General features: G+C 58.4%; 92 protein-coding genes and 1 tRNA gene (2 of these 93 running past the window's edge). 53 read left to right on the plus strand and 40 right to left on the minus strand.

Annotated elements, in window-relative coordinates; translation table 11 throughout:
* From ACR0EZ_RS04760 to ACR0EZ_RS04775, 4 genes are all read right to left on the minus strand, one after another.
* A protein-coding gene (locus tag ACR0EZ_RS04760) for a flavin monoamine oxidase family protein (protein ID WP_480611480.1) crosses the window boundary here: on the minus strand, nt 1-322 show its 5' end (the start). 740 nt of this gene lie to the left of the window's left edge; the window shows 322 of its 1,062 coding nt (coding positions 1-322); its start codon is at nt 320-322; its stop codon lies beyond the left edge, outside the window.
* Between the two features lie 3 nt (nt 323-325).
* On the minus strand, nt 326-1,009 hold the full coding sequence (locus ACR0EZ_RS04765) for an SDR family NAD(P)-dependent oxidoreductase (RefSeq protein ID WP_480611481.1): 684 nt from the start codon (nt 1,007-1,009) through the stop codon (nt 326-328).
* Nucleotides 1,010-1,012: 3 nt separating this feature from the next.
* A complete protein-coding gene (locus ACR0EZ_RS04770) occupies nt 1,013-1,681 on the minus strand; it encodes a cupin domain-containing protein (RefSeq protein ID WP_480611482.1) in 669 nt (222 codons plus the stop codon).
* A gap of 215 nt (nt 1,682-1,896) precedes the next feature.
* Nucleotides 1,897-3,681 carry an ABC transporter ATP-binding protein gene (locus ACR0EZ_RS04775; RefSeq protein ID WP_480611483.1) on the minus strand — a complete coding sequence of 595 codons (1,785 nt, stop codon included), beginning with the start codon at nt 3,679-3,681 and terminating at the stop codon, nt 1,897-1,899.
* 279 nt (nt 3,682-3,960) lie between these two features.
* Here ACR0EZ_RS04775 and ACR0EZ_RS04780 point away from each other — a divergent pair, with 279 nt between their 5' ends.
* The 3 genes from ACR0EZ_RS04780 to ACR0EZ_RS04790 are packed head-to-tail and all read left to right on the plus strand — an operon-like array spanning nt 3,961 to nt 5,852.
* Complete coding sequence (locus ACR0EZ_RS04780) at nt 3,961-4,128, plus strand: hypothetical protein (protein ID WP_480611484.1); 168 nt, start codon at nt 3,961-3,963, stop codon at nt 4,126-4,128.
* Between the two features lie 30 nt (nt 4,129-4,158).
* Nucleotides 4,159-4,959 (plus strand): glycosyltransferase family 25 protein, encoded by an 801-nt coding sequence (locus ACR0EZ_RS04785; RefSeq protein ID WP_480611485.1) that lies wholly within the window; start codon nt 4,159-4,161, stop codon nt 4,957-4,959.
* The gene (locus ACR0EZ_RS04790) at nt 4,956-5,852 is read left to right on the plus strand and encodes a hypothetical protein (protein ID WP_480611486.1); all 897 of its coding nucleotides are present in this window, start codon (nt 4,956-4,958) and stop codon (nt 5,850-5,852) included. Before ACR0EZ_RS04785 ends, ACR0EZ_RS04790 begins: the two co-directional genes overlap by 4 nt.
* 50 nt (nt 5,853-5,902) lie before the next feature.
* Here ACR0EZ_RS04790 and ACR0EZ_RS04795 read toward each other — a convergent pair whose 3' ends face one another.
* Nucleotides 5,903-6,544 (minus strand): hypothetical protein, encoded by a 642-nt coding sequence (locus tag ACR0EZ_RS04795; protein ID WP_480611487.1) that lies wholly within the window; start codon nt 6,542-6,544, stop codon nt 5,903-5,905.
* Nucleotides 6,545-6,863: 319 nt separating this feature from the next.
* Here ACR0EZ_RS04795 and ACR0EZ_RS04800 point away from each other — a divergent pair, with 319 nt between their 5' ends.
* From ACR0EZ_RS04800 to ACR0EZ_RS04830, 7 genes are all read left to right on the plus strand, one after another.
* Nucleotides 6,864-7,910 carry a Gfo/Idh/MocA family protein gene (locus ACR0EZ_RS04800; RefSeq protein WP_480611488.1) on the plus strand — a complete coding sequence of 349 codons (1,047 nt, stop codon included), beginning with the start codon at nt 6,864-6,866 and terminating at the stop codon, nt 7,908-7,910.
* Nucleotides 7,911-7,912: 2 nt separating this feature from the next.
* The gene (locus tag ACR0EZ_RS04805) at nt 7,913-8,890 is read left to right on the plus strand and encodes a hypothetical protein (protein WP_480611489.1); all 978 of its coding nucleotides are present in this window, start codon (nt 7,913-7,915) and stop codon (nt 8,888-8,890) included.
* A gap of 30 nt (nt 8,891-8,920) precedes the next feature.
* Complete coding sequence (locus ACR0EZ_RS04810; RefSeq protein ID WP_480611490.1) at nt 8,921-9,547, plus strand: SIS domain-containing protein; 627 nt, start codon at nt 8,921-8,923, stop codon at nt 9,545-9,547.
* A gap of 2 nt (nt 9,548-9,549) precedes the next feature.
* Nucleotides 9,550-10,338, plus strand: coding sequence for an inositol monophosphatase family protein (locus ACR0EZ_RS04815; protein ID WP_480611491.1), 789 nt, complete (start codon nt 9,550-9,552; stop codon nt 10,336-10,338).
* A gap of 25 nt (nt 10,339-10,363) precedes the next feature.
* The gene (locus ACR0EZ_RS04820; RefSeq protein ID WP_480611492.1) at nt 10,364-11,041 is read left to right on the plus strand and encodes an acylneuraminate cytidylyltransferase family protein; all 678 of its coding nucleotides are present in this window, start codon (nt 10,364-10,366) and stop codon (nt 11,039-11,041) included.
* Nucleotides 11,042-11,051: 10 nt separating this feature from the next.
* The gene (locus tag ACR0EZ_RS04825; protein ID WP_480611493.1) at nt 11,052-11,972 is read left to right on the plus strand and encodes a phosphoglycerate dehydrogenase; all 921 of its coding nucleotides are present in this window, start codon (nt 11,052-11,054) and stop codon (nt 11,970-11,972) included.
* Between the two features lie 121 nt (nt 11,973-12,093).
* Nucleotides 12,094-12,993 (plus strand): SMP-30/gluconolactonase/LRE family protein, encoded by a 900-nt coding sequence (locus tag ACR0EZ_RS04830; RefSeq protein ID WP_480611494.1) that lies wholly within the window; start codon nt 12,094-12,096, stop codon nt 12,991-12,993.
* A gap of 107 nt (nt 12,994-13,100) precedes the next feature.
* Here the strand turns inward: ACR0EZ_RS04830 and ACR0EZ_RS04835 are convergent, their stop codons facing one another.
* On the minus strand, nt 13,101-14,453 hold the full coding sequence (locus ACR0EZ_RS04835) for a hypothetical protein (RefSeq protein ID WP_480611495.1): 1,353 nt from the start codon (nt 14,451-14,453) through the stop codon (nt 13,101-13,103).
* A 548-nt stretch (nt 14,454-15,001) separates the two neighbouring features.
* Here ACR0EZ_RS04835 and ACR0EZ_RS04840 point away from each other — a divergent pair.
* The 5 genes from ACR0EZ_RS04840 (at nt 15,002) to ACR0EZ_RS04860 (ending at nt 22,558) form a co-directional block, all read left to right on the plus strand.
* Entirely contained in the window at nt 15,002-18,157 is a 3,156-nt protein-coding gene (locus tag ACR0EZ_RS04840; protein WP_480611496.1) for a M10 family metallopeptidase C-terminal domain-containing protein, read from the plus strand.
* A gap of 300 nt (nt 18,158-18,457) precedes the next feature.
* Nucleotides 18,458-19,501: an FkbM family methyltransferase gene (locus ACR0EZ_RS04845; RefSeq protein WP_480611497.1), complete on the plus strand. Its 1,044-nt coding sequence runs from the start codon at nt 18,458-18,460 to the stop codon at nt 19,499-19,501.
* A 30-nt stretch (nt 19,502-19,531) separates the two neighbouring features.
* Nucleotides 19,532-20,449: a 6-hydroxymethylpterin diphosphokinase MptE-like protein gene (locus ACR0EZ_RS04850; protein ID WP_480611498.1), complete on the plus strand. Its 918-nt coding sequence runs from the start codon at nt 19,532-19,534 to the stop codon at nt 20,447-20,449.
* 12 nt (nt 20,450-20,461) lie between these two features.
* The gene (locus ACR0EZ_RS04855) at nt 20,462-21,403 is read left to right on the plus strand and encodes a glycosyltransferase family 2 protein (RefSeq protein ID WP_480611499.1); all 942 of its coding nucleotides are present in this window, start codon (nt 20,462-20,464) and stop codon (nt 21,401-21,403) included.
* A gap of 81 nt (nt 21,404-21,484) precedes the next feature.
* The gene (locus ACR0EZ_RS04860) at nt 21,485-22,558 is read left to right on the plus strand and encodes a GSCFA domain-containing protein (RefSeq protein WP_480611500.1); all 1,074 of its coding nucleotides are present in this window, start codon (nt 21,485-21,487) and stop codon (nt 22,556-22,558) included.
* A 120-nt stretch (nt 22,559-22,678) separates the two neighbouring features.
* On the opposite strand, the gene ACR0EZ_RS04865 is transcribed toward ACR0EZ_RS04860, so the two are convergent.
* The 5 genes from ACR0EZ_RS04865 to glf form a co-directional block, all read right to left on the minus strand.
* Nucleotides 22,679-24,523, minus strand: a complete 1,845-nt coding sequence (locus ACR0EZ_RS04865) for a carbamoyltransferase family protein (protein WP_480611501.1) — start codon at nt 24,521-24,523, stop codon at nt 22,679-22,681.
* A 20-nt stretch (nt 24,524-24,543) separates the two neighbouring features.
* Nucleotides 24,544-24,840 (minus strand): hypothetical protein, encoded by a 297-nt coding sequence (locus tag ACR0EZ_RS04870; protein ID WP_480611502.1) that lies wholly within the window; start codon nt 24,838-24,840, stop codon nt 24,544-24,546.
* A complete protein-coding gene (locus tag ACR0EZ_RS04875) occupies nt 24,833-25,747 on the minus strand; it encodes a GDSL-type esterase/lipase family protein (RefSeq protein WP_480611503.1) in 915 nt (304 codons plus the stop codon). Before ACR0EZ_RS04875 ends, ACR0EZ_RS04870 begins: the two co-directional genes overlap by 8 nt.
* A 223-nt stretch (nt 25,748-25,970) precedes the next feature.
* Nucleotides 25,971-29,462: a glycosyltransferase gene (locus ACR0EZ_RS04880; RefSeq protein ID WP_480611805.1), complete on the minus strand. Its 3,492-nt coding sequence runs from the start codon at nt 29,460-29,462 to the stop codon at nt 25,971-25,973.
* Between the two features lie 156 nt (nt 29,463-29,618).
* Nucleotides 29,619-30,788, minus strand: coding sequence for a UDP-galactopyranose mutase (gene glf / locus ACR0EZ_RS04885; RefSeq protein WP_480611504.1), 1,170 nt, complete (start codon nt 30,786-30,788; stop codon nt 29,619-29,621).
* A gap of 277 nt (nt 30,789-31,065) precedes the next feature.
* On the opposite strand from glf, the gene ACR0EZ_RS04890 reads away from it, so the two are divergent.
* From ACR0EZ_RS04890 to ACR0EZ_RS04905, 4 genes are all read left to right on the plus strand, one after another.
* Nucleotides 31,066-32,076, plus strand: a complete 1,011-nt coding sequence (locus tag ACR0EZ_RS04890; protein WP_480611505.1) for a motility associated factor glycosyltransferase family protein — start codon at nt 31,066-31,068, stop codon at nt 32,074-32,076.
* Nucleotides 32,077-32,221: 145 nt separating this feature from the next.
* The gene (locus ACR0EZ_RS04895; protein ID WP_480611506.1) at nt 32,222-32,758 is read left to right on the plus strand and encodes an RNA polymerase sigma factor; all 537 of its coding nucleotides are present in this window, start codon (nt 32,222-32,224) and stop codon (nt 32,756-32,758) included.
* Nucleotides 32,755-33,483: a hypothetical protein gene (locus ACR0EZ_RS04900; RefSeq protein WP_480611507.1), complete on the plus strand. Its 729-nt coding sequence runs from the start codon at nt 32,755-32,757 to the stop codon at nt 33,481-33,483. The genes ACR0EZ_RS04895 and ACR0EZ_RS04900 overlap by 4 nt, the downstream gene beginning before the upstream one ends.
* Nucleotides 33,484-33,530: 47 nt before the next feature.
* On the plus strand, nt 33,531-34,610 hold the full coding sequence (locus ACR0EZ_RS04905) for a helix-turn-helix domain-containing protein (RefSeq protein WP_480611508.1): 1,080 nt from the start codon (nt 33,531-33,533) through the stop codon (nt 34,608-34,610).
* Here ACR0EZ_RS04905 and ACR0EZ_RS04910 read toward each other — a convergent pair.
* The gene (locus ACR0EZ_RS04910; RefSeq protein WP_480611509.1) at nt 34,583-35,473 is read right to left on the minus strand and encodes a LysR family transcriptional regulator; all 891 of its coding nucleotides are present in this window, start codon (nt 35,471-35,473) and stop codon (nt 34,583-34,585) included. The genes ACR0EZ_RS04905 and ACR0EZ_RS04910 overlap by 28 nt on opposite strands.
* A 106-nt stretch (nt 35,474-35,579) precedes the next feature.
* Between ACR0EZ_RS04910 and ACR0EZ_RS04915 the strand changes: the two genes are divergently transcribed.
* Nucleotides 35,580-36,581, plus strand: a complete 1,002-nt coding sequence (locus tag ACR0EZ_RS04915) for a sterol desaturase family protein (protein ID WP_480611510.1) — start codon at nt 35,580-35,582, stop codon at nt 36,579-36,581.
* Nucleotides 36,582-36,592: 11 nt separating this feature from the next.
* Here ACR0EZ_RS04915 and ACR0EZ_RS04920 read toward each other — a convergent pair whose 3' ends face one another.
* Nucleotides 36,593-37,897 carry a UDP-glucose dehydrogenase family protein gene (locus ACR0EZ_RS04920; RefSeq protein ID WP_480611511.1) on the minus strand — a complete coding sequence of 435 codons (1,305 nt, stop codon included), beginning with the start codon at nt 37,895-37,897 and terminating at the stop codon, nt 36,593-36,595.
* Between the two features lie 158 nt (nt 37,898-38,055).
* On the opposite strand from ACR0EZ_RS04920, the gene gmd reads away from it, so the two are divergent.
* Both gmd and fcl read left to right on the plus strand, forming a co-directional pair.
* Nucleotides 38,056-39,180: a GDP-mannose 4,6-dehydratase gene (gmd, locus tag ACR0EZ_RS04925; RefSeq protein WP_480611512.1), complete on the plus strand. Its 1,125-nt coding sequence runs from the start codon at nt 38,056-38,058 to the stop codon at nt 39,178-39,180.
* A 10-nt stretch (nt 39,181-39,190) separates the two neighbouring features.
* Nucleotides 39,191-40,168 carry a GDP-L-fucose synthase gene (fcl, locus tag ACR0EZ_RS04930; protein WP_480611513.1) on the plus strand — a complete coding sequence of 326 codons (978 nt, stop codon included), beginning with the start codon at nt 39,191-39,193 and terminating at the stop codon, nt 40,166-40,168.
* Between the two features lie 34 nt (nt 40,169-40,202).
* On the opposite strand, the gene ACR0EZ_RS04935 is transcribed toward fcl, so the two are convergent.
* From ACR0EZ_RS04935 to ACR0EZ_RS04970, 8 genes are all read right to left on the minus strand, one after another.
* The gene (locus ACR0EZ_RS04935) at nt 40,203-41,273 is read right to left on the minus strand and encodes a DUF2793 domain-containing protein (protein ID WP_480611514.1); all 1,071 of its coding nucleotides are present in this window, start codon (nt 41,271-41,273) and stop codon (nt 40,203-40,205) included.
* A gap of 157 nt (nt 41,274-41,430) precedes the next feature.
* Complete coding sequence (locus ACR0EZ_RS04940; protein ID WP_480611515.1) at nt 41,431-42,867, minus strand: mannose-1-phosphate guanylyltransferase/mannose-6-phosphate isomerase; 1,437 nt, start codon at nt 42,865-42,867, stop codon at nt 41,431-41,433.
* 73 nt (nt 42,868-42,940) lie between these two features.
* Nucleotides 42,941-43,834 carry a UTP--glucose-1-phosphate uridylyltransferase GalU gene (gene galU / locus ACR0EZ_RS04945; protein ID WP_480611516.1) on the minus strand — a complete coding sequence of 298 codons (894 nt, stop codon included), beginning with the start codon at nt 43,832-43,834 and terminating at the stop codon, nt 42,941-42,943.
* Between the two features lie 287 nt (nt 43,835-44,121).
* On the minus strand, nt 44,122-45,927 hold the full coding sequence (locus tag ACR0EZ_RS04950) for an ABC transporter ATP-binding protein (RefSeq protein WP_480611517.1): 1,806 nt from the start codon (nt 45,925-45,927) through the stop codon (nt 44,122-44,124).
* A gap of 1 nt (nt 45,928) precedes the next feature.
* Nucleotides 45,929-46,858, minus strand: a complete 930-nt coding sequence (locus tag ACR0EZ_RS04955; RefSeq protein ID WP_480611518.1) for an ABC transporter permease subunit — start codon at nt 46,856-46,858, stop codon at nt 45,929-45,931.
* A gap of 11 nt (nt 46,859-46,869) precedes the next feature.
* On the minus strand, nt 46,870-47,793 hold the full coding sequence (gene oppB / locus ACR0EZ_RS04960; protein ID WP_480611519.1) for an oligopeptide ABC transporter permease OppB: 924 nt from the start codon (nt 47,791-47,793) through the stop codon (nt 46,870-46,872).
* Nucleotides 47,794-47,861: 68 nt separating this feature from the next.
* A complete protein-coding gene (locus ACR0EZ_RS04965) occupies nt 47,862-49,490 on the minus strand; it encodes a peptide ABC transporter substrate-binding protein (protein ID WP_480611520.1) in 1,629 nt (542 codons plus the stop codon).
* Between the two features lie 386 nt (nt 49,491-49,876).
* Nucleotides 49,877-51,112, minus strand: coding sequence for a lytic murein transglycosylase (locus ACR0EZ_RS04970; protein WP_480611521.1), 1,236 nt, complete (start codon nt 51,110-51,112; stop codon nt 49,877-49,879).
* Nucleotides 51,113-51,305: 193 nt separating this feature from the next.
* Between ACR0EZ_RS04970 and ACR0EZ_RS04975 the strand changes: the two genes are divergently transcribed.
* The 4 genes from ACR0EZ_RS04975 to ACR0EZ_RS04990 are packed head-to-tail and all read left to right on the plus strand — an operon-like array spanning nt 51,306 to nt 55,303.
* A complete protein-coding gene (locus tag ACR0EZ_RS04975; protein ID WP_480611522.1) occupies nt 51,306-52,268 on the plus strand; it encodes a cytochrome ubiquinol oxidase subunit II in 963 nt (320 codons plus the stop codon).
* A complete protein-coding gene (locus tag ACR0EZ_RS04980) occupies nt 52,265-54,355 on the plus strand; it encodes a cbb3-type cytochrome c oxidase subunit I (protein ID WP_480611523.1) in 2,091 nt (696 codons plus the stop codon). The genes ACR0EZ_RS04975 and ACR0EZ_RS04980 overlap by 4 nt, the downstream gene beginning before the upstream one ends.
* Nucleotides 54,352-54,984 (plus strand): cytochrome c oxidase subunit 3, encoded by a 633-nt coding sequence (locus tag ACR0EZ_RS04985; RefSeq protein WP_480611524.1) that lies wholly within the window; start codon nt 54,352-54,354, stop codon nt 54,982-54,984. Before ACR0EZ_RS04980 ends, ACR0EZ_RS04985 begins: the two co-directional genes overlap by 4 nt.
* The gene (locus tag ACR0EZ_RS04990; RefSeq protein WP_480611525.1) at nt 54,977-55,303 is read left to right on the plus strand and encodes a cytochrome o ubiquinol oxidase subunit IV; all 327 of its coding nucleotides are present in this window, start codon (nt 54,977-54,979) and stop codon (nt 55,301-55,303) included. The genes ACR0EZ_RS04985 and ACR0EZ_RS04990 overlap by 8 nt, the downstream gene beginning before the upstream one ends.
* A 15-nt stretch (nt 55,304-55,318) precedes the next feature.
* On the opposite strand, the gene ACR0EZ_RS04995 is transcribed toward ACR0EZ_RS04990, so the two are convergent.
* Nucleotides 55,319-55,681, minus strand: coding sequence for a fluoride efflux transporter FluC (locus ACR0EZ_RS04995; RefSeq protein WP_480611526.1), 363 nt, complete (start codon nt 55,679-55,681; stop codon nt 55,319-55,321).
* A complete protein-coding gene (locus ACR0EZ_RS05000; protein WP_480611527.1) occupies nt 55,678-56,046 on the minus strand; it encodes a fluoride efflux transporter FluC in 369 nt (122 codons plus the stop codon). Before ACR0EZ_RS05000 ends, ACR0EZ_RS04995 begins: the two co-directional genes overlap by 4 nt.
* A gap of 227 nt (nt 56,047-56,273) precedes the next feature.
* Here ACR0EZ_RS05000 and ACR0EZ_RS05005 point away from each other — a divergent pair, with 227 nt between their 5' ends.
* A complete protein-coding gene (locus ACR0EZ_RS05005; protein ID WP_480611528.1) occupies nt 56,274-57,854 on the plus strand; it encodes an FMN-binding glutamate synthase family protein in 1,581 nt (526 codons plus the stop codon).
* A 27-nt stretch (nt 57,855-57,881) separates the two neighbouring features.
* On the opposite strand, the gene ACR0EZ_RS05010 is transcribed toward ACR0EZ_RS05005, so the two are convergent.
* From ACR0EZ_RS05010 to ACR0EZ_RS05025, 4 genes are read right to left on the minus strand one after another with little or no spacing between them, the layout of a single operon-like run.
* On the minus strand, nt 57,882-58,538 hold the full coding sequence (locus ACR0EZ_RS05010) for an ABC-type transport auxiliary lipoprotein family protein (protein ID WP_480611529.1): 657 nt from the start codon (nt 58,536-58,538) through the stop codon (nt 57,882-57,884).
* A complete protein-coding gene (locus ACR0EZ_RS05015; protein WP_480611530.1) occupies nt 58,535-59,851 on the minus strand; it encodes an MlaD family protein in 1,317 nt (438 codons plus the stop codon). Before ACR0EZ_RS05015 ends, ACR0EZ_RS05010 begins: the two co-directional genes overlap by 4 nt.
* Before the next feature lie 5 nt (nt 59,852-59,856).
* Nucleotides 59,857-60,672: an ABC transporter ATP-binding protein gene (locus tag ACR0EZ_RS05020; protein WP_480611531.1), complete on the minus strand. Its 816-nt coding sequence runs from the start codon at nt 60,670-60,672 to the stop codon at nt 59,857-59,859.
* Between the two features lies 1 nt (nt 60,673).
* Nucleotides 60,674-61,798, minus strand: coding sequence for an ABC transporter permease (locus tag ACR0EZ_RS05025; RefSeq protein ID WP_480611532.1), 1,125 nt, complete (start codon nt 61,796-61,798; stop codon nt 60,674-60,676).
* Between the two features lie 235 nt (nt 61,799-62,033).
* Between ACR0EZ_RS05025 and ACR0EZ_RS05030 the strand changes: the two genes are divergently transcribed.
* The 3 genes from ACR0EZ_RS05030 (at nt 62,034) to ACR0EZ_RS05040 (ending at nt 66,261) form a co-directional block, all read left to right on the plus strand.
* On the plus strand, nt 62,034-63,563 hold the full coding sequence (locus tag ACR0EZ_RS05030) for a sulfatase-like hydrolase/transferase (RefSeq protein WP_480611533.1): 1,530 nt from the start codon (nt 62,034-62,036) through the stop codon (nt 63,561-63,563).
* A 131-nt stretch (nt 63,564-63,694) separates the two neighbouring features.
* Nucleotides 63,695-65,563, plus strand: a complete 1,869-nt coding sequence (locus tag ACR0EZ_RS05035) for a PAS-domain containing protein (RefSeq protein WP_480611806.1) — start codon at nt 63,695-63,697, stop codon at nt 65,561-65,563.
* Complete coding sequence (locus ACR0EZ_RS05040) at nt 65,560-66,261, plus strand: response regulator transcription factor (RefSeq protein ID WP_480611534.1); 702 nt, start codon at nt 65,560-65,562, stop codon at nt 66,259-66,261. Before ACR0EZ_RS05035 ends, ACR0EZ_RS05040 begins: the two co-directional genes overlap by 4 nt.
* Before the next feature lie 166 nt (nt 66,262-66,427).
* Here ACR0EZ_RS05040 and ACR0EZ_RS05045 read toward each other — a convergent pair whose 3' ends face one another.
* The 5 genes from ACR0EZ_RS05045 to ACR0EZ_RS05065 are packed head-to-tail and all read right to left on the minus strand — an operon-like array spanning nt 66,428 to nt 75,905.
* Nucleotides 66,428-67,738, minus strand: coding sequence for an HlyD family type I secretion periplasmic adaptor subunit (locus ACR0EZ_RS05045; protein WP_480611535.1), 1,311 nt, complete (start codon nt 67,736-67,738; stop codon nt 66,428-66,430).
* Nucleotides 67,722-69,869 (minus strand): type I secretion system permease/ATPase, encoded by a 2,148-nt coding sequence (locus ACR0EZ_RS05050; RefSeq protein WP_480611536.1) that lies wholly within the window; start codon nt 69,867-69,869, stop codon nt 67,722-67,724. Before ACR0EZ_RS05050 ends, ACR0EZ_RS05045 begins: the two co-directional genes overlap by 17 nt.
* On the minus strand, nt 69,866-71,209 hold the full coding sequence (locus ACR0EZ_RS05055) for a TolC family protein (RefSeq protein ID WP_480611537.1): 1,344 nt from the start codon (nt 71,207-71,209) through the stop codon (nt 69,866-69,868). The genes ACR0EZ_RS05050 and ACR0EZ_RS05055 overlap by 4 nt, the downstream gene beginning before the upstream one ends.
* Nucleotides 71,196-72,038 carry a SapC family protein gene (locus ACR0EZ_RS05060; RefSeq protein ID WP_480611538.1) on the minus strand — a complete coding sequence of 281 codons (843 nt, stop codon included), beginning with the start codon at nt 72,036-72,038 and terminating at the stop codon, nt 71,196-71,198. Before ACR0EZ_RS05060 ends, ACR0EZ_RS05055 begins: the two co-directional genes overlap by 14 nt.
* A 45-nt stretch (nt 72,039-72,083) precedes the next feature.
* Complete coding sequence (locus tag ACR0EZ_RS05065) at nt 72,084-75,905, minus strand: beta strand repeat-containing protein (protein WP_480611539.1); 3,822 nt, start codon at nt 75,903-75,905, stop codon at nt 72,084-72,086.
* A 226-nt stretch (nt 75,906-76,131) separates the two neighbouring features.
* On the opposite strand from ACR0EZ_RS05065, the gene ACR0EZ_RS05070 reads away from it, so the two are divergent.
* Nucleotides 76,132-78,183: a dockerin type I domain-containing protein gene (locus tag ACR0EZ_RS05070; protein ID WP_480611540.1), complete on the plus strand. Its 2,052-nt coding sequence runs from the start codon at nt 76,132-76,134 to the stop codon at nt 78,181-78,183.
* Between the two features lie 31 nt (nt 78,184-78,214).
* Here the strand turns inward: ACR0EZ_RS05070 and ACR0EZ_RS05075 are convergent, their stop codons facing one another.
* Nucleotides 78,215-78,667, minus strand: coding sequence for an Lrp/AsnC family transcriptional regulator (locus ACR0EZ_RS05075; RefSeq protein WP_480611541.1), 453 nt, complete (start codon nt 78,665-78,667; stop codon nt 78,215-78,217).
* A gap of 95 nt (nt 78,668-78,762) precedes the next feature.
* Nucleotides 78,763-80,199: an aminotransferase class V-fold PLP-dependent enzyme gene (locus ACR0EZ_RS05080; protein WP_480611542.1), complete on the minus strand. Its 1,437-nt coding sequence runs from the start codon at nt 80,197-80,199 to the stop codon at nt 78,763-78,765.
* 162 nt (nt 80,200-80,361) lie between these two features.
* On the opposite strand from ACR0EZ_RS05080, the gene ACR0EZ_RS05085 reads away from it, so the two are divergent.
* The 3 genes from ACR0EZ_RS05085 to ACR0EZ_RS05095 all read left to right on the plus strand — a co-directional run bounded on the left by ACR0EZ_RS05085 (nt 80,362) and on the right by ACR0EZ_RS05095 (nt 83,229).
* Nucleotides 80,362-80,772 (plus strand): hypothetical protein, encoded by a 411-nt coding sequence (locus ACR0EZ_RS05085; protein WP_480611543.1) that lies wholly within the window; start codon nt 80,362-80,364, stop codon nt 80,770-80,772.
* A gap of 258 nt (nt 80,773-81,030) precedes the next feature.
* Nucleotides 81,031-81,564 carry an extensin-like domain-containing protein gene (locus ACR0EZ_RS05090; RefSeq protein WP_480611544.1) on the plus strand — a complete coding sequence of 178 codons (534 nt, stop codon included), beginning with the start codon at nt 81,031-81,033 and terminating at the stop codon, nt 81,562-81,564.
* A gap of 258 nt (nt 81,565-81,822) precedes the next feature.
* A complete protein-coding gene (locus ACR0EZ_RS05095) occupies nt 81,823-83,229 on the plus strand; it encodes a pyridoxal phosphate-dependent decarboxylase family protein (RefSeq protein WP_480611545.1) in 1,407 nt (468 codons plus the stop codon).
* Between the two features lie 10 nt (nt 83,230-83,239).
* Here ACR0EZ_RS05095 and ACR0EZ_RS05100 read toward each other — a convergent pair whose 3' ends face one another.
* Together ACR0EZ_RS05100 and ACR0EZ_RS05105 are read right to left on the minus strand one after the other, a co-directional pair.
* Nucleotides 83,240-84,265 carry an IS30 family transposase gene (locus ACR0EZ_RS05100; protein ID WP_480611546.1) on the minus strand — a complete coding sequence of 342 codons (1,026 nt, stop codon included), beginning with the start codon at nt 84,263-84,265 and terminating at the stop codon, nt 83,240-83,242.
* Nucleotides 84,266-84,787: 522 nt separating this feature from the next.
* Nucleotides 84,788-84,872 (minus strand) — tRNA-Leu (locus ACR0EZ_RS05105).
* A 329-nt stretch (nt 84,873-85,201) separates the two neighbouring features.
* Between ACR0EZ_RS05105 and ACR0EZ_RS05110 the strand changes: the two genes are divergently transcribed.
* From ACR0EZ_RS05110 to ACR0EZ_RS05170, 13 genes are all read left to right on the plus strand, one after another.
* Entirely contained in the window at nt 85,202-85,795 is a 594-nt protein-coding gene (locus tag ACR0EZ_RS05110) for a hypothetical protein (RefSeq protein WP_480611547.1), read from the plus strand.
* A 5-nt stretch (nt 85,796-85,800) separates the two neighbouring features.
* Entirely contained in the window at nt 85,801-87,813 is a 2,013-nt protein-coding gene (locus ACR0EZ_RS05115; RefSeq protein WP_480611548.1) for a dynamin family protein, read from the plus strand.
* An 8-nt stretch (nt 87,814-87,821) separates the two neighbouring features.
* Nucleotides 87,822-89,555 (plus strand): dynamin family protein, encoded by a 1,734-nt coding sequence (locus ACR0EZ_RS05120; protein ID WP_480611549.1) that lies wholly within the window; start codon nt 87,822-87,824, stop codon nt 89,553-89,555.
* Nucleotides 89,556-89,678: 123 nt separating this feature from the next.
* Nucleotides 89,679-90,008 carry a hypothetical protein gene (locus ACR0EZ_RS05125; RefSeq protein WP_480611550.1) on the plus strand — a complete coding sequence of 110 codons (330 nt, stop codon included), beginning with the start codon at nt 89,679-89,681 and terminating at the stop codon, nt 90,006-90,008.
* A gap of 23 nt (nt 90,009-90,031) precedes the next feature.
* Nucleotides 90,032-90,883 (plus strand): hypothetical protein, encoded by an 852-nt coding sequence (locus ACR0EZ_RS05130; protein ID WP_480611551.1) that lies wholly within the window; start codon nt 90,032-90,034, stop codon nt 90,881-90,883.
* 66 nt (nt 90,884-90,949) lie between these two features.
* Nucleotides 90,950-92,992 carry a dynamin family protein gene (locus ACR0EZ_RS05135; protein WP_480611552.1) on the plus strand — a complete coding sequence of 681 codons (2,043 nt, stop codon included), beginning with the start codon at nt 90,950-90,952 and terminating at the stop codon, nt 92,990-92,992.
* Complete coding sequence (locus ACR0EZ_RS05140; RefSeq protein ID WP_480611553.1) at nt 92,989-94,275, plus strand: dynamin family protein; 1,287 nt, start codon at nt 92,989-92,991, stop codon at nt 94,273-94,275. Before ACR0EZ_RS05135 ends, ACR0EZ_RS05140 begins: the two co-directional genes overlap by 4 nt.
* Before the next feature lie 338 nt (nt 94,276-94,613).
* Nucleotides 94,614-96,740, plus strand: a complete 2,127-nt coding sequence (locus tag ACR0EZ_RS05145) for a serine/threonine-protein kinase (protein WP_480611554.1) — start codon at nt 94,614-94,616, stop codon at nt 96,738-96,740.
* Nucleotides 96,741-96,937: 197 nt separating this feature from the next.
* Nucleotides 96,938-97,960, plus strand: coding sequence for an FHA domain-containing protein (locus ACR0EZ_RS05150; protein WP_480611555.1), 1,023 nt, complete (start codon nt 96,938-96,940; stop codon nt 97,958-97,960).
* A gap of 3 nt (nt 97,961-97,963) precedes the next feature.
* Entirely contained in the window at nt 97,964-98,749 is a 786-nt protein-coding gene (locus ACR0EZ_RS05155; RefSeq protein ID WP_480611556.1) for a PP2C family protein-serine/threonine phosphatase, read from the plus strand.
* A gap of 21 nt (nt 98,750-98,770) precedes the next feature.
* Nucleotides 98,771-100,033 carry a type 2 periplasmic-binding domain-containing protein gene (locus ACR0EZ_RS05160; protein ID WP_480611557.1) on the plus strand — a complete coding sequence of 421 codons (1,263 nt, stop codon included), beginning with the start codon at nt 98,771-98,773 and terminating at the stop codon, nt 100,031-100,033.
* 44 nt (nt 100,034-100,077) lie between these two features.
* Entirely contained in the window at nt 100,078-101,187 is a 1,110-nt protein-coding gene (locus tag ACR0EZ_RS05165; RefSeq protein ID WP_480611558.1) for a peptidoglycan-binding protein LysM, read from the plus strand.
* A 161-nt stretch (nt 101,188-101,348) separates the two neighbouring features.
* Nucleotides 101,349-102,350: a glycosyltransferase family 2 protein gene (locus ACR0EZ_RS05170; RefSeq protein ID WP_480611559.1), complete on the plus strand. Its 1,002-nt coding sequence runs from the start codon at nt 101,349-101,351 to the stop codon at nt 102,348-102,350.
* 366 nt (nt 102,351-102,716) lie between these two features.
* Here ACR0EZ_RS05170 and ACR0EZ_RS05175 read toward each other — a convergent pair whose 3' ends face one another.
* From ACR0EZ_RS05175 to ACR0EZ_RS05190, 4 genes are all read right to left on the minus strand, one after another.
* Complete coding sequence (locus ACR0EZ_RS05175; protein ID WP_480611560.1) at nt 102,717-104,930, minus strand: NADP-dependent isocitrate dehydrogenase; 2,214 nt, start codon at nt 104,928-104,930, stop codon at nt 102,717-102,719.
* A 208-nt stretch (nt 104,931-105,138) separates the two neighbouring features.
* Nucleotides 105,139-106,272: a tetratricopeptide repeat protein gene (locus ACR0EZ_RS05180; protein WP_480611561.1), complete on the minus strand. Its 1,134-nt coding sequence runs from the start codon at nt 106,270-106,272 to the stop codon at nt 105,139-105,141.
* 110 nt (nt 106,273-106,382) lie between these two features.
* Entirely contained in the window at nt 106,383-107,441 is a 1,059-nt protein-coding gene (locus ACR0EZ_RS05185) for an ABC transporter ATP-binding protein (protein ID WP_480611562.1), read from the minus strand.
* Entirely contained in the window at nt 107,438-108,244 is an 807-nt protein-coding gene (locus tag ACR0EZ_RS05190) for an IclR family transcriptional regulator (RefSeq protein WP_480611563.1), read from the minus strand. Before ACR0EZ_RS05190 ends, ACR0EZ_RS05185 begins: the two co-directional genes overlap by 4 nt.
* Before the next feature lie 142 nt (nt 108,245-108,386).
* Between ACR0EZ_RS05190 and ACR0EZ_RS05195 the strand changes: the two genes are divergently transcribed.
* From ACR0EZ_RS05195 to ACR0EZ_RS05220, 6 genes are all read left to right on the plus strand, one after another.
* Nucleotides 108,387-109,646: an ABC transporter substrate-binding protein gene (locus ACR0EZ_RS05195; protein ID WP_480611564.1), complete on the plus strand. Its 1,260-nt coding sequence runs from the start codon at nt 108,387-108,389 to the stop codon at nt 109,644-109,646.
* A 100-nt stretch (nt 109,647-109,746) separates the two neighbouring features.
* Nucleotides 109,747-110,673, plus strand: a complete 927-nt coding sequence (locus tag ACR0EZ_RS05200; RefSeq protein ID WP_480611565.1) for a carbohydrate ABC transporter permease — start codon at nt 109,747-109,749, stop codon at nt 110,671-110,673.
* Nucleotide 110,674: 1 nt separating this feature from the next.
* Nucleotides 110,675-111,523 carry a carbohydrate ABC transporter permease gene (locus ACR0EZ_RS05205; protein ID WP_480611566.1) on the plus strand — a complete coding sequence of 283 codons (849 nt, stop codon included), beginning with the start codon at nt 110,675-110,677 and terminating at the stop codon, nt 111,521-111,523.
* Nucleotides 111,523-113,610: an alpha-galactosidase gene (locus ACR0EZ_RS05210; RefSeq protein ID WP_480611567.1), complete on the plus strand. Its 2,088-nt coding sequence runs from the start codon at nt 111,523-111,525 to the stop codon at nt 113,608-113,610. The genes ACR0EZ_RS05205 and ACR0EZ_RS05210 overlap by 1 nt, the downstream gene beginning before the upstream one ends.
* A complete protein-coding gene (locus tag ACR0EZ_RS05215) occupies nt 113,607-115,316 on the plus strand; it encodes an IlvD/Edd family dehydratase (RefSeq protein WP_480611568.1) in 1,710 nt (569 codons plus the stop codon). Before ACR0EZ_RS05210 ends, ACR0EZ_RS05215 begins: the two co-directional genes overlap by 4 nt.
* On the plus strand, nt 115,316-115,343 hold the 5' portion of the coding sequence (locus tag ACR0EZ_RS05220) for an SDR family NAD(P)-dependent oxidoreductase (RefSeq protein WP_480611569.1). Its footprint extends 737 nt past the window's final position; 28 of the gene's 765 nt are visible here — the first part of the coding sequence; its start codon is at nt 115,316-115,318; its stop codon lies beyond the right edge, outside the window. Before ACR0EZ_RS05215 ends, ACR0EZ_RS05220 begins: the two co-directional genes overlap by 1 nt.

Below are 115,343 nucleotides of genomic sequence, written 5' to 3' on the forward strand. Positions count from 1 at the left end.
GATACGACCCCTGCATCGAGGCAAAGCCCCGTCCGCGTTCGACCTGCCCGCGCTCATCTTCGAAACTCAGCGCGCCTTCGTAGTATTGTTCGAACCACTCCAGCCCCAGCCGTTCGATCAGCGCGGCGATCCGCGGCTGACCGGGCCAGAACCATGTCGGGCCCAGATCGAACTGGCCGCCGCCCAATTGCCGGGTCAGGATACGCCCGCCCAGCCGGTCCCGCGCTTCGACCAGCAGGAAATCCCGGCCTTCCCGGGCCAGTTGTGAGGCGAGGCTGAGCCCCGACAACCCCGCGCCGATGATGAGCGTTTGGGTACGCATCGTTCAGAACCCTTCTGTGGCCGGGCGCAGATCCAGTTCGTGGGTCCAGGTCGACGGGGGCTGGTGGGCCAGTTGCCAATAGACCTCGGCGATCTCGTCCGTCTTCATCATCTTGGCCGGGTCAAGACTGTGCAGCCCGCGCGATCTGGCGGTGTCGATGATGCCATCCAGAATCACATGCGCCACATGCACGCCCGCTGGCTGGTATTCGCGCGCCAGAGATTGCGTCAGCCCCCGCAGCGCAAACTTGGCTGAGGCAAAAGCGGAAAACCGCGCCCCGCCGCGCAGCGAGGCTGTGGCACCGGAAACGATCAGCGTACCTCCGCCACCGCTGACCATAGGTTGCAGGACAGACTGGCCCAGTACGACCAGCGACTGGACCATGGATTTCCACGTCCGCTGATAGTCTGAAAGGGAGGTTTCGGCTAAAGGCGCGATCACCAGTTCCGCAGTGTTGTGGACAACGATCTTTGGCGGGCCATGCGCTGCGATCAGATCGGCGACCACGGGGCCAACGGCATCGGGGTCAGAAACATCAAGTTGATGAAACGCACCGACCGGATTGTCCGGCGTCGTGCGGCCCAGACCCACGGCGGTCATGCCGCCGGCCTGAAACCGGGCGAGCAGGCTCTGGCCAAGGCCTGCCCCGGCCCCAGCGACAAGTGCGAGTGGCTTTTCGGCAGGCATGGATCAAACCTCCGGTGCTTTGGCAAAGGGCAAGTGGCCGGTCTTCATCCAGACCTTGGCACCGTCCGGTCCCGCGATTGCGGACAGCGGCTCACCTTCGGGCAGGCGCATCCAGTCGTTCTTGGTCAATGCATCGCCGCCGGTCGTCATCGAGCCATCGATGACCAGCAGTTCGATGCCTCCGGTCGCGTCGGACGCGAGCGACGCGCCGGGGTCGAGATGGCTGTAGGTGACAATCTCGCGCGCGTCTTCGTGCAGGGTTGCGGTAGCGATGCCATTCTTGGGCGCGGCCAGTTCATCGGCCATGGTTTTGCGGAACTGGGTGCGGTCCTCCATGTCAAACTGCCAGAGTTTGACAAAGATCGTGCAGCCCGGCGCGGACCCCGGCGTATGCTGCGAGGTTGGCGGGTTTCGCACATAGGTGCCCGCCGGGAAATCTCCGTGTTCGTCCTGAAACACGCCGTCCAGCACGATGAACTCCTCACCGCCCGTATGGGTATGGGCCGAGAATTTGCTGCCCGGCGCGTAGCGGACAATGGTTGTCGCGCGGGCGACCTCACCTCCGATCCGGTCCAGCATGCGCCGGTCCACGCCTTTCATGGGCGAGGGCTGCCATTCAAGCTGATCCGAGTGAACAACGACGCGGGAGGAAAAGTCCGAGTTGAGTTCCATGGGTCTATGTTCCTTTGGCTGGTTGCGGGCGGTTCAGACTGCACGCGACGGGCGTGTCGCCTTTTGGGGTTTGAACTATACCTACTAATAGGTAGGCAGATTTGCAATTGAAAGGAATACAAAATTCCGGCTTTCACGGATTTGTGTGCCTAAAGCCTGTTTATTTGGCCACCGAATGGCCGAACCCAAAGTCGGTGAAGCAAACCGGACCGCAGTTACTCTGCGACTTCCGGGGTCGAGTCGTGTTTTTTGAACTGCTGATCGAACAGGCGGCGGAAGTTGCCGTCCAACTGCATCAATTCATCCAGATTGCCCTGTTCGACAATGGCACCGTCCTGTACCACCATGATCTGATCCGCTTCCAGAATGGTCGACAGGCGGTGCGCGATCACGATCACGGTCACGTCCTTTGTCAGAGCGTCCAAAGCGTTCTTGACCAGCGATTCCGATTCCGCATCGAGCGCACTGGTGGCTTCGTCCAGCAGCAAAATTTCGGCATTGCGCAGAATGGCGCGGGCAATCGCGATGCGCTGTTTCTGGCCCCCGGACAGGAAGGTTCCGTTTTCGCCAACCGGCGTGTCGTAGCCCTGGGGCAGATCGCTGATAAAGTCATGGGCATGCGCGGCTTTCGCGGCCTCGATCACCTCTTCATCTGATGCGTCGGGCGCCGAGCAGCGCAGGTTCTCCATCACCGATGTCGAGAACAGGAATGTATCCTGACCGACATAAGAGATTTTGCGGCGCAACGAGGGAAAACTGACCTCACGCAGGTCCTGCCCATCGATCTCCACACTGCCCTGATCGGGGTCATAGAACCGCATGATGAGACCAAAAATGGTCGATTTGCCGCCGCCGGACTGACCCACCAGCGCGGTGGTCTTTTTGGCCTCGAATTTCAGGTTCATCTCCTGAATTACCGGAACGGCGCCGTGATAGCCAAACGTGACGTCGCGCAAGGCAATCTCGCCCGGACCTTTTTGCAGATCATGCGCGTCCGGGCTTTCCTGCATGGTGTCTTCCTGATCCAGCAATCCAAACAGCATGCCGACACCGACCATGCAGGCTTCGATCTGGACCCGCATCTTCGAGAGGCGCTTGGCGGGCTCATAAGCCATCAGCAACGCTGTGATGAACGACATCAACTGGCCCGCCGAGGGCTGTTCGCTACCGGCGATTCCCATGGTGCTGACGACTAGAACGCCAGCGACCGCGAGCCCTGCCAGAAACTCCATCAGAGGGCTGGCGATGGACTGCAATCTGGCGATGTCGTTGGATCGTTTTTCGACCGATCGGATCGCCGTCTCCATGCGTGTTATCATCCGGTCCTCAAGGGAAAAGACCTTGATCACCTTGATGCCGCTGGATGTCTCCTGAAGAACGCGGATGATTTCGGCCAGAGATTTGAACTCGGCCTGCATGATCGCGCGCACGCTTTTCAACAGGTAACGCACGCCCAGCAACGCGACCGGTCCCACGATGAAGAACATGACCGAAAGAACCGGCTGCTGGTAGACCATGACGACAACAAGCCCGACCAGGGTCAAAGCGTCCCGGACAAAGCCGGTGACCAGAACGTCGATCAATCGGCGCGCCATTTGCGCGCCGTTGGTCGTGCGCATCAAAAGATCAGAGGATTCGTTGGCACTGAAAAACGCAACACCATGCTTGAGCAGCTTGCGGTAAACACGTTCCTGCTGCGCCGCAACAATGCGGTTGCCCGCACGGGCGAGGTACATGGCCTGAACGTAGGACGCCAGAGCCTTTGCAAGGAACAGACCCACCACGCCCAGAGCAATCACATGGGCCCAGCCCCGCATATCGGGGCTGGTCATCGCATCGACGATATACTCCATCATGTACGCAGACCCGGCGGTCGTAACGGCAACGATGACCATTGCAAAAATGGCAATGCCGTACAGCCCGCCCTGCGCATAGAAGCTTTCGCCGATCAGTCGGCCCATATAGCCCGATCGCCATTCGTTCCAGGCGCGCTTTACCATTGCATTCTCCAGATCGTAAAACCGTGCTCTCGCTCAGATAACCTATATTCCTGTCTGCCAAAAGTGCAGATGATGCGAGGCTGTAGCCCGGAAGGAACATAAGCCGTGCTTTGTCCGGGACTCAGACAGGTTAGATAGATGCGGGCACTTGGTAACACAAGCATTTCGGCAAGAAATTGGTTGATCCGCCAGATTCCCAACCGGACGCGGAAAGCCCGCTCGGCCGCAGGGGGCGAAAAACTCAGGATCCCGCTAGGTGTTTGATTTTGATACTTCAATATGGTAATTCTTGCCGGGATCATTGCGGCGTTCCACCGCTGTCAAAATCGCCCGTTTTTTTCCGGGTGGCCGGTGACAACGGCGGAAATTCGCCGCGATGCAGAGAAAACGGTTATTTGGCGAAAGATCGCTTTTTATCCTCTTGCTCGTACCCTGCTTGCTGCTTAGTAACGCTTGGGATTTTTTGGTGAAAGTTCGGTGTCGATCAGGACCTTTATTCTAAGCCTGCCAGAGGATGCGGAACGGCGACGTTTCTGCAGGGATGAACTGACTCATCTTGATCTGCAGCATGAGTTTACGGATGCAATTTCCGGCGACCAGCTGGAAGAGGCTGATCTGCGGCGCATTTATGATGCCGATATGAACCGCAGCAAGTTCAAACGCCCGCTCAGCCGCAGCGAGGTTGCCTGTACGCTGGGGCATCGTCAGATCTGGCAGAGGGTCGCGGACAGTCCCAATTCGGTAAGCCTTGTGCTTGAGGATGATGCCACATTCGTTCAGGACCCCAGACCTTTCCTGGACGCGATAGATCAGTGCGCCGAGTGTTTCGAAGATGTCATGATCAAACTCGACGGGGTGTCTGACCGAAACGCCCGCGTTCTCAGGAAAGTTGGCGATCAAAGTCTGGTTCTGTCTGACCGTTTGCCGCCACGCACCACCGGGTATGTCCTTGGGCGCAAGGCCGCCGCGCGGCTCGTCGAGCTTGCCGCGCCGATTGCGCGGCCGATCGATATCGATCTGAAATTCTACTGGGAGCACGAGATACCGATCCTCACACTCGTCGAGCAGATGGTGGAAGAGCGTGAGACCTTCAGCAGTACGATCGAACCTTGCCGGACCGCGACCAAAACAGGATCGTCTTTCAGCAGGTTTGTGCGGAACTTGGTCTATCAGGCCAAATACACCCACGGACGGTTGAGCCATCCCCTGCGCCCTGACATGATCGAGGGGCTCGGCCCGATACTTCGCCCTGAATCCCAGGTCCAGACGCGGTCATGAAAAAGAACCTCGTCGTCGTGCGCGCAGGCAGCCAGTCGCTGCATTCCCGCTGGCAGGACATTCCTTATGAGGACCGGAGTTTCGATCTTCTGATCAGTTTCTTTTCAGACGAGGCGTTTGCGCAATTCTCCCCCGAGCCGGGTGTCGAAGCCGTTTTGGTCAAGGGTGGTAAGTGGGATGGGCTGTACCAGACGCTCAGGAATCGGGACCTGACCCAGTACGACTACTTCTGGTTGCCGGATGATGATCTGGATATCAGCGCGCAGGACGTGAATGCCCTGTTCCGGGCCATGCAGGTCTACGGCCTGCGCATCGCACAACCGTCACTGAGCCCCGAGAGCTATTTTTCCCACTTTGTCTTCAGCCAGTGCCCCGGTTTCGTGCTGAGATACACAAACTATATCGAAATCATGGCTCCCTGCCTGCACCGGGACATCCTGACCAAGGCCCTGCCGCTGTTTCAGGGCACAATGAGCGGGTACGGTTTGGACTACATCTGGTGCCGCTGGGCCGAAGCCGGTGCGTTTCGCGCGGCGATTCTGGATGAAATCGCGATGCACCACACGCGGCCCGTCGGCAAAAACCTGAAAGTCGCAATGGCCGACAAGGGCAATCTGAGCTCGGAAGAGGAAGAGGCGGTTCTGAAAAACATGTTCGACCTGTCGCGCCGCACCGTGCCAATCGTCTTCGCGGCGATACTGCAAGGCGGGCAACCGATCTCGGGCCGGTTTCAGGTCGGCTGGCGCATGTGCCGGAACTGGATGTCGGTTCTGCCGAGCTTCCGCAGCGCGCAGGAGGCTCGGGCCGGAATCTTCAAGATCGCTCGCCGGCAATTGAGCAAGCCGTTGGACATGTCCACGATTTCGATGAAGACAAACCCCGACTCGATCTGACCGCTGGCCTTTCTGGACGTTTGCCGCCAGACCGGAACTCAGGTCGCACCTCAGATCAGGTTGAGGCTTACATCCCAATCCAGGGCCTGAACACGCAGGGAGTCTCCGGCTGCAACCGGGACAGCCGGGCTAAGGCCACCCGTTGCAACCCATTGCCCCGGCAGCAACGGCGCGTCAAAATTCGCCGCCACCCGAAGAAACTCGAAAGCGGCCCCCAGTGGACCATTGGGCAGATTGGTGGAACTGCCGGATGGGGTTTCTGTTCCGTTGTGCCATGTGCGGGATGAAAATTCCTGCTTCAAGGCAGTTTGATCGAATGGAGTGATCCCGGTGATCCAAAGCGCGCCTGCTCCGGCCCTGTCCACGATCTGGCCGTTCAGAATCGGTTTCAGCGCTTCGGGAAGAACCGATGCCGGAATTTCGAACCCGATTGCCATGCGGGAAAACTCCATATCGCCTGCCGCGCTGTTGCCGCGCGTAAGCTCCAGCATGATCTCGGGCTCGGCCAGCGGCGCATTGAGATGCGCAACCGGAACGGACGCAGTTTCCAGGAACACTTCGTCCGGATGCAGCGGGCCAATGAAGCTGTCTGTGTTCTGAAACACTTTCCGCGACCATGGATTGGCCCCGCCGACTTTCCATGCCGCGATATTTTTCATTTGCGCAAAGCTGACGGCATATGCATCGGACATGCTGTCGGGGATGTCTGACTCGTCCAGCAGAGCGGGGCGCCCCGCTGTTCGGGCTTGCGAGAGCGCTGCGCGAATGTGTTCTGACCGTTTCTGATCCATAAATTCTCTGCAATTCATTGTGTCTGGTCATCCATAGCTTCGAACAGACGTAACGCAAGCGAAGTTTCTCTCAAATCGTGCGGGTTGATGCCCGGGACGGACTTCCAACTTGCGCCGGTTTTGCAGCCTGATATGGTCGGCGCGGTTTGGCGTTCCGGCTGTATCGCACGGTTTCGGAACGTTGCTGGGCGCTGCGCCACAATAATAGAGAGATTGGTTTATGACCTTGCGTGTGGCCATAGTCGGTTATGGCAAAATGGGGCGGATTCGCCACGAGGCTATGGAACGTCACGGCGGATTTGAAGTGGTCGTGGCCTGCGACACATCGTTGGATCCCGATGCAAGTGTTCCCATGGTTACAGACCCGCTGGCGGTTTACGACTATAACCCGGACGTCATCGTTTGCAGCGTGCCGAACATGATGATCCCGGACGTGGTGTGCACGGCGCTGGAACGCGGAAAACACGTATTCTCGGAAAAGCCACCCGGTCGCAACTCGGGTGATGTGCGCCGCATGATGGCCGCTGAACACGCGGCAAACGATCGGGTTTTGAAGTTCGGTTTCAATCACCGGGTCCATGACGCGATTGAAGAGGCAAAGAAGCTGATCGATGCCGGCACGATGGGTGAGCTCTATTTCATGCGCGGCGTTTACGGCAAGGCGGGCGGCCCGAACTATGCGCAGAACTGGCGCAATGACCCGGCACAGTCCGGTGGCGGCATTCTGATTGATCAGGGCATTCACATGCTGGATTTGTTTCAGATGTTTGCCGGTCGATTTGAGGACGTGCAAAGCTATGTCCAGCGCAATTTTTGGACAGATGTTCCGGTCGAAGACAATGCATTCGCGTTGATGAAGAATGCCGATGGCATCGTTGCCTCGGTCCACTCTTCCGCTACGCAGTGGCAACACACGTTTCGGCTTGAGCTTTATTTGCGCAATGGTTTTGTCTCGGTGGACGGCATCCTTTCGGCTTCTGGCAGCTATGGGACAGAGGTGCTTACGGTTGCGTTGAACAGGCTGGATGCAAGCGGCAATCCGATCCCGAACCCGGAAAGTCAGGAATTGCGCTTTACGGAAGACAAATCCTGGGACAAGGAAATTACCGAGTTTTACGACGCGGTTGTAAAGCACGAACCGTTGCGCTGCGGTACATCTCAGCAAGCGTTGGATGTGATGGAACTGGTCGAGAGAATTTACTCTGCCGATCCAGAGTGGCATCGAATACTGCAAGACCAAACCACGCTTTCCGATCAGGCAATCTGACAATGCAAACACCTGTTTTTCTTGATCATCTTCCGGATGTCAGCACCATCACCGGGGAAAAACCCGCCCAATACCGTCTTGCCCGTAACAAGGCGCTGTTAGAGTTGATGCTGGATGGCGATACTACCTGGACGGCGCGTCAGAATTGTCCGGCCTGCGGCGGAGATTTTGCCAGAAGCAAGAACTTTTCCCAGACACTGCTGGAATTTCAACGCTGCACCGGTTGCAACACCATTTATGCGCAGCGCGTTCCCGGCCAGCAGACGCTGGACCGTCTGCGGCTTGATCTCATCGGTCAGAAAGAAGCCGGAGATACAGGCAATAACCGCGAGTTCGAATTCATCTCGCTTATGAATTGGATCAGCCTGACCGAAGCGCGGCTGCAGCGCCCGCTTGATACAGTTGTCGATATTCGGTTTGCCTCGCAGGCGACCGCATGGCCTGAATCGACGCGGCGGTTAAGCCACAATCGCAGTTGGGATTTTCTGCCGCTCACCCCCGAAAACGCTGATTTTGACGATATCGGCGAGCGTCTGAGGAACATAGCACCCCGGGCAGTCTTGATGCCGACAGAGCTGGACCGGGTTGCCGACCCCGAGGCCCTGATGCGGACGATCAGGCAATCGGTTCCCGCCGGAACGGTGATTTTCATTGCCAGTTCCTGTGCGGACGGTCTGGAGTATGAAATCCTGGGGGCGGATTCCCCCAGCTTCATTCCACTTGATCGGCTGACCGTATTTTCCATCAAGGGCTTTCAGGCTTTTTGCGCACGGATCGGCCTTTCGGTTCTTGAAGTTTCGACGCCCGGTCGGCTGGATGCGGTCATTCTGGATCGCTACTTCAAGACCACCGAGAATTCTGATATCCCGTTCTGGTCTGGCTTTTTTCGAGAGGCAGACCAGAACCGCTTGCGTGACTTACAAATCCTGCTACAGCGCAGTCTGAGATCCGGGGTTCTGCGCTTTGTCCTGGAAGCCTAAGAGTGACCCATCTTCGAAGGATGAATGGATATGAAAGACTTTTTCCCAAACACGCGTTTCCCGAGTTGTGAAAGCTTTGCTGGCCAGTATTTCGACACCCTCGCGAAGGCGGCAGCACTAAGCAACCTGAGCGCACTGGATCAAGTTAGTGCGTTGCTTGTCGAAACGATCCAGGCGGGCAACTTCATCTATATCTGCGGCAATGGTGGCTCTGCCGGTATCGCCAACCATTCGTTGTGCGACTTTTTGAAATGTGTACGCACAGACACAGAGCTGAAACCCCGCTTCATGTCGCTTTCCGCGCATACAGAAATGAATTCGGCGCTTGCCAATGACATTTCATATGCCGAGGTTTTTGCCTACCAGCTGCAATCCATGGCGCGCCCCGGCGATCTGCTATGGACCGTAAGCTCGTCAGGAGACAGCGAGAATGTCGTGAGGGCGCTTGAAGCCTCCAAGGACATCGGCATGAAATCCATCTCGTTCACCGGGTTTTCCGGCGGGCGGTCAAAGGGCTTGGCGGATGTGAACGTGCATGTTGAGGCCACGAATTATGGCGTCATCGAAGACATCCACATGTCGTTCATTCATATTCTGACCCAGTATCTGCGTATGTCGAATATGGACGAAGCACTTATTGCCGAACGAAAGTTCTGATCATGCCCGCTCAGCCAGCGCCAGACGGCTTGCATGCGGCGTTGTGCGCCGCACTGCCCGGTTGGGTGAAAGAGGTATTCAACGAGCGGCCGGAAGTCTGGGACAAAGGCTCCGATGGATTGGACTTGGTCACCAGTCTGGACCTGAACATGCAAAAGCTGCTTGAGGCCAGGCTGCCGGGATTGCTTCCCGGTTCCTTGGTGGTGGGAGAGGAAGACTACCGCCCGCACGAAGGTTCAGGTCCGCTCTGGCTGGTTGACCCGCTGGACGGAACCGTGAATTTCGTTGCCGGAGTACCCGTTTACAGCGTTGCAGTGGTCTTGATCATCGGCGGCGAACCGGCGCTGTCCGCTGTCTATGATGTCGTGCAAAACGATCTTTATTCGGCGCAGAGGGGTGGTGGTGCTTGCCTGAACGGGGCGGCTTTGCAATCCACGCCCGGAAAATCAAAACTGGCGGTCGTGTCCTCGGGGTTGCTCAAAGATTTTGCAACTGTCGCGCCTGACGCGCTTGCACAGCTGCTGACCGAGTTCAAACTGCGCAATTTTGGCAGTCAGGCATTGCATTTGTGTTACGCCGCAGCCGGGCGTGTCAGCCTTGTTGCCAGCCGGGAAGCCAAAGGCTGGGATGACATGGCGGGTGCCCTGATCGCGCAGGAAGCTGGTCTGCGCTATGCCAGCTACGACGCCAGTGCTGTGTCGGTGCCGCTGGACGGCGATCAAAAAAGCCTTTGTGCGCCTCGGGAAATTTTTGAAAAGCATAAGCCGCTATTTGCACGCAGTTGCGCCTGAGTCGGCTATCGATGGGAAGGAAGATATGAAAACAATTGCAATGATACCGGCGCGCATGGGCAGCCAGCGTTTGAAGAAGAAGAACCTTGCCCCGCTCGCGGGGCAACCGCTGATTACCCACGCGATCGAGAAATGCAAGACCTCTGGCTGCTTTGACGAAATCTACGTCAATTCGGAAAACGCGGAATTCGGACCCATCGCCGATCAATACGGTATCAACTTTTACCAGCGCCCCGAGGAGTTGGGTAATTCAGTCGCAACATCAGAGCAGTTTGTTTATGACTTCCTGAAGAATGTCGATTGCGACCTTCTTATTCAGGTACATTCGATTGCGCCCTTGCTGACAGCCGAGGAAGTAAAGAACTTTGCCGAGACGTTTATCGCATCGGACGCGGATGTGATGCTGTCCTGCATCCAGGACCGGATTGAGGTGGCGTACAAAGATCAGCCCGTGAACTTCACTTTCCAAGAGAAAACCAACTCGCAAGATCTGGAGCCCACCCAGCGCGTAACCTGGTCGATCACCGGTTGGCGTGCAAAGTCCTATATCGAGGCTGTAGAAGCGGGCACTATCGGCACTTACAACGGCAAGATCGCCTTTTACCCGGTCAGTGCGATCTCGGGCCACGTGATCAAAACGCAGGAAGACCTTGATATCGCCGAAGCTCTTTTGGGCGTTCTGGCAAAACGCAATAACGCATAAGGGTTCCGTCATGCATGTGCTTGTTTCCAACATCATGATGATAAACGAAAAAGATCGTTTTGACGCACTTTTGTGGGAGAAAGGGCTGACGCCAATCTGGCCTGAAGTGAACCAGTTCATGGCCGAACCGCAATGTCTGGAATACGCTCAAGACGTGGATGGTTGGCTCGCCGGTGATGATCAGATCACGCAAACCGTTCTCGAGGCTTATCTGCCGCGGCTCAAAGTGATCTCGAAATGGGGCACCGGTATCGACAGCATTGACCTTGACGCAGCACAGCGCCTGAACGTGCCGGTCTGCAATTCGCCGGGCGCGTTCCGGGATGCGGTCAGCGAATATGCAATTGGCCTGTTGCTTGCTGCGACACGCCGCCTGGCGCGCACCGACCGGATGATCCGTGAGGGTGAATGGCCAAAGGGGCGCTTTCCCGGAATGACCGGAAAGACCATGGGTGTTGTAGGTTATGGGGCCATTGGTCAGGGGGTGGGCCAAAGGGCGCGCGGACTGGGCATGAATGTGATTGCGCATGATCCCCATATGGATTCAGCGCCGGACGGCACGCAGATCGTTTCGTTTGATGACCTGTTGGATCAGGCCGATGTGATCTGTTTGTGCTGCAACCAAACGCCTGAGAACTATCATCTGATCAACGCAGATACGCTGGAAAAAGCCCGCGATCAGGTGATCCTGTGCAACGTGGCGCGCGGCGGGCTTGTGGATGAAGCGGCGCTGATTGACGCGCTGCAAAGTGGCAAAGTCGCGGCGGCGGCGCTGGATGTTTTTGAACAGGAACCTCTGCCCACCGATCATCCGCTGCTGCAGTTCGAAAACGTCGCCGTTTCAAGCCACAATGCCAACAGCACCGTGCAGGCCATTGAATATGTGCATGAAAACACGTTGAAAAACCTGTACCGGCACTTGGGGTTGTAGTCGTGCGGGGTGCTCTGCAAGCGGGATCGACGGCGAGAGGTGGGTTTGGTGGCCGACCACACCTGGCGGGTATCAGGCTGACCGGGAATACCTCTGAGGCGCATTTTTGTCCGGTTATTCTATGACCCATCAAGCGAAGATTTTTGATGATCGCCCCTGTACTCTTGGCGAAGGCCCCCTCTGGCATCCGGAGCGCCAGCAGCTTTTCTGGTTCGATATCGTCAATTCGAAACTCCTGTCGCGCGTCGTATCCCAGTCCTTTAACTGGCAATTCGACCGTAATGTCAGCGCTGCGGGTTGGATTGATCGGGACCATCTGCTGATTGCCAGCGAAACCGGGTTGAGCCGCTTCAATCTCCTATCAGGGTCCGAAGAAATGCTCTGCGACATCGAAGCCGACAACCCGTTGACGCGTTCTAACGACGGTCGGGCCGATCCCTGGGGTGGCTTTTGGGTGGGCACCATGAGCAAATCCGGAGACGCGGGCATGGGAACGCTCTACCGCTGGCGTCCGGACCACCATGGTGGCGGCGAATTGCGGGTTCTGAAGCGCGATTTGAGCACTCCCAACTCTATCTGCTTCGACCATAGCCGGGACTGCGCGTATTTTTCGGACACCAAAACCCGTATCATCTGGCGCATCCAGGTTGACCCCGAAACCGGTTGGCCAGTGGGCGAGGCGGCGATGTTTGTCGATTTGCGCGCTACAGATGACCATACTGAACGCAAACCGGACGGTGCCGTGGTGGATGCAGAAGGATGCCTGTGGAGCGCTCAATGGGGTTCGGCCCGCGTCGCGCGCTACAGCCCCAAAGGTGCTTTCCTGTCCGCGATTGATCTCCCAACCGGCCACACGTCTTGCCCTGCGTTTGGGGGTCAGGATTTCCAGCATCTCTTTGTGACGACGGCGCGCCAGAAGCTGCCCGAAAATCGCCCGGAGTGGTTTGAACATGCCGGAAACACATTTGTTGTCCATTTGGATGTGCGTGGTAGTGCTGAACCGCGCGTTATTCTCAAATAGCAGTGCGCAAACCGGGCTTGGCGAAAACCTATTGTGCTAGGTGGCCTGAATTCAAGTCCGACCCGAACGCACACAGACGTCAGGCCATTTCCTCAAGGTAGCAGCCGCTACTTCGCGAAAACCGATTGATTCACGAACTCTGCCAGCCGTTTGTTGCCCTCGGCGGACAGATGCCCGTCGTAGACCGGGTGGATCACATAAGGCCTTTTTTCTGGATACAACCCGGTCGCATCCAGAACCTCCACATGCCCGGCATCCTGAAACAACTGCTTTAGATCGACATAGGACTCAATTTCGCTGCCCGATTTTCCGGGGTGGAGGACAACGATCAGGCGCGCGTTGGGAATCTCCTGAACCTTATTCGCTACGAATTGCACGAGGTCCGAATAGGGCGCCGCCTCATACCCCAGCCGGTTAAGGGCCCTGCAGCGGCGTTCGCAGAAATAGTGGAGAGAGGAATAGAGGACGTACTTTTTGAACGAGTAATTTCTCAGGCGGCCGATCTTTGCAATTTGACCGTCCGCAACCTCAAACCTTGGGTAATTGGGATGGTAGTATAGCGTTTCGATGTAACCACCCGCGCTGCGCCCCACATGTCCGATATAGGCGACGTATACGAATGTGACCGGTTCACGCTCTGCTATTTCTGCAACATCCTCAAACCGCTCGTTCAGCAGAAATGCGTTCTGCCCGATACCCCAACCGCTCAGCGCCCAAATGTCTCCGCGCATGCCGGTCAACTCGGACAGGTAATAGGGTATCGTCTGATCATCCCGGACGCCGTCCCCAAAGACGCGAGAGCCGCCAATGAAAATCAGCCGCCCCTCTGTGCGGACAGGTGCGGGGTTCACGCGTTCCGCGTTATCGTCGGTCTTCAGAAAATACTCGCTCAGCAGCTCTTCGCCGAGAACCTGATTGGTCTTTTGCCCCTCGCAATTTGCTTTGCGCCGGTAGCCGAGATTGGGATCGATAGCATAGCCGCAGTCTACATGCCCCGGGGCAGGCACACGGGCAAAAGCCGATCCAGAAGAACTGGTGTCGCCGGACTTATCAAACAGCAAAGTTTCAATCAGCGGGAAACAGACGATTAAACCAAATATCGTGAACGCGGAAACCCAGGCCGACGACCCGATGCCCAGCAACACCGTGCCGATATAGAAAGGCATCAGCAGCACCAGAAAGTGACTGTCAGGGGTGCCGATCACGTTGTCGACGTAACCTGTTGACCAGAGGGCATAAATCACAGGGAAGTAAAGCACAGCCGAAACCAGCTTGACCCAGAATGAACCGAATAAGAAAACCACAAAATATATTAAAACGAGTGTCGCATAGACCAAGTGGTGCGCCAGGTCTGCGGAAAAAAACATGCTCCAGCCCAGCATCAGGATGGCGTAACTAGCTTTGAAGAAAAACTCTGCAGGCGAGATGCCGAAGCGGTTCAGAAAACGAGCGGACGACATAGTACATACCTCAGTAGACAAATTGCTTTAAGTCAATCATTGCATCCGGGGTCAAGTGCTGAATGTGTTACTTCTTCATTGTGCGGTTGATACCGAAATCGGCCCAGTCGGTTCCTTTCCTTGAGTATGCATCCTTTGACGTCGCGCATGCAGGGGCTGTCCATGACCTCGGGTCAAGCAGGAAATTATGGCTATCCGGACACAAAAACGAACAATATAGTAAAAGCGTTTTAGCACCTCGGACACACAGCTGTTCTTGGTGGTGAAGCTGGATGTTAAATCTGGTAATCGGTTGTTTTTCTTTAAAAATACAGGGTTCGGTTTGTGGCATCTTTGCATTGGCAAAGTTATCGCGGAAGGCACCGATTGTGACACATTTCCCTCTTGTTTTGGCCACAACGTTGATTCATCAATAGGCCAATTCTGAGTATCAGACGCGTCGACCACGACAGTTGCCGCGTCAGTCTGGTTGTTTGAACGAATATGTTAACCTTGGTGCTGGCCCTGGATTTTGCCAGCAAAGAAATCAATAAGTAAGGCTAAAGAGCATGACACCTTCTTCCCACGATCAGATTGCCAACTATTTGGTATATGAAGGGGGCACTAAAGCGACCAGCTGGTCGTCCAGTTCAATTACCGTCAATCTTTCGGGCCTGCCTTCGGCGGTAAAGACAATGGCTCGGCTGGCCTTGTCCACGTGGGAAGATCTGACTGGGGTCAGCTTTTCCGAAACCTCCTTCGGCGCGCAGATCGCTATCGATGACAATCTGTCTGGGGCTTATGCCGCATCCCGCTATTTTCCTGGTGCCACAAAAAACACCCTGTTCGACGTGGATATCAATATCAGCGCCAGCTGGGTTCTGTCCTATGGTATCGGGACGGACACCTATTCTTTCCAGACCTATGTTCACGAAATCGGCCATGCGCTAGGCTTGGGTCACGCCGGGAATTACAACGGCAACGCCACTTTCGGGCAGGACAATCTTTTCAACGATGACAGCTGGCAAACCTCGGTCATGTCCTATTTCTCGCAAACCGAGAACACGTTTACCAACGCGTCGTTTGCGTTTGTAGTCACGCCGATGATCGCAGATGTGCTGGCCATGTGGGAACTCTATGGCAGAACGAATGATCTGAGGGATACGAATACGGTATACGGCGTTGGGTCAACCGCCGGAGGGGTTTACGACGAAATCTCCAGCATCGGAGATTCGGTGACATTCAACATTGTAGATGACGGCGGGTGGGACATCATTGATTTCTCGAATGATACCCAAAACCAAACCGTGAATCTGAATGCCGAAGAATACTCTGATGTCTACGGGCTGGTCGGAAACATGGCGATCATGCGCCATACGGTGATCGAACAGTATAACGCCGGGCAGGGCAGTGACACGATCACCGGGAACTCGGCGTCAAACGTCCTGAATGGCAATGGCGGCAACGATACAATCTACTCCAAGTCCAACGGGTCCAACAACAACACAATCAACGGCGGCAACGGCAATGACACAATCTACCTTGCCAATGGCACAGGGGCGGACACGGTCAACGGGAATGCGGGCAACGATACCGCTGTCGTGCGAAACAACACCGGATCCTTCACCGGAGGTGTCGGTGTCGATACCGTTCGGTTTGTTGCCGGAATGAACAACTATCTGCTCAACACCAATGGCGGCAGTTACGAGTTCTACAATGTCCTGACAGGCCGGACCTTTACCGTGGCAAACGATGTGGAGCGGTTTCAGTTCTCCAACGGGTCGCTCAGCCTGACCAAGTCCGAGCTGGCATCGGCAACGCAGATCGTGGACATCGAAACCACCGGCACAGCACTGCGGCATGCCAATCAAGGGATCTACCTTGTGGGCGGCAACTCGGGAGATATCGTTGTAACCAAAAGCGGCGATGTTGTCGGCGATGGAACCATAAACGGGTGGTCTGCGATCCAGGCGCAATCCAACGGCTCTGGCGGCTACAACCTGCTTTGGAAAAGCGACAACGGCGATTTTTATGAGTGGACCCTGAACAGTCAGGGGGCGCAGGTGAGCGGGACAGCCGTTGCCAACGCCGTCGACCGGGAGGTCTTCTATGGTGCGGACCTCAACAATGACGGCACGATAGGGCACACGACGTCGTCGGTTGAAAACAACGGTTCCCTTGAGCTGATCCTTTCAACGCATGGCATGTACCTGATCAACGGCACCACGGAGATTACCAAAAACGGGGTTGCCATGGGGCCAGATTCGATCCCCGGTTGGACGCCGATACAGGTCGAGGCCTCTGGCGGCGGGTACCGCGTGCTGTGGCAGAGCAGTTCCGGCGGCTATTATGAATGGACGCTCGACGGCCAGGGTGAAATCATCAGTGGCAGCGCCATCGGCAACGTCATCGATGTCGAAAACTTCTATGGGGGTGACCTCAACAACGACGGCCGGACCGGCCATTTCAACACCTCTGTCGAAAATGACGGATCGAACGATCTGATCTTGTCGTCGCGGGGCATGTATCTGATCGACGGCTCCACTGAGATCACCAAGAACGGCGTGGCCATGGGGCCTGACTCCATCCCAGGTTGGACACCGGTTCAGGTCGAGGCCTCTGGCGGCGGGTACCGCGTGCTGTGGCAGAACAACTCGGGCAGCTACTATGAATGGACGCTCGACAGTCAGGGCGAGCTTGTCAGCGGCGCCGCCGTCGGCAATGTCATCGATGTCGAAGCCTTTTACCGGGTCGACCTCAACAACGACGGTCGGACCGGCCATTTCAACACCTCTGTCGAAAACGACGGATCGAACGAATTGCTGTTGTCGTCACGGGGCATGTACCTGATCGACGGCTCTACGGAGATCACCAAGAACGGGGTTGCCATGGGACCCAACTCCATCCCTGGCTGGACACCGGTTCAGGTCGAGGCCTCGGGCGGCGGCTACCGCGTGCTGTGGCAGAACAACTCTGGCAGCTACTATGAATGGACGCTGGACAGTCAGGGCGAGCTTGTCAGCGGCGCCGCCGTCGGCAATGTCATTGATGTCGAAGCCTTTTACGGGGTCGACCTCAACAACGACGGTCAAACCGGCCATTTCAACACTTCTGTCGAAAACAACGGATCGAACGAACTGCTCTTGTCGACGCAGGGCATGTACCTGATCGACGGCTCTACAGAGATTACCCGAAACGGGGAGGCCATGGGACCGGACTCCATTCCCGGCTGGACACCGATTCAGGTCGAAGCCTCTGGCGGCGGGTACCGCGTGCTGTGGCAGGGCAGTTCCGGCGGCTATTATGAATGGACGCTGGACAGTCAGGGTGAGCTTGTCAGCGGCGCCGCCGTCGGCGACGTCGCCAGCGTTGAGAGTTTTTATGGCGTAGATATTGACGGAAGTGGCTCGATTGGGGCCGCTGCCGCTAATCAGCCCATTCAGGTCTCGGTCAGCAGTCAAGCCGAACTATTGCCACCCAATCAGACCGATTTGGCCGTTGACGACCCACAGGACGATCTCGAATTCGACTTCATCCCGAACATAGATGTAGGCATCGAAGAAGGCGACACTGTGTTGCGTGTGATGGACAGTGGCGACAATGGGCTCCCCGGTGCTGACAACGCTAGGGCCAAAATCTGGGACAGTATCGCGGACTCAGAATTTGGGCAGGATGCAGATATACTTTCTCCCGGTGTTCTCGAGGAGGAGTTCTTTTTCCTTTGAGCCGGGCATAGTCCTTTCATCGCGTTCGAAAGCGGGCTTGCAGCGCTCAGAAGTCGAGAACTGCAAGCTTACGCGATGTGAAATCCTGACCGGCGTCATACTGCTTTGGGGATGCCAATCCCGTCGCCGCTGGCCACTTGTTCGATCGTTGCTTTGTTGCTAAGCAGCATCCAATTGAGCGGGCCCTCAGGCCGCGCGCCCGTAGCAGAATGGCCCCCTATGCCCTCATTTCGACAGGTATTCAGATCTTTGCGAGAGGGGCGTCGCCGCCCGAACTTCACCGAACAGCGTTTAGAAACGATGTCTCGCCAGCTTGAGGCTTTGGAGCAAGGCCTGAACCGTCTTCAAACGCGCCAGTTGGAACGCAGCGAGTTTTTGCTGCAAGCTATACGCAGTTCTGACCGCAGCCTTAGCCTGGATATCAAGGCTTTGTCCAAAGCGAAGGAGAACGTTCCGGCAGGGCAAGCCTCATTGGCCGATCTGCGCGCGGCTTTGGCTGACCCCAGTCACAAACCCCGCCGATTGCCCAAGCTCAAGGATGTTTTCAGCGAATACCCTAATGTTCTTGAAGAAGGCAAACCCCTTGAACTATGGGGCTATGATGTAGAGTACCTTGATCCCAAGGCACTTTGGATTCAGCTCAATGAACTGATCTTTCGCCGCGAGTACATTTTTTCGCACGATTTCGACGCACCCCATCGGATTATCGATGGCGGCTCCAACATTGGCCTGTCCGTTTTGTTTTTCAAGGCGATCTACCCCAATGCGCATGTGGTTGCGTTCGAGCCCAACGAAGAGTGCTACGAAGTGGCGCGCAGAAACATTGACCGTAACAACCTAAGCGATGTGACATTGGTGAAAGCGGCGCTCGGTCCCGAGAGCGGCTCTGCCAGGCTTTATCTCAGTGACACTGACAGTATGGCCGCCTCGCTTGCTCCGCGTCGGATCACCGAGGAAATGGAAAACAACGCCGTTGATGTTCCGATGGAAGGATTGAGTAGCTACCTGGAGACGCCGGTGGATTTCCTCAAGCTCGACATCGAGGGTAACGAGGCCGAGGTACTGGACGCTGCGCGCGACAAGTTGGGCAACGTGCGCAACCTCTTTTGCGAGTATCATTTTTCGGAAACCCAGCCAGACAAAAACAAGCTGCGCGATATTATCGATGTCCTTGATGATGCTGCGTTTGATTTTCAGGTGGGCAAGTCCTTGTGGTTTGGCGAACACTCCGAGTCGGCACCCATGGATTTCATTGGCAAGGACTATAGCGGCGTGATCTACGCCAAACACCGCGCTAGCAGGATGGCGGGTTCTGACATGCCTGCGGACGCCGCAGAAGTCTGACCGCTACAGCGACTAAGGGTGAAACGCATCATGTTCAGCAAGCTTTTCAAAAGCTCACAAATCGGCGGCAACGGGGCAGGCACCTCTGCGTCTTCCGAACAGCGTATTGCGCAGTTGGAGGAAACTGTGAAGACGCTGGAAAAGACGGTTCAGAACCGCACCAACGAGATTAACAAACTAAAATACAAAAGCGTTTTGTCCGACCGCACCTTTGAAAGCCTCTTTCGCGGCTTTTATGGCCGGTCATTGCACGATTTTGTTGGCCGCCATGCAGGAGAGAGGTGTTTTGTCGTGGGCAACGGCCCTTCGCTCAACAAAATCGACATGTCCCGCCTGAAGGATGAGGTGACGCTCGGCGCCAACCGGGCCTTCATCGGGTTTGAGAAATGGGGGTTTTCCTACGACTATTGGATGGTCCAGGATCGCATCCTGGCCGATCAAAGTGCCGATGAATTCTGCGAAAACCTGCCGAAAGAGATGATCAAATTCATCCCTTATACGATCTTGCGGCATTTCGATATTGCCCGGCTGGACAACGTGGTGCCGTTCCATTTGGACTACACGCGGCAATGTTCTTTCTCGAACGATCCTTCCGCATTGCATGAAGGGTTCACCGTCACGGTGGGGTTGCTGCAGGTCGCCGCCATCATGGGCTTTACCAAAATCGTGCTGGTCGGGGTCGATCACAGCTATCAGATTCCCAAAAACAATGTGAACGACGACAAAAAATGGTCAGGCCAGGGCCTTTCGAACCATTTTTCCGAGGATTACACCAACTTCAAAAATGGCCAGGTGTGGGAAATGCCTGATATAGACAAGATGACCCGGGCCTATGAAGCGGCAGCAGCCTGGGGCCGGGAAAATGGCATCGAGATCGTAAACGCCTCGCCCGGAACCCATCTTGAAGCTTTCCCAAAAGTTGAATTTGAAAGCCTGTTCCAATCCTGATTGCTGCGTGACATGCCCAAGATTTCAATCGTCGTTCCCATTTACAATACCGAAGCCTATTTGCGGCAGTGCCTGGATTCGATTCTGGCGCAGACGCATGAAGACATCGAAGTCATTTGCGTGGACGACCGAACACCGGATGGATCAGTCGATATCGTAAGGGACTATATGGCTGGTGACGACCGGGTATGTCTTTTGTCCCACAGTGTAAATCAAGGGCTGGGGCCCGCCCGCAATACAGGTATCCAGGCTGCCACGGGTGAGGTTATCGGCTTTGTAGACAGCGACGATTGGGTCGATCCCGAAATGTTCGCCACCCTCTGGGCGGTGATGGATCGCGACAAGGCTGACATTGTCCAGTGTTCTGCGCGTCGCATCAAAAATGGCAACAACATAGGTTCTTATCCGAAATCTGCAGGTACGCGGGATAGCTTTGTCATGCATTCAATGTTTGGCGAGGGTCCTCGGCTGGTCGGCGCGGCCTGGAACAAGATCTACCGGACGCGGCTTTTCCATGACAATGGCATTGCCTATCCGCCGATCCTTTTCGAGGACGTGGCCACCACGCCACGGCTGGTGCATTTGTCCAAGCGCGTGTCGAGCGTAACCGAAAGTTATCTGAACTACCGGTTCCGCGATGACAGTATTGTCAACTCGGTAAACCAGGACACTTTGGTCAAAAGGATCGACGGCCTGCTCACGGCTGCTAAAATCCTTGGTGGGTTTTTTAACCAGCGGAATGCGTATTCTCTGGAGTTCATTCTCAACTTTCGGACATTCATGCTGCATCAGATCGGGAACAACCTGCGTACCGCACAAGCCCTGCCCAACGCGGACGACACGTCGGAGCGATGCCATAAGGTTCTGCGGGCGCATTTCTCGGACCAAGACCGGGACGCACTGTATTTTTTCCCAGACCAGACGGAACTTCTTGAGCGGTTTGGCGCACAGTGAAAAAACAGCTTCTACCCGTCGTTCCGCCCGTAGGATAAACTAATCGCCGAGCCTCTGGTTTTACTTGATAGGATAAACTCCGTGATCTCTTTCATCGAACGTCGTTACAAGCAATGGACCCGAGGGACCTCTGGTAAGCCCAAAGGTGATTTACCTCCGGGCTCATCCGGCATGCCTGGCGCTGCGACTTCGTTTGTCGAGCGTCACTACAAGCAATGGTCGCGCGGACTGGACGAAAAGTTCAAGACCGAGGGGCACGCGCCGCATGACGCCTGCACCCGGCTGGTTCAGGATGATTTCGTGGACATCGCCTTTCATCCTAAATTCAAGCTTGCCAAGGATGCCAGCTATTTTGCTATCGGTTCCTGTTTCGCGCGCAATATCGAAGCAGCTCTTCTGAAGGAAGGGTATCCGGTGTTGTCGCTTGATATTGAACTGCCACCCGAGGCCGAAGAGCGCATCTTTTACTTCCGAAGCGAAGTGATGACCAAGTTTAACCCGCACTCAATGGAAATCGAGATTGAGCGTGCATTCTCCGACACACCGCCCGAATACGGACTGATCGAACTGAACAAAGGTAAACTCTGGAACCCTCAACTTCATCAGGTGGGGGAGCTTTCGGCCGAAGGCCAGTTGGAAACGACCAAAGCGGTCCGCAAAACCGTTCGTAAAATTGCGGACGCCGATGTGATTTTCATAACGCTCGGTCTGACTGAAACTTGGTGGGACACCAAGACGAACACGCCTCTCAACGATGCGCCCGCGGACTGGCGTTTTGCCAAACGGACCGGCCGTTTTGAGTTTCGAAATACCGGGTTTGCCGAAAGCTATAAGAGTGTAAATCGATTGCTGGACCTGATCCGGGCCAATTCCAAGCGTGATCCGAAGATCATCCTGACGGTGTCGCCCGTGCCCCTTTTGCGCACGTTCACGGATCAGGACATTATTGTTGCAAACTCCTATTCGAAATCGACCCTGCGTTCCGTTGCGACCGAAATCGCAAGCGAACACGAGGATGTCGACTATTTCCCCAGTTTCGAAATGGTCACGTACTCGCCGCGACATCTGGCTTGGCGGCACGACCAGCGCCACGTGGAGAAACCGATGATCTGGAGTGTCACAAGACGCTTCAGAGAGGCCTATATCGAAAACTAAGCTCTGGGAAAGAAGGTAAATTTGCTGTTCGCAAGGCCATGTATTTGCGAACAGAATCTTCCCCATTGACTCCTGTGTCGAGACGCCCGGTTGAAAATCCGTTGCGTATTAGGGCGCAGCTCAGTCGTCTTCGAACTTCTGAAAATACCGAAAACACACAATCGGGTCCTGTTCTTTCTTGCTGACAAGAAACGGGCCTATGGCCAGATGATCCAGATCGGTATTCACAAAACACCTGAATGCATCCTCCGGTGTGCAGACGATTGGCTCGCCTCGGACATTGAAGCTGGTGTTAACCAAAATCGGGCAATCGGTGAGCCCCCGAAACTCTTCGATCAGGGCATGAAACTCTGGATTGGTTTTCTTACTAACGGTCTGAACCCGGGCCGAATAATCCACGTGAGTTACCGCAGGGATCTTACTGTGATCCGTTTCGGGCCGGATGTCCTGACCTTCGTCGGTGGTGGCTTTGTTGCCGCTGTCCTTGGTGCAATGTTCTTCCTTCACTTGCGTGACAAGCGACATGTACGGGCTTGCGCCATCGAATTGAAACCACTCGCCGGTGAACTCTTCCAATACCGCCGGTGCAAACGGTCTGAAGGATTCCCGCTTTTTCACCTGAAGGTTCAGTTTGCGTTGCATTACGCGCGAGCGTGGATCCGCGAGAATGGACCGGTTACCAAGCGCGCGCGGGCCGAATTCCATTCTTCCCTGAAACCACGCCACGGAACTTCCATTGGACAGTTCCGAAGCGATTGTTTCGCGCAGCTCTTTCATCGGCAATTCCGTAAAACTCGCGCCCATAGCTGTGAGCCGCGCACGAATATCGTCGGCATCGAAGGCCGGCCCCAGATATGCCCCTGACATGCCGTCAGATTGGGAAACAACCTCTCGTTCCTTCCCCTCAACCACATGATGCCCGTAAAGCGTGGCCCCAAGTGCCCCGCCCGCGTCGCCTGCTGCTGGTTGCACCCAAAGGTTTCCTGCACCGACTTCCTGAGACAACCGGCCATTTGCAACAGAATTCAGGGCGACCCCCCCTGCAAGACAGATCGAGCTGCAACCCAATTCCGAAAGTGCTGTGGCCGAGAGTTTTAGAACAATATCTTCGACCACGCGTTGAATGGAAGCTGCGACATCGGCATAGGTTTTTGTCAACAAAGAGTCGGCGTCCCGATGTGGAACGCCAAAAAGCCTTCCCAGCTTTTCCGCAACCAGATCATTTCTGGAGAAACCCTGAAAATACGCCTGATTGATCTCGAACGAACCATCGTCGTTGATGGAGATAAGCTCATCCCGGATTTGTTTTTCAAAAACCGGGTCACCGTAGGGTGCGAGCCCCATCATTTTATACTCACCCGAATTAATTTTGAATCCGGTGAAATGCGTGAAGGCTGAATAAAGCAGGCCCAGGGAATTCGGGTACTTCATTTCCTTGAGCATCGATATCTTGTTTGCTTCGCCCAAAGACAGGCTTGCGGTGGCATGTTCACCAACCCCATCCAGCGTGAGCACGGCAGCCCGATCAAAAGGCGACGGAAAAAACGCGCTTGCTGCATGAGCGGTGTGGTGCTCGACAAACATCAGGTTCGATTTGCAATCGAAATCCGGGACAGCGCTACAGATTCTTTCTTCTATGTCCCTGTGTTGGAACAAATGGCCGCCCAACCAGCGCGACATCGCCTCGTCAAACTCTTCTTTGCCGTCCGAAGGCAGGCCAAGCACGGTCTCGACAATTCGGTCGAATTTCAGAAGCGGGTTTTCGTAAAAGACGATCTTCTCAACGCTTTCGCCATGCGCTGCCGCCTGAGCGACGCAGTACTCTAACGCGTGGGACGGAAAGGAGGCATCGTGACGCTTGCGGGTAAAGCGTTCTTCCTGCGCAGCCGCCAGCACCGAACCATCGCTTCCGACACACGCCGCAGCAGCGTCATGGTAAAAGCAAGAAATACCAATTATCGCCATGATGTTCTTTCGTTCTCTATTCAGTAGAGGGGATATTTGTATTGCAAAAGCGCGCTGACGGGCGTGTGCAAACGATACTCATCTTCATCAGATGAAATCTTGATGCATTCTTCCAGGAACGCCGCCGCGCCCGTCCTGCCCATCGTGTGGAAAAGGGCCGCCGCTTCCTTGAAGTTCTCAGGCAGGTCCCGGGCGTGGAGGACAACGGATTCATCTGAATCCCGCACACTCCACCCAGTCTGGCTTGGCTTGGCATCTGCGTTGCCGGACCCCAAAGATCTGGACTTTTCCCATAGCCTGTCGAGCGCATCACTCATTCTTCAGCCCCTTGATGTCGAAACGTTTGCCCATTTCATGGACCATTGCCTGGGCGATAACCCGGTCGCCAGCCTCATTCTGGTGCCTGTAATCCCGGTACAACTTGACCTTACCGTCGAACAGTAGGCTCAGATCACAACAATGCGCATAGCTATCCGGCTGTGACTGCAACTGGTCGCGAACGGAATTGTAGAAGCCGATTGCTACATCCCGGTAGATACTTCCGTCATTCATGTACTTGCTGGCAAAAGGCTCCAGCATGCTCGTTCGTTCCTGTTCATCAAGGTTGTAGTCACCAAAGATCATTGTCGGCTGCAAACAACACAACAGCTGCGTACCCGCATCGGCACACAGCGCCTGCATCAATCGCATGTTGCGCAGCCAGACCTCGCTCTTGTCATCGCGATGGGGCAGTCCGCCAACCCAGTCGCCAAACGCCTCCGTCGACTCGCAAAGGTATTCTGCGACGCGCCGTTGATACGAGTGCAAGAGCGGATATTCCGGGCGCGTATGCCCCCAGGTGAAATCATTAATTCCGGACAGTGAGACAACCAGGTCAGGCTTGATGGACGGCAGGTCCCTGAGAACTTTGATGAGTTCCTGACTGGACGAATACCCCGCAACACCGCCGTTCAGAATGACGGCGTTAACCCCTTGATCAATCAGAATATCCCCAAGAAACGCCGGCCACCGTGCGCTCCCAAAGTCAGTTGTCGAGCCTCCGATTGTGAGAATGACAGTATCCTTGTCTTTCAATCCCTCTCCCTGCGGCCAAATATCATAGCCTGGGATCGCGTTATTCTTCTTCGAGTAACCCAGAAATGGGTCGTACACACTGTAATCGGGTTTTTCATATGGGAAAGCTTCACCTAGATTTTCGTAGGGCGTCGTCACTTTGGTGTTCATTCTTCGCACTCTCCTTTTCCGGTGGTGATAGAGGCAGCTTTCTGGTGCTTCAACCCAGCGCAAGGTGCGATTGCGGGATTATGCGCAATTTATCTGTCAATTGTCGTTGCGTCTGGGAAGTCCTGATGGCCGGTTTTCGGTTTGCTTGGGGCTCACGACCGACCCCTGCGATGTCCGGTATACAGACCTCTGTTTTGAATGGCGTCAAAAGCTTCCACGGTTCCTATTTGGGGCGGCCTCGCAAAGTGCGAGAGGCGCGCTTCAAGGAACGGGCCAATCCGCGCGCATATCGTTTCGAGGACCTAAAGATACGTTTATGCTTCTTAGACTTGTCTGCCTTTGGGCGCATCCAGCCGGTATTCCGTGAACCGCCATCCGACAGAGTATTGCGCGACCCGGAAACAGCTTTTGGAACCTCGCCACGCAAAGCGGAGCGTATAAATTCGACTTTTCCCTGCGACATGTAAGAGAACATCGACGCGAGGTCGTCACGTTCAAAGAACTCATCGTCTCCCGGAAGGAACAGGCCTGAGATATCGGCAAGATAGGCTTCTTTCAAATCCTCCGGCAATCGGGTCCAGGCAAAGTGCAGAAGGTGAATTTTATAAGGGACGTAGTATTTCTGGAACTCGTCGTACCGTCCGAATTTGGTGTAAATCTCATTCAACAGCCGAACAGCGTCCAGCATTCCGATCACACGCGGATTGACCGATTGGGTCATTGAGTTTTGGTTTATTCGAAACTTGTAGAACGGTTTATTCAGCACAAAAATGTTCTGGCTCGAAAGCAAGGTGCGCAAATTCTGCGGGTTATCGTCGAAATTGGCGCAATCGAGATCGAAATAGAGGTCCTTGTCGCGAAAGAAATCGGCCTTGAACACCTTTGCCCAAGGGAAGGGATACTGCGCGAACAGACGTTTATGCTGCACTTCCATCGCAAATAGCTGCTGCTGCGGCAAATAGTTCTGAAATTCGCGATGCCTGGGCCGGCCCGTCTTGGAAACGTTGTAAAGCTCGTCAAAAAAGAAATACAGCACATCAGCCTGCGTATCCTGCATCGCTGACAGCAGTTCTTCATACGCGGTGGGGACCAGCAGGTCATCGCAATCAAAGAAGTGTAGGTACGCGCCTTTGGCGTGCTTCACCCCAAGGTTGCGAGCCGAGCGTTGGTTGGGTTCTTCCTGATAAAGCGGTTTCACACGCGCGTCCCGGCGGGCAAAATAGTCCAGTATTTCCTGCGACCCGTCGGTGGAGCCATTGTTCACGCAGAGAAGTTCAAAGTCACCAAAACTCTGTGACAATATCGATCCGATACAATCGGCCAGATATTGCTCGCCGTTAAAGACTGGCATGATGATCGAAAGAGCGGGCGTTCCCTGGGCCAGTTGCGGAGCCTTGTTATGCGCGTTCAGGGCAATCTGTTCGGCTTCCAGATGCGCAGGCCCGGATGCGTTTAGCAGCGCCTCAATATCTTCCGCGACTTGCGACTGCGGGCGGCCGATTTCTGCACCCGAAACGGAATAAACATAATACTTCAAAAGCCGCGCGACATGCTCTTCGAATGATGTCTTTTGCGCCGATGTTAAGCCGGTCTGAAGCGCGTTCAGAACATCGTCTCTGAGAGCATCCCTGCCGCTCAGTTCATAAACCGCGCCGGACCCGTTCAACTGGTTGCGCCCAAGCATCAGGACAGGAGTGTCCCGCAACAGTGCTTCGTAATTTCCTTGTGAAACCTTGACCAGCGCGAGATCGGCAATCTGCAGGCAGTCATCAAGGTTAACGTCCTTCAGGACCGTCACATTGGGGTACTCGTCTTCAAGGTCCAGTCCGCGCGTGATCGAAATGGGATGGGGCTTGTAGATCAGGTGGATGTCCGGATCGTTCGCAAATGCCTCGGACAAGTTGCGGACCACATCGTCATTATCGCGGAAAAAGGGGGAATGATACGTACGGGCGTTGTCATCATACGGCACATGGCCGGAAAACGCACAATTACTGCCGATATAGGCGACAACTTTTTTCCCTGAGTTTTTAAGTCTCAAAAGCTGGTTCGAACCGGCTGGCGAAACATCGATCTTGACGTTCCGCGATGGCCGATCACGCCGGATTTTCTCGAGGTAGTTTTTGGCTGCCAACCTATCCGCATCCGCCAGGGGCAATGCGTTGAAGGCATCGACATTCCGGGCGACCCAGCTTTCCCCCATATGACCAAGACAGTCAAAGGCCAGCGTTTCAGGAAGAACGCCAAGCTCCATGGTTAGAAACGGGATGCCGCGTTGCTTGCAGATTTGCCTGAGGATTCGAGAGCACAGCAGATACGCGCCCCAGCCAACAACCACATCCGGTCTGTAATAAGCTATTGCTTTGCTTAGGTAAATATATGCCGCGTTTGCCACCGCGCGGGCATTTCTTTGCGAACACCCATATTCCTTGACCAACGCGGCGATCGCGCTGGCAATTGCGTCTTCTGGGATATCGCTTCGTTTGTATCCAAACTGACGGCCAAAACGATTGTCAAAAACGGTGCGTGTCACATGAGCCAGCAGATCGGGCAAATCCTCGGAGATCAGCCCGTCATTGTCATTGGCATGTACGTTTCCGTCGATCACCGCCAAGTCAAAGGCATTGTTGTTGAGGAAATCCGTCAATGTGCCGCGCAGTGGACGATGGCTGCCAGTGTCGAGCCAGGAAAAGAACAGCATTCGCTTCTTTTGGCTGTCGGCCGTCAGCTTCATCCATTCTGCGCGTGCAGCGGCTTTGGTCTTTATGTTGTGCTCGGTGAACAACGGCGACGGGGCGTCAAACGGGTCGTAATCGGTTAACCGGCGGATTTCATCAAACCGTTCCGTTTGCTCTTCCATAAAGAAATATGCGTTTTCGTTGACCAGATAGGACGGCGCGATTGACGGATAGGCCCCCCACGCGCCGCCCGCGAAGTGTACAACATACGGTTTTTCTTTGGTTTTCTTGTGAAAGAACTCTTGCGGGCTGCGCTCGTCCAGCAGATTTTCCCCGCCGTTGCACAGATGCAGAATATCCCCTTCCTCAAACAAGCGGAACAGCTTGGGATCCTGGGCCCGGATCAACCGCACAAGATCCTGATCGTGCCAGAGGCAGTCCCGGAACAGTTCGATGTGACAACTCGAGAAAAGCGCTTCGACCCGCCGGAAAATCGAACGCATTGTTCGGGGGGAAGAGATTACGAACCCGATGTTTATTTCATGCTGGCCAAAATCCAACCCGTCGCTTGCATGAAGCCGGGAATAGTGGGCGTTTTTCATCCACAGGTTGGTGCCCGGTAAGTTGCTGTTTTCTTCCTGCCAATACCACAAAACGTCAGGATCAGACTGCACGGAACGTTGAAACAGGTCGTTTACGTCACGCTGAAAGTACAGATCGTTGTCACACAGCGCCACAGCGTCATAGTTTCCGCCGAACTTTTCCACCCAGTCATTGATGATCAGCTTGCTCATTCTCTTGTTGCGGTACAAAAGAAATGCATCGTCTTCTTCCAGTTTTCCACGCAGGAATTCAGGCTGCGAGCGCGCTATGTCACGGCGGTATTTCCAGTTCTGGAAGCTGGCAAGTGGATTGATCAGATAACGGATACCGCGGCTTTCAAGGTATTCCTGGCACCCTGCGCTCAGATGGGTGGAGATGACCCACAAGTCCCCTTTGAAATTACCTTTTTCCGGGTCGAACAGGGAATCAATCATCAAATTGGCTTGCGCCACGTGCATGGTATTGGCTGTAAAAACGATTGCGTTTTTAGTCATCTCGAAAAACCTCGGGACTGAAAGTTCTTGGCATTGAATGTGCTTTCCGACCGGGCCGCCGACGCAAGATGCCAGGGCGCCAAAGCACTCTGATTTCTAGACAGGCTTGACAAAAAACGCAGGCGCGTCTTCGCCATTTGCCACTTTAGCTTCGAACCCACGGGCGGTATCCAGGGCCTCTCGGATTGTCACGTCCATGTCGAGATAGCGATACGTTCCAAGCCGACCCACAAACGTCACGCCGCGTGTGGCATTGGCAAGATCAACATACGCGCTCAGCAGTTCTTTTTCTTTGACCTGACGAATTGGGTAATAGGGAATATCTCCGGCCTCTGCCGAGCGCGAGAACTCACGGTAACAGACAGAGCTTTCGTGTTCTTCCCAGGGTGCGAAATGCTTGTGCTCGGTGATGCGGGTGTAAGGAACGGTTTCCTCACCATAGTTCATCACTGCGCATCCCTGATAATCCCCGTCATAATCAAACCGTTCGAAATCGAGCGTCCGATACCCCAGCCGCCCAAGTTCAAAATCAAAATACCCGTCGAGCGGGCCGGAATAGAACACGTGATCAAAACTTTCCCCCATCGCGCGAGTGAAGCTTGTGTTCAGGTGAACCGTGATTCCGGGATGGTCCAGTATCGCCTGGATCATCGCGCTATAGCCGTTTTTGGGCATGCCCTGGAATTTGTGGAAAAAGTAATTGTCGTCGTAATTGAAGCGCACCGGCAGACGTTTCAGGATGGAAGCAGGCAGCTCTGACGGGTGCATGCCCCATTGTTTGATCGTGTAACCCTTAAAAAAGGCTTCATACAGATCCTTGCCCACAAAACGCAGCGCCTGTTCTTCAAACGTCTGTGGATCGTCAATGCTGCTATCAGCCTGTTCTTCGGCAATAAATTCTTTGGCCTCGTCCGGCCGCATTGTCTTGCCAAAAAACTGGTTGATGGTGTGCAAGTTGATCGGAAGCGAAAAAACGCTCCGCTTGCCATTTGGATCGCAAGAGGTTGTCTTAACCCGGTTTTTGAAAGGCAGGAATTCTTCAAACTGGTTAACGTAGCCCCACACTTCGTCATCATCCGTGTGGAAAATGTGTGGGCCGTACACATGAAGCATTATGCCGGTGTCAGGATCGCGGTCGGTATGACAATTTCCGCCGATGTGATCGCGGCTGTCGACTATGGTGATATCATGCCCGGCTTCGGCCAAATGGCGCCCGATTACGGCACCTGAAAGCCCGGCTCCCACCATCAGATATTTTTTTGTCATGCCCTGCCCAACCATATGGTCTGATGAGCGAATGCCCTACTGGAATGTCTGTCCCTGCGCAACCACACCTGTGCCATCTGCGCGGTGTCGCAAGGCTGAAAGGGCAACGCAACCAAACGACATGGATCAGAGGCGGAAAACCGCGCAAAAAACCATCAGATTCGCCAAGCGCCGGTTTATACGGCGCAACCGTTTGGGCGCCGCCAAGGACGATCCATACCCCAAGGCTTGTCTTGCGGCAGCGCCCCGACGGCGTTTGTCACAGGGCCTGCGACTTGTGCCCAACGCCGCGCGTATTTCCAGCCCGATACCATGGTCGCGCTGCCGCGTGGACTTCCCGGTCTTGGTTGCTATAAAGCATTTCGATCAGCGGATTTCTGCGCTTTGCTCCCATAGTCGCGTTGTCACAAGATCCGCAGGCCGCGCAAGAATTATCCAGTTTGGAGGTCGCTTATTTACCATGATTCCATTTTGGAAAATTAAAAGAGAGTTGCGGCGTGCGTTTGTGCCCGGGTATCGCGCCAGAATTTACTCTCATGTCAGCAAGCGGGACAAAGATTACCTGAAGGGAATAACCGGCAAGTATGCAGGGCAAAGGTGTTTTGTCATTGGCAACGGCCCAAGCCTTACTGCGGCGGACCTTGAAAAGATAAAGGATGAGATATCATTCGCTTCCAATAAGATCTCTCTGATTTACGATCAAACATCCTGGCGCCCCAGTTTCTATTGTGTTGAGGACAAACTGGTTTTCACCCAATGCCTTGATGAAATACAAAAACTGTCGGGATGCGAGAAACTTTTTCCCGCCAATATGTTCTCTGACATCAAAAGATTTGATGGCGCGATTTGTTTTCCCACGATCCCACCAAAATACTGGGATAACCCGTTGGACGATCCCGAATTCCCGAAATTCAATCCAGACCTGACCGGCGGAGTTGGCTGGGGATCGACGATTGTTTACACCGAGATACAACTGGCGATTGCAATGGGCTTCACAGAAGTCTGCCTGCTGGGATTGGACCACCAATACACCGACGGTAAAGTCTCGGAAGGTGAAAAGGGTGTCATGATCAGCGACGGAGAGCAGAACCATTTTCACCCGTTATATCGCCCTCCGGGTGAAAAATGGCACTCGCCAAATTTGCATGTTCTTGAGGTATCCTATGCAAAGGCCCGCTCGGAAGCAGAGAAACTGGGTGTACGCATTGTCAACTGCTCCAGACGCACGAGCCTGAGTGTCTTTGAGCGGCAGGATCTGGAAAGTGTTCTGGCCCGCAGCCCGAATTAGGTTGCTTGGGGCAAGCTTGCGGTGATGGTGCCCAAATGGTGACGGAAAGCCCTAGTATAAGTTTCTTTTCTTTCCCCAACCCAGTATGTCAATCCTGATCGCACGGGCGGCGCCCGTGATGCACAAATAGGTCGCGCATTAGTCCATGAGCAGCAAGATCAGTTCCGAACAAGCCGTCCGGCGCGCGGTGCAGACGCATTCGAGGCGCGTCTGGCGGTTTGCTCTTGCACTGTCGGGTGCGTCGGATGTGGCAGATGATTTGGTGCAGGCCACATGCCTGAGGGCGTTGGAACGGCATCATCAGGTGACATCCTTTGACCGGCTGGACAGTTGGCTGATGACGATCTGCCGCTCGATCTGGCTGAACGAGGTGCGCGCGCGGTCGGTTCGGCGGGCGCAGGCGCTGTCGGTGACGCCCGAGGCCGATCTGGTCGCCCCCGGGGTCGATGCCGAGACGAATATTTTCGCGTCTGAAGTGTTTACACAGGTGATGCACCTGCCAGAGGCGCAGCGCGAAACGGTTATGCTCGTCTTCGTCGAAGGGTACAGCTACCGCGAAGCCGCCGCGCTGCTGGAGGTTCCCATCGGCACGATCATGAGCCGGCTGTCGAATGCCCGGCGGGCGCTGAAAACCGTGATGCAGCACGATGCGGCCGGGGCCGCGCAACGGAGTGGCAAATGAAGGTCTCTGACGACACACTTCTGGCCTATCTGGAAGGCACATTGGATGAGGACCAGTGCCATGCCATCGAGGCTGCGGTAGAGGATGATGCCGAGCTTGAGCAGCGTTTGATGGCGCTTGATCCGTTTGCCCCCGTGGTTCTTGGGGTATTCGAAAAGCTGCCGTCGGATACCCCGGTCATCGACCTGCCAGAACCCGCGCGCACCGGCGGTGTTCTTCGATTGGTTGCCGTTGCAGCCTGCGCCGCGATTGCCGCTGTGGCGCTGACCTTCTGGGCGACCCGCCCGGTCCCGATGGGGTGGGCCGAACAGGCCGCGATCTACCAGTCCCTCTATGCGCCCGAAACCATTGCGGCGCTGGATAGCACGCCTGCCTTGCTGGACACGCAGTTCGCGCAGGCGGAACAGCGTCTGGGCCGCCCCCTGAACCGCGAGACGCTGGAGGGATTGCCGGGGCTGAACCTGAAACGGGCGCAGGTTCTGTCGTTCAAAGGCAAGCCGTTGGTCCAGATCGTTTTCGCCGACGACCAGGGCCAGCCCTTCGCCTTCTGTGTCATCCGTCAGGGTCCGGCGGCCCCGAACAAGGACGTCAAACACGCGGTTCTCAGCGGGTTGGCGACCGCGACCTGGGCGCAGGACGGCTATGGGTACATGCTGTTGGGGGGCGACGCGCAGACAGATTTGGGTGGTGAACTGGACGTTCTGATGCAATCCTTCTCGGGCTGACAGAAAACCCCTTGTGAAGCGGCGAAAATGCCCAAAGAATACCGGGTATGAAGTCGAAACGTGTCATGCCCGAACCGGATGACGAGGCCGAGGATCTGGGGCCTCGGAGCATTTATGACGCGGACCCTTCGGAAGAAGAGGACCTCTGGTTTCTCCCCCCCGAAGATGAAGGGCCGCAGGACGCGTTTCTACCGCCGGGGCCGCGCGCCGACACCCGAACGCTGTTTGACCCGCGTGACTGGCGCGCCGCGCAAGACGGGCTGTCGGCTGAACTGGCCGATGTTGCCCTGACTTTCGGTGCGCTGGACGAACGATTGCGGGCGGGGCCCGAAGGGTGGACGCATCGTCTGGCCCTGATGGATGTGTCCGATCTGGGCTGGTGGACGGGCGACCGGATCAGCGTGGATCGCCTTGCGCTGTGGACCGGGTTGCGGATCGGCGCGACCGGAGACGATGTACAGGCCCTGTTCCGCGCCGGATGGGCGGTGCGACGTCTGACCGGCGGGGCCGCGCCCTCGGTCGGTGGGTGGGAGGGTGGATTGACCGCTTTTCTGGACCGGATGGCGCAGGGCATCGAAGAGGTGCCCGAAACGGTCGCGGATCTGGCCGAGGTCATGCGCAACGCAGAAGGTCTGCACCCGGTGACACAGGCCGCAATCGCCTTTCACGCCTGGCGTGCGCTGTCGCAGGGCATCGGGCAGGATACCGAGGCCGCCATCGTCGCCGCCCGGCACGCGGCATCGATGGGTCGGGGCGGGGCGCTGTTCATGCCTCTGGCCTTGTCGGGGCCGGGTGCGCTGCGCGGGGTGGGCGAGCCACATGAAAAGCTGTCAGCCTGGTTGCAGGGGGTAGGGCAGGCGGTGCTGGCGGCTCTGCTGCATCTCGACAGGGTGAGCGCCTGGGAGGTCCGCGCGCGCGAGGCGGTCGAAGACCTGAGCGGCCGGACGCCGCCGCGCCTGATCGATGTTCTGACCGCATGGCCCATGGTATCGGCCCCTTTGGCCGAGGAACTGACCGGAGCGTCCCGTGCAGCGGTGCAGCGCAATATCGACCGGTTCACCCGGCGCAACCTGATCCGCGAGGTCACAGGGCAGGGGCGCTATCGGGTCTGGACGGCGGCGCTGTAATCCAGCAACCAATCCCGAAACACCCGCGCCGAGGGGCGCAGAGAGGCGCGCGAGGGATAGATCAGGTGATAGGCTTCCTGCCCGGATACCTCGACCCCCGGCAGGCAGGGCACAAGCCCCGACAGTTCCATGATCCGGTCCGATGCCGGGGCGCGCGCCAGGGCAATTCCGCCGCCGCAGGCTGAGAGTTCCGCGGCCATCAGGGAATTGTCGGCAAAGAAATACCGCGCCTGTCCTGCTGGCAGTCGCAATGTTTCAAACAGGTGTAGCCAGCTTGCGCGGTGGGTTGAAACCTCGATCAGGGTGAATTGAAACAGGTCTTGTGGCGAGTTGATCGCAGCCGCAATGTGGGGCGGGGCCACGGGATACAGACGCTCGCGCAGCAGCTCGTCGCCTTCGGTGCTGAACAGGGCGGGGTTGCCGAACACGATCTGCAGATCGGTGAACCGGTTGGCGAAGTCCGCGATCAGGTTGCCGGTGGACAGCGACAGGTTGATCTGGGGCTGCGCGCGCTGAAACTCGGGTAATCCGCTAGCCAGAATGCCATGGGCGAACAGCAGAACGGACTGCACATAAAGCCTCTGTTCGCGTGTTTCGCCAAACAGTCCGGTCGTCGCCGTTTCCAGCATCAGAAGCGATTGCTGGACCGAGGGCAGATAGGCTCGGCCTGCCTCGGTCAGGGTTACCGCATGGGCGTGTCGATGAAACAGAGGTGTTCCAAGCCGGGTTTCCAAAGCCTTGACCTGCTGGCTGACAGCGGCGGCGGACATGTTCAACTGGCTCGCCGCGCGCGAGAAGCTTTCGGTGCGGGCGGCGGCCTCGAACACGCGGAGCCAGTTGAGCGAGGGGATGCGGGTTGTCATGCGATCAGGCTAAGCAAAACTTATCCTCACGGGCAAGACTATACGTTCTGAGCTTTCGCGCGGGCGGCCTATGGTTGCAGTCAGCGATCAGAACGGATGCCACGCCATGCCCCAACCTGCCCTGCCACCGCGCCCCAAGCGGAAAATCTGGAACTACACACCGCAACTGCCGATCCAGACCTCGCCCTATTGGGACTGGCCGATGAAACCTCTGGCGACGCTCAGATACCTGCTGCAAAGCTGGAATCCGCTGGCACTGCGGGCGTTTCTGTTCGTCTTTGCCATCATCACGTGGACTTTTCTGACGCCGTCACTGGCGCGGATCGAAACCTTCAGTTGGGACTGGGTCGCAGAGATTTGGTTCCGCAATTTCTGCATCCTGATGGTGGTGGCTGGCGGCTTGCATCTTGCCTTGTGGAAGTTCCGCACCCAGCAGGACGAATACCGCTATGACATGCGCCCGATGATGAAAGGGGCCAAGGTCTTTACCTTCAAAAATCAGGTCTGGGACAACATGTTCTGGACGCTCGGGCCTGCCCTGACATTCTGGACATTCTGGGAGTGCCTGATCCTTTATTCCTATGCCAATGGCTGGGCGACGATGATCACCTTCGACAGCAACCCGGTTTGGTTTGTCGTGATGGTGATCTTTGTTCCGATCTGGGCGGGCTTCCATTTCTACTGGCTGCATCGGTTGCTGCATGTGGGGCCGCTTTATACCAAGGTGCACGCTTGGCATCACCGCAACATCAACACCGGCCCCTGGTCCGGGCTGGCGATGCATCCGGTCGAAAGCTTTTTCCTGATGTTCGACACGATGATCTTCTTCCTGCTGCCCGCCCACCCGATCCATGCGATCTTTCTGCTGTTCCATCACGGGATCGGCGCGCCGACCTCGCACGCGGGGTTCGAGCATGTGAAGCTGGGCAACAAGGCGAAGTTTCAGCTGGGCGATTTCTTTCACCAACTGCACCACCGGTTCTTCGACTGCAACTACGGCACGTGGGAGACGCCATGGGACGAATGGTTCAACACGTTCCACGACGGGACCGAAGACGGCAATGAGCTGGTCAAGGAACGGCGGCGCAAGATCTGGCTGGCCGAATAGGCCGGGCGGATTCAGCGCCCGACGCCTACATAGGTCGCGAACCCGGAACTCAGCGCTTTGCTTTTCGAGTAGATGTTACGCAAATCGACCATGCGGGGGGTTCTCATCGCGCCAGACAGATCGGTCAGCTTCAAGGCCCGAAACTCGTTCCATTCGGTCAGCAGGACCACGACATCCGCGTCCTCAGCAGCGGTATAGGGGTCATCCATCCACTCCACACCGGGCAGCAAGGCCTCGCCTTCGGACCGGCCCTGAGGATCAACCACGCGCACCTTTGCGCCGCCACCGATCAGGGCGGGCACGATGGTCAGCGAGGGCGCATCACGCATGTCGTCCGTGTTGGGTTTGAAGGTCACGCCCAGCACAGCCACGGTCTTGCCGTTGAAACTGTCGTCGCAAACCGCGCGGATTTTATCGACCATCCGCTTCTTGACCTCGTCATTGACCCGCATGACCGTCTCGGTGATCTGCATCGGATGGGCAAATTCCTGACCGATCCGGGCCAGAGCGGTTGTGTCCTTGGGAAAGCACGAGCCGCCATAGCCCGGCCCTGCATGCAGGAACTTGTTGCCGATGCGGCCATCCAGCCCGATCCCGCGCGAGACCTCTTTGACATCCGCGCCAACACGCTCGCACAGGCCCGCGATTTCGTTGATGAAGGTGATCTTGGTCGCCAGAAACGCGTTGGCGGCGTATTTGATCATCTCGGCGCTTTCCAGATCGGTGGTCAGGATCGGGAAGTCGCGCAAGTAAAGCGGGCGGTAGATTTCCGCCATCACCTCGGCCGCGCGGTCGTTTTCGATGCCGACGACCACCCGGTCAGGGCGCATGAAATCGTCGATCGCCGCGCCTTCGCGCAGAAACTCGGGGTTCGAGGCGACGTCGAAATCCGCATCCGGATTGGTCGCGGCAACAACCTGATGCACCTTGCGGTTCGTGCCAACCGGTACCGTGGATTTCGTCACGATCACGGTGTAGCCGGTCACGGCATTTGCGATCTCTTCGGCGGCGGCCATCACATAGGTCAGGTCCGCATGGCCATCGCCACGCCGCGTCGGCGTGCCCACGGCAATGAACACCGCATCCGCGCCGTCCACGGCCGCAGCCAGATCGGTGGTAAAGCTCAGACGCCCGGCTGCAACGTTCTTGGCCATCAGCACATCCAGCCCCGGCTCATAGATCGGAACTTTGCCAGCCTGCAGCATCTGAATTTTCTGGTCGGCCTTATCGACGCAAATCACCTCATGACCGAAATCCGAAAAACACACGCCCGACACCAAGCCGACATAGCCCGTGCCGATCATCGCAATACGCATTCAACAAAGTCCTTCTTACCTAATACCGCCGACGGCGCGCCTACATTCAAAGAAACCGCCGTCAGTTTCAATGCCCGATAGCGGCCTTGGCTTGCATTCCAACGGTTCTTGCTGTTTTTGAGACACCACATCGGCGCACGAGTTTTGTGAGGCAAACCATGACCAAGACGGCATTGATTACCGGTATCACCGGGCAGGACGGATCGTACCTGGCCGAGTTCCTTCTGGAAAAAGGCTATGAAGTTCATGGGATCAAGCGGCGGGCGTCCTCGTTCAACACGCAGCGCATCGATCATATCTATCAGGACCCGCACGAGCCGAACCCCAAGCTGCGGCTGCATTATGGCGACCTGAGCGACACCTCGAACCTGACCCGCATCATTCGCGAGGTTCAGCCGGATGAAGTGTACAACCTGGGTGCACAATCCCACGTCGCGGTCAGCTTTGAAGCGCCAGAGTATACAGCGGATGTCGACGCCATCGGCACCCTGCGCCTGCTCGAGGCGATCCGCTTTCTGGGGTTCGAGGGCAAAACGCGGTTCTATCAGGCCTCGACATCCGAGCTTTACGGTCTGGTGCAGGAAACCCCGCAGCGCGAGACGACGCCGTTTTATCCACGCTCGCCCTACGCGGTTGCCAAGCTGTATTCCTATTGGATCACGGTGAACTATCGCGAGGCTTATGGCATGTATGCCTGCAACGGCATCCTGTTCAACCACGAAAGCCCGCGCCGGGGTGAGACCTTTGTGACCCGCAAAATCACACGCGGACTGGCCAATATCGCGCAGGGGCTCGAAGACTGTCTGTATATGGGCAATATCGACAGTCTGCGCGATTGGGGCCACGCCAAGGATTATGTGCGGATGCAGTGGCTTATGCTCCAGCAGGACGCGCCGGAAGATTTTGTAATTGCCACCGGCAAGCAATACTCGGTGCGTCAGTTCATCGAATGGTCGGCGGCCGAGCTTGGTATCTCGCTGGAGTTCACCGGCAGTGGTGTGGATGAGGTCGCAACGGTCGCCGCCATCGACGGCGACAACGCGCCCGCGCTGAAGCCGGGGGATGTGATCATGCGCATCGACCCGCAATATTTCCGACCGGCCGAGGTGGAAACGCTGCTGGGTGATCCGACCAATGCCAAAACCAAACTGGGCTGGGAACCGGAACTGACGGTGCAGGAAATGTGCGCCGAAATGGTGTCCGAAGACCTCAAGACAGCAAAACGCCATGCGCTGTTGAAAGAGTATGGGTTCGCATTGCCGGTCAGTCTGGAAAACGGCTGAGGAGGGCCGCATGCGCAAGATATACATAGCCGGGCACCGCGGCATGGTTGGCGGCGCGATCCTGCGCCGGTTGCAAAAACGGCAGGCCGCCGGCGAAGCGCTGAAGCTTGTCACCCGCAGGCATTCTGAACTGGATCTGACGGACCAAGCAGCAGTGCGCGATTTCATGCAGGCCGAACAGCCGGATGTGGTCATTCTGGCCGCTGCAAAAGTCGGTGGCATTCACGCCAACAACACTTACCCGGCTGATTTCATTTATGAAAACCTGATGATCGAATGCAACGTGATCCATCAGGCGTTTGCGGCAGGTGTGAAGACCCTGCTGCAACTGGGCAGTTCCTGCATCTATCCGCGCGAGGCGGCGCAGCCCATGCGCGAAGATGCCCTTTTGACCGGCATTCTGGAACCCACAAATGAACCCTACGCGGTGGCAAAAATCGCCGGGATCAAGCTGTGCGAAAGCTACAACCGGCAGCACGGGGTCGATTACCGCTCGGTCATGCCGACGAACCTGTATGGGCCTGGCGACAATTTCCACCCCGAAAACAGCCATGTCCTGCCTGCCCTGATCCGCCGGTTCCACGAAGCCAAACGGGACGGTCTGGACGAGGTGATCATCTGGGGCACCGGCAAACCCCGGCGCGAGTTCCTGCATGTGGATGACATGGCTGAGGCGTCTCTGTTCGTGCTCAACCTGCCGCGCGATGTCTACACTGCCAACACTTTGCCCATGCTGAGCCATATCAACGTGGGCTGTGGCGAGGATATCTCGATTGCCGAACTGGCGGCGCTGGTGGCGGAAACTGTCGGCTTCTCGGGCCGGATCACGCAGGATGTGTCAAAGCCGGACGGGACAATGCGCAAGCTGATGGATGTGTCCCGCCTTGGAGATATGGGATGGCGCGCCAGCATCGGGCTCGAAGACGGGCTTTGCGACACCTATGCGTGGTTTCTTGAGCAGTCCGATCAGAGTTTGCGCGCCAAATAGCCGCCCGACCACCGGGGCCGGGCGGCTACGGCAGTTAGAACCAGCGACCAATCGCGATGGCGGTCGGTGACTGAGTCCCGGCGTCCGAGACGGCAGAGAGAACTTTGCAGGCCACTTGCGACGCCGACGGCGCATCAAAGCCAAGGAACCGCCCCGAAGCCCCGCCGCTGCCGCTGACAGCGGGGGCTGCGGCGAATGCCACAGGAAAGTCCCATGTTGTTGAGGTGCTTGCAAAAAGCGCGCCCTCGCCTGTGGTGCAGGCCACAGCACTCAGTTCGGCAGTGCAGATTAGCGTGCCATCCGCGAACCGGACAAATTCGCCATTTGCGTTGCTGCCGCGTTCGATTACGGCACCGGTCGGGATGCCCGAGTTTTCGGACACCGACCCCAGCAGATTGCCGGGCCCATAGCCATAATCCGCGCGCATCAGACGACCGGTTGTGGTGTCATCCGGGCTGGCCTGAACCGCCGCCCCGCTTGCGGTTCCGGTGGTGGGATCAAACGCCAGCGCCTGGGTCCAGCTGCCGCCGTCTGGCGAAACCTTTATGGAAAACCCGGTGCCGCCGGACAGGCCCATCTCGGCATGGCCGGTCCAGTTCGACTGAAACAGCAGTGAGGCGGTATCGCCCGTATCCGCCTTGTTGATCTTTAATTGATGACTTGCACCCTCATGGCTCAGCAGGGTTGCTGGGCTGCTGACCGACAGCCGATTGGTAGTGTCATAGGTGGTTGCAATGCCCACACCTGCCAGATTTTGGGTCGCGACCGGCGGATCGATCCATGCGGTCCCATCCCAGACCTTGAGCTGACCGCTCGCCTGATCCCAAACGCGCCAGCCGGTATCCGGTGTCACAAAATGCCAGGCGTTGTCCAGCCACGCGGCAAGCTCATTCGGGTGCCCGCTCCAGTCGCCGCCGGGGGATGATCCTAACGCATGCAACTCGCCCTGATCCGGCGCAGGGGGCGGCGTGGTGCCGTTGATCGAGAGGACGCTCAGTTGCACCACCAGATCCAACCGGCGCAGGGCCTCGTTATGCGTGACATGCTTCTGCGCCTGCGAGGGTTGCAGGAAAGGCAGGTTCAATCGGGGAGAGTTCTGTGACACGGGCGTCCTCCTGTGGCTGTCGGTCTGACACTTCTGTTGCGCGCCAACCTGCAGTGACGCGCCTGAATCCTGTCTGACCGGAGCGGACGTCCGGGTTACGTATTGCTAAGAATTTGGGTGCAAATCCAAGGCAAAGACCCGCGCGCGGTTCCCTGCCTCAGCTGCGGGCGTAGATGTCTTCGTACCGGATGATGTCGTCTTCGCCCAGATAGGTACCGGTCTGCACTTCGATCAGAACCATGGGAACCTTGCCCGGATTCTCCATCCGGTGAACAGCGCCAAGCGGGATGTAGACCGACTGGTTCTCGGTCACCAGCCGTTCATCATCGTCAATCGTGACCTTGGCCGTGCCTTCTACAACGATCCAGTGTTCCGAGCGGTGATGATGCGATTGCAGGCTCAGCGACGCGCCGGGATGCACGTGTATGCGTTTGACCTGAAACCGGTCCCCGATCACCAGGCTTTCGAACCAACCCCAGGGGCGATGATCCACCGGCAGTTCTTCTGCCTGCTTCGCGCCTTTGGCCTTGAGCGCAGCTACCGCCTGTTTGACGTCCTGCGCCTTGTCCATACTAGCGACCAGCACCGCATCGGGCATGGCGACCGCAATCATGTTCTCGACCCCAAGCGCGACCACCTCTTGCGAAGGCGATTCCGAGCGAACCAGAACGTTGTAGCAATCGATCGTTGTGACCTCACCGGTTGTGGCAACGCCATCTGTATCGGGATGGCTCAGTTCCTGAACAGCGGACCAGCTGCCAACGTCGGACCAACCCGCCGCGTAAGGAACAACGCTGAGGTTGCTGGCCTTTTCCATCACTGCATAGTCGATCGAGATATCTGCAACGCCCGCCCACGCTTCTGGGTCAAGCCGCAAAAATCCCAGATCGGCCCTGGCATCGGCTACGGCCTGTTTCACGGGATCGATGAGGGCAGAGGCGTGTTCTTCAAAGGCTGCGATGATGTCCTGCACACCAAAGAGGAAGATGCCCGAATTCCACAAATAGCTTCCGTCTTCAACCATCATCCCGGCGGTTTCCAGATCGGGTTTTTCGACGAACCTGTCCAACGGCACGGCCGTACCGCTCGCGTCCGGTGCATGGCGCAGTTTGAGATAACCGTATCCCGTTTCGGGCCGGTCAGGTGTGATGCCAAAGGTCACGAGATCACGGCGCGCTTCGATGGCCTCAACACCCGTAGAGACGGCCTGATGAAAGGCGGATTTGTCCGGTACGACGTGATCGGAAGGCGCGACCAGCATCACCGCGTCCGGATCGCTGGTTGCAAGGTGCAACGCTGCGGCCAGCACGGCAGGCGCCGTATTCCGCCCCTCTGGTTCGATCAGGACCGGACCCGGGTCGATGCCAATGGCCGTCAACTGCTCGGGCACCACAAAGCGAAAGGCCTCGTTGGTCAGGATTAGTGGTTTTGCATAGGGTGCGTTGACCGGTCCGCGCATGCGCTCGGCGCAGTCCTGCAACAGGCTCGTCTCGCCCAGCAGAGGCACAAACTGTTTGGGATAACTTTTGCGCGACAGTGGCCACAAACGGGTGCCGGACCCACCGCAAAGAATGACGGGATAGACAGTTTTCATTTTGCACGAACCCCTGCGCTGTTGTTGGCGGGTTTTACCGCTTTAATCGCAGTAAGGTAAACGGACATCCGGTTTATTGCGCCGCCTGTCCTGTCGCAACGATATCGTGCAGAAATTGCCCCAGATCGTCGCGCAGGTCGTCGCGGGCGAGCGCAAAGGCCACGGTCGCCTGCAGAAAGCCCGATTTCGATCCGCAGTCAAAGCGCTGACCGCTGAATTTGTATCCGAAGACCGGCACATCGTTGTCGATGTCCTGTGCAATCGCGTCGGTCAGCTGGATTTCTCCGCCGCTGCCGGCTTTTTTGTCGTTCAGGTTGTCCAGCACCGAAGGGCTGAGGATGTAGCGACCGATCACCGCCAGGTTCGAGGGCGCTTGTTCGGGCTTGGGCTTTTCCACCATTCCGTTGACGCGGACAACCGAACCTACCGCGTCACCGACGTCCAAGACGCCGTAAGAACTGGTTTTCTCGGTGGGCACTTCCATCGCGGCGACCATGTTGCCGCCGGTTTCCTCATAAGCTTCGATCATTTGCTGCAGGCAGGGTTTGTCTGCGGCGATCACGTCATCCGGCAGCATGACCGCAAAGGGTTCGTCCGCGATCAGCCGACGTGCACACCAGACGGCGTGGCCCAGTCCCAGCGCCTTGTGCTGGCGGATGTAAGCGATGGCCCCGCTTTCCATATTGGTTGCGTTGAGCCGTTCCAGCAGTTCGTCCTTGCCCTTGGCCTTCAGTTCCTGTTCCAGCACCAGATTGTGGTCGAAATAGTCTTCGAGGGCGGATTTTCCCCGCGAGGTGACGAAGATGAATTCCTTGATCCCGGCGGCCCGCGCCTCGTCAATGGCATATTGTACCAGCGGGCGGTCCACCAATGTCATGATTTCTTTGGGAACGGATTTCGTTGCCGGAAGGAAACGCGTTCCCAGCCCTGCTACCGGGAAAATCGCTTTGGTGACCTTGCGTGTCATGATGCCTCTCAAACTCAATATTCAACCGGAAGGGCAAACAGCATCCGGGACTTCCTAATAGGCTGCGAAGCCTGGTCAATCAACAAGGCCCGTGAAACCGGGCACCAATCGGTTAAATCGTGCCACCGGAGCGCTTGTGAGTCAAAACCAACAATTAACCTTTGTGGCCTTGAGTTAAATAACGAAGTTCACAGAGTGCAAACTTTAAAGTACATGCGGTGGGTCCTTGCCGATGTCTTTGCGCAGAAAAAGCCCCGAAACCGGCGTTTCGGTTTCGGGGTGTTCATTCAGGCGGTTCCCATGATCCGTTCCAGCGGATCGTGTTCTGCTACAAAATGGTCGGGCGCGACCTCGGTCAGCTTCGGCACATAGCTTGTTTCGCCAGCCGTCAACCGACTGGGCAGAAAGCGTAAAGCCGCTTTTGGGTCCATGGGTGAGGGTAGTTCGCCCGGCAGTTTCAGGCGCTGTCGGGTGCGCTCGACCTCCGGGTCCGGGATCGGCACGGCGGAAATCAAGGACTGCGTGTAGGGATGGATCGGGTCCGAGCAGATGACCTCGCCATCCCCCAGTTCAACAATACGTCCCAGATACAGAACCATGATCCGGTTCGAGATCGCGCGAACGACTGACAAATCGTGGCTGATGAAGATCATCGACAACCCGAATTCCTGTTGCAGTTCCCGCAACAATTCAACGATCTGAGCCTGAATAGACACGTCGAGGGCGGAAACCGCCTCGTCGCAGATGATCAGCTTGGGTTTGTTGATCATCGCCCGCGCGATGCCGACACGTTGATTCTGCCCGCCGGACAGTTCATGCGGGTAGCGGTTGATCATATTTGCTTTCAGGCCCACCCGTTCCATCATCTCGGCGACCATCTCTTTGCGCTCGCGGTCGGTCAGGTCCGGTCGATAAGTCTTGAGCGGTTCGGCAATCGATGCCGAGATCGTCATGCGCGGATCGAGGCTGGCCAGCGGGTCCTGAAACACGATCTGCAGGTCCTTACGGTACTTGTTCAGCTCGGCCCGTTTCAATCCCACGATGGGATGACCCAGCCAGCTGACATTGCCCGCGCTGGGTTCGATCAGTTGCAGAACCGCCCGCGCCAATGTCGATTTGCCGCAGCCGGATTCCCCGACGATGCCTAAAGTTTCACCCTTGCGGATGTCAAAGCTGACGCCGTCAACGGCCTTTAGCGGCACTTTGTGCCCGAACAGCCCGCCAGAGACATGGATCGGGAAATGCACCTTGACGTCATCGACCTTGAGCAACGGGTCTTCGACCTTGGCCAGCGCCTTGGGGGCGTCGCCCGCGTCGATCCGGGGCATCGCTTCCAGCAAGGTGCGGGTATAGTCGTGCTTTGGCGCGCGGAAAATGTCGCCCGTTTCGCCAGCCTCGACAAATTCGCCCATGCGCATCACCTGAATGCGGTCGCACATCCGCGCGACGACGCCCATATCATGGGTGATCAGGGCAATCGCGGTGCCTTCATCCTTTTGCAGCCGCACCATCAGGTCCAGAATGTCGGCCTGAACGGTCACGTCCAGCGCGGTTGTCGGCTCATCCGCGATCAGCAGCTTGGGGTTGCACAGCATCGACATGGCGATCATCACCCGCTGGCGCATCCCGCCCGACAGCTCGTGCGGATACTGGTCCAGACGGCGTTTCGCTTCGGGGATGCGCACGCGCTCCAGCCATTCCAGGCAACGCGCCTGTGCGGCGGAACCCTGCAGGCCCTCATGCACCTGCAACACTTCGCGCATTTGCTGCCCGACCCGCAGATGCGGGGTCAAGGCGGTTAGCGGGTCCTGAAAGATCATGCCGACATCGGCGCCGCGGATCTGGTTCAGCTTGTTCACCGGCAGGTTCAGAATTTCCTTGCCGTTTAGCATGGCCGACCCCGAGGCCCGACCCGCAGGCGGCAGCAGGCCCATCGCGGCCATGAAAGTCTGGCTTTTGCCCGACCCGCTTTCGCCCACGATGCCTAGGCATTCGCCGGGATTGATGTCGAAACTTGTGCCTTTGACGGCCTCGACAACGCCATCGGGGGTGTCGAAGCGGACGCTCAGGTCTTTTACGGAAAACAGACTCATATCAGCGATCCTTCGGGTCCAGAGCGTCGCGCAGACCATCACCGATGAAGAACATGGTGATGATGATGGCGACATAGAATGTCAGGGGGTACATCAACTGCCACAGGGTGCCGTAACTCATCGTGCCGGCCCCTTCGGCGATCAGGCGCCCCAGCGAGGTGTAGGGTTCCGAAATCCCAAGTCCGAGGAACGAGATGAAGCTTTCCGTCAGGATCATCTCGGGCACCAGCAGCGAGGCGTAGACGATCACCACGCCCAACAGGTTGGGCAGGATGTGGCGGTACATGATGGTGAACTCGCTGACACCGGCGGCGCGGGCGGCCTCGATGAACTCGCGGTTTTTCAGCGTCAGGGTCTGCCCCCGCACGATCCGCGCCATGGTCAGCCAACCCACCGCTCCCAGCGCGATGAACAGCATGAAGAACGACCGCCCCGCTACGACCAGCAGCAGGATGATGACCAGCGTCGCCGGAATCGCCAGCAGGATATCGACGAAACGCATCATCACGCTGTCGGTGCGCCCGCCGATATACCCGGCGGCGATTCCATAGCAGGTGCCCACGATCAGCGCCGTCGCAGCCCCGATCAGACCCACCAGCAGCGAGGTCGTGGTCGCCTGAATGACGCGGCTGTACAGGTCGCGCCCCAGATCATCGACACCGAAATAGTGCCCCGTCTCGACCGATGGCATTCCCATGCCGCGCACGTCACCCATGACGTTCCAGTCGATCTCTTCGTTGTTCCAGACCGCAAAGTAGGGCCCGAGGATCGTGAACAGAACGATCATGCCCAGGATGAAAACACTCGCCATCGCGGCCTTGTTGCGGACAAATCGCATCCGCGCGTCCTGCCACAGCGAACGCCCCTGAATTGCCGTGTAATCGGTGATTTCCTCGGCCAGATGGGCGGCTTTTTGTGATTTTCCAAGCATTTGCCAGCCCCTCAGTAACGGATTTTCGGATCGAACCAGGCATAGGCCAGGTCGGTCAGCAGGTTCACGATGACGGTCAGCGTGCCATAGAGGATCGTGACCCCCAGCAGCACCGCATAATCCCGCGCCAGCGCCGAGTTCACATAGGCCTGACCCAGACCACCTGTCGAAAAGTAGATGTCGACAAACACCGAGCCGGTCAGCACATAGACGAAGACCGGTCCCAGATAGGACACCACAGGCAGCAGCGTCGGTTTCAGAGCATGCCGCCAGATCACGGTTCTGGTCGGCAGGCCCTTGGCCCGCGCAGTGCGGATGAAGTTCGAGTTCAGAACCTCCAGCATCGACGACCGGGTGATCCGCGCAATCGAGCCCATATAGGACGTGGCCAGCGCGATAACCGGCATCACCAGATACTGCCATTGGCCGCCATGCCAGCCTCCGCCCGGCAACCAGCCCAGCCACAGGGTGAAGGTCAGGATCAGGATCGGGCCCATGATGAAGTTCGGCAGCGCCTGCGCGGCAATGCCCAGACCAACAGCGAAATAGTCGATCCAACTGTTGTGCTTGATCGCAGCAGCAATCCCCAGCGCGACACCGATGGCGGTCGCAAACAGAAACGACAGCGAGCCATAGGTCAGCGAGATCGGGAAGCCCTGCGCGATGATATCATTCACGTCCCGGTCCTTGAACTTGAAGGACGGGCCGAAATCGAAATGCACGACGATGTTGTACAGATAGTCCCAAAGCTGCTTCCACAGCGGCTGGTCCAGCCCGTAGCGCGCCTCGATATTGGCCAGAACCTGCGGCGGCAAGGGCCGTTCCGAGGTGAAAGGGCCGCCGGGCGCGACGTGCATCAGGAAGAAACAGGCGACGACCAGCAACAGGATCGTCGGAATGGCGACCATCAGTCGCCGCACACTATAGGCAAGCATTTTTTCTGCCCCCATGTTTTTTGGCCCTGCCCCGGGCGATCCCGGGACAGGGCGCGGTCCAAAGACGATTATTCGGCGAGCTTATAAAGGTTTTTCGAGTACCAGTTCTGCTCGACGTTGTTCACCGGCCAGTTCCCCACATCGCTGTCCATCATGTAGACACCGGCATAGTGGTAGATCGGGATCACAGGGGTTTCCTGCGCGATGATCCGCTCGACCTCGGTGTAAAGCGGTGCCGGATCGTCCGAGGTTTTGGCCTCGGCCAGCAGTTCATCAACGCGGGTGTTGGCGAATTTGCCGTCGTTGTAACCCGAATCCGACTGCAGCAGGTCGAGGAAGGTCGAGGCTTCGTTATAGTCGCCACACCATGCGCCACGGGCCAGATCGAAGTTCTGGTTGCCGCGCTCTTCCAGGAATACTTTCCATTCCATGTTGGCCAGTTCGACCTGAACGCCCAGCTTCTGCTTCCACATCTGGCTCAGCGCCACGGCGACCTTCTTGTGGTCTTCCGAGGTGTTGTACACCATCTCGAAGCTCAGCGGATTGTCGGGGCCGTAGCCTGCTTCGGCCAGCAGTTCCTTGGCCAGCTCGTCCCGCTCGGCTTGGCTCATCGACGCCATCTCGACTGCCGGAACGGTGAAGCCTGCGGTGGCCTCGGGCGCAAAGGTATAGGCTTGCGGCTGGCCACCGGCCATGACCTTTTCGGTGATGATCGCGCGGTCAACAGCCAGCGACAGGGCCTGACGGACGTTGGGGTCTTTAAAGGCTTCGGGGCCACCTTCGGACAGGTTGAACGTGTAATAGTAGTTGCACAGACGCGGGAAGCTGATGGCCTCTTCCGGGTGCTCCTGGCTCAGACGCGGGAACTGACCTGCGGGGATTTCGGTGCGGTCCAGCTCGCCTGCCAGATAGCGGGTCAGGGCGACGTTTTCATCGTTGATGACCAGCGATACGACTTTGTCGATAATGGTGTTGTCGTTGCCCCAGTACATCTCGTTGCGTTCACGCACGGAACGTTCCTGCGGCAGATGCTCGGTCAGAACATATGCACCGTTCGAGACAATGTTTTCAGGCTTGGTCCACGCGTCGCCAAACTCTTCGATCACTTTCTGCGGGGCAGGGAAGGTGGTCGAATGTGTGGTCATCTGCGGGAAATAGGGCAGGGGGGCGCTCAGCCGGACTTCCAGCGTCTTGTCGTCGATGGCCTTGACGCCCAGATCGTCGACCGAGGCTTTGCCCGCGATGATGTCAGCAGCATTTTCGATCGACATCAGCTCCATGAACCACGCATAGGGCGAGGACAGGGCAGGATCGACAGCACGTTTCCACGCGAAAACGAAATCACCGGCGGTTACCGGGTCGCCGTTGGACCACTTGGCATCGTCGCGCAGAGTGAACGTGTAGACGTCCTTGGTGTCATTGACTTCAAAGGCCGTGGCAACACCGGGCACCAGATTGCCGTCTTCGTCCTGGTTCATCAGACCTTCAAACAGGTCACGCACGATCTCGGCGCCGGACACATCCTCGACCACCTGTGGGTCGACCGAGCTGTGCTCGTCCAGGATGCGATAGGTAAAGGTCTGGTCATCGGCCAATGCTTCACCGGTTACGGGATGGGTGCCTGCGGCAAAGGCGGCACCAGTGATCATGGTCGAGGTCATCAGCCCCGCCAACGAGGTTCGGATTGTTCTGTTCATGTGTTTACTCCCATTTATTGGTGTCAGAAGCCGGGCCACGGCTGTGGCGGGGCTCGTCTACCTGTGCGTTTCCGGCATCTGCTTAAGCTTCGCTTTGATCTAGATCGCGGTGGGGTCAGAAAATTCGGCCCTCAGCGGCAGGCAATGTCGGAAATTCAACTGCGAAAGCTTTCTTTCACTGGTGCGGAACGTGCCGCTTTTTGGGCAAAGGTAAAGGGTTTTGGAGTCTTTGTGGGATCAAAGTTTGAATGAAACTTTGGCAGGCAGCGCTTTCGAAATAAAATTCTGAAACGCCTCGCGATCATGACATTTTTGTGAAGGCTGACATATCATGCGGGATGAATGGGTTCAGAAAAGCACCCGTAATCGGCGAATCAGTGGGGGCGTTATGGGGCCAGCCGGGCTTTCATTCCGGCCTCGGGGAAACAGGTGGGTGTCTGGCCCGTCGCCTCCTGCCAGCGTCCGATGGATCGGCGGGTTTTGTACCCCGGCAGCCCATCGACCCCGCCAACATCGTGGCCCTGCCGGACCAGCGCGTCCTGCATCCCGGCAATGTCCGAGCGGTAAAGCCCGCCCACCTTGCCCCAGCGCCCGCTGAAATTGCCGACCCCATATTGGATGCGGTCCCCCACATGGCCGACAAACAGCGCATAAAGGTCGCTCGTGTTGTAATCCTTCAACACGTAAAAGTTCGGCGTCACGACAAAGGCTGGCCCGTTGCGGCCCGCAGGCATCATCAGATAGCCCTCTCCGGCCAATTCATGCGCAGGGAAGGGTTTGCCGGACACGCGGATGATCCCCATGTTCGCCCAGTCCCGGATGGGTCTGCCCTGATCCGGCCCCTCCAAGGCGCAGGAAACAGCCTTGGGCACAGTCACCTCGAACCCCCAATCGCGGCCCGACACCCAACCATGGCGGGCGAGGTAATTGCCGATCGAGGCAATCGTGTCCTCGGGCGAGCCCCAGATATCCGCGCGCCCATCACCGTTGCCATCAGCGGCATAGGTCAGAAAGCTGGTCGGCATGAATTGCGGCTGCCCCAGCGCACCGGCCCAACTGCTTTTCATCGCCTGCCCGCGCAGATGGCCCGCCTCGGCAATCTGGAGGGCGGCTATCAGTTCAGCCTCGAAATAAGCGGCGCGGGTGCTCATGAAGCCCTTGGTGGCCAGAACCTGAAACGCATCGTGGCGGATCGGAACCTGACCATAGCCGCTTTCCCGACCCCAGATCGCCAGAATGATGCGGGCCGGAACGCCGGTTTTCGCCTCGACCCGCGCCAGCGTTGCCGCGTGCCGTTTGGCCATCTGACGCCCGACCGAAGTGGCCCCCTGCACCGTATTTGCCTTGAAATACCGCCCCGGAGAGCCGAATTCGGCCTGTCGCTGCGTCTTGGGCGTTTTCGGCGCGCTGCCGGGCGGCACAAGATCGGGCAGGTCCCAGTTCAGCGAAACGCCGCCCAAGGCGTCATCCATCGTATCGCGTGAGACACCCTTGGCACGGGCCTGCGGCCAGACCGTATTCTGCAGCCAGGTCTGAAATTGCCGCTCGACGTCGGATCGGTCCTGCGCAAAAGCAGCACCGGTCAGCAAGGTCAGGCCGAGAAGGAAAAAGAGCGCACGCATGTCAAAATGTCTGTCCCGGTCCTGCAAACAAGTCAACTGAAAGCGAAGAGCGCGCGTTATGTGCACGGCGCGGTTAAATTCGCAGTTGAACATCCGCCGCGTCCGGCAATTGCCGGTTACGAAAAATCCTTGAGAAAATTCCTGTATCTGCCGATAGTTGGACGCAACCGGCAGCAGCAGAGGACCGTCAGGCATGGCCAGGATCAGAACGTCCCCAGCGTCAGTTCCGGTGCTGTTGGCCATGGTGGTTCTTCTGGCCTCGGTCCAGGGGGGTGCGGCCAGTGACAGTTTCATGGACCCGCAAGGCCCGATTGCGGCGGTGCAAAAAACCCATCTGCTGCGGGCGACGGCGCTGATCCTGATTGCCGTTGTGCCGGTTCTTGTGCTGGTGCCGCTGATCGCGCTGCGATACCGCCGACGCAAGGGCGGCGGCGCGGCTTATACGCCGAAATGGGATTTCTCGGGCCCGTTGGAATTCGTCATGTGGGGCGTGCCTGTCGTTATCGTCGCCATTCTGTCCTTTTACCTGTGGAAGGCGACGCATCGGCTTGACCCCTACGCCGCGCCTTTTGGCGAGGAACCGGCCCTGCGGGTGCAGGTCGTGGGTCTGGATTGGAAATGGCTGTTTATCTACCCCGATCTGGGCATCGCCAGCGTGGGAGAGCTTGGTATTCCAGTCAAGCAGCAGGTTGCCATGACGCTGACGACGGACACGGTGATGCAATCGTTCATGATCCCGGCGCTGGCGGGGCAGATTTATGCGATGCCGGGGATGACCACTCAACTGCATCTGGTGGCGGATGCGCCCAAAACCATGCAAGGCGAAAACACGCAGTACAATGGCCGGGGCTTCACCAAACAGAAGTTTCTGACGCAGGCCATGCAGCTACAAGATTTCAATGCCTGGGTCGAAAGCGTTCGCACCCACGGCATCCCTCTGACCGATGAGACATACCAAACATTGGCCATGCGCACCGACCGGGATGAGGTACAGGCGGCTCTGGGAACCGAGCTCATGCCGCTTCACGCGCTGTATTTCACGCTGGAAGAGGGTGATTTGTTTCACTCCATCCTGCACCGGTATCACAGCGGCGAACCGCTGCCGCAGGATCAGCAACCCGGAACCACCGCCTATGGGCAGGAGGCAAGCCAATGACATCTGCCGAGTCCGGTTTCTTTGGCCGCCTGACATGGGATGCGTTCCCCGTCGCTGGCCTGATCCAGAACCCCGGCGCGAATGAAATCATCGCCAATGCTGCTGCGGCGATTGTGGTTGTGGGCGTTGTCGCCGTGGTCGGACTGCTGACATGGTTTCGCCTGTGGGGGCCGCTCTGGCGCGACTGGCTGACCAGCGCGGATCACAAGAAGATCGGCATCATGTATATCGTCTTCGCGATTGTGATGCTGGCGCGGGGCGTGCTGGAGGGCGTGGTCATGCGCGCGCAACAGGCCGCAGGGCCGGGGGATGGGTTCCTTGAACCGGAACATTTCGCCGAACTGTTCAGCACGCATGGCACAATCATGGTGTTTTTTGTGGCCGTGCCCTTTGTCTTTGGCGTGGCGAACTACCTTGTCCCTCTGATGATCGGTGCCCGTGATGTGGCATTCCCGGTAATGAACCAGATGAGCCTTGGCCTGACCGTTTCGGCGGGCATGATGCTGATGGTGTCACTTGTCGTGGGTGAGTTCTCGACTGGGGGCTGGACGGCTTATCCGCCCTATACCGGGGCTGCCTTCAATCCGGGTGTGGGACCGGATTACTGGATTTGGGCCATCGTTGTTTCAGGCGTTGGGACGACTCTGACCGGCATCAACTTTGCGGTGACGATCTACAAGCTGCGCGCGCCGGGAATGAAATTTATGCGGCTGCCGATGTATTGCTGGACGATCATCTGCAGCTCGATCCTGATCATCTTTGCGATGCCGCCGCTTGGCGTTGCAGCACTGCTGCTGGCCGCCGACCGCTATCTGGATTTCCACTTCTTCACCAATGACCTTGGCGGCAACATGATGAACTACGCCAACCTGTTCTGGCTGTTCGGCCACCCCGAGGTCTATTTACTGGTCCTGCCCGCCTATGGCATCTATTCCGAGGTCTTTGCGACGTTCTCAGCCAAGCGCCTCTATGGTTACAACTCGCTGGTCATCGCCACCATGTCGATTGCGGTGCTGTCGTTCACCGTCTGGCTGCACCATTTCTTCACCATGGGCCAAAGCGCGTTGATCAATGCGGTGTTCGGCATTGCCACGATGCTGATCGCCATCCCCACCGGCGTGAAGGTCTATGACTGGATGGCGACGCTGTGGCGCGGCCGCATCCGGTTCTCGGTTCCGATGCTTTACGGGCTGTCCTTCCTGATGCTGTTCGTCATCGGCGGGCTCAGCGGCGTGGTGTTGGCCAACCCGACCGTCGACTATCAGGTGCACAACACCCTGTTCCTGGTGGCCCATTTCCACAACGCGCTGCTGCCGGGAGTGCTGTTCGGCCTGCTCGCGGCGTTCAACTATTGGTTCCCCAAAGCGTTCGGCTTCCGTCTGAACGAGTTCTGGGGGCGGGTCTCGGTCTTTTGCTGGACCGTCGGTTTCCTGCTGACCTTCATGCCGCTTTATTTCGTCGGGCTGATGGGCATGCCGCGCCGGTCGTTCAGTTGGGATGACCCGAGTTTTCATCCCTACATGATCACCGCCGTGATCGGCGCGCTGGTTATTACCTGTGGGCTGTTCTCGATCCTGATCCAGCTTTGGGTCAGCATCCGCGACCGCGAGAAAACTCTCGCCCCTGTGGGCGATCCGTGGGACGGGCGGACGCTGGAATGGTCGATCCCGTCGCCACCGCCGCCCTATAACTTTGCGATCATCCCGCAGGTCACCGACCGGGACAATTTTGCCGCCGCCAAGGAACGCGGCACGGCTTATCCGACGCCGGATGCCTATGAGGATATCGAAATGCCCAGAAACACCGGGATCGGGTTCATCCTGTGCGTGCTCAGCGGGGTCTGGATGTTCGCGCTGGTCTGGTGGATCTGGTGGCTGGCCGCCCTGGTGACGATTGCACTGATCCTGGCCGTTATCCTCTGGAGTTTCGACACCAGCACCGAGATCATCATTCCCGCCGAAGAAGTCCGCAAGGACCACGAGGCCTGGCTGGCGCTGGTTCACAGTTCCACGGCGGTGGACCGCGACCATGAGTCCGCTCCCGAAAACCGCGGCCTTGCCCGCCCGGATATGGAGGCCGTGACATGAGGCGCGCACCTAAGCACAGCTATCCGGGCCTCAACCTGGGCGAGGATCACGCCAGCGCCGACAGGGCGTCCGAGGTCGTCACCTTTGGCTTCTGGGTCTTCTTGATGAGCGATCTGGTCTATTTTGGCCTGATGTTCGCCATCTACATCACGATGATCGATGCGCAGGCGGGTGGGCCGGGGCCGCATGAGCTGTTCGATCTGAAAAGCATCTTTGCCCAGACGATGATCCTGCTGACCAGCAGCCTGACCGTCGGGCTCGCCATGCTGGCGCTGAAGTACAACCTGCCTCACGTGCGCATCGTGCTGTGGTTTGGTGTGACGCTGGTTCTGGGGCTCAGCTTTCTGGTGCTGGAAATCCGCGATTTCATGGCCATGGCCGAAAAGGGCGGCATCCCGCAGCGTAGCGGATTCCTTTCCGCGTTTTACGGCCTCGTACCCTTGCACGGCCTGCATGTCGCGGCGGGCTGCTTGTGGCTGATCGTGCTGGGTATCCAGCTAAGGGTCTTTGGCCTGACCGATTTGCTGATGTCCCGCGTGGTCCGGCTGGCGCTGTTCTGGCACTTCCTCGACCTGATCTGGATCGGCATCATCACCATCGTTTATTTCGGAGGGCTCACCTATGGATAAGCGAACCGAAATGCACCGGCGCGAGCGTCGGCGGTATGTCATCGGTTATGGCGGCTCATTGGTTCTGACATTGGCGATGTTCGGGATCGCACACACCTTTGGTATCGAAACGATCGGGGTGTATCTGACCCTCAGCCTGCTGGGGCTTTCGCAACTGATCTTTCAGTTGGTTTACTTCCTGCATATCGACCGCCGCCGCAGCAGCCGCGAAGATCTGGACCTGATCCTGTTTTCGACGCTTGTTCTGCTGATCATCATCCTCGGGACTGTCTGGATCATGGGCAATCTGGCGATCCGGATGCATATGCACGCGATGTAGGGCGGCAGAACGTGGTCAACGCGTCAGGGTCAACCCAAGCCACAGCGCAAACCAGCACAAGGCCAGGCTGATCAGGATATTGCCGGTGGCCAGAACCAACGTGCGTTCCCGGTGCAGTGCCAGCGATTGATAGGCAAAGCTCGAGAATGTGGTGAACCCCCCGCAAAACCCGAAGACCAGTCGTTTTTCTTCTTCGCCCATCTCGACCGGCCCGCCCAGATAGCCGATCCACAGCCCCAGCAGCAGGCTGCCCAGCACGTTCACAATCAGCGTGGAAAAGGGCAGATCGTGGTTGACCTTAAGGGCCAGCCAATGGCGCAGGACCGCGCCCAGACCGCCGCCCAACCCAAACATTGCGTGCAGGTAAAGCTCGGTCATTCTGCGCCCCTTCCGGAATGGAAACGGCGGCCCAGTGCTTCGCCCAGCACCGCTGCGGCAAGGCCAAACACGATCTCGAGCCCGGCCGCGGCTGATGCGGCCCAGACATTGCTTTCCGCCAGCCGTTCCAACTCGGCCACGAACAAGGAAAAGGTGGACAGCCCACCGCAAAACCCCACCGCGCCCAGATGCAGCACATGGGCGTGGACCCGGTGGCGCACGGAATAGAGCCAGCCCAGAATGAAACAGGCCACCACGTTGATGCCGAAGGTTGCCGTCAGGAACGGCAGGCCCGGCAATTCCAGCGAGAATGCCTCGCGCAGCAGTGATCCGATGGCCCCGCCGATGAAAACCGCCAGAAACATCAGGGTTCGGCTTTTAAATGCAGGGTCTGCCAAAGGGGTCGGCCTCGTTACGCGTCTGAAACGGCATACCGGTTGCCATGGGCCGGATCAACAGGGCCAACCCCTTAACAGCGCTTCACAATTACGCCGGTCACCGAAACGCGGCGCACAAAGGCTTGCAATCAAACGGCCAGTTGTTTCACGGTGGGCGTGTCAACACAGGCAGGTGCCACCAAGGGAGAACCGGCATGATTGTTCGCAGGCTCTATTATTTCCTGACTTATGTGTGTTTGCCTCTGGTGGTGGTTTTGGGCGTGTTCTGGCCCCCCGCATGGTGGCTGCTGATCCTTCTGGTGCCTTATGCGGTTGTCGGCCTTTATGACGTGCTGACCACCAAGCACAACGTGCTGAACAACTACCCTGTACTGGGCCATTTCCGGTACATGCTGGAATTCGTCAGCCCGGAAATCCGGCAGTATTTCGTCGAGACCAACGAAAGCGGTCGTCCCTTCAACCGGATTATTCGTGCCCTGGTGTATTCGCGGGCCAAGGGTCAGGTGGATACGCAGGCTTTTGGCACCCAGTACGACATCATGACTGTGGGCTATCACCGGGCCAATCACTCGCTGGCCCCCAAAGAGGTGCCCGAAAGCGAAGAGCGCGTCATGCTGGGCGGCCCGCAATGCGACAAGCCTTATAGCGCGTCGCGACTGAATGTCTCGGCCATGAGCTTCGGGGCGCTCAGCGCCAATGCGATCCGGGCCCTGAACGGTGGGGCCAAGGATGGCGGTTTTGCCCATAACACCGGTGAGGGCGGATTGTCTCCGCACCATCTGGCCGAGGGCGGCGACATCATCTGGCAGATCGGCACCGGCTATTTCGGCTGCCGCACGCCCGAGGGCGGCTTTGACAAGGATGCCTTTGCAGAAAAGGCCAAAAAGGACGTGGTCAAGGCGATTGAGATCAAGCTGTCGCAGGGGGCCAAACCTTCGCACGGAGGTGTTCTGCCCGCGGCGAAGGTCGACAAAGAGATCGCCGAAATCCGTGGCGTGCCTGAACATCAGGATGTCATCTCTCCGCCTATTCATTCGGCCTTTGAAGGGCCGACGGGCCTGATGCATTTTGTGCAGCATCTGCGTGAGATGTCGGGCGGCAAGCCCGTCGGGTTCAAGCTGTGCATCGGCAGACCATCCGAGTTCATGGCGATCTGCAAAGCCATGTTAGAGACGGGAATTCTGCCCGATTTCATCACCATCGACGGGGCCGAAGGCGGCACGGGGGCCGCCCCGGTGGAATTCACCAACCGTCTTGGCATGCCCCTGAACGAGGCGCTGATCTTCGTGAACAACTGCCTGCGCGGGGTCGGGCTGCGCAACAAGATCCGTATCATCTGCTCGGGCAAGGTGGCGACCGGGTACGATATGGTCGAAAAGTTTGCCCTTGGGGCGGATATGTGTAACGCGGCGCGCGCCATGATGTTTGCCGTGGGCTGTATTCAGGCCCTGCATTGCAACACCAATCGCTGCCCGTCCGGCGTTGCGACGCAGGACCCGATCCGGGGGCGGGCGGTGAATATTCCGCAAAAACGCCAGCGCGTGCATCGATTTCATGACGCCACGCTGGAAAGCTTCCGCGAATTGCTGGGCGCAATGGGCAAAGATAAGGTTGCAGACCTGCGACCGGGGGATATCCGCCGCCGCACGGCCGATGAGCAAGAGCGGTCCTATGCCGAGCTTTACACTATCTTAGAAGACGGCGCTTTGTTGTCCGACACCGTTCCCGACAAATTTGCCGAGGACTGGAAACTTGCCTCGGCAGATCATTTCTGATCCGGCATTCCCGCTTTGAAATACAGACTAGCTGGGCGACGAGCGCGGATTGTTGGCGGCATGGGTATTGATCCTGCGAATGCTCCATTCCACCGCGTCCCGCATCGTTTTGCCAAGGGCGATGTCAAAGGCTTCGACCAGATCGGGCGTCTTGTCGCTGGCCGACACCACAAATTCCTGAAATGAATCGGATGCGATGATCTTGTCTTCGTACTCGTCGATGATCTTGATATTTATGCGCACTTCGACGCGCACGGTTTTGGAATCCGCAGTCTCGCCAACCACGATCCCCTGAAATTCACGCAAATCCGGGACAATCACATAATCGGCACGCAGGCCAACGGTCGAGCGTCCAACGGCGGCGACTTTTCCGGAATTCTCGTAACTTTCAACCAGCAGTGACTGGACGATAAGGGGCGCGCGGTCCACCCATCGGGCCTGCGGCAGATACTGGACCTGCAGCGGCGTGGGCTGAATCGCGATCTGATCGGTGTTGACCGCCGCCGTTGCGGTTGGTTCCTGCACCACGATCTGCTTCCCAACGCGCGGCAGCGAGGATGAGAAGGTGCTTTTGGGCGTCAGCAGGTACAGGTCATTGGGTTTCGAGGCCTGCCTGAGCGTATCCAGCCCGGTGCATCCGCCAAGCGCTGCAAATATCAGGGGTAGAAGTAGCGGCCTGATCATTGACGGAACTCCGATGCTTGGGTGCCCAGAAGGAAGCGTGCCGGGTCACGCTCGACCTTGTCTACAAGGCGATCGAGGCTGATGACAAGCCGTTGAGACTCTTCGATAAAGCGGACGAACTGTGGCAGACCCACGCGCAGGAAGTCCGAAACTTGACGGCGGTTGGATTGCACGATGCCGTCAATGGTGCCCAAAAGCTCGGACGCCGAGTTCGAGGCTTTGAGCACATTGTCGGAAATCGAATCCAGCTTTTCCGTGATGTTCGAAACGGTCTCGGTGACTTGATTGGCGGCGTTGCGAATATCTTCGGCCACCGGGGCGACGTCTTCGTCGATCACCCGGTTGGCCGTGTCGAACGCCCGCTGGGCCGAGGCCAGCGTCGCCTTGGCCGACTCCATCGTGGCCGTGACCGAGCCCAGCGTGGTGTTCGCGTTCAGGACGGTTTCGGTGACCACACCCAGGCTCACGCTGGCTTCGTCCGAAAGGCGGGTCAGCCGTTCCGCCAGTTGCGAGCCCTTTTCGATAAAGGGTCTGACATCTTCGCCGATGACCTGATTTGCCGTGCGCAGCGTTTCCTGCGCCTGATCCAACGCCCCTTTCGCGGACTCGGACGCGGTTTGGACGCTTTTGAGCGTTTCGGTCCCCGTTGCAAGCGTGGTCTCAGCCGTTTCGATCATCGGCTCCAGCCGCTTGGTAAAGTCGCCGATATTCTTGGCGGCGTCACTGATGTTCCCCGACACGGATTCAAAATCCGTCATCGTCTTGTCCAGACGGCTTGTGGCCGAGGCCAGATTGTCCAGAATCTCGGACACGGATTTCCGGTTTTTCTCATCCACGACCGAGTTCAGTTTTTCCAGCAGCGAGACTGCTTCGTCCAGCACCTTGGGCGCGCCTTCGAACAGGGATTGTATCGTGCTGCGTTTGCTCTTGATCACACTGTCCTGCGGTAACCGCTGGGCCGAGGCGGAGCCGCCCGTCAGTTCCACATAGCCCACGCCGGTCACGCCCAGCGATTGCAATTGCGCAATCGTTTCATCCGTGATCGGTATGTCTGCATCCACTTCGATGCGCACCCGCACCTTGGCCGGATCGTCTTCATCCAGATTCAGCGAAATCACCTGTCCGACCGGCAAGCCGTTGAAGCTGACACCACCGGCTGCGGACAGGCCCGAAACATTGTCGAACAGCACGTCGTAATAGGCGTATTGGCGGGTCACTTCGAATTTGACGAGCCACAGGAAAAAGGCGAACACACCCAGAATGCCCGCAAGGGTGAACGCGCCGATCAGAATGTAATTCGCCCGGGTTTCCATTGCCTTTACCTGTCCTGCCCCTTCTCTTGCGCCGCGCGGGCGCGGGGGCCTGTGAAGTATTCCTGGACCCAAGGGTGATCGACCTTGGTCATGTCTTCTATCGGACCTTCAACCAGGACGCGTTTTTCTGCAAGTACCGCAATGCGGTCGCAAATTGCGTAAAGGCTGTCCAGATCATGCGTGACCATGAAAACCGTCAGTCCCAGCGCGCTTTGCAGCTCGCCAATCAACTCGTCATAGGCGGCGGCCCCGATCGGATCCAATCCGGCGGTTGGTTCGTCCAGAAACACGATCTCGGGGTCCAGGGCCAGCGCCCGCGCCAGGGCCGCACGTTTGCGCATACCACCGGATAACTCGGACGGGAATTTACCGCAGCTGAGTTGCGGCAGCCCGACCAGGCTGATTTTCAGCGCCCCCAGCGCCTCCATCAGTTTCTCGCTGATGCCGGTATGTTCGCGCAGCGGGGCCATCACGTTTTGCAGCACGGTCAGCGAGGAGAACAGCGCCCCGTCCTGAAAGGCCACGCCCCAGTGCCGTTCGATTCGCCGCCGATCCGCTTCGGGGCCGTTCAGCACGTCGACGCCCAGAACCTCGATACTGCCTGCGGCGGGTTTGTTGAGCCCTACAATGGTGCGCAGCAGCACCGATTTGCCGGTCCCCGATCCGCCGACAACGCCCAGCACCTCGCCCCGCCAGACGTCGAGGTTGAGGTTTTCGTGAACCACCTGCGGCCCGAACTGGTTGCGCAGCCCGCGCACCCTTATCACCGCCTCGCGTTGTGCGCCGGTCTGGGTGGTCTGCTGTTGAACCGTGCCATCCATGTCAGACGCCGATCTCGGAGAAGAAGATCGAGAACAGCGCGTCGATGGCGATTACCATGAAAATGGATTGCACGACCGAGGCGGTGGTTCTCTGCCCCACGCTTTGCGACGACCCTTTGACCTGCATCGCCTGCCAACAGGCAATGACGCCAATGGTCACCGCAAAAAACGGCGCTTTAATCAGGCCGATTGCCAATTGCCAGCCATCGGTGTTTTCGTTCAGCCGGGTAATGAACATGCCGGGGCTGACGCCCAGATCAATCCAGCTCATCAAGGCGCCGCCGAACAGACCCGCGATATCGGCGACAAATCCCAGAATGGGCAGGGTGATCAGCAGGGCAAGCACGCGAGGAATGACCAGCACCTCAATCGGGTCCAGGCCGAGGGTGCGCATTGCGTCGATCTCCTCCTGTACCTTCATCGACCCGATCGAGGCGGTAAAGGCCGAACCGGACCGGCCCGCAACGATGATGGCGGTCAGCAGAATGCCCAATTCACGCAGGATCGAGATCGAGATCAGTTCGACCACAAAAATCTCAGCCCCGAACTGTTTCAGCTGCGTGGCCCCCTGAAAGGCCAGCACGACACCGATCAGAAACCCCATGAGCGAGACGATGGGCAGGGCTTTGAACCCCGTTTCCTCCATATGCGTGACCAGCGCCGCCCGGCGCAGGCGCCAGGGCATCACAAGGGTGCGGGCCAGCCTGTGCAGCGTCAGGCCCAGAAACTCGAGCATGGACAGGGTGTCTTTCCACCCTCCGGCCGTTTTTTCGCCGACCTGTTCAACCCAGTCGGTGAAACTGCGCGGCGGGGCGAGTGTGCCGGCATCGTCGGGGATGTTCTGCGAGACGGTATCGATCAGCGCCGCATGGGCTGGCTGAACGCCCTGAAACTGTAACTGCGCCCCCTGCCCCGTAAACCGCCGGGCCAGATCCGCGACCAGCCAGGCCCCGCCTGTGTCCAGCGCTTCGACCTTCGTCAAATCCAGCGTGACCTGACCCTTGTCCGGACGAACGGCAGCAAAGGCGGCCTCGACCGATGCCAGGGATCGTGTCAGCATTTCGCCGGCAATCTGCACATTTGTGCCGTTGGCGGTTGGCTCGGATGTGATTGTCGGTGCCGTCATGTGGACATGTGAATTGAAACACGGTTTCGCTGCAACGGGTTTATGTGACCCAACCGGGAATTGACCAGACAAGATTGCGTCTGGGCGACAGTCCTTTGGGGGGCGGGCACATGCGCCATATCGGGCGTAAGAAACTTTAAACTAATGAATTATGGCCCGACTATTCTGTTGCGCGGGCGCGGGAACCGCTCCAAAGTCCGCGTCGAAATACGGGTGCGGAATCGAGGATTGTGGCATGCGTCGGGCCGGAAATGTTCTGTTCATCATCATCGACCAATTGCGGGCCGACTGCCTGAGCGGTGCCTTGGCTGACCATGTGGAATTGCCCAATCTGCGGGCGTTCATGGACGAGGCCGTCACCTTCACCCGCCATTTCTCGGTCACGAACCCCTGCGGCCCGTCGCGCGCGTCGATACTGACCGGGCAATATGCGATGAACCACCGGTCCGTGCGCAACGGCACGCCGCTGCGCCACGATACCCCGAACATCGCCACCGAGATGCGCAGGGCCGGGTATTTCCCGATGTTGTTCGGCTATACCGATACCTCGGCCGATCCGCGTGTACATGACCCGAATGACCCCGTGCTCAGGTCCTATGAACAGCCGATGGCCGGCTTTTTGGAAGTCCTCGAAATGCGGCTCGAGGAATCTTATCCCTGGCGGGCCTATCTGATGGACAAGGGATACAGTTTCGACACCTATTGGGACCTGTACAAACCGGTGTCGCCAATAGGTGGTGCGCCCAAGCTGAACGACCCCGCGCTGTACAAGGCCGAACACAGCGACACCGCCTTTCTGACCGACGCGTTTCTGCGTGACATTGCGCCGCGCCGGGGGCAGGACTGGTTCGCGCATCTTACTTACATTCGCCCGCATCCGCCGTTGGTCGCGCCCGCGCCTTACAATGACATGTATGACCCGGCGCAAGTGCCGCTGCCTGCGCAGCTTGGCGAGGAAGACGAACGGAATCTGCATCCGTTTTTTGGACCCGCGCTTGACAGTTCCACCGCCCGGGATTTCGTGCACGGGTTTGATGAAGTCGCACCGACCGATGACAACCTGCGCACCTTGCGGGCCGTTTATCTGGGTCTGGCGACCGAGGTCGACCACCACATTGGCCGGGTGATCCGGTACCTCAAAGACAGCGGCCAATATGACGACACGCTGCTGGTGATCACGGCGGATCACGGGGAAATGCTGGGGGATCGCCATAGCTGGGGCAAGATGACGGTCTTTGACGCGGCCTATCACACGTCCTTGATGATCCGCATGCCGGGCAATCAGGCACAGGCCGGGGCCTCGGTCACGGTGCCCACGGAATCGATCGACATAACGCCCACCATTCTGGACTGGGTGGACCAGCCGGTGCCCAATTCGATGGACGGGCGGTCCTTGTTGCCATTGCTGCAGGGAGGCATACCCGAAGACTGGCGCAGCTATTCCTTTAGCGAACTGGATTTTGCCAAACCTGAAAAGCCGACGCTGTGGCAACAACGGCTGGGCACCGGGAATAGTGACTCATGCCTTGGCATATTGCGGGACGACCGCTTCACCCTGATTGAGTTTGCAGCCGATTTGCCGCCGATCCTGTTCGACCATCAGGGCAAGGGAGAGTTCGAAAATGTGGCGCGCAGGCCTGAGTTTGCCGCAGACCTTGCGCGGTTGGGGCGGCAGATGCTGCGGCACCGGATGCGGAACATGGATCACACGCTGTCGCTGCACGCGATCACTGCGCAAGGCGCGACTTCCAAACCCAGATACTAGGTGCAGCGCGGGGCAAACAGGGGGCGAATTGGAATTCCTGCCCCGGACCCTCTACACCTGCACGTGTTCTGGTGTTACGCCTGAGCCAGCGGAGGGCTGAGTTGGACATCTCTGAACAGCGGGTAAAGGCGATGACGACCGCCGGTCTGAACCTGATCGGTCAGGCTCTGTCGATCTGTGACAGCGATCTGCGCCTTGTCGTCAGCAACCGGCGCTATCAGGAAATGTTCGATCTGCCGGACGCGCTTGTGCAGCCCGGAGCGTTGTTTGCCGATACAATCCGCTTCATCGCTGAACGAGGTGAATATGGCGACGATGTGGATGTCGACGAAATCGTGCACCTGCGCGTCACCCAGGCCTTGGCTTTCGAGCCGCACTACCTGGAGCGCGTCAGACCCAACGGGCAGGTGATCTCGGTCGAAGGTGCGCCGCTGCCGCAAGGCGGCTGGGTCGCGGTTTACACCGACATCACACGCACCAAACGGGCCGAAGACCTGCTGCGGGCGCGGTCCGAGGAATTGTCCGATCAGGTTCTCAGCCACGCCGAAGAGCTCTCGGCGGCCAACCGGCAGTTGGCGGCGACCAATTCGGCGCTGGAAGAGGCCAAGCGCGAACTGACCGAGATCGAAGCGCGCACGCGTATGACGACCGAAATGATGCCCGCTCATATCGCGCATCTGGATGGCGACGGGCGCTATGACTATTCCAACCGCCGGCTCAGTTCGGTTCTGCCAAGCCGCCCCTCGGACATACTGGGCATGCATATCTCGGACGCGCTCGGGGCCAATGCCTTCGCCCGGGTCGAGCCCCATCTGCAAAAGGCCTATGACGGTGAAACCTCGGTCTTTGAGTTTACCGAAGATCAGGACGCGCGGCGTATCCGGGTTTCGTTCACACCTGACGGTGCAGGGGGCGTGTATGTGATGTCTGTGGACATCACCGAAGAGACACAGGCCCGCGTTGCCCTGCAGCAGACCCGCCGCCGCGCCCTGGCGGCGCAGATGACCAGCGGATTGGCGCATGATTTTTCGAACCTGCTGACCATCATATTGGGTATGCAGGCCAGGCTGGACAGGATGGACCTGCCGGATGATGCGAAAGAGCTGATCGCCGCCACACAGCAAACCGCGCGGCGTGGCGGGCAATTGCTGAACCGCATCGCCGACATGACCGGCAATCGCACGCCGCAGCCACAGGCAACCGATATGAAGGGCCTGCTTGAAGACTTGCGGGTCCTGGCCTCCCCATCCTTGCCGCGCGGGATGGGGCTGTCGGTTGTCAACAACCTGCCGGATCAGGCGCTTATGCTGGATCCGGGCATGGTGCAGGATGCGCTGTTGAACCTTATTCTGAATGCGCGGGATGCCTGCGGGGCAACCGGCCAGATCACGATCAGTGCCCATGCTGTCGGAACGATCTGGATCGAAATCACCGTTTCCGACACCGGCCCCGGCTTCTCGGCCGAGGCGTTGGACAAGGCGCTGAACCCGTTCTTCACCACCAAAGGCAGCAAAGGCTCGGGGCTGGGCCTGCCGATGGTTTACGACACGGTCAAGCTGGCGGGTGGCGGGTTGAATTTGCGCAACACACCCTCTGGCGCGTCCGTGATCCTGCGACTGCCTTACCGGCCTGCGCCGCCGGTACAGGACGGGTTGGTTTTGCTGGTCGAGGACAATGCCGACCTGCGTGGCCAGTTCCGGGACATGCTTGTTGAACTGGGCTTTTCGGTGATCGAGGCGACATCCGTAGACGAGGCGCTTGCCCTTGCCCGGGACGTGGAGGACATCGGGTTGATACTGTCCGACGTCCTTCTGGAAGGCAAAGGCACCGGGCTCGATTTGTCGAAAACGATCAGGTCCGGGCTGCCTTGCATCCTGATGACATCTCTGCCGGATTCGGACCCTTTGTACCGGCAAGCGCTTGCCCTTGCGCCTGTGTTGCGCAAACCGTTTACACGGGCACAACTGGCCGCCCTGATCCGAACCGAGACGACCTCATGACCCAACCGCTTGTGACCATTCTTGACGACGAGCCTGAGATTCGGCGCATTCTTACCGATACGCTGGCAGATGCGGGGTTTCGGACCCAAAGCTTTTCACGGGCGCGAGAGTTCGAGGCCGCCCTGAACAGCGTCACACCCGACGTGTGCCTGGTGGATCTGTCTTTGCCGGATACAGATGGGCTGGCCCTGGTTCACCGGCTGGCGCTGGAACAGGGGGCCGCAGTCATCATCATTTCCGGTCGCGCGCAGGTGCAGGATCGGGTGACGGGGCTTGAACTGGGGGCGGATGACTACATCACCAAACCATTCGACCCGGTCGAGGTCGTCGCGCGCATCCGCGCAAGATTGCGGTCGCCGCAAGCGCGGACTGCACGATCTGACGTTGCGGACTTCAACGGATGGACGGCCCACTTCGACCGGTACGTTCTGGAAAATGCTAACGGGGCCGAAACCACTTTCAGCCACGCGGAAGGAGAAGTCCTGCGTCTGTTTCTGGAAAGCCCCAAAAGACTGATCAGCCGCGCCCAGATGCAGGAAACGCTGGGGGGTGCCGCGGGTGAGAGTTTCGACCGGGCGATGGACGTCCGGATTTCACGTCTGCGCACCAAGCTGGGCGAAGACCCCAAAAACCCCCGATTGATCAAGACTATTTACGGAGCAGGCTATATCTTTCTTGGCGACGTGAATTGGCGATGAGCACTGGATCACCTCGCGCAACTTCATTCTGACGCAACTGATATTGCGCGTATTCACTGCAACAAGCCGGATCAAGTGAGGGGGGTTCCTCGCCCGGCTGCCGTGAACATCCGCCATGCGCCGGTGAAACGGAACGACGCGTTGGTTGCCGATCGTTGACGGCACCTCATTCCCGCAAAGCCTGATCTTTGATCTTCACAACCGGCTGTATGATATAATCCAAAACCGATTTTCTTCCTGATAGCATGTCGACCTCGGCAATCATGCCCGGGATTATCTCGACGGCGACGCCATTTCCGTCCAGCATCGTGTTGCTGGTACGGATTTCCACTACAAAAACTTCCTCATCATTGCGCTCTGATCGGGTGATTGTGTCGGCACCGATGCGAATGATCTCGCCCTCCAGACCGCCGTAGCGGGCAAAATCATAGGCCGTTATCTTCACTTTGACTTTCTGGCCCGCATGTAAAAAGGCGATGTCTTCGGGTCGCACATAGGCTTCGACCAACAGAGAATCGTCCAGCGGGACAATCTCGATAAGTTCCTCGCCGCTTCGGGCCAGCCCGCCGATTGTGGTGCGGTGAATGCGGTTGACGATCCCGCGCACCGGCGATCGGACCTGCGCGCGCAGGGCCCTGTCACGCAAGGCGGGCAGGGTGGGTTGCAGCGCCGCCAGTTCTGCCGTTGCCAAGGCCAGATCGGTCAACGCGGCGCTGCGGAACCGGCTGCGCGTGGCCCGAATGCGATCGTCAATCTCGGTCAAACCGGATTTGAGCCGGCTGGTCGCGGCTTCGGCCCTGACTTTGTGCCCCTTCCATTCGGCCTCGCTGCGGCGCAGGGCCAAAAGGGTCGTTGCGGGTTCCATCCGGCTTTCCACAAGCGGAGCCATCATTGCGCGTTCTTCGGCCAGAACCTTTAGGGTTTCCTCGGCGGTGACCTGATCCACCAGGCCTTCTTCGTATTCCCGGTGCCGTTGCTGCCGCTGGCGTTCCAGAATCGCTATTTCCGCCTGCAACTCTGCCATCCGCCCCTGAAACAAGGCGGTTTCCGAACGCACGACCGTCGGCGCGCCTTTGATCAGTCGTGCTTCAAATTGCAACTCCGTTTCGTCGATTTCAGCCTGAAGTCGCTGCACACGGGCCATCAGACCAAAGGCCTTTTGTTGTTCCTGATTCAACTGGCTGTCAATCTGGGTGGCATCCAGTTCCATCAACAGGGCAGCTTTGTCCACAACCTGACCTTCGCGCACGTGCAAGGACTGCAAGACCCCGGGTTCCGTGGCCTCGATCACCTGCACGTCTCCCGAAGGGACGATCCGACCGTCCACGCGCGTCACGTCGTCCAACTCGGTCAGGTGAGCCCAAATTCCGGCGCATACCAGACAGGATAAAATCGCCAGCAGCAGGATCGAACCCCGCAGGGGCGAGCGGCCACGCATCTCGCGCGCAAGTGCTGCCAGATCAGGATGCTGCGACATTCAGATGCCTCCCCGCGCGGCGAGTGCGTTGCGACAGCAGGCTTTTCGGTCCATCGGCGCAGATCTTTCCGCCCTCGATCACAATGACCCTATCGACCAAGTCCAAAAGACTGGTTCGGTGGGTGACAATGACCATGGTGCTGTCTTTGGTGGCGTTCTTCAGACGCTGTACGACCTCTGCTTCGGTCTTGACATCCATGGCGCTGGTCGGTTCGTCGAACAAAAGAACCGGAGGCCGTCCGATCAACGCGCGGGCCAGAGCGATAGCCTGTTTCTGACCGCCCGACAGGCCTTCGCCCCGCTCAGCAATGCTAAGGTCGTAGCCTCCGGGATGCCGGGCGACGAATTCCTCCACCCCAGCAATGCGGCCCGCCTCGATCAGGTCTTCATCGCGAGGGCGGATTGCGCCACTGGTGATATTGTCCCGTACTGATCCTGAAAACAGCCAAATATCCTGCAATACCGAGCCGATATTGCGGCGCAGTTCGCCGGGGTCGATCTGGCGGATGTCCACACCATCAAGCATCACCGACCCAACCCGTGGCGTATAAAGCCCCAGAAGCAGACGTGTTATCGTGCTCTTGCCGGACCCAATTTGCCCGAGAATTGCAACTTTCTCACCGGGGTTGATCGTGAAGGACACGCCATTCAACGTATCCTCGGATTGATCCGGGTATGCGAAGTGGACATTGCTGAAAGAAATGCTGCCTTTGAAGCTGGACCGGCTGATCCAGGTGCGCCCATCCGGCCTTTCACTCTCGGCCCGCATCAGCGCATCAAGGTTCCGGTAGGCGCTGCGCGCCTGATTGGCGCGGGTCAGCGTTTGGGCGAGTTGCCCCAAGGGTGCTAGGGCGCGGCCGGTCAGCATGACGGAGGCAACCAACGCGCCCATGCTGGCCTGACCCTCCGTGATCAGAAACACACCACAGAAAACGATCAGGACCTGCGCGGCCTGCTGCGTAAAGCCCGTCAGGTTTAGGGCAAACTGAGTAACCGCCCGGCTGTGCGCACCATGCGCGGATTGCCGTTCAATCGCGGTTTTCCATCGTGCCCGCATCAGCCGTCCGGCGGCCGTAGTCTTTATGGTTTCCAAACCCGAGACCGCCTCGACAAGAATGGATTGCTTGGATTGACCGTCCGCTAGGCTCTTTTCCGCCATGCGCGACAAGACGGGCTGAACGGCGAGGCCGCATATCAGAACAATCGGAACCGCCAGAGCCGGTATCAGGGCAAGCGGCCCGCCGACCAGATAGATCACAAAGATGAACAGCCCGATGAAGGGCAGATCGACCACCGCGACCAGAGTTGCCGAGGTAAAGAACTCGCGCAAGGTTTCGAACTCGCGAATGGTGCTGGTGATCGCTCCGGTTGATCCTGTGCGCGATTTCATTCGAATGTTCAGCAGTTTGTCGAAAACACGCTGGCCCATAAACATGTCGGCCCTTTGGCCTGCCCGATCAATGAACCCGGCCCGCAGCAGTTTCAGGACAAAATCGAACACAAGCGCCAGACAAACCCCTGTCGTCAACGCGATCAGGGATGCCGTTGCTTCATTTGGCAAGACCCGATCGTAAACAACCATGATGAAGACCGATGTCGACAAACCCAGCAGGTTTGCCAGTGCGGCGGCCAGCGCCACCTGAGTGTATGACCAGCGGTTGGCGGCAAGGGCCGACCAGAACCAGTGCCCGTTAACCCCACCCGCGTCGACAGATGGTTCGTCGCGATTGTCGCGGCGAAACAAGATGGCGTAACCGGTATAGGTCCCGGTCAGGCTCTGTTCGGAAACCTCGCCGACGCCCTCGCCAAGCTCCGGGTCAAAAACAAGCAGCGCACCTGTGGTTGTTCGCCCATGATAGACAACGGCCCTGCCGTCTTGCAGAAACAGAATGGCCGGCACAAGAGTGTCGTCAAATTTGCCCAGTTTCCGCGCGCCATAGGCCGCCTGCAGCCCCGAGCGGTGGGCTACTGCCATGATGTCTCGTATTGCAAGATCGTCTTCGACGCCCGATTGAATTGCGTGCAAAGCGGCCAGGGTTAGTGGCCTGTCCAGCGTTGCAGCCACGTTCAAAAGACAGGCTTCATACGCGGTCGGTCCAGAGGGGTCGGATGTTTCAACAGGCCCGGTCATTGATCTTCCCTCCGGTCTTTCAGTGAAATGCCAAGCAGGTCCAGAATGTCGCCCGTCAGGCTCAGCGCCGCGTAGTTGGTTAGGAAAAAGCTCTGCTCGGACAGGATCAGGCGTTCTTGTGCATTCACATAATCCAGCTGCGCATCCAGAATTTCGATCAGGCTGCGGCGCCCGATTGTGAATTGCGCGCGCGTCGCCTCGAGGCTTTCGGCATTGGCAAGCGCCGCAGAACGGGCGGCCCCCAAACGTTCAGCGCCTGCTTTCTGGTCCGACCGGATGAAGGCCAGTTCGCGTCCTATCTCGCGAACCAGTGTTTCCCGTGCGAATTCGGCCTCTTTGACCCGGGCTTCGGCGGCGGCAATGGCGGCGCGGCGTTGTCCTGTGCTGTCGAGCTCGTAGTTCAAGGCCAGATCGACACCGAAATTGGCGTCGCGGCTGTCGTCCTGATTGGCAAAGGCTGCGACGCGAACGTCCGGTTGACGGCGGGCTTGTGCCGTCGCCCATTCGGCTTTGGCGGCGACTAACCCCGCATTCGCCCGACGGACCTGAGGGCTTTCGAGCACGATCTGAGTATCGCTGCGTTCAAGCATCGGCGCTGGGACGGGATCGGACAGAACACCGGCAGGGGTGCCAAAGACCTCGCGGAACCGCGCTTCTGCCCGATCAGCCCGCGTTTTTGCGTCGGCGAACCGGGTACGGGCGTCTGCCATGCGTGAGCGTGCCGTCAGCACGTCGGCATTCGATCCTGCCCCGCTGGCTGCGCGGCTTGAAATCTGACGAACCAGATCCTCATGCGCCGTTACATTCCGGGCGGTAATCTCAAGGATCTTTCGGCTGTCCAGAACCAGCACATAGGTTTCTATGGCGGCCAGAGCCGTTGCTGCCGCTGTCTGTATCTGATTTCCACGGCTCTCTAAAACTCGCGCCCGGGCGGCCGCCAGATCCCCGCGGGCTGCGCCGCCATCGTAGACCAATTGCGACACGCGGAGGTAGGGAGAGACATCGGCAATGTCAGAGTCAACGCGTTCGGATCGGGCATTTAGCCCCAGCGAGACCTGCGGCAAGAACGCACCCCTGGCCGCGAATTGGTTTGCCGTGGCGACCGCGATGCCGGTCTCGCTTTGGGCCAGAACCGGGCTGGTTTCCACGGCGGCTCGCACCCGCTGGCCAAAACTGTTTTGTGTCAGTTTTGCCGAAGGTCTTACGGCCCCGGACCCGGCAAAGCCGCCAGTGAACGAGGCTTCTTCCGGCGCAAGATCCGGCACCGGCGTGCAGGCACCGATTTGGCAGGCCAGGATCAGGGCGGAAATCAGATGGAGGTTTCGATTAACCTGCGGCATCAAGGTCCTCCGGTTCGGAGTAGTAGACAGTCGCATTGAGTTGATGCGCGTCGGCCATTGCATCCAGAAACCCGGCGACACCAGAAGTCGCATCGTGCTCCGAAGTCGGTGAAGGCTGGCTCAACCGGTGTTGCGCGCGCAGTACCCATGCCCCGTGCTGCAGGGACAGATGGTGGGCGTGTATCATTCGCCAGACATTGCTTTCTGTCAGAGCCGCTCTTTGACATTGCGGTAGTTTTTTCAGCGCATCCGCGTCCACGGTGAGGAGCCTGTCTGGAAACCGTATCCCTTGAAAATCTCTCAGGGGCGAAAAAAGCTTCATCTTATCAATGATCTGGCAAAGCCTGCGCGTTTCCTTGACTGCATATGACCTAGCCCGGAGAAAGGCGCATACTTTTTCCAGTTCCGGAGCCAGCCGACCCGAGCTGTCAAAAAACGCCTCTCCGTCAGAGTCGTCAGAGACAAGACCCAGTGTTTCATCGACCATCAGGTGAAACTGTTTTGAACCGGTACACTCATCTGCCGCGTGCTGCCCCGCGTGAAACGGGGGACAGCGCAGGGCAGACGGGACATATGTGGCCAGCCAGGTGCCAGTTTCAGAGACAAACGGTGATGCAACTTCGGGCATCATGGACAGCAGAGCCACAGGTTCAGGACCAGCTCCCAAATCCCGAAACGCGATCGGAAAGTTTGCCGCCGCTTGGAAAACCTCTGTTTCCACGATTGGACACTCGGTGCGGTACCGGGCGAACGCATATGACAAAAAGCGCCGCCACGACCTGTGCCCATGTCGGGAAAAGCTGACCGGGTATAAACCATTCTGAGTCATAACCGCCTCGCGAAACCTGAATCTAGCAACAGTAGGTTTGTCGGCTCAGGCCGAGGCCCCTGTTGGGTCGGTGTGAAGGATGTTGTCCGCGGTCAAACCGCTCAGATCAGCGAGGCCATCAAACACCGCGACTGTTTCAACCAAAGCCGTATCCGACGCGGAGTAGTCGACCTTGACCAGCACACTGTCCGTTCCATCCGTTGCAAGCAGATAGAGTTCGTCTCCGGACTGCGCGCCGGCGAAGCTTTCAACCGCGGTTTCAAGTGTGCCCTGGTTGAGGTCTGACAGAACCGTGGTCAGACCAACAAATCCGGTGTCCATTCCAAGCGCGGCGCCGACCGTCATAAGTTCCATATCCGTGCCGTTCCCGCGCAGGGTTGAGACATTCAGCCCGCTGAACAGCAAGGCGTCCGAGACCTCTGTCGCAGTGCCGAGGGTGAAGCCGGTGATGGTATCAACGCCATTATCTGTCGGGCTCGCTTCGAACACGACGACGTCCCGGCCCGCTTCGGTAACATCAATGGTATCGTCACCATCGCCACCGCGGATAAATGTGTCTGTATCCACAGCAGACAGCGTGTCTTCGCCGTCCGTTCCCAGGACAAAAACGGTTGGGCCACCGTCGGGCGTTGTGAGTGTCAACTCGATTGGCTGGTTGGGGTCCTGAACCGTCATGGTGAAGGTGACCAAGGGTTGAGACAGATCAGTGAACGTGGTCGCAGCCCCGGCGAAGTTGATGGTATCACCGACGCCCGGGTTCGCCAGGAACAGATCAAATTCGCCGTTTTCCGCGTCTGATCCTATGTCGAACGTGGCAACCGCAGAGTCGAACTGCAGTTCCGCAGTCATGGCCAGACCGCTCGAGATGTCACGGTCCTCGTCCGCGTGGATGGCGAATGTGACCGTCGATCCACTGCGCCCGACTTCGGTCAGCACATAGGCAGCGGGGACATGAGCCGTGACGTCACCGGACACCGGAGCGGGATCGGCCCCGCCGGACACGGTTGCCTGAGCGGTGAAATTCAGGTCGTCGCCCGCCTGAGTCCCGGAAAACTCCGATGCTGGAACAGTCACTGACCAAGAGCCGTCCGCTGCCACTGTCGCGGTGCCTGCAGAAGACCCGTTCAGCAGCACGTCGACGGCCTGTCCCGCAACCAGCCCGGCGGAGGAACCGCTGACCACGACGCCGGTACCCTGCGCATCCGCCAATGACACCGCGCCATTCGAGCCGATAGAATCCAGGCTGAGAACAGGGCGGAAATCGGTCGTGATGGATGTTGGAGTCGCACTGGTTGTATTCCCCGCCGCGTCGCTCACCGTGGCGGTAAGGTTGAAGGTCGTCGCGTCTGCCAGAGCTCCCAAATCTGCCGCCGGCACCGTAGTAGTCCACACGCCGCCCGACGCAGCTGCTGTGTAGGTCTGGCCGCCAAGCGTGACCGAAACGGTCTGCCCATCTTCTGCTGTGGTGGTTCCCGAGATGTCGAGATCGACATCTTTTTCAGCCACGTCCAGCACAGCCCCGACCGAAAGCGGGTTCACGGTGACAACTGGCGCCGCGAAATCGGTCGCGAAGGCAGCGGTATCCTGATTGCTGTTGCCAGCCGCATCCGAGACCGAGGCGGCAACGCGGTAGGTTTCGGCGTTAGCCAGTCCGCTCAGGTCCGAGGCGGTTGCGGTAAAGGTCCAGGCTCCGCCGGAAACGGTCGCCGTCCCGCTGACATCGACGGTTCCGTCCGACCTTTCGATTTGAACCGCGATCAGAGTGCCGTCAGCTGCGTCGGTTGTTCCGGAAACGGTCAGGTCTGTGCCCTGTTCGGCTGCATTCATGACCGCCCCGTCGGACAGGCTCGTGATTGCGACGGTCGGAGGGGTAAAGTCAGTGTCAAAACTGCCGTTGGCCTGAGGGGCCGCGTTGCCCGCCGCGTCAGAGACGTCTGCGGTGACGGCAATGGTCGCTCCGTCCGACAAGGCCGCGAGGTCTGCGGCAGGGACGGTGGTACTCCAGGCTCCGCCTGTGGCGGTGCCCGTGTAAGTCTGGCCGTTCATGGAAACAGTCACGATCTGCCCATCTTCGGCAGTGGTTGAACCGGAAATGACCAGATCGGTTCCTTGCTCGGCCGCGTTCAGCACAGAGCCGTTCGAGAAACTGTCGATGCTCAAGCTTGGCGCGCTGATGTCTTTTGCCACCGGAACACTGGCCTGGGGCGCGGCAAGCCCGTCGCTGTCCGACACATCGGCGGTGACGGTGAAGGTGCCACCATCGGCCAGCGCGCCGAGGTCCAGAGCGGGGACGGTAACGCTCCAACTGCCTCCGGAAACGGTGCTGGTGTAAGTCTGGCCATCCAATGTGACGGTGACTTGCTGGCCATCGCCAACATTGGCAGTTGATCCGGTGATTGACAGGTCCGACCCGACCTCGGCCGCGTTGATCACGGCGCCGACGGACAGAGGTGCGATCGTGATCGATGGGCCGGTCAGGTCGACAGGCACCGCAACCGAAACCGGAAGCGCCGGGTTGCCTGCCGGGTCGGTGACGCTCACGCCTATGGCGACGGGCGATCCGTTTGTCAGGCTGGCCAGATCGGCGCTGGGAACCGTGACGCTCCAACTACCGCCGCTGGCGGCGGCGGTATAGGTCTGGCCGTTGAACACGACGGTCACCATCTGCCCGTCCTCGGCTGTTGTGGTCCCGGACAGGCTCAGATCGCTGCCCACATCCAAAAGATCGATCGAACCACCTGCGACCGGGTCGAGTGTCACAGTGGGGGCGGTGAAATCGGTGTCGAAGCTGCTGGTGGCCTGTGCGGCCGGATTGCCCGCGCTGTCGGACACATCTGCGGTGACAGAGACAGTGGAGCCATCCGTCAGAGAGGACAGATCGGCGGCAGGGACGGTCACGCTCCACTGTCCGCCCGCGACGGTACCGGAATAGGTTTGGCCATTGACCGTTACCGTAACGTTTTGTCCGTCCTCGGCATTTGTGGTGCCCGAGACGGTCAGATCGGTGGTCTGTTCGGCAGAGTTCAAGACGACCCCATCCGAAAATCCGGTGATCGACAGGGTGGGAGGCACCGTGTCGATGTCGAATTCAACAGTCTCAACCGAAATCTCCTGACCCGACTCGTCCAGGTTTCGGATCGTCACAGTGGTTACACCCTGCGGCAGACTACCGGCCTCAGCCGCTGTCAGAGACAGGCTCCACGTTCCGTCTTCATTGGGCTCCACCGTTTTGACCAGCGATCCGATTTTCACTTCGACGGTCGAAGTGCCTTCGGGCGCGGTCGAGTTTGTGCTGCTGCTGTTCAAAGCGGCAGACTGCACCTGCGCAAGGTTAAGACCGGGGAAGGTGGGCGCGGGCTCGGGGTCGTCGGACCCGCCACCGCCGCCGCCACCTGCGCCAGCGGCTGCCGCCCCGGCCAGTCCGACACCACCCAAGGCCGCGCCAACACTGCTGATGCCGCTGGTCGCAGCTGCGGCACCGCCGGCTTCGGCGACGCTGAGCTGTGCAATTTCACCGACCACTTCCTCGGCAATCATGATTGCGCCGCCCTCGAGGACCTGCACATTCTCGGCTGCCACGATCATCGTGCGGCCGTCCGCCATTTTCAGAAGCACGTCGCCGTTCTTGAGCATCTTGACGGACCGCACCCCCGGAATGGCTTCGGCGAACTGAAAGGCATAAAGCTCTTCAATCGTGGCCTGAGACAGCGCGGGCAAAGCGGTCAGCATGGACCCGAGCCCGCCGGCAATCCCGCGTCCGGAGCAGCGGCGCAGTTTGCCGTCAATCCAATTGCGGACGTTGTGCTTGTGTTCCGTATCCGGATGATCTGCGGCCGGACGGGTGTTGGAATCGGGTGCTTTAGTCATCTTTCCCTCACATTTGGTTGTTGCAATCTGCCGGTGGGGGCGGGCTGCCCGGTCAAGGTTCTGTTCATCTGTCTTGCCGTCTGACGATTGCTGCGATCGGACCAGAAAAAATTTGAGTTAAACCGAAACCGAACTCCTTTTTTTCACCACATTTCCGTTTTGGTTTTGGCCTTGGCATCGGATCATCCTGTTTTTAGTGCCAGGGGAGGCATAGGGGGTGACGGGTATGAGGCTTCGGTTCGAAAGTGTGGCTGCAACGGCGAGCGCGGCGTTCGATTCAGGTATCGGCGATACGGCTTTAAAAACGCTTAACGGGGACACGTATCTGTATTCAGTCTCGGGCCCGCTCGGTGGCGTCGCCGTCTGGCGACTGGTCGAGGGCAACCTGCCGCAGCTTGTGGATACCGAATATTACGGGGGGACGATCACCCTTCAGGTGGGCCGAACTGCAACGCCGGTCACGCTGGCGGGAACCGAACATCTTGTGCTGGATGTGGACACGGCGACGGGGTTGGTCAGTTATGGGCTGAACGCTGACGGCTCGGTCGGCAGCCTGCGGGAAACCGGAACCCTGACAGGGGGCGGAGATATCCCGGCCCTTGTCCAGATTTCACTGGATACCACAAATATTCTGGCCGTTGCGCATGAGGATACCGGCCAGATCGGGACCTATTTTGTCAACAGTGACGGGACGCTCAGCCTGGCAGAGCTGGTGGCGGGGCAGGCTAATTCCATCCAGACGGTGCAGGCCGGGTCTGGGCACTTCGTGATCGCGTCAGATGCCGCTGGCAACGCGATTTCGACCTATCATTTGGATCAGGGAACGGGCACGCTCAGCGCAATCGACAACAGCGCGGCCACGTCTACATTGGGCATTGCCACGCCCACCGCGTTGGAGGTGGTCGAAGTGTACGGCCAGTCCTGGGTGATCGTGGCAGGGTCGGATTCTCATTCGATCAGCGTCATGAAGCTGGGCAGCAACGGCAGCCTCAGCCCCACCGACCACGTTCTGGATACCCGTTTTACCCGGTTCGAATCGGTGCAGGACATGGCGGTCGTCGAAGTGGATGGACGCGCCTTTGTCGTCGCCGGTGGAGCGGACGGGGGCGTAACCCTGTTCACCCTGACGCCCGATGGCCAGTTGATCCACCTGGACAGTTTTGAGGATACGCTGGCGACCGGCCTGCAAAACATCCAGTCGCTGAGCGTCGCCCATGTTGGCGATGAGTTGCAGATCTTTGCCGCGTCACTACAGGACGCAGGGCTGACGCAACTCACCACCTCGGTCGCGGATCTGGGCGTGGTGCGCGAAGGGTTTGGCACCGTCAATGGCACGGCCCTTGATGATATGCTGACGGGTGGCGTGCTGAGTTCCACTCTGTTGGGCGGGGCCGGTGACGATATTCTGATCGCAGGCACCGGGGCAACCACCATGACCGGCGGGGCAGGGGCCGATATCTTTGTCATGCAATGGGGAAGCGACCCCACAACGATTTCCGATTTCGAGGTCGGAGTCGACCGGCTGGATATGTTCGACTTCATGCTGTTGCGGACGCCGTCCCAACTGACCTTTACGACGACCGCGCAGGGGGCCGATATCGAATATCGCGGCCAGACCGTTCAGGTCCACTCGGCAGCCGGAGGCGGGCTGACCAGCGCCGAAATATTCGGACCCGGCTTTGGTGGCCCCGATCACATTCCGGTGGATTTCGGAGATTTCGGCGGGCTGGACCCGGACAGTTCCGGCGGCATACAGGGCGATGTTACCGTCAATTCGGAAACCGCCAATCCGGGGTTTTCGGATGCCGAGATTCGCTTTACCCCGGACGGCGGTGGGACTGTGGTGGCGACGGCGGACAGCACCGGTCAGTTCGATCTGGACCTGCCGGACGGAACATTCCCCGGAGAGTTGGAGATCGTCAAAACCTACTCCACCGCCAGCGGCGAAATCACCGCCCTTGATGCGCTGCAGGTTCTGCGCCTTGCGGTCGGGCTTGATCCGACCTGGGGCAGTGCAGAGCCCGAGAATCTGATTGCTGCCGATATCAATCAAGACGGGACAATTAATGCGCTGGACGCTTTGGCGATCCTGCAGGTGGCGGTCGGCCAGCCCACGCCGAACGAGGCGGAATGGGTGTTTCTGGACGCCAACGCTGATCTGTCCGGGATCACGAGCAACAATGTGGTTTACGAAACGGGTATGGATGTTGTGGCTGTGGACGGCGTGATTTCCGCGGATATGACGTCGATCCTCTTGGGCAATCTCGAGGCCGTCTGAACCGTGCATAAAGTCCAGACGGACCCAACCGTCACGAAATTTTCAAAGGCCTCTGCTCGGCAATCGCTTCCATCGAGAAATAAGAGGTTACAGCATCCAGCTCGACCGTCGAAATCAGGCGCTGATAGACCTGATCGTATGTGTTCATATCCTCGGTAATGACCTTGATCATGTAATCGTAATCCCCTCCGATCCGAAAAAAGTCGATAACGTCCGGGATGAGCAGAACCGCCCGGCGGAATTCATCCAGCCAATCGGCGGAATGATGTCGGGTTTTGACCATCATGAAAACGACCAGCCCCAGCCCCAGCTTTTCGCGGTTCAGAACTACGGTAGAGCCGACAATGATGCCGCTCTCATTCAGCTTCTGCAAACGCCGCCAGCACGCGTTCTGCGACAGGTTGACCCGTTCGGCCAACTCACGCTGCGACAAGGAGCTGTCTTTTTGCAGTTCCTCGATAATCCTTAAGTCTTTTCTATCCATTTTCGCGAGTTTCCCGTTCAATTGACCCATCATTTTGAAAAACTTAGAGGGTTTTCGCATGTATGGGAAGAACAGGCACGGTCGGTTATGCGCACTCAGGCGACCTCCAATGCGTCCGAGGCGATGGTGAACCGCGCGGTGGCCGGGTCGGCTGTGTAGTGCGGTTCCAACTCCTCCAAACGCGTTGTCAGGTCATTCACGCTGTTGATGATGTAGCGCGCTTTGCTGTCATCCATCAAATAGCTGAAATTCAGGCGGACCCAGCCGGGTTTCAGCAACTCCTTGCCCGCATTCAGGTCGTTGAACAGCGCATCGGAATGTGGACGGTCGATGCCCAGCAGCCGGTGCGCATAGGGACCGGCGCAGGCGCAGCCGCCCCGGGTCTGGATGCCGTATACATCGCTGAGCATCCGGGTGAACAGCTGGTGATGGAACGGAGACCCGTAGGCGCGGGTGACCCGGAATGAGAAAATGGGAAGCCGGTCTGGATGCTCTGTTCCCAGCAGCGTCAGCTGCGGGTTCTGCGACCATGCCTGAATGGCCATCTTGTTCATCTCGGCCTCGCGCGCCGAAATGAAGGCCTGCCCGATCTCGTCCTTGACGATAAAGGCGAGCGCGGCGCGGATGTCGCCGACAACGTTGGGCGTACCTGCCTCTTCCCGGGCGGCGATGTTCGAGGTGTAGCAATGGCTCCAGGGCGAAACGAACGTAACGGTGCCGCCGCCGGGCCAGGATGGGGTTTCCCGGCACACCGCCGCGTCGCGCACGATCAGCACTCCGCTGCCGCCCGGCCCGCCGGGAAACTTGTGTGGCGAGACGACTACTGCATCCATTTGCGCGTCGGGGGCCGGGTTCATATCGACTGGCAGGTAGGGCCCGCCGCCGGCGTAATCCCAGACCGCCAGCGCGCCGTACGATTTGAGCAGCCGGGTCACCTCATCGGGCTGCGTGACAATGCCGGTCACGTTGGAGGCGGCGGAGAAACTGCCGATCTTCACAACCGCATCTGCATGGTCTTTCAAAGCAGCCTCAAGCACGTCCATATCCGGGCCGCCGGTTGCGGCCTCGGGAATCTCGACCACCTCGGCGTTGGATTCGCGCCATGGCAACAGGTTTGAATGGTGCTCATAGGGGCCGACAAAAACCACAGCCTTCTGGGCTTCATTGACGCCAAACAAGGGAACCAGACGGTTCAGACCAGCGGTCGCGCCCGAACCTGCGAAGATCACGCTGCAGCCTTCGGCATTGGTGAGCCGCGCGATTTCTGCACGAGCCTCTGCGCGCAGCCGTGTCATGTAGGCGCCGCAATAAGACGCCTCGGTATGGCTGTTGGCATAGAAGGGCAGCACCTTGTCCCGGATGTAATCCTCGACCTGAGCCAGTGCGCGACCGGAAGCCACGTAGTCAGCATAGACAAGCGAAACGTCCCCAAACAGACCCGGAATCGAAACCCCGTCGCCGATCACGCCGTCACGCAGATCGCGTACCAGATCACAGGATTGCAGGGATTGGCGGAAATCAGACAACGACATTGGGATTCTCCTTTGAAAGAGAATCTATGTACAGTCCGGCAGAAAAGTGACCCAATCTTTGCGCTATTGTCACTCTGTTTGAGTATTTTGAACGAGCAAGTCGTGGTTCATTGGTGAAAATACTCTTTCGCGCCCTTCCGGGGCCAACATCTGCCGGACGCCATGCCCTTAAGGCGCGATAAACGGTTGAAAGGTCGAGCCGAGAGTGCTTCCATCAATCCAAACGTTCTGTTTGCAGCTTTTTTTGAAGGTTTTGGTGTAAAGGAGTACGATTTGATGATCAGAAAATACCTCGGGGCGGTCTGCGCGATTTCAATGTTTGCAGCCTCCGCCAGCGCGACCGAGAACAACAGTTCCTCGGACGTCACCATCTCCTGCAATCAGCACGGGGCGGTCGTGAAAACGGCCAACGGTGCGACCTACTACCTTGGCAACAGCTGCGACGCCTCGCAGCCGGGCGTGGGGGAGGGCAGATGGTGGTTCGCCGCATCGGCATTTATCATCGAAATCAACGGCAAATCCGTACGCTTTGCGCGTGACCTGACCTGCAACGTGCCGTTTTGCCGCCCGTGAGGGATTGGCCAAAAACGCGGTGATCTGATGCGGATACTGGTTGCGATGTTCCTGCTTAGCGCGTCTCCGGTCGTCGCCACGCCGGATTGTGCTGAGGCACCGTCTTCGAACCTTGTGGCAACTGCGCCCGTTCTCGGGGCGGCCTCCGACGAGATCATCGTAAAAACAGGGGTCACACGCGGGCCTGAGGTTTTGACCTCACCAAGGCCGCAGGTAAGGCCCTGCAAATTTCGCAATTTTGAACTTGGGCGCGAAAGAATGCGGGATCGCGGCGCTTTGTGCGGGGACTGGACGATTCTGGGCGAAACACGCAAGCCGATTTCCGAAAAACACCCGGGCTGCGGCATAGCCGACCCGGTTCAGGTCCGTGTGATCTCGGACATCTTTTTCAGTCAGCTTGCGCTGATGGATTGCGAAACGGCAGTAACCTTCAAGACGTGGATCGAAAATACGGCCAAACCGGCCTTTGCCGGGCAGGGGGGTGGATTGAAGGGGATGCGCCTGGCCGGGCACTACTCGTGCAAGACGCAGAACAACCAGCCCCGGGCGCGCCTGTCTGAACACGCACGGGGGCGGGCGATCGATATTTCTGCCTTTGTCCTGCAGGACGGCACGCTGATTACGGTCCGCGACGGCTGGGATGCCGAAAGCACTGCCAATGTGCTGCGTGACCTTCACAGTGGTGCCTGCGAACTGTTTGGAACCGTGCTCGGCCCCGAGGCGGACCAGTTTCACAAAGGCCATTTTCACTTCGACACGGCACGACGCAGCAGCGGGTCTGTCTGTCGCTGACCGAACGTCGAGTCTCGCTCGCTCGGATTGCCAAACAGTCGACCCCGATCAGGGACCGTCAGCGGTAATCGCTGAGGGGCGCACCAGCACCGCGCAGAACGACATGTCACCGGCAGCTTCGCCCGATATTGCGCCGTAGGGACAGAGTTGATTGATCCTCCCCCGGAATCTGCGCCATGTTGCGGTGGGCCGGGTGATTCCGCCGGGCTGGAGTATTTCCGGACATCTGGAATGCCTGCCGCAGAAAGAAGGTGACTGATGGATTGGGACGAGTTTTCACATTGGGGCCAGCACATCTCGAAATGGGCTGCGGATTATCATAAGTCACTGGCAGACCGGCCCGTTCGGGCGCAAACCGCACCGGGTCAGATCGGACCGCAACTCGACAGCGCGCCCCCGGAGACCGGCCAGCCGATGGATGCAATTCTGGCCGATTTCGAACGGATCGTGATGCCGGGTATGACCCATTGGCAGCATCCCAGGTTCTTCGCCTATTTCCCGGCCAACGCCGCGCCGCCCTCCATGCTGGCCGAGATGCTGGTGACCACCATCGCGGCGCAATGCATGTTGTGGCAGACCTCACCCGCAGCGACCGAGGTCGAGGGTGTCATGGTTGACTGGCTGCGTCAGGCGCTTGGCCTGCCGGATGGCATGACCGGGGTCATACAGGACAGCGCGTCCTCGGCCACTTTGTCGGCCGTACTGACAATGCGCGAACGCGCCACCGGCTTTACCGGAAACCGCGATGGCCTGAATACCAAAGGCGCGCTGCGTATCTATTGCTCGGATCAAGTGCATTCGTCGATCGACCGCGCTTGCTGGGTTGCCGGGATCGGCCAGAACAATCTGGTCAAATTGCCCACCCATGGCGCGACTTTCGCAATCGACCCCACCGCGCTGGAGGCTGCCATTCAGGCAGACCTGACCGGCGGTCATATCCCGGCAGGTATCATTGCGATCACGGGTGGTACGGGGGTAGGGGCCTGCGATGATCTGAACGCCGTCGCGGATATCGCGGCGAAACACGACCTCTATACGCATCTGGATGCCGCATGGGCCGGTTCCGCCATGATCTGCCCCGAATTTCGCGAGGCTCTTTGGTCGGGCGCAGACCGCTATGACAGCATTGTCTTCAACCCGCATAAATGGCTGGGCGCTCAGTTCGATTGCGCCATTCAGTTCCTGCGGGACGCGGCGCCTCAACTGAATACACTGAAGATCGAACCGGAATACCTGAAGACAACCGGTGCCGAAGTGACGAATTACTCGGAATGGACCATCCCCTTGGGTCGCCGCTTCCGGGCCCTGAAAATCTGGTTCCTTCTGCGCTCTTACGGGGTGGACGGGCTGCGCGCACGCATCCGAAACCACGTGGCCTGGGCGCAGGAACTTGCACAGGAGATCGGGAAGATGGAGGGGTTCGAAATCATCACCGGCCCGATCCTCAGCCTGTTTGCATTCCGCTGCCCCGGCGACGATGCGAAGCAGCAACACTTGGTGGATACGCTGAACGAAGACGGCCGGATCTATCTGACCCAAGGCATGTTCGACGGGCGCAAGATTATCCGGTTTCAGGTCGGGCAGTTCGATACCACCCGCGATGATGTGCTGATGGCAGCCGATGTCATCCGCGATGTGTGGGAGAAGATTGTGAGCGATACCTGAACTGCGACTCCTATTGCCTTTGAGGGTAGGGGGCTCGGCCCATTTCTTCCAGCATCTTTTCCCGGAACACCTCGGCGGGTGTCTTCCATCCCAGGCATTTTCTGGGTGTCGCGTTGAGGCGGTCACAGATCATTTTCAAGTCATGATCTGAGACCGCCGTGATGTCGCGCTTACGGGGAAGCCAGCGCCTGACCCTGCGATTGGTGTTTTCGACAGTTCCTTTTTGCCATGGAGAAGATGGGCCGCAGAACCACGTTTGCGTTCCGATCTCGGCCTGCAAATGGGGCCACGAGACAAACTCGGTGCCGCGGTCGAAGGTGATGGATTTCCGTGCCAGATGGGGCAAATCGCGCACCGCCTTCATGATCTTGCCCATCACGGGCTTGGTGCGCTTGTTCGGGTTCTTCAGCAGCACCGTGAACCGGCTGACGCGTTCGACCAGTGACGTGACATTTGACTGGCCAAGAGCCTGTTTGAACAGCATCAAATCTCCCTCCCAGTGACCAAACTGACGTCGATGCGCCACGTCATCCGGGCGAAACAGAATGCTAACGTCCCGATCAAATTTAGACGGAAGACGCTTTCTGGCGCGGCGTGGCCGACGATACATTCGATGCTCGGGCAGATACCACCAGAGCTCGTCGGCCATGCCTTCTCTGGAATAGATGTAGCGGTAGATCGTTTCCTGACAGACGCGCAGCTTTGCGCCTTCATAGATCATTCGGTTGCCGATCTGCTCAGGCGTCCAGCCATTCTTTAGCCGCTCGACGACACGCTTGCGCAACTCGGGATGGCGGATCAGTTTACGTTGCCGGGCGCGCCGATCCGCAGCTTTCCGATGCGCAGACGCGCCGTAGTAGCCATCACATTTCGGCAGACAAGGATCCGAGAAGAAGTTCCGCTTGATCTCTCGATGGATGGTGGCTTTCGAGCGCTTCAACACACGTGCCATCTCCCGAACCGGAACCTTCGCGTGCCTCCAGCGCTCAATTCTACGGCGCTCTTCGATGCTGAGTTGCGAATACACTGTCCCCATGACATGATCTCCTCATTAGATAACCCATTGGTTTCTAATAGGAGTCGCACTTGGAAGTAGCGGCACCATCTGTGAGCGATGCGTCGCATAATACTGATTATGTTGAAAACCGTGGGGTGTATTTCCTTGGCATACCGTAATCGCGTTCACTATCCTTTGTATGAAACAGACAAACGTTCGCCAGTTCTTCCACGGCGCGGCTGAAAGTCCGTAGCGAGGCTGCTCTGTTGGAGGGAACCGGATGACCAAGCCGCGGACACAAATCATCACGGACGAGGTCAAGTTCGTGACCGGCACCCAGGCGATAAAACCTGCCCGCTAGCCCTTCGGTCGGAACAAGTTCTACGGGATGGTGAAAGCGAATCTCATCAAGCCCCATTTCGCCTATGAAGGTGCGCGACGGTGTATTCCGTGGCCGAAATCGACGCTCTATTTAAGCCCTCAAGCGCTTGATAAGGTAGGGGCCAAAGTGGGGTCAAAACTGCCTGAAACAAAATTTGTTTAATGAAATCAATAGATAATTGGTGCGGGTGGAGGGACTTGAACCCCCACGCCTTGCGGCGCCAGAACCTAAATCTGGTGCGTCTACCAATTTCGCCACACCCGCAACCGGGCACCAAAGTGCCGGAATGACGAGCTGATAACAAAGCTTGATCCTGAGTGCGAGAGGGAAAATCGGCCAACGGCCAAGTTTGTGATCCGGCGTCGAAAGAAGCTGGTCAGCCGACCAGGCACATCGGGTTGTTCAGACCAATGGGTTCTTCAATCGGGAAACGCGCCTCGGACTTTTGCCAGCTCGGCACGAGAGTTATCCCTTCAAACAAAGCGGCTATAGCCGCTGTTCCATGGCTGTACACGCGACCGGACGGGCCAATCCGCTCTGCATACCAACCCGCCAACAGAACACCTCAAACACGCAAGGGTTGAGGCGTTCCTGTGAGCACACCTCCACATTCCCGCCACATTTCAAACGCCAAAAAATCTTATTCACGTCAAATTAACACCGCCTTGAAGGGTCTTGTTTGTCGTCAGGAGTTAATGAGTCTTTTTTGCCACTTTGGCGCCCGTACGAGTTTTTCGCTCAACTCCAGTACAAGGTTTTCTGCCGTGACCGATCTGAACAACTCCGCTGCCCCTGAGCAAGATGCTATCTTCTTTGCTCGCGAAAGTTTTCTAGGTGAACTCAAAACCCTGAACCGGGATTATCCGAATACCGGGTTCGGCATTTCGCTGCGTACCCATTCCGGCCAGCACTACCTTCTTGCCAATGCGCGTATGCCGCTGCCTGCTGTAAAGTCCGAGGGCTTTCCCACGGGCCGCCATGTTGCGAGCCTCGAGAATGGCGACCGCTTTAGCTCGATCGAGGTTCTGGCGGATGCCCAGGCCTATGAAAGCATCTCGCCCCGGGCCGAAGCTGAAATTCTTGGGAATGCGCTGGATCTGATTGCGCGCATCGACACACATACCAGCAGTCCCGCCGGGCGGCCCCCGCACCGGCCCGCGATTGCAGCGACCGGAACCGGAGGCTGACCATTATGGCGCGAAACGACCACCTTTTGTCTGTAGGCAACGAGGCTTTGGCCCCGATGACGTCGGCGATGTCCTCGCTGACGGCACAGATCGACCAATTGACAGAGGTGGCGGACGCGCGGTCTTCGGCGCGGCTGGCCACATTGAAAACGCGGATGGAGAATTTCACCGCGAGCGTCACGATGGTCGGTCAGGTCAAGGCCGGGAAATCCTCAATCATCAACATCCTGGCGGGCCGCCCTGCCCTGTTGCCGTCCGACGTCAACCCGTGGACATCCGTGGTCACGACGCTGAATATCAACACCCGCACGCCGGGCGACACAAAGTCCAAGTTCACGTTCTTTGAACAGGAAGAATGGGACAATCTGATGGTGGGCGGCGGCCGTCTGGGGGAACTGGCCAACCGGGCCGGTGCCGATGATGAGATGGACGATATTCGCCGCCAGATCAATGAAATGAAGGCCAAATCCGAGGAACGGCTGGGCAAGCATTTCGACTTGATCCTGGGCCAGAGCCACCAGTATGACTATTTCGACGAGGAACTGATCCAGCGCTATGTCTGTCTGGGCGACGAGGACGATCCGGATATCGACCCCAAGACAGGCCGTTTTGCCGATGTGACGAAATCGGCGGAACTGTTCATGGACATTCCGCAATACCCGATCTCGCTGAAGCTTTGCGATACGCCCGGCGTGAACGATACCTTCATGGTGCGCGAGCAGATCACGCTGCGCAGCCTGCGCGGGTCCGAGGTGTGTATCGTCGTACTGGCCGCAAGCCAGGCGCTGACCACCATGGACATGGCGCTGATGCGGATCATCTCGCAGTTTGAAAACAGGCAGATCATCCTGTTCGTGAACCGCATCGATGAATTGTCCGACCCGGTCAATCAGGTGCCGGAAATTCGTGACCGGATTCAGGACACACTGAAACAGAACAATATCGACGCCAATACCAGCGTTGTGTTCGGCAGCGCTCAGTGGGCCGAGGCCGCGCTGACCGGCAATCCGGACATTCTGACCGAGGAATCGCGTCAGGCGTTGAACACGTTCTATCTGGCGGCGGGTTTTGGTGATCAGGCGCCCTCGCTTGACAAGATTTGGGCCTTGTCCGGCCTGCCGGACCTGCTGCTTGCGATGAACGAACGCATTGCCGAAGGCGCGGGTTCGCGGCTGTTGGATCGTGTACGCCACCGCGCGCGCAACATCGCCAGCCAGATCCGCGCCACAGCCGTGGCCAAGAACCTGTCCGACGGGGATGGCGTGATGCGCGATTTGGACGGGGTTTCGCCGGATGAGGCGATTGCCACCGTGACCGCCGAGTATGAAAAGAAGGCGGCAGACCTGACCGTGAAGCTGCGCGACAAGGTTCTGGAACGGCTGAATTCGGCTGAGGCCAATTTTGTCAAACGCGCGACGGATTCGTTGATTTCGCATCTGGAACAGAATGGCGAGCAAGGAACGTGGCAATATGATCCTGCTGGGTTGCGCACCCTGCAAAAGGCCGCATATTTCAGCTTTGCCCGTTCGATGCGCAAGGAAGCAGGGACGCTGTATTCTGCCGCCGCGGCGGATGTCGAGGCGCTGTATCACAAAATCCTCGGCAACCATCTGGGTGAATTCAGCATCGAAGCGCCCATTGTGCCGCGGGTTCCGCCGCCCTTGGGCATTGGCCGGACCATCGCGCTGGACCTGCAGAGCACGTGGTGGCGACGGTGGTGGCAACGGCGCAAGGGGTTCGAGGCTTACGCCGCCGATTACACCCGGCTGATCGCCTCTGAAGCGAACTCGATCACCAAGGATATCGAGGAAAATCAGGTCGCGGCAGTGCTGGAAAACGTCCGGGCGATCCTGTCGGATTTCATGCGCGAGCAGAAAGAGACGCTGCTGAGCATCTCGGCCTCGGCCGAGACGGATGCGGCACAGAACCCGGCCCTGATGGCAGGGCTGCAGCCCAAGAAATCGAAGGATGAAATCCTTGGCGACATCCTGAAAGACCTAAGCAACGAAGCGGCATAAGTAGAAAAATGGCAAAAGATTCACAAACACGCTTCGTTTCACCCAAGGCATGGGAACGTATCGAGCATTGGTCCCGCCGCAAACCGGTCTTCGCGCTTATGGGAGAATTCAGCGCCGGGAAATCCACGCTGATGAACTTTCTGCTGCGCAAGAAGGCGCTGCCGACACAAGTGACGGCGACGCAGCTTCCTCCGATCTGGTTTAGCTGGGGCAATCAGTCCGCCTATGTGAAACGACATGATGGCAGCACGCAGAACATCTCGCTGGATGAGCTTGAGACGGTTGGCGTGGACGATGCGCAGTTTGTGCGCATATTCCTTGAAGCCGATATTCTCGAGGCCGTCGACCTGATCGACACGCCAGGTATTTCGGACCCCAAGATTTCCTCGGATGTCTGGCAACGGGCCGTCGGGCAGGCAAATGGCGTTCTGTGGTGTACCCATGCAACGCAAGCCTGGCGCGAAACGGAACGTGCGACCTGGGTTGCGCTGCCGGAGCGCTTGCAAAGCAATTCACTGCTGCTTGTCACCCGCGCCGATGCGCTGGGAGCGAAAGACCGGCAAAAGGTCCTGCGCCGCGTCAATCGCGAGGCCGGTCATCTGTTCAATCGTTCGATCCTGTTTTCGGCCCGTGACGCAATCACCGCGCGCGACAAAACCGGCGATGCCGATCTGTGGGCGCGCAGTGGTGGCGGCAAGATGATCGACAGTTTTCTTGAGATTACCGAGCAGATCATGGACACCCGGGCCGACCAGCTGGCCCGATACCAGATCGACAAGGGCCTGTCGGATTTACCTAAAATCCAGCCTCTGCGCCCTGAAAGAAAATCTGAATTTTCGGAAACCGATCAGGGGACAAAAGAAGCCGAGCCTCTGAAACTGGTTAACCCGGTAGCTGACGCCCCGGAGGATGAAGGCAAGGACAGCGCCGTCGTCACCAGCTTCCCGGTGCGCCCTGCCCGGGTAGAGCGGCGGTCGGAGGATACCGACCGGGCCCGGATCGACGCGGAAGAGGCCGAGCGGCTGCGGGCGGAAATGGTGCCGGTAAAGGACCCTGCCGCAACCGGTCAGGACACCGATGACGAGGAACTGCGCGCCTTTTTCCGCGACACGTCCAACGATCCGCTGGACCTGACCAGCCTGGCGGCAGATGCAACCGACTTTGACGAATTCGAACTGATTGATGAGTTCGAAACGGATGAGGAGATCGAAGAAGGCATTGCCGCCGAAAGCGATGACCCGGATACGCCGCAGACGGAAGAAACGGACGCGTCCGACGATGTTCTGACATCTCTGAGTTCCGCACTGGCCGACACGCCAGATGCTGAGGATGAGCCCACAGAGTACGAAGAGCCAAAGGACCGCAGCATCGAAGTTTCAGTTTCTTCGATTACCGCGCTGATGGCCGAGCAACCCGACAGCGATGCCGAAGAATATGAGCCCGAGCCGGAAACAAGCGGCATTGTCGAAATCCGCGTGGATTCGCAGCCCGAAGCCGTTGGTCTTGATGATCTGGCGGACGGGTCTGCGGGCGCTCCGCTCAGCGCGTGGGCCATGTGGCAGGAAGTTGTCAAAGACGACGAACTGCCCGACGATGTCGAAGGGCTCAAATCGGTGTTTCAGGCTTTTCTGGCCGAGTTCGACCAGATCGTCAGTGAACAGGGCGTACGCCAGGAAAAAGAGACATTGCAATCGATGCCCAAAACAAGTGAGAACAGCGGGGCGGAATGGCATGTGTTGTAGCGGTGTCCGAATCAACCCAATGGGCAATTGAAAGGGAAAACAAAGGTTTAAATGTCGATACAGGCCGCATTGACCTCTGCAATTGAAACCATACCCGACTGCATTGCAGCCGGGTATATTGACATGGAAACGGGGATGGTGCTGGGCACCAGCGCATCCGATCCCAAAAATGCAGAGGTTCTGGATACATTGGCCATCGCTGCCGCCAATCTGTTTCAGGGGCGCGGCGTGAGGGCCTTTGAGGCGCTCTTGCGTCAGGCCGGTACGGAAGAGGTGGACAATCCGGGATTTGGGGAAATCGCGGTGTTTTCAAAAGACCATCTGCACATTTTCCTGCGAACGCAGGCGTATCCGGACCATGTGGTCTGCTACATCTGCAACAGCAGCGCAAATGTCGGGCTGGCACTAACAAAATCGCATCTCAGTCTGGGGCCGGTCGCGGCAGCAGTCTGATCGGGACCAGAGGGGGTCACGGTATGATGGATACGGACATACTCGACATGCTCGAAAATATCGGGCGGTCGTCGGTTGCCCGATTGTCACCGGCGGTGAATATCGCGGGTGAAACCGCTGTGGCGCGCCGCGCCGGTGTTCTGCGGGCCATTCGCGGCACCGTCCTGCCCCGCCGTCTGGAGTTCACGGCAGCCAGCGGCGAATGTCTGGCGCTCGAAGTGACCAATTCGCGGGTCACGGATGTGTTCCGCGTCCGCTCTGGGCCCGTGCCGGATTTCGAAACCGAGGCGCGGGAAGATCTGATCGGCAAGCTGGCGCAACTGGTCACGGACATTGCGGATGCCCCTGCCCCGTTGGAACTGGTGTCGCTAAAGCCAGACGCAGCGCTTGAAGCGGATGATGTCGGCGTCACGCTGAGCGAAATTGAAAAAGCCTGTGCGCAGATTGAACTGCCCACTGAACCGATTGTGTCAGTTGTGCCGGATATCGTGGACGAAACAGCCGCTGATGAAACTGACGCATCGCTGGCGCAGGCCTTTTTCGACCGCTCGGCGCGTTTTGCCACCGGACGCCTGCTGGCCGATAACGCGGACGGAGCCGTGTCGGATGCCGAAGGCGATTTTGCCGCTTCGGGGTCTTTGCAGCCGGACAGAAAAATGCTCGCCCGGTTTGCCGCTGATCTCGCCGGGTGGGATGGCGACACGGAAGCGGAACTGGACCACCCGCAACTGATCGTGATGCGCCCATCCGGTGGCAAAGGCGCGGGTCTGGCCGTTCTGCACGATGGCGAACAGATTGCCATTGCCGCACATGAAGCCCGCAAATTGGGCGCTGTTGTTAATCTTTGGGGCGCTCTTTTGGGGCAGAAAGAATGATCGCCCTCAAAACATTCAAGTTTTCGTCTAATTCAGTCCATTTTTACGAGTGACAAGGTAAGGGTTATGAGTGAGTCAAATCGTCGCGAACTTATTCGCATCGCTGAAGAAATGCATGAAACGAGCAATGACGAAACCCGTCAGTTCATTTCGCGCATCATCGGCGATCTTTCGAACCTGAAACCGTCGATTGCCTTTGTCGGGCAGATCAAGGCCGGGAAGTCCCGCCTGATCAACGGGTTTACCGGGCAGGCCGAATACCTGCCCTCGGACGTGAACCCCTGGACGACGGTGATCACCGACATGCATTTCGGCCACCCCTCGGGCCGCTCCCGGGGGGCCGAGTTTCATTTCTTCGACAACCACCAGTGGCAATCCCTGATCGCCGAGGGTGAAGAACTGCGCAACATGTTCCCCGATGACGAGGACAGCTATAAGCGCGAGATGATCGAAGAGCAGGTCGAGGCAATGAAGACCCGCGCCAAGCTGCGTTTGGGCGAAAGCTACAAGCATCTGCTGGGCCAGCATCACGATCTGGACGATCTGTCCACCGACGATCTGGCACGCTATGTCTGCGCCGGGGATGACCCCACCGAAGGCGAAAGCCCCGACCCCGGCAGCGACCGGGGCCTGTACAGCGACATCACCCGCAAGGCCGAGGTCTATTTCGACATCGGTCATTTCCCGTTCCCGCTGACCGTTACGGACACGCCGGGGGTCAACGACCCGCTGCTGATCCGCGAGGAAATTTCGCGTCAGTACCTCAAGGAATCCGACTTTTTCGTCGTGGTCCTGTCGGCGCATCAGGCCCTGTCGCGGGCCGATCTGAAACTGTTCCGCCTGATGCAGGCGCTGGAACTGGGGCAGACTGTCGTCTTCATCAACCGCGTGGACGAGCTGGGCGGCGGCCCCGACGACGCCGGAAAAGTGCGCGCCGATGTGGTCGACGGGCTGGAAAAGGCCCTGGGCAACTCGGATATCGACGTGCTGATGGGCAGTGCGCAATGGGCGCATTATGCGCTGACCGGGGATGAAACCGGCGTCAATCACGATCAGGTTCTGGCCTGGCTGCGCGCGCATCCCGAACAGATGAAGCAATATCTGGACGGTGTCGAAGAGATCAAGCAAGGCCCCGGCCCCATCAGCCGCGAGGCGGTTCTGCGCTTTGCGGCAATGATCGCTTCGGGCTTGCCGGACCTGCGCCGTCATGTGACCAAGGCGCTGACGGATGGACCCCGCAACGAACAGATGCGGATGGCGTGGCAGCACCTCAACAGTTTCGCGCAAGGAGAACTGGAACGGTCTCAGGTCCACCTGCGCGCATTGGAAGATGAAAGCGCTGCCGATGCGTCCAGCTCGGACGAAAACGACAAGACACTGACCGATCTGCGGGCATTGATTGCAGGCAAGACGCAAGAGATGACGCAGGATATGGACGATATTCTGGCCAACTTGCGCGGGGTCATGGATGACACGGTGGCCGAAGCGGTCTCGGCCGTGGTGCGCGGGCCGAACGGGCAATCGCCGCTGCTGGCCAAAGGGGGTGAGACCGAACTGAACTTCACGCCCCTGCGCGATCGCATGCGGGAACTGACCCAGGGGGCGACACAGGTTGTGCGCCAGCGCATGCTCAGCGAGCTATACGCCATCGACATGCAAAGCAACGCGGCCCTGCGCGCCCTGCCCGGCTGGCAGGAGCCGATGGACAACCGCATGAACACCAGTGCGGTACGCTGGTTCCGTCCCGACACTACTGCCCTGACCCGCGGCATCACGGTCGAACTGCGCGTGAACTGGCTGTCGCGTCTGATTTCGCGCAACAGCGTGGTCTCGCGCGCCGAACGGATGATCGTGCAGGAATTCGAGCTGATCGGCGACGATTTGATAGATACCGCACGCGAAAATCTGCTAGAACGGTTGAATACGGTTCTGGATCACTACCTGGCGTTGTTGGCCGGGCATCTTGAACACAGGGCCGGAACCGGAGAAACAAATGCCAAGGCCGAGGCGCAGGGTGCCTTCGACCGGGCGCGCCGCATCTCGGACGAGCTGGGAACAGTTTTCGGCACGGACGCGGTGATTGAACGACAGGCAGAGGCTGCGGAATGATCGAATTTCCCGGAACCGAACAGGAAGTGCGTCAGCTTGAGCGCTTTCTGACTGCGACGGAATCCCTGCCCTCGGACGCGGCGCTGGACGACATGCGCACCCGCGCGCTGGCCCATGCCGAGCGGCTTTCAAACGCGGTCAATATCGGTTTCGCCGGGGAATTCGGCGCGGGAAAATCCAGCCTTGCCAATATGCTGGCAGGGGCCGACATTCTGCCCACCGGGCCGCAGCACCTGAAGCTGCCGCTGGTGATCGTGGCCTATGCCGACGCACCGGAAACGACCGTGGGCTGGTGGGGCAAGGAGCCCAAGACCTATTCCGGCATCGCTTTGGAAAAGGCGGCTGCTGACAACCCCGATTTCATCTCGGTCGGGTTGAACACCCCTGCCCTGCGCGAAATCTCTCTGTTCGATCTGCCAGGGTCGGGCGCTTTGGACGATACCTACAAGCCGACGCTGGATCTGCTGGAATATGTCGATTGCGCCATTTGGTGCACCAACGGCACCAACGCCTGGCGCGAAACTGAACGGCATCTTTGGGCACAGGTTCCGCAGGAGCTACGTGCCAACAGCCTGCTTGCGGTGACTCATGCCGACCTGCCCCCGGTGCGCGACGCGCTGGACCGGGTTGTGGCCCGTCTGAACAAGGAAAAGGGCGACATGTTCCGCGCGGTCGTTCCCATCGGCACCCCGGTCGCTGTGCGGGCCATGGCGCAGGAGCCCGAGCCGGATTTTGACTTATGGGAAACCTGTGGTGGCCAGACTCTGGCCGAACAGGTCCTCGAGGTTGCCTCGCGCCGACGTCAGAACGATCTGGACGCAGCCCGCAAGGATTTGCAGCAGGACTTCCTGCCCTATCTCGAAGCGCTGGGTGAAGCTGAACCGGAACCCGAACCTGCCGAAAGCCCCTCGGTACAATCGGCGCTTGAATCCGCGCTGCCGCCGTTGAGCAACCCAATTCTGGAAGACTGGCTGGCTGCGATTGCAAGCATCTACGATGATCTTCGGGAATCCTCGCACATCGAACCGGCGGCCTTTCTGCAAAGCTGTCAGGAAATTGTCGAGGATTTTGCCGAGCGTCTGGAACAGGGTGGCGAGATCGACCCCGACGCGGATTGGATTCCGGCCGAGTTCGAAAAGGCGACCGACCTGCTGTTGCTGCTGCAGTTTGAAAGCGGCGATGCCCCGTTGCAGGATGCGATCAGCATTCTGGCGCAACTCAGCGACAATCTGGCATGGGCTGGCAGCACTGTGGCAACGGTGCAGACCAAAACCGGAACATGACAGTTTCCCGCTACAATTGAGCTGCACCGCGGCGATTCGAAGCCGCCAGGAATCGCCCTTCTATTGTTTCGCAATCAGAGACCAAGCACCTTGAATCGAGGTGTCAGTCCACATTTTTTACACCCGAATAATCTATATATAGATTCTAGTCCAGCCAGAACACTAAATATGGGATTCATTCAAAATCGATCCTTAGTGAAGCCATGCGGCGGCCCCAATAAAGTCAAATTTGAAACGTCTAACCGTTCTCAAGTGTCCTGCGGTTGTGTTTGGTTGTGAGTTTGCGGGTCGTTTGCCCAGTTAAGAAACCGCAAAACGATTAGAACGGGCGAAAAGAAATGAGCCACAACCAGGCTGTCGGCGCAACGCACGACGAACCAAAAATCGAAGGACTGCAGCCAGGCGCAAAGCTGTTGCGCGGGCAGTACGAAATCCTCCGTTTTCTCAGCAATGGCGGTTTCGGAATTACCTATCTGGCACGTGACAGTCTGGAACGCGATGTCGTCATCAAGGAATGTTATCCAAGCGCCCTGTGCCGCCGCGTCGGCGATCTGGTCGAGCCGAACGATCCCGCCCACAAGGACGACCTGCGCTCGATCATCGACCTGTTCATTCAGGAAGCCCGCAACCACGCACGGCTGGTGCATCCCAATATCGTCGATGTCCATCAGGTGTTCGAAGACAATGATACCGCCTATATCGCGATGGACCTGATCCGCGGGTGCGACCTGCTGGACTATGTCGAGAACCCCGACAACGACGGCGGGCCGGACTTTATCGTTCAGGTCACGGAGAAGATGCTGTCGGCGGTTTCCTTCATCCACCAAAGCGGGATGCTGCATCGGGACATCTCGCCCGACAACATCCTTATCGACGAAAACGGCGACCCGGTCCTGATCGACTTTGGCGCCGCCCGCGAACAAGCGGCCAACAAGTCGGCGGCTTTGCTGACCTTGCGTGTCATCAAGGATGGGTATTCGCCGCACGAGTTCTACGTGCGCGGGTCCGAACAAGGCCCCAGCAGTGACCTCTATGTTCTGGCGGCCACGCTGTATCACGCCATCAGCGGCGAGCGCCCAATCGACGGTCAGACCCGCCTGAACGCGTTCAACAACAGTCAAGACGACCCCTATTCGCCGCTGGCCGGGCGTTTCGAAGGGTATCCCGAAGGGTTCCTTGAAGCGATCGACAAGGCGATGGAGGTGCATGCCACCGACCGTCTGCAATCGGCGCTGGACTGGCTGCGCATGTTCCGTGGCCCGGGCGTGATGTTCGACACCTTTGCCTATCGCCCGGTTTCCGTCATCGTGGGCATGGACCGTGAAGACAAGGAAGCGGAAAAGGCCCGGATCAAGGCTGAAAGCGAAAACGCAGAAGCTGTGGTCACGGCCCTGCTGGCCGGCAATTCCGATCTTGTTCGGGGTGCCGAGGACAAAAAAGACGAAGGTCTCGCGAAGCTCGCCCCGAAAGAAGAAGCCCCGGTTGCCGTAGACACCGTCGTGCAAAGCGGATCGGGCGGCAGCGGCAAGACCATCGTCGCCGCGGTGGTTGTTTTGGCGGCTCTTGCGGGTGGCGGCTATTTCCTGATGGAAAGCGGCCAGTTTGGCCCCGGTGCAGAGACCAAGACCGTTGCGGTGCAAACCCCTGCCACTCCGGCACCAGAAGAAACAGTGACAGCGGAGCCTGAAGCGCCCGCCCAAGATACAGAAATTTCTCCGGCGAAACCTGTCGAGCAGGCTCAGGCCGAAACTGCGGAACCGGCCACCACAGAAGTGGCCCCCGCAGAACCGGTGGTCGCCGAAACCGCAGAGGTCGCAGCGGAGCCCGAAGTGCCCGCTGCCCCTGCAGCCCCAGTTGACATGCTGGAAAATCAGGTCGCCTTTTCGCATTGGGACGTGGAAATCCCGTTTGCAACCTCGCGCCGTCGTGCCTCGACCGGGAACATCATTGCGGTGACGGGCCTTGAAGCCGAAACCGATATGACAGTTATCGGTGAATGGGTGCAGCGCGGTGTCGCGATCTTTACCCTGAACGGTGATCCGGTGCGGGCCGATGCCTCGCTAGCGGCGCAGGTTCTGGAAAACCTCATGGTTGACCCGGACGGCTATACCCGCGTGACGGCCCGGTATCGCCCGCTGGGCGAAACGCGCGCGCAGAACGGGCTGCTCGCCCTGCCCGCGATCCGGTCGGTTGGTCTTGAGAACGGGTATTCCTTCTTAATCCGGGGCACGGGGGAAACGGGGTGGAAACCCACTGTCACCGACGTTCCGTCCGAAACCGCCGGTACCCTGCAGCCGGGCGATGTCCTGCTGGGCGAAACCCAGACCGGCGCTGTGTTTGACGGGCCTGAAAGTTTGGATGCCGCGCTGGCCGGTCTAGTCACCGAAAATCATCCCGAAGCGCGTCTGACCGTGATGCGGAACGGGGCCGAAACAGATGCGGTCATGCAATTGGCGCAGGAGTAATCAGACCGGTTCGAAACAATCTGCCAGCGTGTGTTTGCTGAGGATGGCAACGTCCTGACGGGAACCGGACCGTCGCAGCCATTACAAGTTCCCTTTTGTTTTCAAGTTCGTAAGTGCCACTGCGCGAGTTGTGCAGCGGATTGTAGCAGCCCCAGGCACAGGTTTTCGTGCCGTCAGTTTAAAAAGGTGTCGACACCATGTTCAAATACAAAAGCCCTCTGAGCCGGCTTCTAGAAGGTGCCGGCAAAGCCAAAGAAGAAGCGCCGGAAGAAACCCCCGCCGTTGCCGAGGAAAAACAGGAACCCATCGCCGATTTCAACGCCCTGCGTGAGGCGCTGGCGGGCGGGAACATGACGTCTGACTCCTACGAGGAAACAGACGAGCTGATGCCTGAAGACAAGATGCCCGACTTCGCGCAAGACGAGGCCGAGGTCAGCGAGCAGGAAGAACCGGTCGAGGAATCGCTCTTTGCCGAAGAGCCGGCAGTAACCGATGAGGTCGAAGCTGAGACGCCGACCATTGAAGAGGAGCCCGAGGGTGAAACTGAGCAGGTCGTGACCCTGCTGCAGACACCCGAGGTTGAAGTTCAGGTCGCACCCGAAGACGTCGTGATTGTGGAACCCGAAGAGACGGTCGAGGTCGTGGCAGAGGTTCAGATGGAAACCCCCGAACCCCAACCCGAACCAGAGGTCCTAGTGACGCCGGAACCAGAGGTCGATGTAACTCCGGAACCGGAACAGCCCGTCCCCGCCCCGGTCGAAGATCGTCGTTCGCGTGTCAAAACCACCTTCCTGGGCTTTGAACGCGCCGACACCCATGTTCAGGACCTGATGGAAACCGCCGAACCGGTCGCCAAGGCCGAGGCCGCGCAGGAAACCTATCCGGTTGGCTGGCTGGTTGTCACCAGCGGTCCTGGCCGAGGCGCAAGCATCACCCTGACCGAAGGGCTGATGCAGATCGGGCGCAATGACGATCAGGCCATCCAGCTTGATTTCGGCGACACCGGTATTTCGCGCTCCAACCATGCCGTGATCGCCTATGACCCCGAGGATCGCAAATGCTATCTGGGCCATGGCGGCAAGGCCAACCTTGTACGGCTGAACGGCAAGCCCGTTCTCAGCACGGTCGCATTGGCCAGCGGCGATCTGATCCGCATCAGCGAAACCTCGATCCGGTTCACCGCCTTCTGTGACGACGGCTTTGACTGGCGGGATTCCTGATAGATGCTGGCGACCCCGGCATATGATATTGCGCTGATCCTGGATCAGGGTCAGCGCGACACGCAGGAAGATGCGGTTGCCGCGCATATGTATGACGCGGTGAATGCTGGCTACGTCGTTGTGGCCGACGGGATGGGCGGGCATGACGCGGGCGAGGTTGCCTCGGACATAGTGGTGTCGACATGGCGTGACGCGCTGGATGCGGAACTGGACGGTGATGAGCTGACCGAGTTCTCGGCCATTGACGCGCTGCCTCTGGCCGCGATGCAAGCCAATGCCGCGATTTCCAATCATAACGAGGCGAAAGGCGCCGGGTTCAACATGGGCTCCACCCTGCTGGGCACCCTGTTACTGGGGTCGCGGCTCTACTGGATTTCGATCGGAGACAGCCCGCTTTACCTTTTCCGCGAGGGCACGCTGACGCAGATCAACGAAGATCACTCGATGGCCCCGGTGATCGACGCCAAGGTCGCGCAGGGCGAGTTGACCGAGGCCGAAGCGCAAGCACATCCGGATCGCAACCAGCTGACCTCGGTCATCATGGGCGGGGCCATTCCCAAGGTGGACTGCCCCGAAGAGCCCCTGACGTTGACGCCCGCCGATATCCTCGTTCTGGGCAGTGACGGGCTGCAATACCTGGGCGATGCAGACATCCAATCCATCCTGCAGGAACACAAACAGGCGCTGGCGCAAGAGATTGCGGACGCGTTGCTGCAGGCGGTGCAGGCCAAGAACGATCCGGATCAGGACAACCTGTCCATCGCCGTCGTGAAACTGACAAGACCCTAAGAAGGCAAAGCAACAGGACCCATGAGAGCACAACTGATCATATCCAGCCTGGCCCTGGCAGCTGCAGCAGGCGCAGCTTCGGCCCAAGAGGCATGTTCGACCTACGAAATTCAGCGCGGCGACAGCCTGCGGGAACTGACAGTTCAGGTTTATGCGACCGAAGATTTTCGCATCATCTTTGACGCCAACCGCGATGTGATCGGCGCCAACCCGAATATCATTCGCGTCGGCGACGTGCTGACCCTGCCCTGCCTGGAAGAGGTCGGGCGCGCACCCGCCGAGCCCGAAACCGAAGCCGAACGTCTGGCATCTGAAATGGCGGCAGAACTGGTCCGCGCCGCTGAAGAGCGCGCCGAGAAAGCCATCGCCGAGGCCGAATCCCGTGTGGCAGAGGCTGAAGCAGAGGCTAAGAAAGCCAGCGAGGATGCGGTCATCGCCGCCAAGGCTGCGGCAAAAGAGGAAATCGAGGCCGCGCGCGTGGAAGCCGCAGCGTTGATCCGGGATGCCGATGCCGGAGAGCGGCCGGAAGTCCGGGATCGTCAGGTTCTGTTGATCACAGGCGGGAACTATGCCCCGTTCACGGATGAGGCGTTGCCGCATCGCGGGCTCTACACGCATCTGGTCGAAACGGCGCTTTTGCGCGCGGCCCCGGAACAGTCCTACAAGATCCAGTTCGTGAACGACTGGTCATCGCATCTGGACCTGCTGATGCCGACCCTGGCATTTGACGGCACTTTCCCCTGGTCACGCCCAAACTGTGAAGAGGCAGCGGCCTTGTCCGAAAGTGACCGGTCGCGCTGTGAAACCTACAACTTCTCGAACCCGTTCTACGAAGTTGTGGATACATTCTTCGCCCGCGACGGCTCGGGTTATGAGCAAACGCTGACCTATGCCGATTTCGCAGGCGCCACAATCTGCCGGCCCGAAGGGTGGTCGCTGTCGCATATGGATGCTGTCGGCCTTTACGAGCCTGTCATCACGCTGATGCGCCCGGTGTCCCCGGATGATTGCTTTCACGCAGTCATGGACGGCACCGCCGATATCGTCGCCGTCGAAGCGCATCTGGCCGTCGAGGCCATCGGGCGGCTGGGCTATGAACACCGCATCATCGAAAACCCCAACCTGGCGGCGATCAAGTCGCTTAACGTCATGACCCACAAAGACAATCCTGATGGCAAGGCGATCCTCGAGACGCTGAATCAGGGACTGGCGATCATGCAGCAATCCGGCGAGTGGCGCGACATCGTCTCGACCGCTCTTCGTCATCAAATGGAAAATGGCTAAGGCCCTGAACGGCCTGACACCCCAATAGTCTGGAGGACGTGAACATGTTTGATTTCAACCTTAAGAAAGTCGTGATGTCGGCCAGCGCCGTCACCGCCCTGAGCGCCGGAGCCGCCGTCGCGCAGGAAGCTTGTACGAACTATACCGTCGCGGATGGCGACACGATGGCCACCATCGCCATTGCGGCCTATGGCACATCGAACTACCAGCCGATCTTCAACGCGAACCGCAACGTCATCACCAACCCGAACGCGCTGGAACCCGGCCTGGTCCTGGCCCTGCCCTGTGCCGACGGCAGCCTGCCCAACGGTCAATCCGCGCAGGAAATTATCGCTGCCGAGGAACAGCGTGCGGCAAGCGTGAAACGCTCCAGCGTCTATCAGCCTCCGATCAAACTGGTGACGGGCAATGGCTGGGCCCCGTTCGCGGATGAATCGCTGAACGGTGGCGGGGCGATCACCCGTCTGGGCACCACCGCCCTGCAGCGCGGCGGCAACGCGCGCGACTATTCGGTCAGCTTCGTGGATGACTGGAACGCGCATCTGGAAACCCTGCTGCCGCTGGGCGCGTTCGACGTGTCGATGGCGTGGAACATGCCGGACTGCACCAACCGCACCTACGACTGGTCGTGGGAAACCGAAGTGCGCTGCACCCAGTTCGACTCGTCGGTTCCGGTCTACGATATCGTGGTCGGCTTCTACACCATTCCCGAAAGCGAATACGCCAACGCCACCACGTTTGAAGAACTGAAAGGCTCGACCATCTGCCGCATGGATGGCTGGTTCATCCACGACATGGAGCAGGAAGGCCTGATCAACGGCGATACGATGACCCTGATGCAGCCGATCACCGCGCGGGAGTGCCTGGATGCCGTTCTGACCGGTACAGCCGATGTCGCAACCTTCGAAGTTCAGCTGTTCTCGGACACCATGGTCGAGATGGGCCTGAACCAGAACGATCTGGTCGAGAACCCGTTTGTGACCTCGCTGTCCTCGCTGCGGTTCATCAGCCACCGCAGCAACCCGTTCGGCAAGCAATATCTGGCCATGCTGAACAAAGGCCTGAACGAGATGCGCGAATCCGGCGAATGGTACGCCATCGTTTCGGACACGCTGCGCGAACATAATGACAAATTGACGGCAGCTTCGAACTGATCCCTCGGTTCAGCTGATCAACTGGGCCGGTCCTGCGACCGGCCCTTTTTTGGCAACAGACTTCGATTTTCACGCCTCGTTTCAATGAACCGCGTACTCAATGACCGGCAAATAGGATACCGTCACAGCACGCAGTTTGATCTGAAGGACACTGGACGCTCATGAACCAGAGCACGGGAGATTTCATAAGCGACGTCTTGGTAACGCCTGAGCTGCAGGCGCTTGATATCGCTGTAATTCTGCCCTGTTACAATGAGGCTGTCGCCATCGGTGAAACCGTCACGCAGTTCCGGGCTGCGTTGCCCAATGCGACGATTTATGTGTTCGACAACAACTCGACAGATGGCTCGATCCGCGCGGCACAGGAAGCGGGCGCGATTGTCCGTACCGAGGCGCTGCAAGGCAAAGGGAATGTCGTGCGCCGGATGTTCGCGGATGTGGATGCGGATGTTTATGTCATGGCCGATGGCGATGCGACCTATGACAGTGCCGCCGCGCCGGATCTGGTCAAGATGCTGGTCTCTCAGAACCTCGACGTGGTGAACGGCGCGCGGGTGAACAAGGAAACACAGGCGTACAGGCCGGGGCACAAGTTCGGCAATGCTTTGTTTTCCGGGCTGGTGAAACTGTTCTTCAATAACAATATCGACGACCTGCTATCGGGCTATCGCGTTTTCAGCCGGCGATTTGTCAAAAGCTTTCCCGCCGCGTCGAACGGGTTCGAGATCGAAACCGAACTGACCGTTCACGCGATGCAGATGCGGATGCCGATCAGCGAGGTCGAAACAGATTACGTCTCGCGCCTGCCGGATTCGAATTCGAAACTGTCGACCTTCAAGGATGGCTGGCGCATTCTCAAGATGATCAGCCTGCTGATCAAAGAGGAAAAGCCAATGTCGTTTTTCCTGTCCCTTGCCCTGTTCATATTTGCCCCGTCGCTGCTGGTCTTCATCTCGCTCCTGACCGAGTTTTTTGAGACGGGCCTGGTGGAGCGGTTTCCGTCGCTCATCGTGGCGGCGTCAGGCTTTGTCGCGGCAATGCTTTCCGTGGTGTGCGCCCTGATTCTGGACTCGCTGGCGCGGGGCCGCCGGGAAACCCGGCGCCTGTCTTACCTGCAATATCCGGGCGTGGCCCGGGTGCTGGAGTTGAAAACCAAAACCTGAAGTTTCAGGTCCGGGTTGGCCCTTGGGCAGTGCTCGAAACAGTAAATGGCCAGCACCCAAAATGCTGGCCATTTCTTCTGAGTGAGTGGTAGTGCCGAACGGCGCCACCGGTAGTTATCTCTGGTTGCTCCCAATTTACCAGGACGAGGCCGCGACGGGTACTAGGGGAATCCCGTAAGTTTCGCAGTTTTTTGGGTGTGGGCGCGAGAAAGTGTTTCTTTTTCGCAGTTTGACCGAACAACCACTGGTGCTAACACGCTATATGTTCAGGCAAATGGCCGCGCGGCCATTTCTGACCGTCGCCCGGTATCAGTGATTTTGCTGGGGATGAAGTGGCCCGCGCCGTGTTGGCGCGGGCCGATGGTTTTAGTCGATGATCGCGTTCAGGGTCGCGCTGGGACGCATGACCGCTGCGGCCTTGGCAGGGTCTGTGTGGTAGTACCCGCCCAGATCAGCAGCACCACCCTGAGCTGCCGCCAGTTCTGACAGGATCTGCTCTTCCTTCGCCGCCAGTTCCTGCGCAAGCGGCGCGAATTCGGCGGCCAGTTCCGCGTCGTCCGTCTGGGCGGCCAGAGCCTCGGCCCAGTAGCGGGCGAACCAGTAGTGGCTGTCGCGGTTGTCGGGCTGACCGACCTTGCGGCTGGGCGACCGGTTGTTGTCCAGAATCCCCTGCGTTGCGGCCTCGGCTGCGGACCCAAGAACACCCGCTTTGGCGTTGCCCTTGCTGTCGGCGAGGAAGTTCAGCGATTCACCCAAAGCGCAGAACTCACCCATCGAATCCCAGCGCAGGTGGTTTTCTTCGACCAGCTGCTGCACGTGTTTCGGGGCAGAACCGCCAGCGCCGGTTTCGAACAGACCACCACCGTTCATCAGTTTCACAATCGACAGCATCTTGGCCGAAGTGCCCAGTTCCAGGATCGGAAACAGGTCGGTCAGGTAATCGCGCAGCACGTTGCCGGTGATCGCAATCGAGTCCTTGCCTGCGGTGATGGTTTCCAACGACTGCCGGGTTGCCTCACGCGGGGCCATGATCAGGAACTTGTCGGCAACGCCTGCGGCCTCAAGCGCCGGTTTCACGTATTTGATCAGTTCCGCGTCATGGGCACGGTTGGCGTCCAGCCAGAAGATCGCTTCGGACCCGGTCAGGCGCTGACGGTCCATTGCCAGTTGAATCCAATTCTCGATCGGGGCCTTCTTCACGGTGCAGGACCGCCAGATATCGCCCTGCTCGACCTCATGCGAATGCAGCACCTCGCCATTGGCCAGAACGATGCGGATCGTGCCGTCGGCGGGGGCCTGGAACGTGGTCGGGTGAGACCCGTATTCCTCGGCCTTCTGCGCCATCAGGCCCACATTGGCGACGGCCCCGGCAGTGGCCGGGTTCAGCGCGCCATTGGCTTTGAAGAACTTGATCGCCTCGTCATAGACGGGCGCATAGCAACGGTCGGGGATCACACAGTTGGTGTCGCCCTTGGCACCGGTCTCATCCCAGCCCTTACCGCCTGCGCGGATCACGGCGGGCATCGAGGCGTCGATGATCACATCCGACGGAACGTGCAGGTTGGTGATGCCTTTGTCGCTGTCGACCATATACATGGAGGGACGGTCGGCTTTGATCGCATCAATTGCCGCCATAATGTCGGCGTTGTCCTTCACACGCTCCAGCAGGTCTCCGAGCCCTGAGTTTGGGTTCACGCCCAAGGCATCCAGTTCTGCGCCGAACTTGTCGAAAACCGGGGCCAGCCACGCCTTAACCGCATAGCCGAAGATGATCGGGTCGGAGACCTTCATCATCGTCGCCTTCATGTGCAGCGAGAACATGGTGCCGTCTGCCTTGGTGTCCTCGATGGCTTCGGTCAGAAACGCCGACAGGGCCTTGACCGACATGAAGGTCGCATCGGCCACCGTGCCTTCCTCCAGCGGCCAGGCGTCTTTCAGAACGGTCACGCTTCCATCCTTGCCGACAAATTCGATCCTTGCGTCCCCGGCCTGCGCGGCGGTGATGGTGGCCGATTTTTCGTTCGCGTAGAAATCGTTACCGGGCATCGACGATACTTTGGTCTTGCTGTCCGAGGACCACTCGCCCATCGAATGCGGGTTCTTCTGAGCATAGTTTTTCACTGCCCGCGCCGCACGGCGGTCGCTGTTGCCCTCACGCAGAACCGGGTTCACGGCCGAGCCCTTGATGGCATCATACCGCGCTCGGATCGCCTTTTCTTCGTCGGTCGAGGGCTCTTCGGGGTAGTTCGGAATGTTGTAGCCCTGCGACTGCAGCTCTTCGATGGCCGCCACAAGCTGCGGGACCGAGGCCGAGATGTTCGGCAGTTTGATCACGTTGGCATCGGGTGTCTTCACCAGCTCACCCAAAGCAGCCAGATCGTCGGTGATGCGCTGATCATCGGTCAGGTTCTCTGGGAAGGTCGCGAGGATGCGGCCTGCAAGCGAAATATCCTTGGTCCCAACGCTCACCCCTGCTGCCGAGGCAAACTTGCGAATGATGGGCAGGAACGAAGCGCTGGCCAGTTCGGGCGCTTCGTCTACAATGGTATACAATACGTCGAAGTTCGATTTATCTGCCATATTCTTTTACCTTTTTTAAGCCTTTCAGGGGCGAACGATCCAAGAGTTGGGGCCACAGCATCGCGGCGCGGGAGGGGCAAACCAATCTTATCGCCCCTGGGTGACTCTGTTTTGACAGGGCCTCCCTTAAATCAGGTTCGGGTTGAAATCAATCGTTGGAGGGCGCGCGTTTTGCCACGGGTTGGTTAGAACCTTCGGCTCTCAACGATCAACTGGACTTAGGACCCAGTTTCGAGAACCCCATTTTTTGTTCCAGGTGACGGATGTGGTCACTAATTGCCTGATCGATGTGTTCCGCCGAGCCTGCGCGCGCGTGTTTGGAAACTGGCACGCCGTCGCGTTCAATTATATCCAGAACAAGCTTTTGTGCGTGGTGTCCGCCGTTGTTCAGAAAACTTTGGTATTCTGCTCGCGCGAGGCCTACTTTGCCTAAAGCCGCATAGGCGTGGCTTCGGAAAATCCATTCTGTGTTCTGTCCGGTTATTATGTAGAAAAAAAAATGGGCAATTGTATCTCTGAGAACACCTCTTCTACGTGAAGGGAGTTTATTGCTCTCTTCCGCGTAACGTCTGACGTATTTGATTCCTTCATTTTCATTGCCGAGCTTCATGTGGATCATTGCAAACAGAAAGAGGTCGTTGGTCGGATCTGGCTTTATGCTTGTGCTCAACTCGGCCGCCCGCAAGGCTCTCTCTGGATCAAAGCCTAAGAGTAGTTCGTGATAAACACGACCTTCGTGGGGCCAAGCCTGATCCGCCCAACGAATTTCGGCGGCAGCTAACGAGGTCTCATACTCCTCCCGGGGGAAGTTCGCATAAAGCAAATCCAGATATTTGAGACCAGCATCATGATTGTCTGGGTCAGTTTCCAAGACTTGCTCATAGCCCCGCTTTGCAGCGTCCAACTCGCCCAGCAAAAAGTGCATCTTTGCCTTATTAAACAAAACATATATGTCGTTGGGGTCTATGTTTGCAGCCGCATTGATGTCAGCCATGGCACCAGACTTGTCTCCCAAGGCGTTCTGCGAAACCGCACGTTCCACCAAGGAATGTGAGTCTTCTGGGTTTATCGCCAAGGCTCGGTTTGCGTCAGCAAGGGCAAACTCATGCTTGCCATAAATATTGAGCGCGACGGCACGTTCCGCAAAATAGGTTTGCCGCTCTTCTTCAGATGCGTCCTCCCGTTCCAATAGTGCTGTGCATGCGACAATCACTTTTGAAGCCGTGCCGTCATTTTGGCATGTGGAGACCAATTCAGAGTGCTCGGTTTCAGGTTTCGGCGCATTAAGCAGCAAAACCAACGTCGCAGCGACAATAATCAGCGCAGCAATACGGACGTGCATTCAATCTCCTATGTGTCAGCAATACACACCTTAAAGTGGTATCCACCCGCTAACACACAAGAGCCCGCCGCCTCGACAAATCGCCAAAGATGCAGCAAGGTTACAGTGGTTTACCGGAACCGCATCCCCGTCTCGGGATCGAACACCATTGCACGTTCCGGCTGTACCGAGATACCGATGCGCTCACCGTTCGTACTGCGCTGGTCGTCGCGTTCCTCAACGATCAGCTTGTCGCCATTGGGTGTCAGCAGATACGTATAGGACACACCGCCAAGCGCCTCGGTCAGGTCTACCGTGCAGGTATCGGCCGCGCGGTCGATCAGTATATGTTCCGGGCGCATGCCCAGTGTCAGCTTGTTCAGACCGGGTGGGACATTGGCCGAAACGGGCAAGGGTTGGCTCAGCGCCGGGTGGGTCACGTGGCCGTCGGCATAATCACACTCAAGGAAGTTCATCGCCGGCGACCCGATGAACCCGGCAACAAAACGGTTGTCGGGGTCGCGGTACAGGTCCATGGGCGCGCCAACCTGTTCGATCCGGCCATCGCGCAGCACGACGATCTTGTCGGCCATGGTCATCGCTTCGACCTGATCGTGGGTCACGTAGATCATGGTCGCGCCGATCTCCTGATGCAGGCGCGCGATTTCCACCCGCATCTCGACGCGAAGTTCGGCGTCGAGGTTGGACAGCGGCTCGTCGAACAGGAACACCTCGGGGCCGCGAACGATGGCCCGGCCGATGGCGACACGCTGGCGCTGACCGCCGGACAAGGCCTTGGGTTTGCGCTTCAGGTACTGGTCCAGCTTCAGGATATTCGACGCTTCCTGCACCTTCGTGTCGATCTCGGACTTCGCCACGCCGTTCATGCGCAAGCCAAAGCCCATATTCTCGGCGACCGTCATATGCGGATACAGAGCGTAGGTCTGGAACACCATCGCAACACCGCGCTTGGCGGGGTCCATATGGGTCACATCGCGGGCGCCGATGCGAATCTCACCCTCCGAGGTTTCTTCCAGACCCGCGATCATGCGCAGCAAGGTGGATTTACCACATCCCGAGGGGCCGACGAAGACGCAGAACTCACCATCCTCGATCTGCAGGTCAATGCCGTGGATGACCTGGGTCTGGCCATACCGTTTGATCGCCTGATTCAGTGTTACACCTGTCATGTCGCTTGCATCCTGTTGTTTCTGGCGTTTCGGCGGTTCTCGGGGAACTGCCATGTTTGGGCTTCGGTCCCGATCTGTTCAGCCACGTGGCGAACCAGCGGAACCCATGATTCCAGTTGTTTCAGATCTATGCGTTCGGTGGATCCGGTCACCGAAATCCCGCCCAGCATCCGGCCGCCCGAGGTCAGAATCGGGAAGGCGATACAGATAATTCCGGGCTCGTGTTCTTCGTCATCGACGGCATATCCGCGGCTGCGAATAAGGCTGAGATCGTCCCGAAGCGCCTGTTCCGAGGTCAGGGTCTTGTCGGTAAACCGATGGAAGCTCTGCTGCGAGACCGCCTTGTTCAGCGCCTCATCGTCCAGATAGGCCATCATCGCCTTGCCTACCCCGGTGCAATAGGCCGGGCCGACCTTTCCGGCCTGCGAATACATCTCGACCGGCTGCGCGGCGTTGCGTTTGTCGACATAGAGGACCTGACTGGAGTCAAGCTGCGCCAGGTGAACCGTCTCACCTGTCTTGCGGCTGAGCGCGTCAAGGAACGGCCGCGCGATGGGTGCCAGCGAGCTTTGCGTCCACGCCGCATGGGCCAGCCGCACCAGACGCATACCGGGCGCATAGGTTTGCCGGTCCGCATCGTATGACAGCATGCCCTGATTGGTCAGGGATTGCAGAAACCGATACAGCGTCGCCTTGGGGAAACTGCTGCTATCCAGCAATTCCGCAAAACGAACCGGGCGTTGAAACGCCGCCACCTGATCCAGCACATCACATGCTTTGCCTATTGTTCCGTCACCTGCCACGGGTGCCTGATCTCCTCCACTTACCCGGTGGCCGAGCCACGTGGGTCTTGACAACGCTAACCGATTCGATGTGTAGTTTTCAATATGTAAAACACGGTTTCACTATTTGGAACCAAAAATGGAAGCTTCTAGGGAGGAAACCATGCATTCCATGTTCAAGCGCACGACGGCGGCGCTGGTTGCCAGTGTCGCACTTGCTGCGCCTGTTGCCGCCGAGTTGACCGGCGAACTGAGAATTTTCCTTGATACATCGAACCCGGCGCCCCGCGCGACGATGGAAGCGATGATCGAGCGCTTTGCGGCACAGCATCCGGGGCTGGAGATCGAAACGACGGTGATCGACCGCGAGGCTTACAAGACGCAGATCCGTAACTTCCTGACAGCAGACACGCCGGACGTCGCCAACTGGTATGCTGCAAACCGCATGAAACCCTATGTCGAGGCGGGCCTGTTCGAGGACGTCTCCGACCTTTGGGAAGAACCCGAGATCGCCGAGAATCTGGCATCGACCAAGGGCGCGATGACGCTTGATGGCAAGCAGTGGGGTGTACCCTACACCTACTATCAGTGGGGCGTTTACTACCGCAAAGATATCTTCGACGAGCTGGGTCTGACCGAGCCGACCACTTGGGAAGAAGAGCTGGCAAACTGCCAGAAGATCGTCGATTCCGGGCGCACCTGCTACACGATCGGCACGCGGAACTATTGGACCGCCGGCGGCTGGTTCGACTATCTGAACATGCGCACCAACGGGTTTGATTTCCACAATCAGCTGGCAAATGGCGAAGTCAGTTGGGAAGATGACAGGGTCAAGCAGACCTTTGCGAACTGGAAACAACTCCTCGATATGGGCGCGTTCCCCGACGACCACACGGCGCGTAGCTGGCAGGAATCCCTTCCTCTCATAGTTCAGGGCGACGCCGCAGCCATCTTGCTGGGCAACTTTGCCGTGGCGCCCCTTCGCGACGCTGGTCTGAGCGATGATCAACTGGACTTCTATCAGTTCGTCGCGATCAACCCGGATGTCGAACTGGCCGAAGATGCGCCAACCGACACGTTCCACATCCCGGCAAATGCAACGAACAAAGAAGCTGCGCGTGAATTCTTGCGCCATGTGGTTTCTGCCGAGGAGCAGACCGAGATCAACAATGGCGCGAACCTTGGTCAGTTGCCGGTGAACGCCCAATCGTCGGTGGATAACGACAAGTTCCTGCAGCAGGGCTTTGAAATGCTGTCCACCAACAGCCCCGGCGGTATTGCCCAGTTCTGGGATCGCGATGCACCGGCTGAAATGGCGAAAGTGTCCATGGAAGGGTTCCAGGAATTCATGGTCAAGCCAGACGATCTGGACCGGATTCTGGCCAAACTGGAACGCGCTCGCGGGCGTATCTACGACAATTGAGCAAAGTTGCTGACCGGGCATCCATCCGGTTGGCATCAAACAGACAAATTGTGAGGCGGGTGTTTTCTCGCCTCATCCACCTCACAACGTGAGTATACAAATGACTGTTGCAGCCGAAGTCCCACAACAGGAAAGCTGGTTCCACAGGAACCAACAACGCATCGCCCCTTGGCTGTTTCTGGCCCCCGGTCTTTTGTTCTTTTCTGTTTATGTGATCATCCCTTTGTTCGAATCCATAAACCTGTCCTTTTATGAATGGGACGGGCTGGGTGCGGCGGAATATGTAGGCGTACGCAACTACGAGGACCTCTATTGGGAATGGGTTGATCGGGATGCGTTTTATGTTTCGCTTAAGAACAACCTGATCTGGTTGATCCTGTATCTCGCAGCGATCCCAGCGGGGCTGTTCATCGCCCTGTTCCTGAACCAGACGGTTTGGGGCATCCGGCTTTACAAGTCGTTGTTTTTCTTTCCCTTCGTCATCTCTCAGGTCGTCGTTGGCCTCGTGTTTACGTGGTTCTATGACCCGACCTTTGGCCTGCTGAACGAGTTCCTCGGCCTCTTTGGCCTTGGCCCGATTAACGTGCTGGGCGACGAGCGTTATGTCACCTACGGCATCATCTTTGCCGGCCTCTGGCCGCAAACCGCCTATTGCATGATCCTCTACCTCACCGGCCTGAACGCCGTGGACCCGGAACAGATCGAGGCCGGACGTCTGGACGGCGCAAAAGGCGCGCGGATGCTGTGGCACATCATCCTGCCGCAGCTGCGCCCGGCCACCTTCATCGCCTTTGTTGTCACCATCATCGGCGCGCTGCGGTCCTTCGACCTGATCTCGATCATGACGCAAGGCGGTCCGTTCGGCTCATCCCGCGTGCTGGCCTATTACATGTTCGAGGTCGCGCTGTCCGAATACGGGTTCCGCATGGGATATGGCGCCGCCATCGCCGTGATCCTGTTCCTGATCATGCTCTGCTTCATCGCCTACTTCCTGTGGTCGATGTACCGCGAAGAAAGGGGGCACTGAGATGTTTCCCAAACCCATCGAAAAACAGCCCCGCGCGGCACAGATCACCTATCAGGCCATGCTGCCGCTTGCCCTGCTGCTGTGGCTGGGACCCTTGCTGGCGGTCGCCCTGTTCTCGGTCAAACCGGCGGCGGATTTCACCAACGCGAATTACTGGGGCATGCCGTCCAGCTTTGAAGGCGCGTTCAACTACGGGCAGGTGTTCTTCAACTCGGACATGCCGCGCTATCTGCTGAACTCGTTCCTGATCACCGTACCGACCGTTATCGGTGCCGTGGCGCTAAGCTGCATGACCGGTTTCGCGCTGGGGATCTACAAGTTCAAATCGAACCTCTGGATCTTTTTCATGTTCGTGGCGGGCAACTTCGTGCCCTTCCAGATTCTGATGGTGCCTGTACGCGACCTGACCTTGGAACTGGGTCTCTACAACACCAAAACCGGCCTCGTGCTGTTCCATATCGCCTTCCAGACGGGCTTCTGCACGCTCTTCATGCGCAACTTCATCCGCGCCCTGCCCTTCGAACTGATCGAGGCCGCACGGGTCGAGGGCATCAGCGAGGTCCGCATCTTCTGGTACGTGGTCCTGCCGCTAATGAAACCCGCGATTGCAGCGCTGAGCGTACTGATCTTCACCTTCATCTGGAACGACTATTTCTGGGCCGTCGTCCTGACGCAAGGCGCCGAAAGCCAGCCTGTCACCGCCGGGATCACCAGCTTCAACGCGCAATTCCGCGCCGCCTATCAATTGATGAGTGCCGGCTCCATCGTCGCGGCCCTGCCGCCGGTGGCCATGTTCTTCCTGATGCAGAAACACTTCATCGCGGGCCTGACCCTCGGGGCAGTAAAATAATGATAAGAACATGGTCGCTTCACGATGAGCGACAATCGCTGGTGCTTGCGGCCCATCGCGAGCATCTTCCCGAGGTTGTGTATTTTGGCCCCCGGCTTCCCGAGGGCGAAAACACCGAAACCCTGTTCAGAACCTATGGTCTGGACGTCACCGGAGGCATGCTGGATGCCAACCCGGAACTGTCCATTTGCCCCGAAGCCACCCGCAGCTTTCCGGGACAGCCCGGGCTGATCATCCGGGACGGTGACGGCACGCCGATCCTGCCGAAATTCTGCTATGAAAGCGAGGATGTCGGCACCAACCATCTGACCCTGACATTTCGGGATGAAACACACAGGATCACCTATCAGGCGTCCTTTTCGATCGACCGGAAAACCCACATCATCGAGGCCCGCGCAACCCTCGAGGCAGACCGACCGGTTCTGTTGCACTGGCTGTCTGCCCCGGTCTTTCCGGCACCGCAATTGTCGGATGAACTGATCGACTTTGCCGGGCGGTGGTGCGGCGAGTTCCAGATGAACACGACCCCCTGGTCGCCGGGCATCCGGTATCGGGAAAACCGAACAGGGCGCACCGGACACGAGCACTTCCCCGGCCTGATTGTTCCCGTGCGCGGCGCGACCAATGCACAAGGCCAAGCCTATGGCTTTCACTATGGCTGGTCCGGCGGGCATCGGATGGTTGCTGAAGAACTGCCGGACGGGCGCCGTCAGATTCAGTTCGGGCACGCCGCGCGCATGGAACGCGAAGCATCGACGCGGTTTGAAACCGCGCCGCTTTACGCCGTGTTCTCCGCCGACGGGATCAACGGATGCGCAGTTGCATTTCAACGCCATGTGCGGGACCGCGTTGTCGCCTTCCCCAAGCCGGACCGCGCCCGCCCGGTTCACTACAATTGCTGGGAAGCCGTCTATTTCAATCACAATCTGCCGGAACTGAAGGATATCGCCGAACGCGCCGCATCCCTTGGGGCCGAGCGCTTTGTTCTGGATGACGGCTGGTTCGGACAACGCGATGACGACACGTCATCGCTCAGCGATTGGGAAGTGGATCGGCGGAAATATCCCGATGGGCTGGACCCGTTGATCAAACATGTCCACGCACTGGGAATGACCTTTGGACTCTGGTTCGAGCCCGAGATGATCAACCCGGACAGCAGCATTCACAGGGCCCATCCCGAATGGGCGCTGGGGAGCGAGGACCAGATTCTGGGTCGTGCGCAAAAGGCGCTGAACATGGCGCTGCCCGAAGTGCGTGACTTTTTGTATGACCGAATGGCTGCGATCCTTTCGGAATACGAGATCGACTATATAAAATGGGATCACAACCGGGTTCTTCCGATGCCGGACGCCGACCAGACTCGCGGATCTTATGCGCTGATCGACCGGCTGCGGCGAGATTTTCCGCATACAGAAATCGAAAGCTGCGCCAGCGGCGGTGGACGCATCGACTTCGGTATTCTCAAGCGCACGCAACGGGTGTGGCTCAGCGACAGCAACGACGCGCTGGAACGGCTGCGCATACAGCACAACGCTGCGATTTTCCTGCCCATGGCCGTCACTGGCAGCCATGTCGGACCACGTGTCTGCCACACGTCGGGCCGCCTGCTGGACATCCGGTTCCGGGCATGGGTCGCAGCGCAGCGCCACATGGGGTTCGAGATGGACCCACGCGAACTTGCCGAGGACGAAGAAACCGTCTTGCGCGAGGTGACGCAATGGTGGAAAGACAACCGCGACTGGCTGTATTATGCGGATATCCTGCGGCTCGACAGCCCGGACCCGTCCGTTGTCGCGGAACAGCAGCAAACCAGCGACGGATCGCGTTTTGTCGTCTTTGCCGGAAAGCTCGACACCTCACCGCAGATCGCGCCGCGCCCGCTGCGCCTGACACGGCTTGAGGCGAACGCGCAATACCATGTCGCATTGCGCAATACGGCTGAGGCACCTGCAACCCTGTCGCGCGGCAACCCCGCGCTGAAACAGGGACCGATAACCGTAAGCGGCCAGTATCTGATGAGCCATGGCTTGTCGCTGCCGTGGAGCTTCCCACAGTCGATGTGGGTCATTGAAGGCTATAAACTATGACACAGAAACGCCGATCACAGCACTGGTACGGAAAACTCGACAAGGATGGGTTCATCCATCGCTCGTGGATGAAGAACCAGGGCTTTCCCGATCACGCCTTTGACGGGCGTCCCATCATCGGCATCTGCAACACATGGTCGGAACTGACCCCCTGCAATTCGGGCCTGCGCGATCTGGCCGAGGGTGTGAAACGCGGCGTGTGGGAGGCCGGAGGCTTCCCGGTCGAATTCCCCGTCATGTCGCTGGGCGAAACCCAGATGAAACCCACCGCCATGCTGTTCCGCAACCTGCTGGCAATGGATGTCGAGGAATCGATCCGCGCCTATGGCATCGACGGCGTCGTGCTGCTGGGCGGGTGTGACAAGACCACGCCCGGTCAGTTGATGGGCGCGGCCTCGGTCGATCTGCCCTCCATCGTGGTCAGTTCCGGTCCGATGCTGAACGGCAAGTTCAAGGGTAAGGATATCGGCTCGGGCACCGATGTCTGGAAGTTCTCGGAAGAGGTCCGTGCGGGCGAAATGACCCTGCAGGATTTCATGAATGCCGAATCCGGCATGTCGCGCAGCGCGGGCGTCTGCATGACGATGGGGACCGCGTCCACGATGGCCTCACTGGTCGAGGCGATGGGCATGTCCCTGCCCACCAACGCCGCCCTTCCGGCGGTGGATGCCCGCCGCATGGCGCTGGCGCATCTGACCGGCAAACGCATTGTTGAGATGGTGGACGAAAACCTCAAACCCTCGGACATTCTGACGAAAGAAGCATTCGAGAACGCTATACTGGCCAATGCCGCCGTCGGTGGTTCGACCAACGCGGCTGTGCATCTGCTGGCGCTGGCAGGCCGTGTCGGGGTCGACCTTACCCTGAAGGATTTCGAAATCGGATCGGAAATCCCGCTGCTGGTGAACTGCATGCCCTCGGGCAAATACCTGATGGAGGATTTCTGCTACGCAGGCGGTGTGCCGGTCGTTCTGAACGAACTCAAACCCTTTCTGCGTCCGGCGAAAACGGTGCTGAACAAGGATATCTCGGCCCATTTCGAAGGGGCCGAGTGCTATAACACCGACGTCATCCGCCCCTTTGATGATCCCGTCAAACCCGCCGCAGGCCTGCGCGTGCTGCGTGGTAACCTTGCGCCGAACGGTGCCATCGTGAAGCCCTCGGCGGCGACGGATGAGTTGCTGGAAACCGAGGCCGAGGCCTATGTTTTTGAAAACATCGAGGACCTCAAGGCCAATATCGATCGCGACGATCTGCCGGTGACGGCCCAGACCATTCTGGTTCTCAAGGGCTGCGGCCCCAAGGGCTATCCGGGCATGCCCGAGGTCGGCAACATGCCGATCCCGGCCAAGCTGGTGCAGGAAGGCGTACGCGACATGATCCGGATTTCGGACGCGCGCATGTCGGGTACCGCCTACGGCACCGTCATCCTGCATGTCAGTCCCGAGGCGCAGGCGGGCGGCACGCTGGCGCTGGTGAAAACCGGCGACCGCATTCGGGTCTCGGCCAGCAAGGGCGAGTTGGAACTGCTGGTGGATGAAGCCGAGCTTGCAACCCGCCGCGCCGCGTGGCAACCGGACGATCCGCATTACACCCGCGGTTATGCCAGACTTTATATCGACCACGTGTTGCAGGCCGATCAGGGTGCCGACCTTGATTTCCTTGTCGGCAAAGACACCCGCCTTGTGACCAGAGAGAGCCACTGATGGACCAACCCGCCACATTCCACGACC

The sequence above is a fragment of the Ruegeria sp. AK4 genome (genome assembly GCF_056541025.1).

Bases quoted from the DNA above. Each gene is read 5' to 3' on its own strand.
- ACR0EZ_RS04845 (WP_480611497.1), top strand. From the start codon at position 18,458: ATGTCTCGCCAGCTTGAGGCTTTGGAGCAAGGCCTGAACCGTCTTCAA.
- ACR0EZ_RS05020 (WP_480611531.1), bottom strand. From the start codon at position 60,672: ATGGATGGCACGGTTCAACAGCAGACCACCCAGACCGGCGCACAACGC.
- ACR0EZ_RS05090 (WP_480611544.1), top strand. From the start codon at position 81,031: ATGCGGGATCGCGGCGCTTTGTGCGGGGACTGGACGATTCTGGGCGAA.
- ACR0EZ_RS05185 (WP_480611562.1), bottom strand. From the start codon at position 107,441: ATGACAGGTGTAACACTGAATCAGGCGATCAAACGGTATGGCCAGACC.
- glf (WP_480611504.1), bottom strand. From the start codon at position 30,788: ATGACAAAAAAATATCTGATGGTGGGAGCCGGGCTTTCAGGTGCCGTA.
- ACR0EZ_RS04780 (WP_480611484.1), top strand. From the start codon at position 3,961: ATGGTAATTCTTGCCGGGATCATTGCGGCGTTCCACCGCTGTCAAAAT.
- ACR0EZ_RS05100 (WP_480611546.1), bottom strand. From the start codon at position 84,265: ATGGGGACAGTGTATTCGCAACTCAGCATCGAAGAGCGCCGTAGAATT.
- ACR0EZ_RS05025 (WP_480611532.1), bottom strand. From the start codon at position 61,798: ATGACGGCACCGACAATCACATCCGAGCCAACCGCCAACGGCACAAAT.
- ACR0EZ_RS04965 (WP_480611520.1), bottom strand. From the start codon at position 49,490: ATGAACAGAACAATCCGAACCTCGTTGGCGGGGCTGATGACCTCGACC.
- oppB (WP_480611519.1), bottom strand. From the start codon at position 47,793: ATGCTTGCCTATAGTGTGCGGCGACTGATGGTCGCCATTCCGACGATC.
- ACR0EZ_RS04975 (WP_480611522.1), top strand. From the start codon at position 51,306: ATGGCCAGGATCAGAACGTCCCCAGCGTCAGTTCCGGTGCTGTTGGCC.
- ACR0EZ_RS05035 (WP_480611806.1), top strand. From the start codon at position 63,695: ATGACGACCGCCGGTCTGAACCTGATCGGTCAGGCTCTGTCGATCTGT.
- ACR0EZ_RS04800 (WP_480611488.1), top strand. From the start codon at position 6,864: ATGACCTTGCGTGTGGCCATAGTCGGTTATGGCAAAATGGGGCGGATT.
- ACR0EZ_RS04995 (WP_480611526.1), bottom strand. From the start codon at position 55,681: ATGACCGAGCTTTACCTGCACGCAATGTTTGGGTTGGGCGGCGGTCTG.
- ACR0EZ_RS04810 (WP_480611490.1), top strand. From the start codon at position 8,921: ATGAAAGACTTTTTCCCAAACACGCGTTTCCCGAGTTGTGAAAGCTTT.
- ACR0EZ_RS04905 (WP_480611508.1), top strand. From the start codon at position 33,531: ATGAAGTCGAAACGTGTCATGCCCGAACCGGATGACGAGGCCGAGGAT.
- ACR0EZ_RS04765 (WP_480611481.1), bottom strand. From the start codon at position 1,009: ATGCCTGCCGAAAAGCCACTCGCACTTGTCGCTGGGGCCGGGGCAGGC.
- ACR0EZ_RS05200 (WP_480611565.1), top strand. From the start codon at position 109,747: ATGACTGTTGCAGCCGAAGTCCCACAACAGGAAAGCTGGTTCCACAGG.
- ACR0EZ_RS05135 (WP_480611552.1), top strand. From the start codon at position 90,950: ATGAGTGAGTCAAATCGTCGCGAACTTATTCGCATCGCTGAAGAAATG.
- ACR0EZ_RS05170 (WP_480611559.1), top strand. From the start codon at position 101,349: ATGAACCAGAGCACGGGAGATTTCATAAGCGACGTCTTGGTAACGCCT.
- ACR0EZ_RS05145 (WP_480611554.1), top strand. From the start codon at position 94,614: ATGAGCCACAACCAGGCTGTCGGCGCAACGCACGACGAACCAAAAATC.
- ACR0EZ_RS04820 (WP_480611492.1), top strand. From the start codon at position 10,364: ATGAAAACAATTGCAATGATACCGGCGCGCATGGGCAGCCAGCGTTTG.
- ACR0EZ_RS04865 (WP_480611501.1), bottom strand. From the start codon at position 24,523: ATGGCGATAATTGGTATTTCTTGCTTTTACCATGACGCTGCTGCGGCG.
- ACR0EZ_RS04880 (WP_480611805.1), bottom strand. From the start codon at position 29,462: ATGATTGATTCCCTGTTCGACCCGGAAAAAGGTAATTTCAAAGGGGAC.
- ACR0EZ_RS05005 (WP_480611528.1), top strand. From the start codon at position 56,274: ATGATTGTTCGCAGGCTCTATTATTTCCTGACTTATGTGTGTTTGCCT.
- ACR0EZ_RS04790 (WP_480611486.1), top strand. From the start codon at position 4,956: ATGAAAAAGAACCTCGTCGTCGTGCGCGCAGGCAGCCAGTCGCTGCAT.
- fcl (WP_480611513.1), top strand. From the start codon at position 39,191: ATGCGCAAGATATACATAGCCGGGCACCGCGGCATGGTTGGCGGCGCG.
- ACR0EZ_RS05140 (WP_480611553.1), top strand. From the start codon at position 92,989: ATGATCGAATTTCCCGGAACCGAACAGGAAGTGCGTCAGCTTGAGCGC.
- ACR0EZ_RS05030 (WP_480611533.1), top strand. From the start codon at position 62,034: ATGCGTCGGGCCGGAAATGTTCTGTTCATCATCATCGACCAATTGCGG.
- ACR0EZ_RS04805 (WP_480611489.1), top strand. From the start codon at position 7,913: ATGCAAACACCTGTTTTTCTTGATCATCTTCCGGATGTCAGCACCATC.
- ACR0EZ_RS04770 (WP_480611482.1), bottom strand. From the start codon at position 1,681: ATGGAACTCAACTCGGACTTTTCCTCCCGCGTCGTTGTTCACTCGGAT.
- ACR0EZ_RS04920 (WP_480611511.1), bottom strand. From the start codon at position 37,897: ATGCGTATTGCGATGATCGGCACGGGCTATGTCGGCTTGGTGTCGGGC.
- galU (WP_480611516.1), bottom strand. From the start codon at position 43,834: ATGACACGCAAGGTCACCAAAGCGATTTTCCCGGTAGCAGGGCTGGGA.
- ACR0EZ_RS04775 (WP_480611483.1), bottom strand. From the start codon at position 3,681: ATGGTAAAGCGCGCCTGGAACGAATGGCGATCGGGCTATATGGGCCGA.
- ACR0EZ_RS05065 (WP_480611539.1), bottom strand. From the start codon at position 75,905: ATGACTAAAGCACCCGATTCCAACACCCGTCCGGCCGCAGATCATCCG.
- ACR0EZ_RS05045 (WP_480611535.1), bottom strand. From the start codon at position 67,738: ATGTCGCAGCATCCTGATCTGGCAGCACTTGCGCGCGAGATGCGTGGC.
- ACR0EZ_RS04825 (WP_480611493.1), top strand. From the start codon at position 11,052: ATGCATGTGCTTGTTTCCAACATCATGATGATAAACGAAAAAGATCGT.
- ACR0EZ_RS05070 (WP_480611540.1), top strand. From the start codon at position 76,132: ATGAGGCTTCGGTTCGAAAGTGTGGCTGCAACGGCGAGCGCGGCGTTC.
- ACR0EZ_RS05095 (WP_480611545.1), top strand. From the start codon at position 81,823: ATGGATTGGGACGAGTTTTCACATTGGGGCCAGCACATCTCGAAATGG.
- ACR0EZ_RS05080 (WP_480611542.1), bottom strand. From the start codon at position 80,199: ATGTCGTTGTCTGATTTCCGCCAATCCCTGCAATCCTGTGATCTGGTA.
- ACR0EZ_RS04815 (WP_480611491.1), top strand. From the start codon at position 9,550: ATGCCCGCTCAGCCAGCGCCAGACGGCTTGCATGCGGCGTTGTGCGCC.
- ACR0EZ_RS04835 (WP_480611495.1), bottom strand. From the start codon at position 14,453: ATGTCGTCCGCTCGTTTTCTGAACCGCTTCGGCATCTCGCCTGCAGAG.
- ACR0EZ_RS05205 (WP_480611566.1), top strand. From the start codon at position 110,675: ATGTTTCCCAAACCCATCGAAAAACAGCCCCGCGCGGCACAGATCACC.
- ACR0EZ_RS05175 (WP_480611560.1), bottom strand. From the start codon at position 104,930: ATGGCAGATAAATCGAACTTCGACGTATTGTATACCATTGTAGACGAA.
- ACR0EZ_RS05130 (WP_480611551.1), top strand. From the start codon at position 90,032: ATGATGGATACGGACATACTCGACATGCTCGAAAATATCGGGCGGTCG.
- ACR0EZ_RS04795 (WP_480611487.1), bottom strand. From the start codon at position 6,544: ATGTCCGATGCATATGCCGTCAGCTTTGCGCAAATGAAAAATATCGCG.
- ACR0EZ_RS04980 (WP_480611523.1), top strand. From the start codon at position 52,265: ATGACATCTGCCGAGTCCGGTTTCTTTGGCCGCCTGACATGGGATGCG.
- ACR0EZ_RS05050 (WP_480611536.1), bottom strand. From the start codon at position 69,869: ATGACCGGGCCTGTTGAAACATCCGACCCCTCTGGACCGACCGCGTAT.
- ACR0EZ_RS05125 (WP_480611550.1), top strand. From the start codon at position 89,679: ATGGAAACGGGGATGGTGCTGGGCACCAGCGCATCCGATCCCAAAAAT.
- ACR0EZ_RS04875 (WP_480611503.1), bottom strand. From the start codon at position 25,747: ATGAACACCAAAGTGACGACGCCCTACGAAAATCTAGGTGAAGCTTTC.
- ACR0EZ_RS04950 (WP_480611517.1), bottom strand. From the start codon at position 45,927: ATGAGTCTGTTTTCCGTAAAAGACCTGAGCGTCCGCTTCGACACCCCC.
- ACR0EZ_RS05015 (WP_480611530.1), bottom strand. From the start codon at position 59,851: ATGGAAACCCGGGCGAATTACATTCTGATCGGCGCGTTCACCCTTGCG.
- ACR0EZ_RS05040 (WP_480611534.1), top strand. From the start codon at position 65,560: ATGACCCAACCGCTTGTGACCATTCTTGACGACGAGCCTGAGATTCGG.
- gmd (WP_480611512.1), top strand. From the start codon at position 38,056: ATGACCAAGACGGCATTGATTACCGGTATCACCGGGCAGGACGGATCG.
- ACR0EZ_RS05165 (WP_480611558.1), top strand. From the start codon at position 100,078: ATGTTTGATTTCAACCTTAAGAAAGTCGTGATGTCGGCCAGCGCCGTC.
- ACR0EZ_RS05000 (WP_480611527.1), bottom strand. From the start codon at position 56,046: ATGTTTCTGGCGGTTTTCATCGGCGGGGCCATCGGATCACTGCTGCGC.
- ACR0EZ_RS04955 (WP_480611518.1), bottom strand. From the start codon at position 46,858: ATGCTTGGAAAATCACAAAAAGCCGCCCATCTGGCCGAGGAAATCACC.
- ACR0EZ_RS05120 (WP_480611549.1), top strand. From the start codon at position 87,822: ATGGCAAAAGATTCACAAACACGCTTCGTTTCACCCAAGGCATGGGAA.
- ACR0EZ_RS05010 (WP_480611529.1), bottom strand. From the start codon at position 58,538: ATGATCAGGCCGCTACTTCTACCCCTGATATTTGCAGCGCTTGGCGGA.
- ACR0EZ_RS05155 (WP_480611556.1), top strand. From the start codon at position 97,964: ATGCTGGCGACCCCGGCATATGATATTGCGCTGATCCTGGATCAGGGT.
- ACR0EZ_RS05150 (WP_480611555.1), top strand. From the start codon at position 96,938: ATGTTCAAATACAAAAGCCCTCTGAGCCGGCTTCTAGAAGGTGCCGGC.
- ACR0EZ_RS04870 (WP_480611502.1), bottom strand. From the start codon at position 24,840: ATGAGTGATGCGCTCGACAGGCTATGGGAAAAGTCCAGATCTTTGGGG.
- ACR0EZ_RS04990 (WP_480611525.1), top strand. From the start codon at position 54,977: ATGGATAAGCGAACCGAAATGCACCGGCGCGAGCGTCGGCGGTATGTC.
- ACR0EZ_RS04830 (WP_480611494.1), top strand. From the start codon at position 12,094: ATGACCCATCAAGCGAAGATTTTTGATGATCGCCCCTGTACTCTTGGC.
- ACR0EZ_RS04855 (WP_480611499.1), top strand. From the start codon at position 20,462: ATGCCCAAGATTTCAATCGTCGTTCCCATTTACAATACCGAAGCCTAT.
- ACR0EZ_RS04850 (WP_480611498.1), top strand. From the start codon at position 19,532: ATGTTCAGCAAGCTTTTCAAAAGCTCACAAATCGGCGGCAACGGGGCA.
- ACR0EZ_RS05075 (WP_480611541.1), bottom strand. From the start codon at position 78,667: ATGGATAGAAAAGACTTAAGGATTATCGAGGAACTGCAAAAAGACAGC.
- ACR0EZ_RS05160 (WP_480611557.1), top strand. From the start codon at position 98,771: ATGAGAGCACAACTGATCATATCCAGCCTGGCCCTGGCAGCTGCAGCA.
- ACR0EZ_RS04895 (WP_480611506.1), top strand. From the start codon at position 32,222: ATGAGCAGCAAGATCAGTTCCGAACAAGCCGTCCGGCGCGCGGTGCAG.
- ACR0EZ_RS05115 (WP_480611548.1), top strand. From the start codon at position 85,801: ATGGCGCGAAACGACCACCTTTTGTCTGTAGGCAACGAGGCTTTGGCC.
- ACR0EZ_RS04910 (WP_480611509.1), bottom strand. From the start codon at position 35,473: ATGACAACCCGCATCCCCTCGCTCAACTGGCTCCGCGTGTTCGAGGCC.
- ACR0EZ_RS05195 (WP_480611564.1), top strand. From the start codon at position 108,387: ATGCATTCCATGTTCAAGCGCACGACGGCGGCGCTGGTTGCCAGTGTC.
- ACR0EZ_RS04970 (WP_480611521.1), bottom strand. From the start codon at position 51,112: ATGCGTGCGCTCTTTTTCCTTCTCGGCCTGACCTTGCTGACCGGTGCT.
- ACR0EZ_RS04985 (WP_480611524.1), top strand. From the start codon at position 54,352: ATGAGGCGCGCACCTAAGCACAGCTATCCGGGCCTCAACCTGGGCGAG.
- ACR0EZ_RS04840 (WP_480611496.1), top strand. From the start codon at position 15,002: ATGACACCTTCTTCCCACGATCAGATTGCCAACTATTTGGTATATGAA.
- ACR0EZ_RS05085 (WP_480611543.1), top strand. From the start codon at position 80,362: ATGCCCTTAAGGCGCGATAAACGGTTGAAAGGTCGAGCCGAGAGTGCT.
- ACR0EZ_RS05210 (WP_480611567.1), top strand. From the start codon at position 111,523: ATGATAAGAACATGGTCGCTTCACGATGAGCGACAATCGCTGGTGCTT.
- ACR0EZ_RS05055 (WP_480611537.1), bottom strand. From the start codon at position 71,209: ATGCCGCAGGTTAATCGAAACCTCCATCTGATTTCCGCCCTGATCCTG.
- ACR0EZ_RS04900 (WP_480611507.1), top strand. From the start codon at position 32,755: ATGAAGGTCTCTGACGACACACTTCTGGCCTATCTGGAAGGCACATTG.
- ACR0EZ_RS05180 (WP_480611561.1), bottom strand. From the start codon at position 106,272: ATGCACGTCCGTATTGCTGCGCTGATTATTGTCGCTGCGACGTTGGTT.
- ACR0EZ_RS05215 (WP_480611568.1), top strand. From the start codon at position 113,607: ATGACACAGAAACGCCGATCACAGCACTGGTACGGAAAACTCGACAAG.
- ACR0EZ_RS04915 (WP_480611510.1), top strand. From the start codon at position 35,580: ATGCCCCAACCTGCCCTGCCACCGCGCCCCAAGCGGAAAATCTGGAAC.
- ACR0EZ_RS05060 (WP_480611538.1), bottom strand. From the start codon at position 72,038: ATGACTCAGAATGGTTTATACCCGGTCAGCTTTTCCCGACATGGGCAC.
- ACR0EZ_RS04940 (WP_480611515.1), bottom strand. From the start codon at position 42,867: ATGAAAACTGTCTATCCCGTCATTCTTTGCGGTGGGTCCGGCACCCGT.